At 70.7% G+C, this 114,681-nt stretch carries 104 protein-coding genes, 2 pseudogenes and 1 riboswitch (1 of these 107 only partly in view); of the genes and pseudogenes, 72 read left to right on the top strand and 34 right to left on the bottom strand.

All coding sequences use genetic code 11. The features are described 5' to 3' along the window. Both BM076_RS26250 and glgX read right to left on the bottom strand, forming a co-directional pair. Window positions 1–420, bottom strand: partial view of an MFS transporter gene (locus BM076_RS26250; protein ID WP_407640712.1) — the 5' end (the start) only. 915 nt of this gene lie to the left of the window's left edge; 420 of the gene's 1,335 nt are visible here — the first part of the coding sequence; it begins with the start codon at window positions 418–420; its stop codon lies beyond the left edge, outside the window. Between the two features lie 145 nt (window positions 421–565). Then, window positions 566–2,830 carry a glycogen debranching protein GlgX gene (glgX, locus tag BM076_RS26245; RefSeq protein WP_177246624.1) on the bottom strand — a complete coding sequence of 755 codons (2,265 nt, stop codon included), beginning with the start codon at window positions 2,828–2,830 and terminating at the stop codon, window positions 566–568. A gap of 350 nt (window positions 2,831–3,180) precedes the next feature. On the opposite strand from glgX, the gene BM076_RS26240 reads away from it, so the two are divergent. The 10 genes from BM076_RS26240 (at window position 3,181) to BM076_RS26195 (ending at window position 12,344) form a co-directional block, all read left to right on the top strand. After that, complete coding sequence (locus tag BM076_RS26240; RefSeq protein ID WP_093716209.1) at window positions 3,181–4,341, top strand: L,D-transpeptidase; 1,161 nt, start codon at window positions 3,181–3,183, stop codon at window positions 4,339–4,341. 173 nt (window positions 4,342–4,514) lie between these two features. Continuing rightward, window positions 4,515–5,756 carry a L,D-transpeptidase gene (locus tag BM076_RS26235; protein WP_093716162.1) on the top strand — a complete coding sequence of 414 codons (1,242 nt, stop codon included), beginning with the start codon at window positions 4,515–4,517 and terminating at the stop codon, window positions 5,754–5,756. An 81-nt stretch (window positions 5,757–5,837) separates the two neighbouring features. Then, window positions 5,838–6,614, top strand: coding sequence for an enoyl-CoA hydratase/isomerase family protein (locus BM076_RS26230; RefSeq protein WP_093716161.1), 777 nt, complete (start codon window positions 5,838–5,840; stop codon window positions 6,612–6,614). Window positions 6,615–6,887: 273 nt separating this feature from the next. After that, window positions 6,888–7,394, top strand: coding sequence for an ATP-binding protein (locus BM076_RS26225; protein ID WP_093716160.1), 507 nt, complete (start codon window positions 6,888–6,890; stop codon window positions 7,392–7,394). A 455-nt stretch (window positions 7,395–7,849) separates the two neighbouring features. Continuing rightward, entirely contained in the window at window positions 7,850–8,320 is a 471-nt protein-coding gene (locus BM076_RS26220) for a hypothetical protein (RefSeq protein ID WP_093716159.1), read from the top strand. Window positions 8,321–8,441: 121 nt separating this feature from the next. Next, window positions 8,442–8,861 carry a hypothetical protein gene (locus tag BM076_RS26215; protein ID WP_093716158.1) on the top strand — a complete coding sequence of 140 codons (420 nt, stop codon included), beginning with the start codon at window positions 8,442–8,444 and terminating at the stop codon, window positions 8,859–8,861. Window positions 8,862–9,024: 163 nt separating this feature from the next. Next, the gene (locus tag BM076_RS26210) at window positions 9,025–10,578 is read left to right on the top strand and encodes a WXG100 family type VII secretion target (protein WP_322936246.1); all 1,554 of its coding nucleotides are present in this window, start codon (window positions 9,025–9,027) and stop codon (window positions 10,576–10,578) included. 42 nt (window positions 10,579–10,620) lie between these two features. Continuing rightward, the gene (locus BM076_RS26205) at window positions 10,621–11,334 is read left to right on the top strand and encodes a hypothetical protein (RefSeq protein WP_093716156.1); all 714 of its coding nucleotides are present in this window, start codon (window positions 10,621–10,623) and stop codon (window positions 11,332–11,334) included. Continuing rightward, window positions 11,331–11,663, top strand: a complete 333-nt coding sequence (locus BM076_RS26200) for a hypothetical protein (RefSeq protein WP_093716155.1) — start codon at window positions 11,331–11,333, stop codon at window positions 11,661–11,663. Before BM076_RS26205 ends, BM076_RS26200 begins: the two co-directional genes overlap by 4 nt. Window positions 11,664–11,690: 27 nt before the next feature. After that, entirely contained in the window at window positions 11,691–12,344 is a 654-nt protein-coding gene (locus BM076_RS26195) for a hypothetical protein (protein WP_093716154.1), read from the top strand. Window positions 12,345–12,439: 95 nt separating this feature from the next. Here the strand turns inward: BM076_RS26195 and BM076_RS26190 are convergent, their stop codons facing one another. The 4 genes from BM076_RS26190 to BM076_RS26175 form a co-directional block, all read right to left on the bottom strand. After that, entirely contained in the window at window positions 12,440–13,858 is a 1,419-nt protein-coding gene (locus tag BM076_RS26190) for a galactose-binding domain-containing protein (protein WP_093716153.1), read from the bottom strand. 266 nt (window positions 13,859–14,124) lie between these two features. Next, on the bottom strand, window positions 14,125–15,405 hold the full coding sequence (locus tag BM076_RS26185; RefSeq protein WP_245796387.1) for an alkaline phosphatase: 1,281 nt from the start codon (window positions 15,403–15,405) through the stop codon (window positions 14,125–14,127). Between the two features lie 210 nt (window positions 15,406–15,615). After that, window positions 15,616–17,982: an endonuclease/exonuclease/phosphatase family protein gene (locus tag BM076_RS26180; protein ID WP_245796376.1), complete on the bottom strand. Its 2,367-nt coding sequence runs from the start codon at window positions 17,980–17,982 to the stop codon at window positions 15,616–15,618. Window positions 17,983–18,371: 389 nt separating this feature from the next. Then, window positions 18,372–19,160: a DeoR/GlpR family DNA-binding transcription regulator gene (locus BM076_RS26175; protein ID WP_093716152.1), complete on the bottom strand. Its 789-nt coding sequence runs from the start codon at window positions 19,158–19,160 to the stop codon at window positions 18,372–18,374. Window positions 19,161–19,327: 167 nt separating this feature from the next. Between BM076_RS26175 and BM076_RS26170 the strand changes: the two genes are divergently transcribed. Further along, the gene (locus BM076_RS26170; RefSeq protein ID WP_093716151.1) at window positions 19,328–20,176 is read left to right on the top strand and encodes a class II fructose-bisphosphate aldolase; all 849 of its coding nucleotides are present in this window, start codon (window positions 19,328–19,330) and stop codon (window positions 20,174–20,176) included. A 7-nt stretch (window positions 20,177–20,183) separates the two neighbouring features. Here BM076_RS26170 and BM076_RS26165 read toward each other — a convergent pair whose 3' ends face one another. Further along, window positions 20,184–20,456: a hypothetical protein gene (locus BM076_RS26165; RefSeq protein ID WP_093716150.1), complete on the bottom strand. Its 273-nt coding sequence runs from the start codon at window positions 20,454–20,456 to the stop codon at window positions 20,184–20,186. Between the two features lie 74 nt (window positions 20,457–20,530). Next, on the bottom strand, window positions 20,531–21,064 hold the full coding sequence (locus tag BM076_RS26160) for a TetR/AcrR family transcriptional regulator (RefSeq protein ID WP_093716206.1): 534 nt from the start codon (window positions 21,062–21,064) through the stop codon (window positions 20,531–20,533). 273 nt (window positions 21,065–21,337) lie between these two features. Here BM076_RS26160 and BM076_RS26155 point away from each other — a divergent pair, with 273 nt between their 5' ends. After that, a complete protein-coding gene (locus BM076_RS26155) occupies window positions 21,338–22,357 on the top strand; it encodes an aldo/keto reductase (protein ID WP_093716149.1) in 1,020 nt (339 codons plus the stop codon). Window positions 22,358–22,385: 28 nt separating this feature from the next. Here BM076_RS26155 and BM076_RS26150 read toward each other — a convergent pair whose 3' ends face one another. From BM076_RS26150 to gcvT, 4 genes are all read right to left on the bottom strand, one after another. Then, the gene (locus BM076_RS26150; protein WP_093716148.1) at window positions 22,386–23,771 is read right to left on the bottom strand and encodes an L-serine ammonia-lyase; all 1,386 of its coding nucleotides are present in this window, start codon (window positions 23,769–23,771) and stop codon (window positions 22,386–22,388) included. Window positions 23,772–24,079: 308 nt separating this feature from the next. After that, window positions 24,080–25,333 carry a serine hydroxymethyltransferase gene (gene glyA / locus BM076_RS26145; RefSeq protein WP_093716147.1) on the bottom strand — a complete coding sequence of 418 codons (1,254 nt, stop codon included), beginning with the start codon at window positions 25,331–25,333 and terminating at the stop codon, window positions 24,080–24,082. Window positions 25,334–25,428: 95 nt separating this feature from the next. Then, the gene (gene gcvH / locus BM076_RS26140; protein WP_093716146.1) at window positions 25,429–25,809 is read right to left on the bottom strand and encodes a glycine cleavage system protein GcvH; all 381 of its coding nucleotides are present in this window, start codon (window positions 25,807–25,809) and stop codon (window positions 25,429–25,431) included. A 92-nt stretch (window positions 25,810–25,901) separates the two neighbouring features. Further along, complete coding sequence (gene gcvT, locus BM076_RS26135; RefSeq protein WP_093716145.1) at window positions 25,902–27,023, bottom strand: glycine cleavage system aminomethyltransferase GcvT; 1,122 nt, start codon at window positions 27,021–27,023, stop codon at window positions 25,902–25,904. 180 nt (window positions 27,024–27,203) lie between these two features. Beyond that, a riboswitch (glycine riboswitch) is annotated at window positions 27,204–27,299 on the bottom strand. 94 nt (window positions 27,300–27,393) lie between these two features. Here gcvT and BM076_RS26130 point away from each other — a divergent pair. Beyond that, window positions 27,394–28,155, top strand: a complete 762-nt coding sequence (locus tag BM076_RS26130) for an enhanced serine sensitivity protein SseB (RefSeq protein WP_093716205.1) — start codon at window positions 27,394–27,396, stop codon at window positions 28,153–28,155. A gap of 184 nt (window positions 28,156–28,339) precedes the next feature. Then, window positions 28,340–28,732 (top strand): annotated as a pseudogene (locus BM076_RS26125) (enhanced serine sensitivity protein SseB C-terminal domain-containing protein); the annotation flags it as partial. A gap of 12 nt (window positions 28,733–28,744) precedes the next feature. Here BM076_RS26125 and BM076_RS26120 read toward each other — a convergent pair. Further along, the gene (locus BM076_RS26120; protein ID WP_093716143.1) at window positions 28,745–30,256 is read right to left on the bottom strand and encodes a DUF885 family protein; all 1,512 of its coding nucleotides are present in this window, start codon (window positions 30,254–30,256) and stop codon (window positions 28,745–28,747) included. 354 nt (window positions 30,257–30,610) lie between these two features. Between BM076_RS26120 and BM076_RS26115 the strand changes: the two genes are divergently transcribed. The 22 genes from BM076_RS26115 (at window position 30,611) to BM076_RS26010 (ending at window position 57,550) form a co-directional block, all read left to right on the top strand. After that, entirely contained in the window at window positions 30,611–31,609 is a 999-nt protein-coding gene (locus tag BM076_RS26115; RefSeq protein WP_093716142.1) for an ABC transporter permease, read from the top strand. 97 nt (window positions 31,610–31,706) lie between these two features. Next, the gene (locus BM076_RS26110; RefSeq protein WP_093716141.1) at window positions 31,707–33,482 is read left to right on the top strand and encodes an ABC transporter substrate-binding protein; all 1,776 of its coding nucleotides are present in this window, start codon (window positions 31,707–31,709) and stop codon (window positions 33,480–33,482) included. 92 nt (window positions 33,483–33,574) lie between these two features. Then, a complete protein-coding gene (locus tag BM076_RS26105; RefSeq protein WP_093716140.1) occupies window positions 33,575–34,585 on the top strand; it encodes an ABC transporter permease in 1,011 nt (336 codons plus the stop codon). A gap of 101 nt (window positions 34,586–34,686) precedes the next feature. Beyond that, a complete protein-coding gene (locus BM076_RS26100; RefSeq protein WP_177246622.1) occupies window positions 34,687–35,769 on the top strand; it encodes an ABC transporter ATP-binding protein in 1,083 nt (360 codons plus the stop codon). A 104-nt stretch (window positions 35,770–35,873) separates the two neighbouring features. Beyond that, complete coding sequence (locus BM076_RS26095) at window positions 35,874–36,953, top strand: ABC transporter ATP-binding protein (RefSeq protein ID WP_407640714.1); 1,080 nt, start codon at window positions 35,874–35,876, stop codon at window positions 36,951–36,953. A gap of 40 nt (window positions 36,954–36,993) precedes the next feature. After that, complete coding sequence (locus tag BM076_RS26090; protein ID WP_093716139.1) at window positions 36,994–37,653, top strand: trimeric intracellular cation channel family protein; 660 nt, start codon at window positions 36,994–36,996, stop codon at window positions 37,651–37,653. Window positions 37,654–37,707: 54 nt separating this feature from the next. Beyond that, the gene (locus tag BM076_RS26085; RefSeq protein ID WP_407640711.1) at window positions 37,708–38,571 is read left to right on the top strand and encodes a thioesterase family protein; all 864 of its coding nucleotides are present in this window, start codon (window positions 37,708–37,710) and stop codon (window positions 38,569–38,571) included. Between the two features lie 159 nt (window positions 38,572–38,730). Further along, entirely contained in the window at window positions 38,731–39,897 is a 1,167-nt protein-coding gene (locus BM076_RS26080; protein ID WP_093716137.1) for a cysteine desulfurase family protein, read from the top strand. 76 nt (window positions 39,898–39,973) lie between these two features. Then, on the top strand, window positions 39,974–41,155 hold the full coding sequence (gene mnmA, locus BM076_RS26075; RefSeq protein ID WP_265737114.1) for a tRNA 2-thiouridine(34) synthase MnmA: 1,182 nt from the start codon (window positions 39,974–39,976) through the stop codon (window positions 41,153–41,155). After that, on the top strand, window positions 41,152–41,688 hold the full coding sequence (locus BM076_RS26070; protein WP_093716136.1) for an LOG family protein: 537 nt from the start codon (window positions 41,152–41,154) through the stop codon (window positions 41,686–41,688). The genes mnmA and BM076_RS26070 overlap by 4 nt, the downstream gene beginning before the upstream one ends. Continuing rightward, window positions 41,685–42,374 (top strand): SDR family oxidoreductase, encoded by a 690-nt coding sequence (locus tag BM076_RS26065; protein WP_093716135.1) that lies wholly within the window; start codon window positions 41,685–41,687, stop codon window positions 42,372–42,374. The genes BM076_RS26070 and BM076_RS26065 overlap by 4 nt, the downstream gene beginning before the upstream one ends. Window positions 42,375–42,553: 179 nt before the next feature. Next, window positions 42,554–43,768, top strand: coding sequence for a hypothetical protein (locus BM076_RS26060; RefSeq protein WP_245796374.1), 1,215 nt, complete (start codon window positions 42,554–42,556; stop codon window positions 43,766–43,768). Between the two features lie 19 nt (window positions 43,769–43,787). Next, a complete protein-coding gene (locus tag BM076_RS26055) occupies window positions 43,788–44,798 on the top strand; it encodes a methionine synthase (protein ID WP_265737113.1) in 1,011 nt (336 codons plus the stop codon). Between the two features lie 16 nt (window positions 44,799–44,814). Beyond that, a complete protein-coding gene (gene ligA / locus BM076_RS26050) occupies window positions 44,815–47,142 on the top strand; it encodes an NAD-dependent DNA ligase LigA (protein WP_407640710.1) in 2,328 nt (775 codons plus the stop codon). A gap of 220 nt (window positions 47,143–47,362) precedes the next feature. Next, a complete protein-coding gene (locus BM076_RS26045) occupies window positions 47,363–49,495 on the top strand; it encodes a putative bifunctional diguanylate cyclase/phosphodiesterase (protein ID WP_093716134.1) in 2,133 nt (710 codons plus the stop codon). Window positions 49,496–49,670: 175 nt separating this feature from the next. Further along, a complete protein-coding gene (gene gatC / locus BM076_RS26040) occupies window positions 49,671–49,967 on the top strand; it encodes an Asp-tRNA(Asn)/Glu-tRNA(Gln) amidotransferase subunit GatC (RefSeq protein ID WP_093716133.1) in 297 nt (98 codons plus the stop codon). Between the two features lie 4 nt (window positions 49,968–49,971). Next, entirely contained in the window at window positions 49,972–51,465 is a 1,494-nt protein-coding gene (gene gatA / locus BM076_RS26035; RefSeq protein WP_093716132.1) for an Asp-tRNA(Asn)/Glu-tRNA(Gln) amidotransferase subunit GatA, read from the top strand. Further along, window positions 51,462–51,683, top strand: a complete 222-nt coding sequence (locus BM076_RS26030) for a hypothetical protein (protein WP_093716131.1) — start codon at window positions 51,462–51,464, stop codon at window positions 51,681–51,683. The genes gatA and BM076_RS26030 overlap by 4 nt, the downstream gene beginning before the upstream one ends. Window positions 51,684–51,712: 29 nt before the next feature. Next, window positions 51,713–53,221 (top strand): Asp-tRNA(Asn)/Glu-tRNA(Gln) amidotransferase subunit GatB, encoded by a 1,509-nt coding sequence (gene gatB, locus BM076_RS26025; RefSeq protein ID WP_093716130.1) that lies wholly within the window; start codon window positions 51,713–51,715, stop codon window positions 53,219–53,221. A 164-nt stretch (window positions 53,222–53,385) separates the two neighbouring features. Next, window positions 53,386–53,973, top strand: coding sequence for a hypothetical protein (locus tag BM076_RS26020; protein WP_093716129.1), 588 nt, complete (start codon window positions 53,386–53,388; stop codon window positions 53,971–53,973). Between the two features lie 161 nt (window positions 53,974–54,134). Continuing rightward, window positions 54,135–54,353: a hypothetical protein gene (locus BM076_RS26015; protein WP_093716128.1), complete on the top strand. Its 219-nt coding sequence runs from the start codon at window positions 54,135–54,137 to the stop codon at window positions 54,351–54,353. A gap of 182 nt (window positions 54,354–54,535) precedes the next feature. After that, window positions 54,536–57,550, top strand: a complete 3,015-nt coding sequence (locus BM076_RS26010; RefSeq protein WP_093716127.1) for a helix-turn-helix transcriptional regulator — start codon at window positions 54,536–54,538, stop codon at window positions 57,548–57,550. A gap of 30 nt (window positions 57,551–57,580) precedes the next feature. On the opposite strand, the gene BM076_RS26005 is transcribed toward BM076_RS26010, so the two are convergent. Next, window positions 57,581–58,798 (bottom strand): PQQ-dependent sugar dehydrogenase, encoded by a 1,218-nt coding sequence (locus tag BM076_RS26005; RefSeq protein WP_407640709.1) that lies wholly within the window; start codon window positions 58,796–58,798, stop codon window positions 57,581–57,583. Between the two features lie 149 nt (window positions 58,799–58,947). Beyond that, window positions 58,948–59,940 carry an aldo/keto reductase gene (locus tag BM076_RS26000; RefSeq protein WP_093716125.1) on the bottom strand — a complete coding sequence of 331 codons (993 nt, stop codon included), beginning with the start codon at window positions 59,938–59,940 and terminating at the stop codon, window positions 58,948–58,950. A 115-nt stretch (window positions 59,941–60,055) separates the two neighbouring features. On the opposite strand from BM076_RS26000, the gene BM076_RS25995 reads away from it, so the two are divergent. The 6 genes from BM076_RS25995 (at window position 60,056) to serA (ending at window position 69,889) form a co-directional block, all read left to right on the top strand. After that, on the top strand, window positions 60,056–60,997 hold the full coding sequence (locus tag BM076_RS25995; RefSeq protein WP_093716124.1) for a 2-hydroxyacid dehydrogenase: 942 nt from the start codon (window positions 60,056–60,058) through the stop codon (window positions 60,995–60,997). A gap of 287 nt (window positions 60,998–61,284) precedes the next feature. Continuing rightward, a complete protein-coding gene (locus tag BM076_RS25990) occupies window positions 61,285–64,248 on the top strand; it encodes a putative bifunctional diguanylate cyclase/phosphodiesterase (protein WP_093716123.1) in 2,964 nt (987 codons plus the stop codon). Between the two features lie 229 nt (window positions 64,249–64,477). After that, the gene (locus BM076_RS25980) at window positions 64,478–66,355 is read left to right on the top strand and encodes an acetolactate synthase large subunit (RefSeq protein ID WP_093716121.1); all 1,878 of its coding nucleotides are present in this window, start codon (window positions 64,478–64,480) and stop codon (window positions 66,353–66,355) included. A 41-nt stretch (window positions 66,356–66,396) separates the two neighbouring features. Next, window positions 66,397–66,924 (top strand): acetolactate synthase small subunit, encoded by a 528-nt coding sequence (gene ilvN, locus BM076_RS25975; protein WP_093716120.1) that lies wholly within the window; start codon window positions 66,397–66,399, stop codon window positions 66,922–66,924. A 116-nt stretch (window positions 66,925–67,040) separates the two neighbouring features. Then, a complete protein-coding gene (ilvC, locus tag BM076_RS25970; protein ID WP_093716119.1) occupies window positions 67,041–68,039 on the top strand; it encodes a ketol-acid reductoisomerase in 999 nt (332 codons plus the stop codon). A 257-nt stretch (window positions 68,040–68,296) separates the two neighbouring features. Next, window positions 68,297–69,889, top strand: coding sequence for a phosphoglycerate dehydrogenase (gene serA / locus BM076_RS25965; RefSeq protein ID WP_093716118.1), 1,593 nt, complete (start codon window positions 68,297–68,299; stop codon window positions 69,887–69,889). Between the two features lie 71 nt (window positions 69,890–69,960). Here serA and BM076_RS25960 read toward each other — a convergent pair whose 3' ends face one another. Continuing rightward, complete coding sequence (locus tag BM076_RS25960; RefSeq protein ID WP_177246613.1) at window positions 69,961–71,139, bottom strand: PucR family transcriptional regulator; 1,179 nt, start codon at window positions 71,137–71,139, stop codon at window positions 69,961–69,963. A gap of 131 nt (window positions 71,140–71,270) precedes the next feature. Between BM076_RS25960 and BM076_RS25955 the strand changes: the two genes are divergently transcribed. The 3 genes from BM076_RS25955 (at window position 71,271) to BM076_RS36795 (ending at window position 74,338) form a co-directional block, all read left to right on the top strand. Beyond that, window positions 71,271–72,200, top strand: coding sequence for a proline dehydrogenase family protein (locus tag BM076_RS25955; RefSeq protein WP_093716116.1), 930 nt, complete (start codon window positions 71,271–71,273; stop codon window positions 72,198–72,200). A gap of 38 nt (window positions 72,201–72,238) precedes the next feature. Continuing rightward, window positions 72,239–73,870, top strand: a complete 1,632-nt coding sequence (pruA, locus tag BM076_RS25950) for an L-glutamate gamma-semialdehyde dehydrogenase (RefSeq protein ID WP_093716115.1) — start codon at window positions 72,239–72,241, stop codon at window positions 73,868–73,870. 324 nt (window positions 73,871–74,194) lie between these two features. Next, on the top strand, window positions 74,195–74,338 hold the full coding sequence (locus tag BM076_RS36795) for a hypothetical protein (protein ID WP_177246610.1): 144 nt from the start codon (window positions 74,195–74,197) through the stop codon (window positions 74,336–74,338). Window positions 74,339–74,405: 67 nt separating this feature from the next. Here the strand turns inward: BM076_RS36795 and BM076_RS25945 are convergent, their stop codons facing one another. Continuing rightward, window positions 74,406–76,019 (bottom strand): fibronectin type III domain-containing protein, encoded by a 1,614-nt coding sequence (locus BM076_RS25945; RefSeq protein ID WP_093716114.1) that lies wholly within the window; start codon window positions 76,017–76,019, stop codon window positions 74,406–74,408. Between the two features lie 187 nt (window positions 76,020–76,206). Here BM076_RS25945 and BM076_RS25940 point away from each other — a divergent pair, with 187 nt between their 5' ends. Together BM076_RS25940 and BM076_RS25935 are read left to right on the top strand one after the other, a co-directional pair. Then, window positions 76,207–77,250 (top strand): 3-isopropylmalate dehydrogenase, encoded by a 1,044-nt coding sequence (locus tag BM076_RS25940; protein ID WP_093716113.1) that lies wholly within the window; start codon window positions 76,207–76,209, stop codon window positions 77,248–77,250. A gap of 200 nt (window positions 77,251–77,450) precedes the next feature. After that, window positions 77,451–78,539 (top strand): branched-chain amino acid aminotransferase, encoded by a 1,089-nt coding sequence (locus BM076_RS25935; RefSeq protein ID WP_093716112.1) that lies wholly within the window; start codon window positions 77,451–77,453, stop codon window positions 78,537–78,539. 387 nt (window positions 78,540–78,926) lie between these two features. Here the strand turns inward: BM076_RS25935 and BM076_RS25930 are convergent, their stop codons facing one another. Next, the gene (locus tag BM076_RS25930; protein WP_093716111.1) at window positions 78,927–79,469 is read right to left on the bottom strand and encodes a GNAT family N-acetyltransferase; all 543 of its coding nucleotides are present in this window, start codon (window positions 79,467–79,469) and stop codon (window positions 78,927–78,929) included. 25 nt (window positions 79,470–79,494) lie between these two features. Then, a complete protein-coding gene (locus BM076_RS25925; protein WP_093716110.1) occupies window positions 79,495–80,268 on the bottom strand; it encodes a GntR family transcriptional regulator in 774 nt (257 codons plus the stop codon). A gap of 149 nt (window positions 80,269–80,417) precedes the next feature. Between BM076_RS25925 and BM076_RS25920 the strand changes: the two genes are divergently transcribed. The 3 genes from BM076_RS25920 (at window position 80,418) to BM076_RS25910 (ending at window position 82,168) form a co-directional block, all read left to right on the top strand. Beyond that, on the top strand, window positions 80,418–80,888 hold the full coding sequence (locus BM076_RS25920; protein WP_322936244.1) for a hypothetical protein: 471 nt from the start codon (window positions 80,418–80,420) through the stop codon (window positions 80,886–80,888). Next, window positions 80,885–81,433 carry a DUF6907 domain-containing protein gene (locus BM076_RS36220; protein WP_143120645.1) on the top strand — a complete coding sequence of 183 codons (549 nt, stop codon included), beginning with the start codon at window positions 80,885–80,887 and terminating at the stop codon, window positions 81,431–81,433. Before BM076_RS25920 ends, BM076_RS36220 begins: the two co-directional genes overlap by 4 nt. 291 nt (window positions 81,434–81,724) lie before the next feature. Beyond that, the gene (locus BM076_RS25910; protein ID WP_093716108.1) at window positions 81,725–82,168 is read left to right on the top strand and encodes an SH3 domain-containing protein; all 444 of its coding nucleotides are present in this window, start codon (window positions 81,725–81,727) and stop codon (window positions 82,166–82,168) included. 1,262 nt (window positions 82,169–83,430) lie between these two features. Here BM076_RS25910 and BM076_RS25900 read toward each other — a convergent pair. The 4 genes from BM076_RS25900 to BM076_RS25890 all read right to left on the bottom strand — a co-directional run bounded on the left by BM076_RS25900 (window position 83,431) and on the right by BM076_RS25890 (window position 88,232). Further along, the gene (locus BM076_RS25900; protein WP_245796373.1) at window positions 83,431–85,299 is read right to left on the bottom strand and encodes an AAA family ATPase; all 1,869 of its coding nucleotides are present in this window, start codon (window positions 85,297–85,299) and stop codon (window positions 83,431–83,433) included. Between the two features lie 50 nt (window positions 85,300–85,349). Continuing rightward, a complete protein-coding gene (locus BM076_RS25895; RefSeq protein ID WP_177246612.1) occupies window positions 85,350–85,922 on the bottom strand; it encodes a hypothetical protein in 573 nt (190 codons plus the stop codon). Next, window positions 85,919–87,298, bottom strand: coding sequence for a hypothetical protein (locus BM076_RS36210; protein WP_143120643.1), 1,380 nt, complete (start codon window positions 87,296–87,298; stop codon window positions 85,919–85,921). The genes BM076_RS25895 and BM076_RS36210 overlap by 4 nt, the downstream gene beginning before the upstream one ends. 163 nt (window positions 87,299–87,461) lie before the next feature. After that, window positions 87,462–88,232, bottom strand: a complete 771-nt coding sequence (locus BM076_RS25890; protein WP_093716105.1) for a GntR family transcriptional regulator — start codon at window positions 88,230–88,232, stop codon at window positions 87,462–87,464. Window positions 88,233–88,426: 194 nt separating this feature from the next. Here BM076_RS25890 and BM076_RS25885 point away from each other — a divergent pair, with 194 nt between their 5' ends. From BM076_RS25885 to BM076_RS25855, 7 genes are all read left to right on the top strand, one after another. Then, a complete protein-coding gene (locus tag BM076_RS25885) occupies window positions 88,427–88,804 on the top strand; it encodes an SCO3933 family regulatory protein (protein ID WP_245796371.1) in 378 nt (125 codons plus the stop codon). Then, on the top strand, window positions 88,804–89,013 hold the full coding sequence (locus tag BM076_RS25880; protein WP_093716104.1) for a hypothetical protein: 210 nt from the start codon (window positions 88,804–88,806) through the stop codon (window positions 89,011–89,013). Before BM076_RS25885 ends, BM076_RS25880 begins: the two co-directional genes overlap by 1 nt. Further along, entirely contained in the window at window positions 89,006–89,233 is a 228-nt protein-coding gene (locus tag BM076_RS25875) for a hypothetical protein (RefSeq protein WP_093716103.1), read from the top strand. The genes BM076_RS25880 and BM076_RS25875 overlap by 8 nt, the downstream gene beginning before the upstream one ends. After that, the gene (locus tag BM076_RS25870; protein ID WP_245796370.1) at window positions 89,233–90,555 is read left to right on the top strand and encodes an FtsK/SpoIIIE domain-containing protein; all 1,323 of its coding nucleotides are present in this window, start codon (window positions 89,233–89,235) and stop codon (window positions 90,553–90,555) included. The genes BM076_RS25875 and BM076_RS25870 overlap by 1 nt, the downstream gene beginning before the upstream one ends. Then, entirely contained in the window at window positions 90,552–90,758 is a 207-nt protein-coding gene (locus tag BM076_RS25865; protein WP_245796368.1) for a hypothetical protein, read from the top strand. Before BM076_RS25870 ends, BM076_RS25865 begins: the two co-directional genes overlap by 4 nt. A gap of 271 nt (window positions 90,759–91,029) precedes the next feature. Beyond that, a complete protein-coding gene (locus tag BM076_RS25860) occupies window positions 91,030–92,469 on the top strand; it encodes a replication initiator (protein WP_245796366.1) in 1,440 nt (479 codons plus the stop codon). Window positions 92,470–92,539: 70 nt separating this feature from the next. Next, window positions 92,540–92,911, top strand: a complete 372-nt coding sequence (locus BM076_RS25855) for a hypothetical protein (protein ID WP_143120642.1) — start codon at window positions 92,540–92,542, stop codon at window positions 92,909–92,911. Window positions 92,912–92,983: 72 nt separating this feature from the next. On the opposite strand, the gene BM076_RS25850 is transcribed toward BM076_RS25855, so the two are convergent. Then, entirely contained in the window at window positions 92,984–94,522 is a 1,539-nt protein-coding gene (locus BM076_RS25850; protein ID WP_245796364.1) for a recombinase family protein, read from the bottom strand. 534 nt (window positions 94,523–95,056) lie between these two features. Between BM076_RS25850 and cimA the strand changes: the two genes are divergently transcribed. The 3 genes from cimA (at window position 95,057) to BM076_RS25830 (ending at window position 98,450) form a co-directional block, all read left to right on the top strand. Beyond that, window positions 95,057–96,685, top strand: a complete 1,629-nt coding sequence (gene cimA / locus BM076_RS25840; protein WP_093716099.1) for a citramalate synthase — start codon at window positions 95,057–95,059, stop codon at window positions 96,683–96,685. A 277-nt stretch (window positions 96,686–96,962) separates the two neighbouring features. Continuing rightward, window positions 96,963–97,421, top strand: a complete 459-nt coding sequence (locus BM076_RS25835; protein WP_245796383.1) for a hypothetical protein — start codon at window positions 96,963–96,965, stop codon at window positions 97,419–97,421. Window positions 97,422–97,511: 90 nt separating this feature from the next. Beyond that, window positions 97,512–98,450, top strand: a complete 939-nt coding sequence (locus BM076_RS25830; RefSeq protein ID WP_093716097.1) for a hypothetical protein — start codon at window positions 97,512–97,514, stop codon at window positions 98,448–98,450. Window positions 98,451–98,578: 128 nt separating this feature from the next. Here BM076_RS25830 and BM076_RS25825 read toward each other — a convergent pair whose 3' ends face one another. Together BM076_RS25825 and BM076_RS25820 are read right to left on the bottom strand one after the other, a co-directional pair. Continuing rightward, on the bottom strand, window positions 98,579–99,541 hold the full coding sequence (locus tag BM076_RS25825; RefSeq protein ID WP_093716096.1) for an ABC transporter ATP-binding protein: 963 nt from the start codon (window positions 99,539–99,541) through the stop codon (window positions 98,579–98,581). Between the two features lie 105 nt (window positions 99,542–99,646). After that, a complete protein-coding gene (locus tag BM076_RS25820; protein ID WP_093716095.1) occupies window positions 99,647–100,381 on the bottom strand; it encodes an SDR family oxidoreductase in 735 nt (244 codons plus the stop codon). Window positions 100,382–100,486: 105 nt separating this feature from the next. On the opposite strand from BM076_RS25820, the gene BM076_RS25815 reads away from it, so the two are divergent. The 5 genes and pseudogenes from BM076_RS25815 (at window position 100,487) to BM076_RS25795 (ending at window position 105,697) form a co-directional block, all read left to right on the top strand. Further along, the gene (locus tag BM076_RS25815) at window positions 100,487–101,326 is read left to right on the top strand and encodes a LysR family transcriptional regulator (protein WP_093716094.1); all 840 of its coding nucleotides are present in this window, start codon (window positions 100,487–100,489) and stop codon (window positions 101,324–101,326) included. A 23-nt stretch (window positions 101,327–101,349) separates the two neighbouring features. Next, a pseudogene (locus BM076_RS37095) lies at window positions 101,350–101,798 on the top strand (LuxR C-terminal-related transcriptional regulator); the annotation flags it as partial. A gap of 42 nt (window positions 101,799–101,840) precedes the next feature. Further along, the gene (locus BM076_RS25805) at window positions 101,841–102,293 is read left to right on the top strand and encodes a GNAT family N-acetyltransferase (protein WP_245796363.1); all 453 of its coding nucleotides are present in this window, start codon (window positions 101,841–101,843) and stop codon (window positions 102,291–102,293) included. Window positions 102,294–102,451: 158 nt separating this feature from the next. Next, complete coding sequence (locus BM076_RS35795; protein ID WP_177246611.1) at window positions 102,452–104,518, top strand: DUF7507 domain-containing protein; 2,067 nt, start codon at window positions 102,452–102,454, stop codon at window positions 104,516–104,518. Between the two features lie 147 nt (window positions 104,519–104,665). Continuing rightward, window positions 104,666–105,697, top strand: coding sequence for an SDR family NAD(P)-dependent oxidoreductase (locus BM076_RS25795; protein ID WP_093716093.1), 1,032 nt, complete (start codon window positions 104,666–104,668; stop codon window positions 105,695–105,697). Here BM076_RS25795 and BM076_RS25790 read toward each other — a convergent pair. The 3 genes from BM076_RS25790 to BM076_RS25780 are packed head-to-tail and all read right to left on the bottom strand — an operon-like array spanning window position 105,687 to window position 106,982. Then, window positions 105,687–105,911 carry a DUF7489 domain-containing protein gene (locus BM076_RS25790; protein WP_093716092.1) on the bottom strand — a complete coding sequence of 75 codons (225 nt, stop codon included), beginning with the start codon at window positions 105,909–105,911 and terminating at the stop codon, window positions 105,687–105,689. The two genes, BM076_RS25795 and BM076_RS25790, sit on opposite strands and share 11 nt — an antisense overlap. Window positions 105,912–105,942: 31 nt before the next feature. Further along, on the bottom strand, window positions 105,943–106,215 hold the full coding sequence (locus BM076_RS25785) for a DUF397 domain-containing protein (protein WP_093716091.1): 273 nt from the start codon (window positions 106,213–106,215) through the stop codon (window positions 105,943–105,945). Then, window positions 106,212–106,982, bottom strand: a complete 771-nt coding sequence (locus BM076_RS25780; protein WP_322936254.1) for a helix-turn-helix domain-containing protein — start codon at window positions 106,980–106,982, stop codon at window positions 106,212–106,214. The genes BM076_RS25785 and BM076_RS25780 overlap by 4 nt, the downstream gene beginning before the upstream one ends. Before the next feature lie 200 nt (window positions 106,983–107,182). Here BM076_RS25780 and BM076_RS25775 point away from each other — a divergent pair, with 200 nt between their 5' ends. Genes BM076_RS25775 through BM076_RS25765 form a run of 3 tightly spaced genes read left to right on the top strand, consistent with a single transcriptional unit; the run spans window position 107,183 to window position 108,215 of the window. Beyond that, the gene (locus BM076_RS25775) at window positions 107,183–107,434 is read left to right on the top strand and encodes a hypothetical protein (RefSeq protein WP_093716089.1); all 252 of its coding nucleotides are present in this window, start codon (window positions 107,183–107,185) and stop codon (window positions 107,432–107,434) included. Further along, complete coding sequence (locus BM076_RS25770) at window positions 107,434–108,006, top strand: RNA polymerase sigma factor (RefSeq protein WP_093716088.1); 573 nt, start codon at window positions 107,434–107,436, stop codon at window positions 108,004–108,006. Before BM076_RS25775 ends, BM076_RS25770 begins: the two co-directional genes overlap by 1 nt. After that, window positions 108,003–108,215, top strand: a complete 213-nt coding sequence (locus BM076_RS25765; protein ID WP_093716087.1) for a hypothetical protein — start codon at window positions 108,003–108,005, stop codon at window positions 108,213–108,215. The genes BM076_RS25770 and BM076_RS25765 overlap by 4 nt, the downstream gene beginning before the upstream one ends. A 34-nt stretch (window positions 108,216–108,249) precedes the next feature. Here BM076_RS25765 and BM076_RS25760 read toward each other — a convergent pair whose 3' ends face one another. Together BM076_RS25760 and BM076_RS25755 are read right to left on the bottom strand one after the other, a co-directional pair. Then, window positions 108,250–108,672: a PIN domain nuclease gene (locus BM076_RS25760; protein ID WP_093716086.1), complete on the bottom strand. Its 423-nt coding sequence runs from the start codon at window positions 108,670–108,672 to the stop codon at window positions 108,250–108,252. Continuing rightward, the gene (locus BM076_RS25755; RefSeq protein ID WP_093716085.1) at window positions 108,669–108,884 is read right to left on the bottom strand and encodes a type II toxin-antitoxin system VapB family antitoxin; all 216 of its coding nucleotides are present in this window, start codon (window positions 108,882–108,884) and stop codon (window positions 108,669–108,671) included. Before BM076_RS25755 ends, BM076_RS25760 begins: the two co-directional genes overlap by 4 nt. Window positions 108,885–109,081: 197 nt before the next feature. On the opposite strand from BM076_RS25755, the gene BM076_RS25750 reads away from it, so the two are divergent. From BM076_RS25750 to BM076_RS25735, 4 genes are all read left to right on the top strand, one after another. Beyond that, window positions 109,082–110,161, top strand: coding sequence for an HpcH/HpaI aldolase/citrate lyase family protein (locus BM076_RS25750; RefSeq protein WP_093716084.1), 1,080 nt, complete (start codon window positions 109,082–109,084; stop codon window positions 110,159–110,161). After that, window positions 110,158–111,024 carry an HpcH/HpaI aldolase/citrate lyase family protein gene (locus BM076_RS25745; protein ID WP_093716083.1) on the top strand — a complete coding sequence of 289 codons (867 nt, stop codon included), beginning with the start codon at window positions 110,158–110,160 and terminating at the stop codon, window positions 111,022–111,024. The genes BM076_RS25750 and BM076_RS25745 overlap by 4 nt, the downstream gene beginning before the upstream one ends. Window positions 111,025–111,192: 168 nt before the next feature. Next, window positions 111,193–112,776 (top strand): acyl-CoA carboxylase subunit beta, encoded by a 1,584-nt coding sequence (locus BM076_RS25740; protein ID WP_093716082.1) that lies wholly within the window; start codon window positions 111,193–111,195, stop codon window positions 112,774–112,776. A 30-nt stretch (window positions 112,777–112,806) separates the two neighbouring features. Further along, window positions 112,807–113,013 (top strand): acyl-CoA carboxylase epsilon subunit, encoded by a 207-nt coding sequence (locus BM076_RS25735; protein ID WP_093716081.1) that lies wholly within the window; start codon window positions 112,807–112,809, stop codon window positions 113,011–113,013. An 84-nt stretch (window positions 113,014–113,097) separates the two neighbouring features. Here the strand turns inward: BM076_RS25735 and BM076_RS25730 are convergent, their stop codons facing one another. From BM076_RS25730 to BM076_RS25720, 3 genes are all read right to left on the bottom strand, one after another. Further along, a complete protein-coding gene (locus BM076_RS25730; RefSeq protein WP_093716080.1) occupies window positions 113,098–113,679 on the bottom strand; it encodes a GTP-binding protein in 582 nt (193 codons plus the stop codon). Continuing rightward, complete coding sequence (locus tag BM076_RS25725; RefSeq protein WP_093716079.1) at window positions 113,660–114,190, bottom strand: DUF742 domain-containing protein; 531 nt, start codon at window positions 114,188–114,190, stop codon at window positions 113,660–113,662. The genes BM076_RS25730 and BM076_RS25725 overlap by 20 nt, the downstream gene beginning before the upstream one ends. A 75-nt stretch (window positions 114,191–114,265) precedes the next feature. Next, entirely contained in the window at window positions 114,266–114,679 is a 414-nt protein-coding gene (locus BM076_RS25720) for a roadblock/LC7 domain-containing protein (protein ID WP_033173109.1), read from the bottom strand. Window positions 114,680–114,681: the final 2 nt, after the last annotated feature.

The following is a 114,681-nucleotide window of genomic DNA, read 5'->3' as shown; positions in this document are numbered from 1 at the left end:
GATCCGGTGGGTGAGGAAGAGAACCGCCGCGGTGGACTGCGTGCAGACCCGTACGAGGTCGGCGCCGATCATCAGCCGCCGGGCGTTGAAGCGGTCGGCGAACACCCCGCCGAAGATGACCAGTCCGGCGAAGCACGCGGTGGACGCGGCCATCACCAGGCCGATGTCACCGGCCGAGTAGCCGTACTGGATCAGCCCGGCGGACAGCGCGACCGGCAGCATCGTGTCGCCGAGCATGGCGACCGAGCGGGCGGTGAAGTAGAGCCGGAAGTTCGCCGACCACAGCCGGTCCCCGGCCGGAACGGCCCGCGCGTCGGGTGCGACGGATGCGACGGGTACGACAGGTATGTCGGGTACGGCACGTTCGCCGGCGTCGGCCCCGGCGCGGTCGGGGCAGGGCGCGGAAGATGTCACCTGCACATAGTGGACTGGACCATTCGACGGCGTCCACACCAATCCGTCCGGGAATCGGACAAGGACCGGACAGGGGCCGGACAAGGACAGGACAGAGGCCGGACCTCGTGCGGACCTCACCACACCTCGCCCGGCCTCCTCCGCCCCGGCCTCAGCCGATCGCGCCGCCCCCGCACGCCCGGTACAGCCGTACCGACCGCTCCGGCACGCGCACCACGCTGCCGCCCGCCACCGGCGGCAGGTCCGGCGCCGCCGCCTGGTCCTCCAGCGCGGTGTCGACCAGCAGCTCGTACGCCGTGGCCCAGGGCGCCCCCGGCAGGGCGAAGGCGGCGGGCCGCGGGCCCGCGTGCGCGACGAGCAGGAAGCTGTCGTCCAGGACGGGTTCGCCCCGCGCGTCCCGCTGCGGGATCTCCTGCCCGGACAGGAACATCCCCAGCGTGCGGCCGGGCGCGAACCAGTCCTCGTCGGTCATCTCCTCGCCGCGCGGCCCGAACCAGGCCAGGTCCCGCAGCCCCTCCGGCGCGTGCGCGAGCCCGGAGAAGAAGCCGCCGCGGCGCAGCACCGGATGCGCCCGGCGCAGTCCGATCAGCCGCGCCGCCAGGTCGGTCAGCGCACTCCAGGCGGGATCGCCGGCGAGCGACCAGTCGACCCAACTGGTCGCGTTGTCCTGGCAGTAGGCGTTGTTGTTGCCGCCCTGGGTGCGGCCCATCTCGTCGCCCGCGACGAGCATCGGCACCCCGGTGGACAGCAGCAGCGTGGAGAGCAGATTGCGGATCTGGCGGCGGCGCAGCGCCGCGACCGCCGGGTCGTCGGTCGGGCCCTCGGCGCCGCAGTTCCACGACCGGTTGTTGTCGGTGCCGTCCCGGCCGTCCTCGCCGTTGGCCGCGTTGTGCTTGCGCTCGTAGCTCACCAGGTCGCGCAGGGTGAAACCGTCGTGCGCGGTGACGAAGTTGACCGAGGCGTACGGCCGCCGCCCGCCCCAGTCGTACAGGTCGCTGGAGCCGGACAGCCGGTAGGCGAGGTCGCGCACGTCGCCGGCCGCGCCCCGCCAGTAGTCCCGTACGGTGTCGCGGAATCTGTCGTTCCACTCGGTCCACAGCGGCGGGAAGGCGCCCACCTGGTAGCCGCCGGAGCCGACGTCCCACGGCTCGGCGATCAGCTTGACCCGGCGCAGCACCGGGTCCTGGGCGATCACCGCCAGAAAAGGGGACAGCATGTCCACGTCGTGCATCGAGCGGGCCAGCGCCGCCGCCAGGTCGAACCGGAAGCCGTCCACGCCCATTTCGGTCACCCAGTAGCGCAGGCTGTCGGTGATCAGCCGCAGCACGTGCGGCTGGACGACGCTGAGGGTGTTGCCGCAGCCGGTGTAGTCGGCGTAGCGGCGGGCGTCCTGCTGGAGCCGGTAGTAGCCGCGGTTGTCGATGCCGCGCAGCGACAGCGTCGGACCGCCCTCGCCGCCCTCGGCGGTGTGGTTGTAGACCACGTCGAGGATCACCTCGATGCCCGCCGCGTGCAGCGCCCGCACCATCCGCTTGAACTCGCCGACCTGCTCCCCGCGCGTCCCGCTCGCGCTGTACGCGGCGTGCGGCGCGAAGTAGCCGATCGAGTTGTACCCCCAGTAATTGCGCAGGCCCTTGCGCTCCAGGTGCTCCTCGTGCGCGAAGTGGTGCACCGGCAGCAGCTCGACGGCCGTCACGCCGAGCCTGGTCAGGTGCGCGATCGCGGCCGGGTGCGCGAGCCCGGCGTAGGTGCCGCGCAGCTCCGGCGGGATGTCCGGGTGGGTCCTGGTGAAGCCGCGGACGTGCAGCTCGTAGATCACCGAGTCCGACCAGGGCGTCTTGGGGCGGTGGTCGTCCTCCCAGTCGTCGTCATCGTCCACGACGACGCCCTTGGGGACGTACGGGGCGGAGTCCCGGTTGTCGCGCACGGTGTCGGCGACCTCAGGCTCCGGCCAGTCGCGGACGTGCCCGTACACCTCGGGGACCAGCCGGAAGTCGCCGTCCACGGCCCGCGCGTACGGGTCGAGCAGCAGCTTCGCCGGATTCCAGCGGGCGCCGGTCCACGGGTCCCAGCGGCCGTCGACGCGGTAGCCGTAGCGCTGTCCCGGCAGGACGCCGGGCAGGAAGCCGTGCCACATCTCGTGGGTGAGTTCGGTCAGCGGCGCGCGCGTCTCGGTGCCGTCCGCGTCGAAGAGACACAGCTCGACGGATTCCGCGCCGGCCGCCCACAGCGCGAAGTTGGTGCCCGCGCGGCCGTCGGGCCCGGTGTGGAAGCGCGCGCCGAGCGGCTGCGGCGAGCCCGGCCACACGGTCGCCCGGCGCGGCTCGGGCCGGGCCGCCACTTCCGCGGCGCTCGCCGCTTCCCGATCCGCCGTACCGGCCGGCTGCGGTACCGGCGCCGCGGCAGGGGCCGGCAGCAACGGCGCCGGTACGACGCCGTGTTCGCGTGTCTCTGACACGTGTCCGCCTCCCGCGGCTCCGAAGGACCGTGCGGTGCCCGGCCGTCCGGGCGTCCCGTGCCCGGCCGTCCGGTCCGGGGAGCCGTACCGTACGCCGGGTGTCCCTTCCCGGTCGACGGCCGTTCCCCCCGCACCATTCCTCCATTCATTCCCACGTGCGGGTACGGAGTCACACGGTTGAACGGAGCACGTCTCGCGGACAGTCCGCGGACAGCGCGTTTCCCCTGTGCCGGTGCCGTCGTTGACGGTGCGTGACGAGAGCGGTGAGGCGCGTGCTGCGCGCGGGTGCGGGTGTGTTGCTGGGCGCGATGCTGGTCGCGGGGTGCGGAGGGTCCGGTGGTTCGGGCGACGACAAGGGCCCGGGCCCGGACGGCACCGCGGACTCCGCCTCGCACGTCTCGCGCGCGGCCATCGACGTGGCGCCGGGCGACGGCGCCAAGGACGTACCGGCCACCGGAGGGCTGCGCGTCACCGTCGACGGGGGCACCCTCACCGGGGTGACCGCCAGGAGCGCCGACGGCACCGCCGTACCGGGCGCGCTGTCCGACGACGCGCACACCTGGCGGCCCACCGGCCGGCTGTCGCTGGCCACCCGCTACAGCGTCGACGCCTACGCGGTCGACGACCAGGGCCGCCCGGCCGCCAAGCACGCCGACTTCACCACCACCGTGCCGCAGCACACCTTCATCGGCTTCTTCACGCCCGAGAACGACTCCACGGTCGGCGTCGGCATGATCGTCTCGCTGAAGTTCAACCGGCCGATCACCGACAAGAAGGCCGTCGAGGACGGTGTGCGGGTCACCGCGAGCCCGTCGGTGCCCGTCACCGGCCACTGGTTCGGCAGCCAGCGGCTCGACCTGCGGCCCCGCGACTACTGGGCGGCCGGCACCCGCGTCACCCTCCAGCTGCGGCTGCGCGACGTCGAGGGCGCGCCCGGCGTCTACGGCACCCAGTCCAAGGACGTGCGCTTCACCATCGGCCGCGACCAGCGCAGCACCGTCGACGCGGCGGCGCACACCCTGGTCGTACGGCGCGGCGGCACCGTCCTGCGCACCCTGCCCGCCTCCACCGGCGCCCCCGCGCACACCACGTACGACGGGGTGATGGTGATCGCCGAGAAGTACGCCGTCACGCGCATGAACGGGCAGACCGTCGGCTTCGGCGGCGAGTACGACATCCCGGACGTGCCGCACGCGATGCGGCTGACCAGCTCGGGCACCTTCGTGCACGGCAACTACTGGTCGCCCGCCGGGGTCTTCGGCACCACCAACGTCAGCCACGGCTGCATCGGCCTGCGCGACGTCAAGGGCGGCAGCTCGCAGACCCCGGCGGGCTGGTTCTTCGACCACTCGCTGATCGGCGACCCGATCCGGGTGCTCAACTCCCACGACCGTACGGTGGCGGCCGACAACGGCATGGGCGGCTGGAATCTGAGCTGGGAGCAGTGGCAGGCGGGCTCGGCGCTCTGACTCCCCGACCGCCCCGCCGGACCCGGTGAGCCCTCCCCAGGTCACACAGGCAATCGCACAGCCATCTGGGACGGAACGGTGACACTTCCGTGAACCCTTGCGCGGGTTCCGTGTGATTATCTGGCGCTGGCCGGGGGAGTTCCGGGTTCTGGGGCGGTAGGGGAGTCACGAAGTTGAAGCCGATACTGGCGGCGCCGGGTGTCAGAAGGAACGTTCTGGTGCTGGCGCTCGGTGCACTGCTGCTGTTGGTCACCGCGTGCGGTGGCGGTGGCGGCGGGAACAAGTCCACCAGCGGGAGCGACCCCAAGGGGGGTACGTCCGACGGCAAGGCGAGTACGTCGGACACGGTCGCCTCGACCGCCGTGGTGACGATCCTGCCGAAGGACGGCGCGACCGACGTGTCCACCACGGGCACCCTGAAGGTCACCGCCCAGGGCGGCAAGCTCTCCACGGTCACCGTCAAGGACGACAAGGGCGGCACGGTGGAGGGCGCGATCTCCACCGACGGCAGCGGCTGGGTGCCGGCCGGACACCTGGACACCTCCACGCAGTACACCGTGGACGCGGTCGCCAAGGACGCCTCGGGCCGTGAGTCCGACAAGCACTCCAGCTTCACCACCGTCACGCCGAAGAACACCTTCATCGGCTACTTCACGCCGGAGGACGGCTCCACGGTCGGCGTCGGCATGGAGGTCTACCTCAACTTCAACCGGCCGATCACCAACAAGAAGGCCGTCGAGGACGGCGTGAAGGTCACCGCGAGCCCGGCGGTCCCGGTCGCCGCGCACTGGTACGGCGACCAGCAGCTCTACATCCGCCCGCAGGAGTACTGGGCGGCCGGTACGAAGGTCACGCTCAGCCTCAACCTGGACGGCGTCGAGGGCGCGCCCGGCGTCTACGGCAAGCAGCACAAGGACGTCCACTTCACCGTCGGCCGCCGCCAGGTGAGCATCGTGGACGCGGCCAAGCACACGATGACCGTCTACCGCGACAACAAGGTGCTGCGCACCATCCCGATCTCCTCGGGCGCGCCGGACCACACCACGTACAACGGCAAGATGGTCATCTCCGAGAAGTACATCAAGACCCGGATGAACGGCGACACGGTCGGCTTCGGCGGCGAGTACGACATCAAGGACGTGCCGCACGCGATGCGGCTGACCACCTCGGGCACCTTCATCCACGGCAACTACTGGGCGGCCACCTCGGTCTTCGGCAACAGCAACACCAGCCACGGCTGCGTCGGCCTGCACGACGTGCGCGGCGCGGGCGACCCGAGCACCCCGGCGGCCTGGTTCTACAACCAGTCGATCATCGGTGACGTGGTGCAGGTGCAGAACTCCAAGGACAAGACGGTCCAGTGGTACAACGGCCTCAACGGCTGGAACCTCCCCTGGAGCGAGTGGACCGCCTGATCCTCGACGCCGGCTTGAACTGTCTCACAGACGGCCCGTCCTCCTCCGTGGGGGCGGGCCGTCCGTCGTACGCTCGCCGGTATGACTGTGACCCTTGAAGTCGACGAAGGCGTCGGCACCGTACGGCTGGACCGCCCGCCGATGAACGCGCTGGACTCCGGCACCCAGGACCTGCTCAAGGAGGTCGCGCTGGAGGCGTCGGGGCGGCCGGACGTACGGGCTGTGGTGGTGTGGGGCGGGGAGAAGGTGTTCGCGGCCGGCGCGGACATCAAGGAGATGCAGGCCATGTCGTACGAGGACATGGTCGACCGGTCGCGGGCGCTCCAGGAGTCCTTCACGGCGGTGGCGCGGATCCCCAAGCCGGTGGTGGCGGCCGTGACCGGCTACGCGCTCGGCGGCGGCTGCGAACTGGCGCTGTGCGCGGACCACCGGATCGCGGGCGAGAACGCCAAGCTCGGCCAGCCCGAGATCCTGCTCGGGCTGATCCCGGGGGCCGGCGGCACCCAGCGGCTGTCCCGGCTGGTCGGCCCGTCCCGGGCCAAGGACCTGATCTTCACCGGCCGGATGGTGACCGCGCAGGAGGCGCTGGCGATCGGCCTGGTGGACCAGGTGGTGCCGGCCGACGAGGTGTACGCCCGGGCCCGGGCCTGGGCGGAGCGGCTGGCGCGCGGCCCCGCCTACGCGCTGCGGGCGGCGAAGGAGGCCGTGGACGCGGGCCTGGAGACCGACCTGGAGACCGGCCTGACCATCGAACGCACGCTGTTCGCCGGGCTGTTCGCGACCGAGGACCGGACGACGGGGATGCGCAGCTTCGTGGAGGACGGGCCGGGCAAGGCTGTTTTCCGCACGGCCGGTTGAGTATCGTACGTATGACCGACTGACGCGTCCGTGACGGTGACGGAGGGTGTGCGGCCCACCTTAAGGCAACCTTATGGCAGCCTTAAGGAAAATGAGGCCGCCACCATCCACTGTGATGGTTGCAGCCGTCAACTCCGCAGGCCAGGTTGGTTGTTGAGGGGCGTTGTGTGCCGTCGTCATATGCCGAAACATGGGTGCGGAACGGTGCATTCCACCTGATGAATTCCGCCGGTTACCCCTCGCAGCGCTGCAATTGCAGCCATCATGAAAGACATGGCGGGCCGGGGAGGATCTGAGCAGCCGCAGCGGGTGAACACCGCGGCGGGCGTCGCGCCGCTCCTCGTCGAGGACGCGGCGGCCACGGCCCTCGATCTGGTCGGCGATCCCTCCCTGCGGGAGGTCCATCTGACCTCCCGGCCCGAATCGGCCTCCACCGCACGGCGGTTGTCCCTGTCGGTGGTCCGCGTCTGGGGGCTGCCGCAGATCTCCGACGTCGTGGAGCTGCTGGTCTCCGAGCTCGTCGGCAACGCCGTACGGCACACCGGCGCCCGTACGGTCGGCCTGCGGATGCAGTGGCGGCGCGGCTGGGTGCGGGTCGAAGTCCGCGATCCCTCACGGGCGTTGCCCTGTCTGATGCCGGTGCGCGACCTGGACACCAGTGGGCGCGGGCTGTTCCTGGTGGACAAGCTGTCCGACCGCTGGGGGGTGGACCTCCAGCCGCGCGGCAAGACGGCCTGGTTCGAACTGCGGGTCCCGGAGCGGGAGTCGGGGAACGTGTGACACATGTGAAGAGGCCCTCCGCGTCGTTGTGCGACTGCGTCGAGGGCCTCTTCGAACCGCCGTGAAGCAAGGGGGGTGTGGTTCACGGCGTCTGGGGAACGGCCGAGCGCGGGTCGGTGCGGGCCGTTGGGAAGACTCTGACACGGCGGGTGGGGCGGACACAAATTCACCTATCCGATCATATGGGTATGAATCGGGCATTTCACTTCGCGATGGACGGGTGATGTGCGCCACTCACCTTGTAAACCATGGATAAGTAAGCTCATCGTCTTCCAATGTGCGGACCCCGGGGAGGGTGTCAGGGGCCGCCCCTGAGCCGGGCCCCGACCCGGGGTGGGGGTAACCCCCAGGGGGAATGGGGGACACTCCGGATGGGACGCCGCGCCGGGCTGCGGAAGAGTCGGGGACACGACGACGGGCGCGACCAGCGGCCGTACCCGACCGAGGAGTTGACGATGGCCGCCACGACGACGGCACGCACCGGCCAGGTGGCCCCGTTCACCTCCTTCCTGCGGTTCGTGCTCTGCGGCGGCGGGGTGACCCTGCTGGCCAGCGGTGTGCTGCTGCTGGTCGGCGACAGGGTGCCGCTGGCCGCCGCGAACGCCGTCGTCACCGTCGGCTCCACGCTGCTGGCCACCGAACTGCACGGCCGCTTCACCTTCGGCCGCGGCGGCGCCGGCTGGAGCGACCACGCGGCCTCCGGGCTCACGGTGCTGATCTCGTACCTGTTCACCACCGGCGCGCTGCTCGGCTTCGCCGCCGCCCACCCCCACCCCGGCGCCCTCGCCCAGCAGACCGTCTACCTCACCGCCTCCGCCCTCGCCGGCCTCGGCCGCTTCCTGCTTCTCCGCCTGATCGTCTTCCGCCCGACCCGCCCCACCACGGCGCCGCGTCTGGGCCGCGAAGCGGTCGTGGCGGCGGCGTGAGCCGAACGGCCCGTCCGCCCGTCCGCCCGGCCCCGGGCCCCCGGCACCCCGGGCGCGGTGATACCTTCACGCCCCCGAGCCTTCCGAGGGAAGCGACCTGCCGTCGGCCGTGAGGACGGACATGCTGAAGCCACTGGGATTCTTCGAGGAGCTCTTCCCCGGCGCGCCGGAGGGCGTCTCGGCGGGACGCCTTCTGGAGTCGATTCCCGACACCCCTGCTGAGGACTCCGGGAAGATCGCGGCCTATTTGAAGAACGGGCACGAGATCTTCGACACGATGGGTGCGGAGCGGGATGTCGTCACCGGGGGGCGACGGATCCTCGGCGCGGCGTCCCTCCAGACGGACGGCGTCTGGGTGTGGCGCGTCGATCTCGCCCACTACGTACGGAACTACGGCGTCCTGCTCCCCTCCGACTTCACCGATCACGTACGACGCCTCGACCACACCGTCCCCGCCGTTCCGGACGCGCGGCTCGTCGAGCTCGCCGACGAAGTCCTCCCTTGCCTCGGCTTCCGCACGGACGGCGGCGGCGCCCGGTAGGCGATGCGCCTTCGCTGGGCCCCTGGCCAGCGCAAAGACGTTTCTCCGAACGGGGGCCCGTCGGGTAGCGTGGGGCGTTCGAGTATCTGATCAACTGCTGAACGCCACGCGCCGACGGGGGAATTGACGCATGGGTCGTCCGAGTGACTGGTATGTCCTGGACATGGATCGCGATCCGACACCGGGCGATCCGACGCGGGTGAAGACGCTCTCGCGGCAACTGCACGAATTCGCCGACGATGTCGAGGGCGCGCTGCGGCTGGTGAACGGCATGCAGTCGGAGGAGGCGATCCTGTCCTGGGCGGGGCTGTCGGCGGACGCCTTCCGGGACGAGTTCGGGTCGACGCCGAAGAATCTGACGAAGCTGCACACGTCGTACCGGATCGCGGCGGACGCCCTGGAGGCGTACTGGCCCGACCTGGAACACGCGCAGTATCAGGCGGACAAGGCACTGGCCGACGGGCGGACGGCGCACTCCCAACTGTCGTCGGCGCAGCAGCAGTTGCACGGCGCCGACGACTGGGTGCACACCGCGACGGCGAAGGCCGACTCCTACGATCCGGCGAAGAACCCGGGCAAGGACGTGCCGCCGCCGGACTCGGACCAGGTGCGGCAGGCCACGCGGGACGCCGCGGCGGCCAAGGCGCAGAAGCAGCACGCCCAACAGGCCGTCGGCAGCGCCCAGTCGGCGCTGGACGCGGCGAAGCGGCTGGCGGAGCAGGCGCGCGGGATGCGGGAGGACGCGGCCCGGCGGACGGTCGCGAAGCTGCACGAGGCGTCGGACGCCGGTATCCACAACCGCCATTGGTGGCAGAAGGCGGTGCACTGGGTCGCCGACCACTGGGACGAGATCGTCACGGTATGCAAGTGGATCGTGGCGATCCTCGGCATCGTCGTGATGATCATCGGCGGCCCGCTGGCGTGGCTGGTCGTCGCGGCGGCGATGGTGGTGCTCGCCGACACGGTCATGAAATACATCCAGGGCAAGGCGAGCCTGTGGGACGTGCTCTTCGCCGCCCTCGACTGCATCCCGATGACCAAGGGCATCACGTCCCTGGGCAAGCTCGCCGAACTCTACAAAGCCGGCGGCCTCCTGAAGATCGGCGCCCACGCGCTGGGCTCGGCCAAGGGCGCGCTGAAGAACATGGCGACGCTGATCCGGGACGGCGGGGAGGGGCTGCGGGCGATCACCGTCGCCTTCAAGGGCGGCGACCGGCTGCCCGGCGGCACCATCCCCTTCCGGGACCTGTCGCCGAAGGCCAAGCAGTTGGTGAAGGCGCTCCAGGACGGCCACATCGAGATCCGGCCCGGCGAAGTGAATGTGAAGCACCTGGCCGAACTCCAGAAATTCGCCGGCGTGGAGCACGCCATTGTCCAGAGCCCGACCGGCGAACTGCGGCTCTTCCGGGGCACGGACGTCGGCAGCTCCATTCCCAAGGACCTGCGCGGCAAGGGCTACAAATTCACCGTCCACACCCACCCGGAGGACCGCATACCCGGGCCGCCGACCGACATCGAGCGCGCTCAGGGAATGCGGAACAGCATGCAGTTCGACCTCGACAACAAGGCGAGCAAGCATCTGGAAGCCGTTGTCAGCCGCGACGGAAATGTGACGTTCTTCGACCACAATGGAATTCGTGACGTGCCGCAGGGTGAATATCCGCCGGGCGGCCCGATGAATGACCGCGGCTACGTGGTGAGAGTGCCTCATGTATAGTCGGCCGGAATCAACAGTGGTGAGAGTACGGAGGATTCGGGCGTGCTGACCGCATTCAACGCCTGCCTGTTCTGCGGACGTTATGTCCTCCAGGTGCCGGGCTGGACGACGCTGCTGAAGAGCTATCGGATGCTGCGGGCGTCGTGGGTGCCGGACGAGGCTTTCCTCGAAGGCGCGTTCCACCACTCCTGCCTGCGCGCTTCGCCGCACCGGCACGCCTTCCGCGAGGACGCGCTGTTGATGCTCACCCAGGGCGACCACGACATCGAGGCCGAGGTCGACGGCAAGGTGCTGCGGCACCGGCGGCCCGGGATGGCGTTCACCGAGCCGGTGTACTCCGGACCGTCCGGCGCCCTGTTCCGGCACGTCAACACGGACGACTGGGTCTTCGTCGAGAAGAGCGGCCCCTGGCATTTCCTCTCGGCGGCGGAGGTGCGGACGCTGACCGCGGACGGGGTGCTGCGCAAGTCCGTCGAGACGGGTCCGACACGGCTGCCGCGTGACCCCGGGGAATCCGTCGGTGACTGGTCGCTGCCCACGCTGCTGGACTTCCTCGAGGTCCGCGACCTCTACCAGGAGGTGCTCGACCGGCTCGATCCGGAGTACACCTTCTACGAATACAGCGCACTGCCGCCGAAATTCTTTCTCGACTACTCCGTGGAATGCGTTCAGCCGCTCCCCGTGGACCTGGTCGAATTCCTCGGCGGCTACACCTACCGCTCCCGCAGCCTGGACTGGGAGGAGGACGGCGTATGAGTGAGGACCGGCTCGCGATACCGCTGGATCTGCTGGAGGACTTCGCGACGATGCTCGGGTCGATCACCAAGCGGCTGGACGACACGAAGGCGACCTTCGGGGCGTTCGAGGAGGACATGGGGGACGGCAGCGTCGCCGACGCGCTCGATCACTTCCAGCACAATTGGAAGGACGGCAGGGGCGACATCCACAAGCAGCTCAGCGGGCTGGAGAAGATGGCGACCACCGTGGTGCGGGAGATCCGCAAGGTGGACGACGACCTGGCCAAGCAGCTCGCCGATTCCGCCAAGGGCGACCCGAAGCAGCCCGCGCCGCACGGCGCGCAGTAGCGCAGCAGCAGGGAGGAGGACGGCGAGATGAGCGAGAGTCCGCGGACCGTGGCCGGCGCCGCGACCGCGCCGCCGGTCGGGGTGTCCCTGGCCGTGCCCGAGACATGGTGGGAGTTCGACGTACGGCCGGAGGGCCGCGACGAGACGATCCGCGCGCTGATCGACGCACGGGTGCGGGCGGTGCCGGAGCTGGCGCCGTACCGCAAGGACCTGGTCGCGCTGCTGCGCAGGATGGCGCGGGACGCGCACGACGCGGGCGCGCTCTACTGCGGCTGCATGGCCGAGAATTTCGAGGGCGTGCCGCTGACCGCGATGGTCACCGTCACCGTGGTCGGAGCCACCGACGCGCAGGGCGCCGCGCTCAGCACCGACCCGCAGGCGATCGCCCAGTCGCTCAAGACGATCACACCTCGGCGCGAGGGCGACGCCTGGCGGAAGGTGAGCACCGTCGAGATCCCCGGCGTCGGCCTGTGCGCGCGCACGGTCGGCGTGGAGGACGTGCCCGTGGAACGCGGCGACACCCGGACCGTACGGATGGCGCTCACCCAGACGTACATCCCGATCCCCGGCAGGAGCGAGGAGATCGTGCTGGTCTCCGGCGCCAGCCCCGTACTGGACCTCGCCGAGGCGTTCCACGACATCTTCGACGCCGTCACGGGCACCTTCCGCTTCGCCGGGTGACGCGAGCGGGCGGGCCGGACGTGGGGAGACGTCCGGACCGCCCGTCGGCGTGCGCGGGGAGGCGCTGGGAAGTGGACCGAAAGGGCCGGCCGGGGTCAGCTGCCGAAGACCTGGACGTCCCAGAGCGAGTAGCCGTACGGGGTGGCGCGCTGGGTGCCGTAGACGCGGACGTAGCGGCCGGTGCACGTGACCGGGATCGTCTGGACGCCGCCGGTGCCGTTGGTGGTGCTGTAGCAAGTGGTCCAGTTGGTGCCGTCGTTGGACACCTGGATCTGGAACGCCTTGGCGTACGCGGCCTCCCAGTTGAGCTTGACCTGCTTGATCGCGTGCGAGGCGCCGAGGTCGACGCGCAGCCACTGCGGGTCGCTGAAGGCGCTGGACCAGCGGGTGGTGGAGCTGCCGTCGACGGCGGCCGAGGCCGGGGTGCCGGCGTTCTCGGTGGAGGAGGCGGTCGCGGTCTTGTTCAGCGCCAGGTCGGCGCCGTTGGACGGCGGAGTGGTGCTGCCCGGGCCCTTGTTGTAGACGGCCACGTAGTCGATGTTCATCTGGCCGCCGCTGACGGTGGCCGCGTTGGGGCCGCCGCCGAAGGCGTCGGGGAAGCCGCCGCCCATGGCGAGGTCGTAGATGATGAAGAACGGGTGGTCGACGGCCGCGGTCCAGGTGTCGGCGGGCACCTGCGTGGAGTTGACGGTGAAGTAGTTGTTCCCGTCGAGATACCAGCGGATCTGCTCGGGCGAGACCGAGCGGTCGATCTGCACGGCGTAGGTGTGGTAGCCGGTCTGGCAGCCGGAGCAGGCGCGTTCGCCGCTGCCGATGCCGGTGGACTCGTTGCACGGCCCGCCGGGGTTGGTGCCGCAGTGCAGCGTGCCGAAGACCGAGCTGCGGGCGTTGATGTCCTCCAGGATGTCCACCTCGCCGGAGGTCGGCCAGGTGGTGCCGGTGCGCAGCGTCGAGCCGAGCATCCAGAACGCGGGCCAGTAGCCGGCGCCGTTGGCCGTGGTGAGGTTCGGCTGCTGGATCGAGGACTGCATCATCACCACGCCGCCGGGCGGCGCCCCGAAGGACGAGGACTGCGTCTCGATCCGGCCCGACGTCCAGCCCGCGCGCGGGTCGCTGCCCGAGTGCAGGGCTTTCAGCACCAGATGGCCGTTGCCGTCCTGGAAGACGTTGGCCGTGCTGTTGGTCATGGTCTCGATCTCACCGGTGCCGAAGCTGCTGCCGGGGCCGGTGTCGTACTTCCAGTCGCCGGTGTTGACACCGCTGCCCGAGGCGCCGTTGAAGTCGTCGCTCCAGGTGGTGGTGAAGCCGGACGGCGGGGCGGGTACGGCGCTCGGCGCCGCTGCTTTCGGTGCGGCGGCCTTCTGACCGGCGGCGGCCGTGGGGGTGGCCGCGCCTCCGGGGCTCGCCAGCGCCGTCAGGCCCGCCAGGCTCAGCGCGCCGACGGCCAGCGCGGCGAGGGCGAGCCGTGCGCGGGGGCGCCGCGTGCGGTGCTGTGGTGCGTGTCCGGTGGACATGCGAAGTCTCCTGTCCCGATGAAGCGTTGTGGGGGGCTGTGAGAGCGCTCTCTCGGCAGGGAATTGTCTATAACCCGCTCATCGGTGCGTCAAGGCGTGGAGCAGGAAACGCAGGTGACAGGTGGTGACGTGTGGTGCGGATGGGAGCACGACATCGGATGGCAGCACGACATCGGGTGGGAGCGCGACATCGGGTGGGAGCGCGAAAGGCGGCGGGCCCGGGAAACGTTCCCCCGGGCCCGCCGCCGTACGCGAAGGGGGCGCGATCAGCCGCGCGGCGCCAGGATCCGCGCGAGCACGTCGTGCACGTACGTGTTCGGGTGCTTGCCGCTGAACTCCGCGGACAGCGGGCCGCTCGCCGTCACCGGCACGTCGACACTGGTGTGACCGGACGTCGTCCAGTCGATCACGAAGGTGCGGTCGCTGCCCCGGATCGAGAAGGGACCGTCCTCCCTGGAGATGCCGTCGCCGGACTCGTCGGCGGTGTCCGTGGCCTCCTCGACCGACAGGCCGCCGGTCTCGTGGTCGCCGGTGACGACCAGCAGCGTGTCGGGGTGCGTGGCGACGTACGCGCGCGCGATCGCGACGGTCTTCTCCAGCTGCTGCATCGACTGGAGCACGCGGGCGCCGTTGTTGGAGTGCGCGAACTCGTCGGTGCCCTCCTCCTCGACCATGAGGAAGAAGCCCTTCTTGTTCTTCGACAGGGTGCTGAGCGCCTTGTCGGTCATGGTGGGCAGGTCCACCACCGGGCTGTAGACGTCGCCCTGGCCCTCGGGCCGCTGCTGGAACATCTCCTCGTTGGCGAACAGGCCGAGCAGCTTGGAGCCCTTGGCCTTGTCCAGCTGCTTGGCCGAGTTGACGTACGTGTAGCCCTTGTTCTTCGCCTTGTTGATCAGATTGCCCTTGGTGCCGACGCTGCCCTCTGAGGTGTCCTCGGCGGGCTTGTCCGCGAAGGCGCCGGGGGTGCCCTTGGGCAGCCACCAGTCCTCGCCGCCGCCCAGGATCACATCGGGCTTGCTGACCTCGATGTACTGGCGGGCGATCTCGTCCTGCGCCGACCGGTTCGCGGTGTTGGCGAAGAAGGCGGCGGGGGAGGCGTCGGTGACCTGGGCGGTGGTGACCAGGCCGGTGGCCTTGCCGTTCGCCTTGGCCTGGGCGCCGAGGGTGGCCAGCTTGTTGCCGTCCACGTCCACGCTGATCGCGCCGTTGTACGTCTTCTCGCCGGTCGCCCAGGCGGTGGCGGCCGCGGCGGAGTCGGTGATGACGGACTTCGGGTCGTCGGGGGTGGTGGTGAGCTGGCCGGAGGCGGCCAGCTTGTCCATGGTGAGCTGGCCGTACAGGCCGGCCAGGTGCAGCCGGGCCGCCTCGCGCGCGGCGGAGCCCATGCCGTCGCCGTTGATGAAGATGACGTTCTTCGCGGCCGGCGCCTTGCTCTTGGCGGCCGACTGCGGGGCCGACGCCGAGGCGCCGGGCGTCGGGTTGACGACCATGGTCGCCACGACGGCGGCGGCCGCTGCCACGGCCGGGGCCGCCCACTTCCGCGTCATACGCACGCGCATGTCCACTCTTGCTCCCCAATGAGGTTTTGCCAAGCTTTCACCTGGACCTTAGGGAGCCATGGGGTACGGACGATGAACGCCAGTGAAAGGTCAAGGAGGCGCAAAGCGAGCGTCTGTTCGGGGTAAACCGGAGCAAGCCGGGGAAAGCGTGAGGGGGCGGACCCCGCCGGGCCCGCCCCCTCACACGTACAGGGAGTGTTACGGCTTCAGCCGGACCACCTGCGGGTCGTGGTCGCTCGTCTGGTTGGCGAACTCCGAGTTGATGTGCACCACGTCGTAGTCCACGTGCTTGAGGTCCGGGCTGACCAGGATGTGGTCGAGCACCTGCGAGTTGCCCTCGTACACGTACGAGTAACGCTCGGACTTCGACAGCGTGTTGACCAGGTCGGTGAGGACCGTGCCGTTGCCGGTGAGGGCCTGGACGGCGGGCGAGAACTGGTAGTCGTTCAGGTCGCCGAGCACCACCACGTCGGCGTGCTTGTCGGCCTTCTCGATCTGCTGCACGAAGTCGTGCTCCAGGATCGCCTGGCGGTTGCGCTGCACCTCGGAGCTGCGCACCGGCGGCTGGAAACGGCTGTCGATGCCCTGGTCGCCGCCCTTGCTGTTGAAGTGGTTCGCGATCACGAACAGCTTCTGGCCGCGGAAGAGGAATTCGCCGACCAGCGGCTTGCGGCTGCTGTTCCACGCCGGGTCGTTGGGCGCGATCCGGCCGGGCGAGGCGGTCAGCGCGGTGTTGTCGCCGGTGCCCGTGACGCCGACCGCGGTGGTCGCGTCGCCGCCGGGGCGGTCCACGAAGCTCACCCGGTCGGGGTTGAACAGGAAGACCGAGCGGATGTTGCCGCCGGGCTCACCGCCGTCCTTGTCGTTGACCGGGTCGATCTCGCGCCACTGGTAGCGCGGGCCGCCGGCCGCCACGATCGCGTCGGTCAGCTTGGTCAGCGTCTGGTCCGCGGCGACGGTGCCGTCGTCGGTGGCGCCGTTGTTGTCCTGGATCTCCTCCAGCGCCACGATGTCGGGCGAACGGAGGTTGGTGACCAGGCCCTTGGCGAGCGCGTCGAACTTCGACTGCGGGTTGCCCGGCGCCAGATTCTCCACGTTGTACGTGGCGATGGCCGCCTCGTTCGACTTGGCCTTGTCGGTCACCTCGGGCCGGATGCCGCCGCTCTTGACCGTGCCGATGGTGCGGGCCTGGAGCGCGTACGTGCCCGCGTACTGGTTGTAGTCCAGCGGGCCGGTCGTGGTGCCGCGCAGAGTGTCGCCGACATTCGCCACCGGGAAGGCCGCGGTGGCGGTCGGGATCAGCGACTGCACCATCAGACGGCCGGAGTTGGGGTCGTCGTAGCCGGTGTAGAGGGTGCCGCCGCGCTTCGTCCTGTTCTGGTCCGCCTTGAGCGTGACCCACAGCTCGGAGTACGGGTCGGTGGCGCCGACCACGCGGCTGTCGCCGATCTGCACGTTCATGCCCTCGAGCGAGGCGTAGAGGTCCAGCGCGAACTCGTCGGGGCGCAGCGGCAGATTCTCGATGGTGCCGCCGCCGGCGCTCGGCACGAAGGCGTCCGGCACGCTCTTCTTGTCCAGCACCACGGGCGCGGGCAGCGCGTTGCCGCTGGAGAGCACGGTGGCGGTGGCCTTGGTCAGCTCGGTGACCGGCTGCACACCGGTGGTCGCGCCGCCGGGGTAGTAGTCCTGCACGGTGGCCGCGAGCGAGACGCTGTCGCCGACCTTGACCGCGGGGCTGGTGGAGCCGGTGAAGACGAAGATGCCCTCGCTGGTGCGGGGATTGTCGTCGGCCTTCGGGTCCTGCACCCAGTAGCCGCGCGAGGAGCCGAAGTCCCGCACGCCCGTGACGATGCCGGTCACGTCGGTGACGTTCTTGCCCGCAAGCGGGGAGAGCCGGGTGTCGCCCTGGATGTCGTGGATCTTCGCCGCGACGCCTGCCGGGGGCGTGGTGGGCGGTGTCGTCGGGGGAGTGGTCGGGGGCGTCGTACCGCCGCCGCCGTCGCCCGCGGTGCCCGGGGTCGGGGTGCCGGCGGTGAAGTCCGCGGCGTTGTCGTCGGAGTCGGTGAGGGTGGTGCGGGCCACCGAGGCGCTGTTGCTCGCGCCGGCAGCCGGGCCGCTGCCCTCGTGCACCACGGCGGTGCCGTAGCCGACCAGGTCGCGGATGCTGCCGTCGGCCGCGCAGTCCGCGGCGGTCACGCAGGTCAGCGGGTCGGTGCCGTGCACCAGGGCGACCGTGCCGGTCGTGCCGGACATGTTGATCGCGCCCGTCGCGTCGGGCGTCGGCAGCGGGGTGCCGCCGCCGGTCCCGGCCGACTCCTGCACCAGATACCGCGCGCCCGCGCCGAGCGTCCCGGTCAGCGGGGTCACCTGCCACTTCGACGTCGGCGTCGGCGCGCCCGGCAGGTACTGCACGCTGTACCCGCTCAGATCCAGCGGCGCGCCGCCGGAGTTGGCCAGCTCGATGAAGTCGTTCGTATACGTCGCGCCGGAATTCCCGCCGCCTCCGTACACCTCGGACACCACGGCATCGGCCGACGGCGTCGCGAACGCCGAATGCACGCCCACGGCCGCCAGCACCACCGCGCCGGCTATCCCGACCGTGACCAGCCGCTTGCGTTGCCCGGCACTACCGGGTCTGACAGGGCGGGGCGCAGCCCCGAAGATGTGCGACACCGGAGGGTTTCTCCTTCGTGCGGTGCGATGAATACGTCCATGCGTCCATACGTCGTCCCATGACGGCACGTCATCCCGCGGAACGGCGTACACGATCCGGCTCAAGATACGCGCGTAGACCTCGCCGCAGAAGGAGCGGAAAGGTTAAATCTGGGTAGTTCCCAACGACGTGTTCCCCCGTGCCCGGTTCCGTCGACCGCGCCCGCCGACCGCGTCCGCCCCGGGAACGCGATCGAGGACCTGGCCGCCCTCGCGTGAGCGCGGAAGCGTAGGCGGCGGTGTCAGGTGATGGTGACCGTGATGCCGGCTTCTTCGAAGGCCGCGACGGTTTCCGGGGGGATGGCGTCGTCGGTGATCAGGGTGTCGATGGTGTCGAGGCCGCAGACGCGGGCGAAGGCGCGGCGGCCGATTTTGGAGGAGTCGGCGGCGATGACGACGCGTTGGGCGCGTTCGGCGAGGAGGCGGTTGATGCTGGCCTCGTCCTCGTGGTGGGCGTAGACGCCCTGGGCGGGGTCGAGAGCGTCGATGCCGAGGACGGCGATGTCCAGGATGATCTCCTGGAGGACGCCGCGGGCGAGCGGGCCGGTGAGTTCGTAGGACTGGGGGCGGGCGACGCCGCCGGTCACCACGATCTTGATCTGCGGGCGGATGACCAGCTCGTTGGCGATGTTGAGCGCGTTGGTGACGACGGTGAGCGCGGGCTGGCGGGCGCCGTCGGCGGTGACGTCGCCGCGCAGGGCGAGGGCGCGGGCGACCTCGGTGGTCGTGGTGCCGCCGGTCAGGCCGACGACGTCGCCGAGGGCGACGAGGGAGGCGGCGGCGCGGCCGATCCGCTGCTTCTGGGAGGCGTGCCGGGCCGTTTTGTAGCGCAGCGGCAGCTCGTAGGAGACGCCGTGCGCGACGGCGCCGCCGCGGGTGCGGGTGAGCATCTGCTGCTCGGCGAGCTGGTCCAGGTCGCGGCGGATGGTGGCGGTGGAGACATCGAGGGTCGTCGCGACCTCCTCCACCTCCACGCGGCCGTGTTCGGCCAGCAGATCCAGTAGTGCGGTCCACCGGGCGTCGCGGGACACGGGCGTTCTCCTCATCGGCTGCATGATCGTGCGCGGTCCAGCGTGGCACATGGACGCCGCGCGCACAGGCGTGCGGGCTGCGCGCACCCCGAATGCTTGAAACTGTTTGATTGTGCGGAGTATGGTGCAATTACAAGCATTGCCGTGAGTCGGGGAGAAGCCACGCCATGCCTCTTGCAGCCGCCCGCGCGCTGATCACCGCCGCCGCCGTCGAGCACCGCACCATCGCGGCCTTCGACGCGATCACCTTGGAACACGTGCAGGCCGTCGTCGAGGGCGCGGAGTCGGTGGGCGCCCCGGTGATCATCCAGGTCAGCGAGAGCGTCGTGCAGTACGACGACGGGCGGCTGCTGCCGCTGGCCCGCGCCGCCGCGGAGGCCGCGCGGTCGGCCGCCGTACCGGTCGCCCTGCACCTGGACAAGGTGCGCCGCACGGCACTGCTCGCACAGGCCGCGCACTGCGGCTTCAGCTCGATCATGTACGACGCGGCCCGGCTGCCGTACGGGCGGAACGTCGCGGTGACCCGGGACGCGGCGCAGTGGGCGCACGAGCAGAATCTCTGGATCGAGGCCGATGCGGTGCCCGCGACGGCGGGAGCGGCGGCCTGCGACCCCGCCGCCGCCCGGGCCTTCGCCGCCGCCACCGGGGTGGACGCGCTCACCGTCCCGCTCGGCGCCCGCCCCGACCGCGGGCTGCTCGCCCGGCTGCGCGCCGCCCTCGACCTCCCCCTCGTGCTGCGCGACACCCCCGGCGGCAGCGACCACGACCTCGGACTCGCGGCGGCCGAGGGCATAGCCAAGGTCACCGTCGGCGCCGGCCTCGACCGGGCGATGACCGCGGCCGTACGGGCCCGGCTCGCTCTGGACGACAGCACCGATCCCCGGGTCTACCTCCGCGAGGGCCGCCGCGCCATGACCGCGGCCGTCGCCCGGATCGTCCGCACGCTGAACACCCCCGCCGCACCGGGCACTTCGGCCGGCGCCCCCGTCAACACCCCGCTCCCCGCTCGCGCCTGACGCCGCCTCAGCCGCCCAGTATCCGCAGGTCCTCCTTCACGATCGTGGTCGTGACCAGCGGATGCGTGAGGAGGTTGTGGTTGAGCGCGTTGCCGACCGGCGGCGGCACCTCCTCCTCCAGCAGACCGGGAATCCCCGCCTCCTTGCTGAGCCGCTCGCGCACCTTCGCCACGATGCGCGCCGCCCGCTTCGGCCCCCACTGCTCGTCCGGCCGCAGCTCCGTCAGTTCGAAGGCGACCCGCGCCCGGGCCGGCGGCTGCGGCTGCGGTTCGTTGCGCAAATAGCGCTGCCCGAGGCCCGTACATCTGCGGTGCGCCGCCGTCGCCCCGCGCCGCCGCGCGCCCCCGGCCCCGCTCAGCGCCGTACCCGCAGGCCCGCCACGAGAATGCCGACCAGCCGCCGCGCGTCGTACCGCGGGTCGTTCTCCACCCCGATGCAGAGATTCCCGACGCCCCGCATGAGGGTGTACGCGTCGATGTCCGCGCGCGTCTCGCCCGCCGCGACCCCGGCGGCGAGCAGCTCGGTGCAGACCGGCAGCAGCCGGTCCAGGAACCAGGTGTGCAGCGCGTCGAACCCCGCCTCGTCCGAGTGCAGGGCGGCGGCCAGGCCGTGCTTGGTGATCAGGAAGTCGACAAAGAGATCCACCCAGCGGCGCAGCGCCTCGTACGGCGGCACGCCGTCCGCCAGCAGCGCGGGTCCGGCCTCGGCGCACGCCTCGACCTGGTGCCGGTAGACGGCGATGATCAGGTCCGCGCGGGTCGGGAAGTGCCGGTAGATCGTGCCGGTGCCGACGCCCGCACGGGCCGCGATGTCGCGCACCGGCGCCTCCACGCCCGAGGCGACGAAGGCCGCGGCCGCCGCGTCGAGCAGCGTCTCCTTGTTGCGCAGGGCGTCCGCCCGCTTCGCCCGGCCGGCAGGCGCCGCCCCCTCGCCCGTAGGGACCGCGCCCGTACGGCCCTCGTCCGTACGGACCCCGCCCCTACGGTCACCGCCCGTACCGCCCCCGCGCGTACGCCCCTCTTCGCCCGTCACCGGACCGCCCTTCCTCCCGCGCCGCACCTCTCGGGCCGACCCGTCGCTTGCTATCCGGAACAAGGTTCCGTATCGTTTTTCCGGAGCGATGTTCCGCTTATTCACATGATGTCATGGAGGCTGAAGACCATGCAGTACCGCACTTTGGGACGCACAGGCGTGCAGGTCAGCACCCTCGCGCTCGGCGCGATGAATTTCGGCGCCCTCGCCCGGACCACGCAGCAGGACGCGGACGCCATCGTCGACGCGGCCCTGGAGGCCGGGATCAATGTGATCGACACCGCCGACATGTACAGCGCGGGCGAGTCCGAGGAGATGGTCGGCAAGGCCATCGCGGGCCGCCGCGACGACATCGTGCTCGCCACCAAGGCGAGCATGCCGATGGGCGGCGACCGCAATCACCAGGGCGCCTCGCGCCGCTGGCTGGTCACCGAACTCGACAACAGCCTGCGCCGCCTCGGCGTCGATCATGTCGACCTCTACCAGATCCACCGCTGGGACCCCACGACCAGCGACGAGGAGACGCTGTCCGCCCTCACCGACCTGCAACGCGCGGGCAAGATCCGCTACTTCGGCTCCTCGACCTTCCCCGCCCACCGCATCGTCCAGGGTCAGTGGACGGCCCGTGAGCACGGCCTGAGCCGCTATGTCACCGAGCAGCCCAGCTACTCCGTCCTCCAGCGCGGCATCGAGTCCCATGTGCTGCCGGTCACCGAGGAGTACGGGCTCGGCGTGCTCGTCTGGAGCCCGCTGGCGTCCGGCTGGCTGTCCGGCGCGGTCCGCGCGGGACAGGCGGCCACCGGTCACCGCGCCGCGATGATGCCCGAGCGCTTCGACCTCGCCGTGCCCGCCAACCGCGCCCGCCTCGACGCCGTCGAACAGCTCGCCGCCGTCGCCGACGAGGCCGGTCTGACCATGATCCAGCTCGCCCTCGGCTTCGTCACCGCGCACCCCGCCGTGACCGCCGCCCTGATCGGCCCCCGCACCCTCGACCACCTGCGCGCGCAGCTCGCCGCGGCCGACACCGTACTGACCTCCGACGTCCTGGACGCGATCGACGCCATCGTCCCGCCCGGCACCGACCTCGCCCCCGAGGAGAAGCACGACACCCCGCCGTCGCTCCTCGACCCGCGACTGCGCCGCCGCTGAGGGCGGTCCAGCGGGGGGCGGGCGCGCGTCAGCACTCGATGACGTTCACCGCGAGACCGCCGCGCGCGGTCTCCTTGTACTTGATCTTCATGTCGGCGCCGGTCTCCTTCATGGTCTTGATGACCTTGTCGAGGGAGACGTGGTGGCGGCCGTCGCCGCGCATGGCCAGGCGGGCGGCGGTGACGGCCTTGACCGCGGCCATGCCGTTGCGCTCGATGCACGGGATCTGGACGAGGCCGCCGACCGGGTCGCAGGTCAGGCCGAGATTGTGCTCCATGCCGATCTCGGCGGCGTTCTCGACCTGCTCGGTGGAGCCGCCGAGGATCTCGGCGAGGCCGCCCGCGGCCATGGAGCAGGCGGAGCCGACCTCGCCCTGGCAGCCGACCTCGGCGCCGGAGATCGAGGCGTTCTCCTTGAAGAGCATGCCGATCGCGCCCGCCGCGAGCAGATAGCGGACGACGGCCTCCTCCCGCTCGGCCGGGGAGGCGGTGGGGGAGGCAACGAAGTTCAGGTAGTAGTGGAGGACGGCCGGGATGATGCCCGCGGCGCCGTTGGTGGGGGCGGTGACGACCCGGCCGCCGGCCGCGTTCTCCTCGTTGACGGCCATCGCGTAGAGGGTGACCCACTCCATCGCGTGCGCGGCCGGGTCGCCCTCGGCGCGCAGCTGGCGGGCGGACTGGGCCGCGCGGCGGCGCACCTTCAGGCCGCCGGGCAGGATGCCCTCGCGGGACATGCCGCGCTGCACGCACGCCTGCATGACGCGCCAGATGTCCAGCAGGCCCGCGCGGATCTCCTCCTCGGTGCGCCACGCCTTCTCGTTCTCCAGCATCAGCGCGGAGATCGACAGGCCCGTCTCGCGGCACAGCCGCAGCAGTTCGTCACCCGTACGGAACGGGTGGCGCAGCACCGTGTCGTCCAGCTTGATCCGGTCCTCGCCCACCGCGTCCTCGTCCACGACGAAGCCGCCGCCGACCGAGTAGTACGTCTTCTCCAGCAGCGGTTCGCCGGCCGCGTCGTACGCGAAGAGGGTCATGCCGTTGGCGTGGTACGGCAGCGACCTGCGGCGGTGCAGCACCACCTGTGTCGCCGGGTCGAAGGCGATCTCGTGGGCGCCGAGCAGATTCAGCCTGCCGGTGGCGTGGACGGCGGCGACCTCGTCGTCGGCCGTCTCCACGTCCACCGTGCGCGGCGAGTGGCCCGCCAGGCCCAGCAGCACCGCTTTCGGCGTGCCGTGGCCGTGGCCGGTCGCGCCCAGCGACCCGAACAGTTCGGCGCGCACCGAGGCGGTGTGCGCGAGCAGGCCCTCGTTCTTCAGCCGGTGCACGAAGATGCCTGCGGCACGCATGGGGCCCACCGTGTGGGAGCTGCTCGGGCCTATGCCCACGGAGAAGAGGTCGAAGACGGAGATGGCCATCGGGTACGGCTCCTGTACGTACGGGGGGACGCCGTTGTCCCCCCGGCTGGGGGCGAGCTTCGTCGGGCGGGTGCCCGACAGGGCGCCTCTGCGGAGGAGGGTGCCCCGTCAGGGGCGCGGGGAACTGCGCGGCCCGCCCCCACCGGCCCGGTAGTCGCGAAACAGACAGCGTCTGCCCCACTGGGGCGGGTCTTTGAGCCGCACCACCGCGGTGGCTGAGCGCGCAGTTCCCCGCGCCCCTGAAGACACGGTGCCACGCCTTCCGCGAAGGCACCGCGCCCCTGTCGGGCGCCCCGCTCCGGGAGGAGTCAGGTGTAGAGGGGATGCTTCACCGTGAGAGCGGTGACCCGGTCCCTCAAGGCAGCCGCATCGTAAGAAGGCTTCAGCGCCGCCGCGATGATCTCCGCGACCTCGCGGAAATCCTCGGCGTCGAAGCCCCGTGTGGCGAGCGCGGGCGTGCCGATGCGCAGGCCCGAGGTGACCATGGGGGGCCGCGGGTCGTTGGGGATCGCGTTGCGGTTGACGGTGATCCCGACCGAGTGGAGGCGGTCCTCGGCCTGCTGCCCGTCGAGCGCGGAGTCGCGCAGGTCGACCAGGACGAGGTGGACGTCGGTGCCGCCGGACAGCACGGAGACGCCGACCTCGGTGAGGTCGTCGCGGACCAGCCGGTCGGCGAGGATCTTCGCGCCCTGGAGCGTACGGGCCTGGCGGTCCTTGAACTCGTCGGTGGCCGCGGCCTTGAAGGCCACCGCCTTTCCGGCGATCACATGCTCCAGCGGGCCGCCCTGCTGACCGGGGAAGACCGCGGAGTTGATCTTCTTGGCCAGCTCGGCCTTGGAGAGGATGACACCGCCGCGCGGCCCGCCCAGCGTCTTGTGGGTCGTGGTGGTGACCACGTCCGCGTACGGCACGGGGGAGGGGTGCAGACCGGCCGCGACCAGGCCGGCGAAGTGCGCCATGTCGACCATCAGATACGCGCCGACCTCGTCCGCGATCCGGCGGAACTCGGCGAAGTCGAGCTGCCGCGGATACGCCGACCAGCCCGCGATGACCAGCTGCGGCCGGTGCTCGCGGGCGAGCTTCTCGACCTCGGCCATGTCGACCAGACCGGTGTGCTCGTCCACGTGGTAGGCGGCGACCTTGTACAGCTTGCCGGAGAAGTTGATCTTCATGCCGTGGGTCAGGTGGCCGCCGTGCGCCAGGTCCAGGCCCAGGATGGTGTCGCCCGGCTTGAGCAGCGCGGCCATCGCGGCGGCGTTCGCCGACGCGCCCGAGTGCGGCTGGACGTTCGCGGCCTCGGCGCCGAACAGCGCCTTGACCCGGTCGATCGCGAGCTGCTCGATCACGTCGACGTGCTCGCAGCCGCCGTAGTAGCGGCGGCCCGGGTACCCCTCGGCGTACTTGTTGGTCAGCACCGAGCCCTGGGCCTCCAGGACCGCGACCGGCGCGAAGTTCTCCGAGGCGATCATTTCGAGGGTGGACTGCTGGCGGTGCAGTTCGGCGTCGACCGCGGCGGCGACGTCCGGGTCGAACTCGTGCAGGGACTGGTTCAGCAACGACATGGGAGCTTCCTGGTCAGAAGGATCGGAAGGTCGAACCGGGTGGCCGAATCGGGCGGCCGCGGCGGACGGCCGGGACGGGGAGGTCCGGGGAGGGCTCAGCCCGCGATGAAGGCGTCGTACTCGGCGGCCGACAGCAGCTCGCCGGCCTCGTCCGACACGCGGACCTTGAACAGCCAGCCGCCCTCGAAGGGCGCGGAATTGACCAGCGCCGGGTCGTCCACGACGTCCTGGTTGATCTCGGTGACCTCGCCGGAGACCGGGGAGTACAGGTCGCTGACGGACTTGGTGGACTCCAGCTCGCCGCAGGTCTCGCCCGCGGTCACGGCGGCGCCCACCTCGGGCAGCTGCACGAAGACGACGTCACCGAGCGCGTCGGCGGCGTGCGAGGTGATGCCGACGGTGGCGACCCCGTCCGCGGGGGCGGAGAGCCACTCGTGTTCCTTGCTGTACCGCAGGTTCTGGGGATTGATGCTCATGACGGAATTCTCCCGGATGTGAAGGGGTGCTCGCGCGGCGGGACGGTCCGGTCCGCGCACAAGCGCACAGAGGAAAGGGCGGGACGAGCCTGTCAGCGTTCCCGCTTGTAGAACGGCAGCGCCACGACCCGGTGCGGCTCCTGGGCGCCGCGGATGTCGACGGCCACCCCCGCCGTGCCGGGCGCGGCATGCGCGGCGTCCACGTACGCCATCGCCAGCGGAACGCCGAGCGTCGGGGACGGCGCGCCCGAGGTGACCTCGCCGATCACGGCGCCGGAGCCGTCCGTCACCGGGTAGCCCGCGCGCGGCACCCGGCGGCCCTCGGCGATCAGACCGACCAGTTTGCGCGGCGGGCTGGCCGCCGCCTTCTCGGCCGCGGCCTCCAGCGCCTGCCGGCCGACGAAGTCGCCGGGCTTGTCGAACTTCACGACCCGGCCGAGCCCGGCGTCGAACGGCGTCAGCGCGGTGCTCAGCTCGTGCCCGTACAGCGGCATGCCCGCCTCCAGGCGCAGCGTGTCCCGGCAGGACAGGCCGCACGGGACGAGCCCGGCCGCCGCGCCCGCCTCGGTGAGCGCCTGCCACAGCCGCTCGGCGTCGCCGGGCGCCACGAACAGCTCGAAGCCGTCCTCGCCGGTGTAGCCGGTACGGGCGATCAGCGCGGACACCCCGGCGACCGTGCCGGGCAGGCCCGCGTAGTACTTCAGCCCGTCCAGATCCGCGTCGGTCAGCGACTTCAGGATGCCCGGGGCCTGCGGGCCCTGGACGGCCAGCAGCGCGTACGCGTCCCGGTCGTCGCGTACGGCCGCGCCGTCGAAACCGGCCGCCCGCTCGGTGACCGCGTCCAGCACCACCTGGGCGTTGGAGGCGTTGGCGACGATCATGTACTCCTGCTCGCCGAGCCGGTAGACGATCAGGTCGTCCAGGATGCCGCCGTCGGGCGCGCAGATCATCGTGTAGCGGGCCCGGCCGACGGCCAGCGCCGACAGGTGGCCGACCAGCGCGTAATCGAGCGCCTCGCCCGCACGCGGCCCCGTCACGGTGATCTCGCCCATGTGGGACAGGTCGAACAGCCCGGCGCGGGTGCGTACGGCCTGGTGCTCGTCGCGCTCGCTGCCGTACCGCAGCGGCATGTCCCAGCCCGCGAAGTCGGTCATGGTCGCGCCGAGGGCGCGGTGCAGCGCGTCGAGGGCGGTGTGACGGGGTGGCTGGCTCATCGCGGATGGCTCCCGGGGAGGTGAGGGGCGGACGGGACGGGCCCAGGGGCAAGGGTGCGCCCCTGGTCTCCCCATCTGTCATCGGAACCTGAGAGGTTCACCGTGACCCGTCCGGGCCCCGGCTTGCACCTTGGGTGGGGCCGCGCTCCCGGCAGGGAGCCGCCCGCTTTTCAGATCTGCCTCGTCCGCGCGGTATCTGTGCCTGAGAGATTCAAGGGAGGACTTGCTCCTTCGGCGCCCGGCCGCTGACGGCCGGAACTCTCCCGCGCGGCCTCCAACGGCCGGTATGCAAGTTGTGCCGCTCATCATTGCACGCCAGCCGCTAGGGTTTCCGGGCAGGACAGTGGCACATGGGCGGACAAGGGTGGACATGGAGATTCCGGCGCCGTACATATGGCCGGCCAACGAGCTGGAAGAAGTGCTCACCGCGAGCCTCGGCAATCCCTCCGCCACCGGGCGGCTGCTCGAAGTGCTCGGCCGCTCCCAGGTGTGGGTGCCGCTGCCGAACGGCGGCACACCCGACGCGCCCGCCCTCGACCTGCCCACCGTCGAACTGGAGGGCGCGCCCTATGTGCCGGTCTTCAGCTCCGAGCAGCAGTTCCGGCAGGCCGCCGACGGCATGGCCTGCACCGTCGCCCCGGTGCACGAATTCGCCCGCGGCCTGCCCCCCGCGGTCGGTATCGCCGTGAATCCCGGCGGCGCCGTCGGGGTGCCGCTGCCGCCCGCCGCCGTCGCCGAGCTGTGCCGCGGCGGACGCGGCGCGGGGCCGTACGGGGAGACCCCCGGCGGGCCCGCGGTCGGCGGCCGGGTCCGGCTCTGGGAGCCGGACCACGACGGCGAACCGGTGGACTTCCTCGCCACCGCCGCCGGTGAATTCGCGGTCACCCCCGTCGTGCTCTCCGCCCGCCGCGCGCTGGCCGCCGTCGAGGACGAGCCGCCCGCCCTCTTCGTCGGCGTGGAGCTGGACCGCTGGCAGGAGGAGGACCGGGCCGCGGCCATGGACGCGCTCGGCCGCGCCCTCGGCACCGCGCCCGTGACCTGGCCGGTACATCTCATTCTGCTGGATGTCGCCCAGGACCCGGTCGCGGACTGGATGCTGGAGACCGTGCGGCCGTTCTTCGCGCGGGACTGACGGGACTGACGGGACCGACGGCGGGACCGGTGACGGGCCTGCCGGCGGGACCGGGGACGGGACTGACGGACGGCACGAGTGGGGATCAGGTACACGACCTGATTTGATGGCCTGCGGCGTACAGGTGTGCGCCGGGCAGACCGAACGAGGGGAAGGGGCGGTCCCACGTGATCGCGGGCGCGCAAGGCGGTGCGGCGGCGGCCTGGACCTGCTGCCCGCCGGGCCGCTCCAGATCGGTGAACCGTCCCTGCAGATCCCGCAGTTCTACGCGCTGCTCGCGCAGGCCGCGCACCGCACCGCGCCGGTACGGGCGCTGCGGCGCGCCTGGGTGCAGCCCGCGCTCGGCGAGCCGTATCTGGCGATCGGCGTGGAGGTCTACGACGGGTCGCCGCAGGCGGTGGAGTCGGTGCGGCTGATGATGCAGCAGTCGGTGGGCGGGGTGCCCGAGGGGCTCGCCGTCTCGACGGTCGCGATGGCCGACGCCTACGATCCCGTCGCGATGTGGATGCGGGCGAACGGCCGCCCGTTCTTCGACCGCGAGGCGTACGCGGGCGGCCCGGCGTGGGGCCCGCGGTAGCGGACCGTCCCCCTACGCGCCCAGTGCCCCGTCCAGGAGGCCCAGGGGTGGGCTGCCGAGGGCGAGCAGGTCGGCGTGGAAGCGGGGGAGGGAGAAGTGCCGGGCGCGGCGGGCGCGCTCGCGCAGCCGCATGATCTCCAGCTTGCCCCAGGTGTAGCGGCCGTAGGCGGCGTCGAAGGTGCCGCGGCGCGCCTCGGAGGCGGCGCCGGCCCGGGCGAGATGGGCGTCGCGCATGAAGAGCCGGGTCGCGTCCTCCAGCGAGAGCGAACCGGTGTGCAGCCCGATCGCACAGGTCAGCCGGGTGACGCGGACCAGCGCCTCCAGGGCGACGCCGATCGCGAACCGCGGGTCGCGGGCCCGGAAGCCCTCTTCGAGGCAGACCTCCTCCACATAGTGCGCCCACCCCTCGGCGAAGGACACGCTGTGCAGGGTCCGCCGCACCGGCCCTTCGGCCCTGCGCAGGGCGCGGCCGTGCGCGAAGTGCCCGGGGGCCACCTCGTGGACGGTGATCGACGGCAGGCTGGTGCGGCTGAAGACCGTCAGCCACTCCTCGCGCTCGTCGGCCGGCCAGTCCGGCTCGGGCGGGGTGACGTGGTACCAGGACGCGGAGTCGGCCTCGGCGGGCGCCGCCCAGCTCATCATCGCCATCGCCCAGCGCCGCGAGGGCGGCGCGGGCCCGACCAGGCAGTCGCCGTCCACATACGGCGCGAGCTTGCGGGCCCGGGTGAATTCGATGACCTCGTCGGTGAGCCGGGCCGCCTCGGGGATCACGCCGTCCGCGCCGGGGTGGTCGGCCAGCAGCTCGGGCAGCAGCTCGTCGACCCGGCGGTGCCGGTCCAGCGCGCGGCAGGAGTCGGTCAACAGGTCGGTGAGCCGGGCGCGTTCGCGGTCCGCCTCGGCGGCGAGCGCCGACAGGTCGACCCGCATCCCTTCCTGACTGCCCATCAGCGCAGCCAGCGCCTTGCCGCCGAGCCGCGGGTCGGGGTCGCCGTGCTCGGCCGCCCGCTCGATGTGCGCGACCAGCCGGGCGTGCGCGGCCAGGGCGGCCGCCGTCTCGGGGTCCTCGTCCGCGTCGAGCCCGGCCGCCAGGCCCCGGACCGCGCCGAGCAGCGCGTCCGCGACCGGCGCCGTCACCTGGTCGAGCGAGGCCACGGCGCCGTCCACGGCCTCCGGCCAGCGCGCCAGATGCTTGCGACGGGCCTTGGCGCGCTCCCGGCGCGGCGCGTACTCCCGGTCGTAACAAGCCAGTTCGAGGTTGGACAGATGCTGGTACGGGTCCCGCCGGTGCAGCTCCAGCTCGCCGTACTGCACGCGCTGCGCTTCCTCGAAGACCGTCAGATGCCGTTCGTCGTGGGCCGATTCGAGCGGTCCGGCGGCGCGGCGGGCGCGGGAGAGCGCTTCCAGGCCGCGGCGGACGCCGTCCGGTGACAGGTCCTGGACCCGGCCGTCGTACTCGTGCCGCCCCGCCATCTCCCGTACCACCGGCACCATCAGGTCGCATACCGCACGCAGCCGCTCGTTCACCCCACGACCGTACCCCGATGTACGCGTCGGTAACGGTCGATGAATCACCACATCACAGTTGCGCATCCCTTCGCTGTGAGGGCTGGCGGGTGATCGACACATCACAGAAGAATCCAGCGGCAAGGGCCCCGGAGCCCCGCGCGGAACCCGTACCACCTGCACCGCCCCGTACCAACAGCACTTTCTGCACTGCCGGTTCATGCACCATGCACGTCTTGCGCACACCGCGCGCACACCGCGCGCATCTGCTCACGAGCACCATGCACCTCGCACCAGCAGCACGACTGATGAGTAAAGCCGCTACAGCGGCGGGCGCGCGCCGGTTACCCGCCGGCGAGAGGGGTCAGTCACACCATGACCGCACCGATTGAGACCACCCATGGGCAGGCCGAGGCACAGCCGGAAGCCATACTCAGCGGGGTCGAGCGAAGCGAGATCCAGGGCAGGTCGCTCGGTCAGATCGCCTGGATGCGCTTCAGGCGCGACAAGGTGGCGGTAGCAGGTGGCATCGTTGTCGTGCTCCTGGTGCTGCTCGCGATCCTCGCCAAGCCGATCGAGCACATCTTCGGCCTCGACCCCACCGCCTTCCACCAGGACCTCGTCGACCCGGTGAAGGTCGCCCCCAAAGGCGGCTGGGGCGGCATGAGTTGGGACCACCCGCTGGGTATCGACCCGCAGTACGGGCGCGACCTGCTGGCCCGGATCATCGAGGGCTCCTGGGTGTCGATGCTGGTCGCCACCGGCGCGACGATCCTGTCCAATGTCATCGGCACCGTGCTCGGCGTGATCGCCGGCTACTACGGCGGCTGGGTGGACAGCCTGATCAGCCGGCTGATGGACACCTTCCTCGCCTTCCCGCTGCTGCTCTTCGCGATCTCCATCTCCGCGTCGCTGCAGGACGGCGCCTTCGGCCTGAATGGGCTGCCGCTGCGGATCAGTGTGCTGATCTTCGTCATCGGCTTCTTCAACTGGCCCTACATGGGCCGCATCGTCCGCGGCCAGACGCTCAGCCTGCGAGAACGCGAATTCGTCGAAGCCGCCCGGAGCATGGGCGCGCGCGGCCCGTACATCCTGTTCAAGGAGCTGCTGCCGAACCTGGTCGCGCCGATCCTCGTCTACTCGACGCTGCTGATCCCGACCAACATCCTCTTCGAGGCGGCGCTGAGCTTCCTCGGCGTCGGCATCGCGCCACCACAGGCGTCATGGGGCGGGATGCTCAACGACGCCGTCGACCTGTTCTACGCCGACCCGCAGTACATGGTCGTCCCCGGCCTCGCGATCTTCATCACGGTGCTGGCCTTCAACCTGCTGGGCGACGGGCTGCGCGACGCCCTCGATCCGCGCAGCAAGTGAGCACCGCACCCGATCCGCAGTACGTGACACCCCGTCACCCTCGCCGTACCACTGCCGCAACGACGTACATCCATCCGATTGGGAGGCTTTCCTCGGCATGAACAGCAGAAAAGCGACAGCCGCGCTGGCGCTTGCCATGGCTATGGCCCTGGGAGCATCCGCGTGCAGCAGCGACTCGAAGGACGACAAGGGCGGCAACAAGCCCAGCAGCGGCAGCAGCAAGGCCGCCAAGGGCACCGACGCCGCGCTCACCTCGATCGTCAACGCCTCGGACAAGAAGGGGGGGACGGTCGTCATGGAGAACTCCGACGTGCCGGACTCCCTGGACCCGGGCAACACGTACTACGGGTGGGTGCAGAACTTCTCCCGCCTCTACGCGCGTACGCTGCTCACCTTCAAGCCCGCCGCGGGCAAGGACGGCCTCACCGTCGTCCCCGACCTCGCCACCGGCCTCGGCAAGGCCAGCGCGGACGCCAAGACCTGGACGTACACGATCCGTTCCGGCCTGAAGTACGACGACGGCACGCCGATCACCACCAAGGACATCAAGTACGCGATCGAGCGCAGCAACTTCGCGCCCGAGGCCCTGTCCAACGGCCCGACGTACTTCAAGTCCTACCTGGAGGGCGGCGACAAGTACCAGGGCCCGTACAAGGACAAGAACCCCAACGGGATCGCGTCCATCGAGACCCCGAACGACACCACGATCGTCTTCCACCTGGCCAAGCCCTTCGCGGACTTCGACTACCTGGCGACCTTCTCGCAGACGGCCCCCGTGCCGCAGGCCAAGGACGACGGCGCCGGCTACGTGAAGCACATAGTGTCGTCCGGCCCGTACAAATTCGCCTCGTACACCGAGGGCGCGGGCGCCACGCTGGTGCGCAACCCGCAGTGGTCCAAGGCCAACGACCCGGTGCGCACCGCGCTGCCGGACCGCTACCAGATCAAGTTCAAGGTCGACGCGGTCACCATCGACAACAACCTGCTGGCGGGCAACACCACGGTGGACTCCGGCGGTACGGGCGTCACCCCGCAGACCCAGGCCAAGGTCACCGGTCCCAAGTACAAGAGCAGCACCGACGACTCGTACGCCGGCGCCACCGCCTACATGGCGATCAACCCGAAGGTGAAGCCCTTCGACAACATCGAGTGCCGCAAGGCCGTCGAGTACGCGATCGACAAGGTGTCCGTGCAGACCGCGATCGGCGGCAGCGTCAAGGGTGACGTCGCCACCACGCTGCTCCCGCCGACGGTCAACGGCTACGCCAAGTTCGACGAGTTCCCGACCGAGGGCAACAAGGGCGACAAGGCCAAGGCCAAGGACGCGCTCACCAAGTGCGGCCACCCGAACGGCTTCAGCGTCAACATGACCGCGCGCTCGGACCGCCCGGCCGAGATGGCGCAGGCCACCGCGGTGCAGAACTCGCTCAAGCAGGTCGGCATCAACGCGAGCATCAAGAGCTACCCGGCGGGCAAGTACTTCTCCAACTTCGCCGGCGTGCCCAGCTATGTGCACGAGCACCAGCTCGGTCTGATGATGACCGCGTGGGGCGCCGACTGGCCGACCGGCTACGGCTTCCTCGACCAGATCGTGGACGGCAGCGCCATCAAGCCGTCCGGCGGCAACAACCTGCAGGAGCTGAACGACCCGGCGATCAACAAGGCGCTGTCGGACGCGATCTCCAACACCGACGCCGCCGCCCGCACCAAGGCGTGGGGCGACATCGACAAGATGGTCGTCGACACCGCCACGGTCGTGCCGCTGATCTACCGCAAGAACCTGCTCTACCGCCCGGACAACGCCACCAATGTGACGGTCACTCAGGCGTACCTGGGCATGTACGACTACCTGCTGCTCAGCTCCTCCAAGTAAGCGGGCTCCGAACACCGGAAGGCAGGTGAAGGCATCGGTGTCCGCCGGACCCGGGGTACGCCCCGGGCCGGCGGACCCGGCGCCGAACCGTTGTGACTGCGTACATCATCCGACGCGTGATCGCCGCGATAATCCTGGTGCTTGTCGTCAGCGCGGTCACATTCGCGATCTTCTTCCTCGTCCCGAAGATCGGCGGCCAGAGCACCACCCAGCTGGCCACCCAGTACGTGGGCAAGGACGCCAACCCCGAGTCGATCGCGGCGGTCAAGAAGAACCTCGGGCTGGATCTCCCGCTGTACGAGCAGTACTGGCACTTCATCAAGGCCATCGTCATGGGCGCGAACTACAAGTTCGGCCCGGACGCCGCCCAGTGCCACCGGCCGTGCTTCGGCTACTCCTTCAAGTCGCACGTCGAGGTGTGGCCGCAGATCAAGGACCGCATCCCGGTCACCTTCTCGCTGGCGATCGGCGCGGCCGTGATCTGGGTGATCTCCGGTGTCGTCATCGGCGTCATCTCCGCGCTCAAGCGCGGCACGATCTTCGACCGGCTCTCCATGGGCGTGGCCCTGGCCGGCGTCTCGCTGCCGATCTTCTTCACCGGCATGGTGCTGCTGGGCCTGTTCTCCTACAAGTGGACGGTGTGGGACAACGTCCAGTACCACAGCTTCACCAGCGATCCCGGCCAGTGGGCGTGGAATCTGGTGCTGCCGTGGATCAGCCTCGCCTTCCTCTACTCCGCGCTGTACGCCCGCCTGACCAGAGCCGGGATGCTGGAGACGATGGGCGAGGACTACATCCGCACCGCGCGCGCCAAGGGCCTGCCCGAACGCGTCGTGGTCGGCAAGCACGCGCTGCGCGCCGCGCTCACCCCGATCGTCACCATCTTCGGCATGGACTTCGGGCTGCTGATCGGCGGCGCGATCATCACCGAACGCGTCTTCTCCTTCCAGGGAGTCGGCGCCTACGCGGTGCAGGGTGTGCGCGACAACGACCTGCCGATCGTGCTCGGCGTGACCATGGTCGCGGCGACCTTCATCGTCCTGTGCAACCTGGTGGTTGACCTGCTGTACGCCGCCATCGACCCCCGCGTGAGGTACTCGTGAGCACCACGGACGGCAGCGTGCCCGACAGCACTCCGGACAGCGTTCCCGACGGCGGTCCTGACCGTACTCCCGACGGCGGCACTCCCGGCGGCGGCGCGGTGCTGCGCAAGGACGCCCCGAGCGCGCCCGGCGAACCCGTGCTGACCGTCGGGCCCGCCCCGGCAGGCGACGGATATCTGTCGGTCCGCGATCTGCGCATCCACTTCGACACCGACGACGGCCTGGTGAAGTCGGTCGACGGCCTCAGCTTCGACCTGCCGCGCGGCCGTACCCTCGGCATCGTCGGCGAGTCCGGCTCCGGCAAGTCGGTGACGTCGCTGGGCATCATGGGCCTGCACCGCACCGCGCGGGCCCGGATCTCCGGCGAGGTGTGGCTGGACGGCGAGGAGCTGGTCTCCGCGCACCCCGACCACGTACGGCGGCTGCGCGGACGCAAGATGGCGATGATCTTCCAGGACCCGCTGTCGGCGATGCACCCCTACTACACGGTCGGCGCGCAGATCGTCGAGGCGTACCGGGTGCACCACAAGGTGAGCCGCAAGGCGGCCACCGACCGGGCCGTGGAAATGCTCGACCGGGTCGGCATCCCCGAGCCCAAGAAGCGCTTCCGGGACTACCCGCACCAGTTCTCCGGCGGCATGCGGCAGCGCGCGATGATCGCCATGGCGCTGGTCAACAACCCCGAACTGCTGATCGCCGACGAGCCGACCACCGCGCTCGACGTGACGGTGCAGGCGCAGATCCTGGACCTGATCCGCGACTTGCAGAAGGAGTTCGGCTCCGCCGTCATCATGATCACCCACGACCTCGGGGTGGTCGCCGAGGTCGCCGACGACCTGCTGGTGATGTACGCCGGCCGGGCGGTCGAACGCGGCACCGCCGAGACGCTGTTCACCGCGCCCCGGCACCCGTACACCTGGGGCCTGCTGGGCTCCATGCCGCGTCTTGACCGGGAGCGCCTTGACCGGCTCAACCCGGTCAAGGGCACCCCGCCCAGCTTGATCAACGTGCCGTCCGGCTGCGCCTTCCACCCGCGCTGCCCGTACGCGGCGCTGACCGGCGGCGCCGCCGAGACGGACGTGCCCGAGCTGCGCGAGGTCGGTCCCGGGCATCTGGCGGCGTGTCACCTCGCCGACGACGAGAGCGTCCGGATCTGGACCGAAGAGATCGAGCCGAAGCTGTGAAGGGCCAGGAAGAACCCGTGGCGGAGAATCCCTCGCAGGACGAACCGGTGAAGGACGCGGCGGAGGACACGGCGCCGTCGCCCGACAGGAGCGGCCCGGACGCGCTGTCCCTCGACAAGGGCACGAGCGCCGACAAGACTCCGCGGCTGCCCCGGCAGCAGAGCGGCGAACCGCTGCTGCGGGTCACCGGCCTGGTCAAGCACTTCCCGATCACCAAGGGCCTGCTGCGCCGCCAGGTCGGCGCGGTGCAGGCGGTCGACGGCATCGACTTCGAGGTCGCGGCAGGCGAGACGCTGGGCGTGGTCGGCGAGTCGGGCTGCGGCAAGTCCACGATGGGCCGGCTGATCACCCGGCTGCTGGAACCCACCGGCGGCAAGGTCGAGTTCCAGGGCCGGGACATCACGCACCTGAGCACCGGCGCGATGCGGCCGATGCGGCGCGACGTGCAGATGATCTTCCAGGACCCGTACTCGTCGCTGAACCCGCGGCACACCATCGGCACCATCGTCGGCGCGCCCTTCCGGCTGCAGAATGTGGCGACCGAGCACGGCGTCAAGCGCGAGGTGCAGAATCTGCTGGAGCTGGTCGGGCTCAGCCCGGAGCACTACAACCGCTATCCGCACGAGTTCTCCGGCGGCCAGCGGCAGCGCATCGGCATCGCCCGGGCCCTGGCGCTCAAGCCGAAGCTGGTCGTCGCCGACGAGCCGGTCTCCGCGCTCGACGTGTCGATCCAGGCGCAGGTGGTCAATCTGCTGGACGACCTCCAGTCCGAACTCGGCCTGACCTATGTGATCATCGCCCACGACCTGTCGGTGATCCGGCACGTCTCGGACCGGATCGCGGTGATGTACCTCGGCAAGGTGGTGGAGATCGCGGACCGGGAGGCGCTCTACGGCGCGCCCTTCCACCCGTACACCGCCGCGCTGATGTCCGCGGTGCCGGTGCCGGACCCCAAGCGGCGCCAGGCGCGCGAGCGCATCCTGCTCAACGGTGACGTGCCGTCACCGATCGCGCCGCCCAAGGGCTGCCGCTTCCACACCCGCTGCTGGAAGGCGACCGACGTCTGCCGTACGCAGGAGCCGCCGCTCGCGCCGCTGGCCACCGGGCACTCGGTGGCCTGCCACCACCCGGAGAACCAGCCGGAGAACCCGGAGAACACGGTGAAGAGCCTGTCGGAGGCGTAGCGCACCGGGCCGGGAGGGTGCCGCGTAGTACAACATCGGCATGGCCACGGATCTGTTCACGCACACCGTCCAGCACACGCTCGACGTCGTCGGGATCTTCGTCTTCGCGATCTCCGGAGCGCTGGCGGCGGTCCGCAGGAATTACGACGTGTTCGGCATGGCGGTGCTCGCCGAGGTCACGGCGCTCGGCGGCGGGCTCTTCCGCGACCTGGTGATCGGCGCGGTGCCGCCCGCCGCCTTCACCGACTTCGGCTACTTCTCCACGCCGCTGGTCGCCACCGCGCTGGTCTTCTTCCTGCACCCGGAGGTCGAGCGGATCAATGTCGCGGTGAACGTCTTCGACGCGGCCGGGCTCGGCCTGTTCTGCGTCACCGGCACCGTCAAGGCGCACACGTACGGCCTCGGCCTGACCCCGTCCGTCGCGCTCGGCCTGGCCACGGCGGCCGGCGGCGGCGTCCTGCGCGACCTGCTGGCCAACGAGGTGCCGTCGCTGCTGCGCTGGGACCGCGATCTGTACGCCGTGCCCGCGCTGGTCGGCGCCACTACGGTCGCGCTGCTGATCCGCTTCGACGCGCTGGACGGGGTGAGCGCGGGGCTCGCCGCGCTGGTCGCCTTCGTGCTGCGGCTGCTGGCGCTGCGCTTCCACTGGCGGGCGCCGCGGGCCTGGCACCGGCGCAGCGCGGCGGCCGAGGGGGAGTGAGCGGCCCGGACGGGGCTGGACACCGGAGGACTACCCGCGGGTAACATGGACCGCATGGCATATGCAGCGGCCCGCGCCACCATCGGGGACAGCGAATTCGACCGCGACACCGCGGTCGTCGCCCGGCCGGACGAGCCCGGCACGTACGACATCGACCTGTCGCCCGGCTGGACCATCATCCAGGCCGTCAACGGCGGCTATCTGCTCGCGGTCGTCGGCCGCGCGCTGCGGGACGCGCTGCCGCACGACGACCCGTTCACCATCACCGCGCACTACCTCACGGCCTCGCAGCCGGGCCCCGCGGTGATCAGGACCGAGACCGTACGGGCGGGCCGCACCCTGTCCAGCGGGCAGGCGTCGCTCTACCAGACCGACGCCGAGGGCCGCGAGACCGAACGCATCCGCGTGATCGCCGCGTACGGCGACCTCGGCGCGCTGCCCGACGACGTCCGCACCTCGGCGACCCCGCCGGTCATGCCCGGCTACGCCGACTGCGTCGGCTCCGAGGACGCGCCCGAAGGCAGCGGTCCCGTCCCCGGCTCCACCGCCATCCTCGACCGCCTCGACCTGCGGCTCGACCCGGCCACCGCGGGCTGGGCGATCGGCGCGCCCTCCGGCGCCGGCGACATGCGCGGCTGGCTCGGCCTGGCCGACGGCCGCGACCACGACGCGCTCTCCGTGCTGCTCGCGGTGGACGCGCTGCCGCCCACCGCCTTCGACCTCGGGCTCAAGGGCTGGGTGCCGACCGTCGAACTCACCGTCCACCTCCGCTGCCGCCCCGCCCCCGGCCCGCTGCGCGTCGCCCTCACCACCCGCAATCTCGCCGGCGGCCTGCTGGAGGAGGACGCCCAGGTCTGGGACAGCGCCGACCGGCTCGTCGCCCAGTCCCGCCAACTGGCCCGCGCGCTGCTCGCATAGGGCTCCGGCCGCGGTACGACCGCGGACCCGGACCCGGACCGGCCACCGGAGCGGACCGGGGGAGCGGACCACCGGAGCGGACCGGCAGAGCGGACCGGCGGGACCCGGACGCGACCGAGGGTCGGAAGGTTGTCCCGCCGACCGTAGAATCGGTGGACCATGGCCTACTTCGACCACGCCGCCACCACGCCCATGCTCCCGGAGGCGGTGCAGGCGATGACCGCCCACCTCACGGTGACCGGGAACGCCTCCGCGCTGCACGCCGCCGGGCGGCGGGCCCGGCGCACCGTCGAGGAGTCCCGTGAGGCCCTCGCCGCGGCGCTCGGCGCCCGGCCGAGCGAGATCGTCTTCACCGGCGGCGGCACCGAATCGGACAACCTCGCCGTCAAGGGCCTGTTCTGGGCCCGTCGCGCGGCCGACCCGCGCCGGGTCCGGGTGCTGTCCAGCCCGGTCGAGCACCACGCGGTGCTGGACGCCGTCCACTGGCTGGCCGACCACGAAGGCGCCGTCGTCGAATTCCTCGACGTCGACCGGCACGGCCGGGTGCACCCCGACACCCTGCGCGCGGCGATCGCACGCGACCCCGACGACGTCGCCGTGATCACGGTGATGTGGGCCAACAACGAGGTCGGCACACTGCTGCCGGTCGCCGGACTGACCGAGGTGGCACGGGAATTCGGCATCCCGATGCACTCCGACGCCGTCCAGGCGTTCGGCCAGGCCGAGGTGGACTTCGCCGCCGCCGGTCTCGACGCGATGACGGTCACCGGACACAAGATCGGCGGACCGTACGGCGTCGGCGCGCTCGTGCTGCGGCGCGAGGACACCCCCGTACCGCTGCTGCACGGCGGCGGCCAGGAGCGCAGCCGCTCCGGCACCCTCGACGTGCCCGCCGTCGCCGCCTTCGCCACCGCCGGCACGCTGGCCGCGCATCGCCGGGCGGCGTTCACGGCGGAGATCGGCGCGCTGCGCGACACCCTCGTGGCCGGGGTGCTGGCCGCCGTGCCGGACGCGATCCTCAACGGCGACCCGGACCCGGCGGGCCGGCTGCCCGGCAACGCGCACTTCACCTTCCCCGGCTGCGAGGGCGACGCCCTGCTCCTGCTGCTCGACGCCCAGGGCATCGCCTGCTCCACCGGTTCCGCCTGCACCGCGGGCGTCGCCCAGCCCAGCCATGTGCTGCTGGCCATGGGCCAGCCCGCCACCCACGCCCGCGCCACCCTGCGCTTCTCCCTCGGCCACACCACGACCGCCGCCGAGGTCGCCGCCCTCACCGCCGCCATCGGCCCGGCCGTCGAACGCGCCAGGGCCGCCGGCCAGACCTGAGGCCGCCGCAACCGGGGCAGGCGGGCCTGTGGATAACCGGGGAGGGGTTCGGCGGCCGTCCCGTTACCCTGGTCGGGTGAATGACTTCCCTGACGCGGGCCCCACGGGCGACCGGAAGCGGCTGCGGGTGCTGGCCGCCATGAGCGGCGGAGTGGACTCCGCCGTGGCCGCGGCGCGCGCCGCCGAGGCGGGGCACGACGTGACCGGCGTGCACCTCGCGCTGTCCGCGAATCCGCAGAGCTTCAGGACCGGCGCCCGCGGCTGCTGCACCGTCGAGGACTCCCGGGACGCGCGCCGCGCGGCCGACGTGATCGGTATCCCCTTCTACGTGTGGGACCTCGCCGAGCGCTTCCGCGAGGACGTGGTCGAGGACTTCGTCGCCGAGTACGCGGCGGGCCGCACCCCCAACCCCTGCCTGCGCTGCAACGAGAAGATCAAATTCGCCGCGCTGCTGGACAAGGCGCTGGCGCTGGGCTTCGACGCGGTCTGCACCGGGCATTACGCGACCGTCCTGGTCAAGGACGACGGCAGCCGCGAACTGCACCGCGCGAGCGACGCCGCCAAGGACCAGTCGTACGTGCTGGGCGTGCTCGACGAGCGGCAGCTCGCGCACGCGATGTTCCCGCTGGGCGACACCCTCACCACCAAGGACGAGATCCGCGCGGAGGCCGAGCGGCGCGGCCTCGCGGTCGCCCGCAAGCCCGACAGCCACGACATCTGCTTCATCGCCGACGGCGACACCCAGGGCTTCCTGGCCAAGCACCTCGGCAGCGCCGAGGGCGCGATCCTCGACCAGGACGGCGAGCGGGTCGGCACGCACAACGGCGCGTACGGCTTCACCATCGGGCAGCGCAAGGGCCTGCGCATCGGGGTGCCCGCCGACGACGGCAAGCCGCGCTATGTGCTGGACATCTCGCCGGTGGACAACACGGTGACGGTCGGCCCGGCCGACGCGCTGGACGTGACCTCGCTCACCGCGATCAAGCCGCGCTGGTGCGGCACCCCGCCGGCCGGGCCCGCCGCGTACACCGCGCAGCTGCGGGCGCACGGCGAGGACGTACCGGTCACCGCGGAACTGGTCGGCGGCGAGCTGCGGGTGGCCTTCACCGCGCCGGTGCGCGGCATCGCGCCCGGCCAGGCCGTGGTGCTCTACGACGGCACCCGCGTCGTCGGCTCGGCGACCATCGCCACCACCGCCCATACGACGGCGGGGGAGCGTACGGACACGAGGACGGGCGCCGATAGCGTGGCCGTATGAACATCTGCGTCTTCCTCTCCGCCGCCGACCTGGACGAGCGGTACACCGTCCCCGCCCGCCAATTCGCCGAGCTGATCGGCCGCGGCGGCCACACCCTGGTCTGGGGCGGCTCCGAGGCGGGCCTGATGAAGGTGGTCGCGGACGGCGTCCAGGACAGCGGCGGCCGGCTGGTCGGCGTCTCGGTGGAATTCCTGCACATGAAGGCCAGGAAGAACGCGGACGAGATGGTGATCGCCGCCGACCTCGCCGAGCGCAAGGCGCAGTTGCTGCTGCGCGCGGACGCGATCGTCGTCATGGTCGGCGGCACCGGCACCCTCGACGAGGCCACCGAGATCCTGGAACTGAAGAAGCACGGGCTGCACGCCAAACCGGTGGTGCTGCTCAACAGCGCCGGTTTCTACGACGGTCTGAAGCAGCAGATGCGCAGGATGGACGCCGAGGGCTTCCTGCCGGTCCCGCTGGACGACCTCGTGCACTTCGCCGACACCGGCGAAGAGGCCATGGCCTACCTGATGGAGAACGCCGTCGTATGAGCACCCACCTCGTGACTGGTGCCGGTTCCGGCATCGGCGCCGCCGTCGCGCGCCGGCTGCTGGAGCGGGGCGACGACCTGTGGCTGCTGGCCAGGGACGCGGGCCGGGCCAGGGAACTGGCCGCCGCCTTCCCCGGCGCCCGCACGCTGGTCGGCGACCTCGGGGAGCCGGCCCGGCTGTCCTGGGCGCTCGGCCACCAGGCGCCGCCGGACCGCCTCGACTCGCTGCTGCACATCGCCGGCGTCGTCGAACTGGGCGACATCGGCGACCTCACCCCGAAGGTGTGGAACGAGACGCTCGCGGTCAATCTCGTCGGCCCCGCCGAGCTGACCCGGCTGCTCCTGCCCCAACTGCGGCTCTCCCAGGGCCATGTGGTCTTCGTCAACTCCACCGCGGGCCTGGAGGCGCACGCCCAGTGGGGGCCGTACGGGGCCAGTAAGCACGGCCTGAAGGCGCTGGCCGACGCGCTGCGCCAGGAGGAGCGGGCGAACGGGCTGCGGGTCACCACCGTCTTCCCCGGCCGCACCGCGACGCCGATGCAGGTCAAGGTGCACCGGCAGGAGGGCAAGGCGTACGACGCCGAGCGCTTCATGGACCCGGAGTCGGTGGCGACCGCCGTGCTCACGGCGGTGGACCTGCCGCGCGACGCCGAGATCGTCAATCTGACGGTACGGCCGCGCACCTGACGGCCCGCCGGCGCCGGTCCTGGCCACGTCCGAGATCCCGGTACGGCCCGCGCCGGCCTCACCCGACCGTGTGGATGTGCCGGTCGAATGCCCCGCACCTGGTGTTATTCGACCGTTTCGACACGTTCGCACCCTAGGGTCGTCCGCGCCCCACCCCGATCCGAGGGAGCGGACCGACCATGGCGTCAGCCACCGCAGTACCCCGGCCGGGCAGCACCGGCCGGGACGTACGCGCCCGCGCCGAGGCCGCCCTGCGGCTCGCCGCCCCCGCGCTGCTCGGCTACGGCGCCGCCCGCGCGTTCGGCATCGCGCTGCTCGCCTACGTCGCCCACCGGCGCGGCCGCTCGCCCGGCACCGTGCTGTACGGGTCCTGGGACTCGCGCTGGTACCAGGACGTCGTGCTGCACGGCTACGACAGCACCGTCGGCGGCACGCCGCACACCTGGCACGCCTGGAGCAATCTCGCCTTCTTCCCGCTCTACCCGGCGCTGTGCCGGGCCGCCGACGCGGTGCTGCCCGTCGGCACCGCCAAGGCGTCCTGGCTGGTCGCCCTCGCCTCGTCACTGGCCGCCGCCTGGCTGATCTTCCTGATCGGCAACCGGCTGCACGGCCGGCGCACCGGCGTCGTCCTCGCGGTGCTGTGGGGCTGCCTGCCGCACGCGCTGGTCGAGAGCATGGCGTACACCGAATCGCTGTTCACCGCGCTGGCCGCCGCCGCGCTGTACGCGGCGCTGGCCCGCCACTGGGTGCGCGCCGGGCTCTTCGCCGCGCTCGCCGGACTCACCCGCCCCACCGGCGTCGCGCTCGCCGCCGCCGTCGCACTGACCGCGGCCCTGGCCGCGCTCCAGGCGCTGCGGCAGCCGCGTACCGGACCCTGGTGGCAGCCGGTCTGGCGGCCCGCGCTCGGCGCCGTACTCGCGCCCGCGGGCTGGCTGGCCTTCGTGGTGTGGGTGGGGCTGCGACTGCACCGCGCGGACGGCTACTTCGCCGTCCAGGACGCCTGGGGCAACCGCTTCAGCAAGGGCGGCTATCTGCTGCGGCGCCTGCGCTGGGTCTTCCTCGGCCCGCGCGGCAGCGACGTGCCCGTCGCCTTCGTCGTGGTCACCCTCGTCGTCGCGGCCGGCTTCGCGCTCTTCGCGCTCTGCCTCGTCCAGCGCCAGCCGCTGCCCCTGCTGCTGTTCAGCGGCGCGCTGCTGGCCGTCCTCACCTTCGGCGCCGGCGCCTACATCGCCCGCGCCCGCTTCCTCCTCCCAGGCTTCCCCCTCCTGCTCCCCGTCGCCCGCGTCCTCGCCCGCGCCCACCCCCGCACCACCGCCCTCACCCTCGCCCTGGCCGCCCTCGCCTCCGCCGGCTACGGCCTCCACCTCACCCTCGTCTGGAACGGCCCGCCGTGAGGTGCCCTACGCTGCCGACGTGAGTACGACGACTGACTTCTCCCTGCCCGAAGGCACCGCGACCGGGGTCGGGTCGATGCCCGGCACCGACGCGCGCGAGGCGGCGCGGGTCGCCGTGGAGGCCGTGGCGGGCATGGCGTTCCTGCCGGAGCTGCCCGGCCGCGGCCCCGGCGCCGACATGATCGGCCGCACCCTCGGCCTGCTGGTGGACCTGTACGCGCGGGTCGAGCCCAGCGGCTGGCGGTTCGGCGACCGGCCGGGACGGGACACCAAACGGGCCGTGTCCTGGCTCGGCGAGGACCTGGACGCGCTGGAGGAGTTCACCCAGGGCTACCAGGGCCCGCTCAAACTCCAGGCGGTCGGCCCGTGGACGCTGTCGGCCGGCGTGGAGACCCGCGGCGGCGAGGCCGCGCTGCGCGACCACGGAGCCGTACGCGACCTGGCCGGCTCCCTCGCCGAAGGACTGCGCAAGCACATCGCCGACGCCCGCCGCCGCGTCCCCGGCGCCGACCTGCTGCTCCAGCTCGACGAGCCCTCGCTGACCGCGGTGCTGCACGGCCGGATCAGGACCGCGAGCGGCTACCGGACCTATCGCGCGGTGGACCGCGCCGTCGTCGAGTCGACGCTGCGCGAGCTGATCGACGCCGTCGGCGTCCCCGTCACCGTCCACTCCTGCGCCCCCGAGGTGCCCTTCGCGCTGCTGCGCCGGGCCGGCGCCGTCGGCGTCTCCTTCGACTTCGACCTGCTCACCGAGCGTGACTGGGACGACTTCGGCGAGGCCGCGGAAGCGGGCACCGCGCTCTTCGCCGGTGTCGTGGCGGGCAAGGATGCCCCATTGTCAGACCCGGGCGGTAGCGTCATGGGTGTTCGGGCGCTGTGGCGCAGGCTGGGGCTGGCGCCGGGGGCATTGGGCTCCTCGGTCGCGGTCACCCCGTCCTGCGGTCTGGCGGGGGCCTCTCCGGCCTACGCCCGTGCCGCGCTGGTGCACTGCGCCAAGGCGGCGCGATCGCTCGTTGACAACCCTGAGTGAGGGAAGGGACAGTTTCGTGGCAGCCGTGGACGACGACGCAGGTCTGGCGGGGGCGAGCGGGGACATCCCCGCCGAGGCCCGTGAGCAGCACGCACGACTCGCCGAGCAGGTCGAGGAGCACCGCTTCCGTTACTACGTCAACGACGCACCGGTCGTCAGCGACGCCGAATTCGACAAGCTGCTGCGCCGGCTGGAGGCGATCGAGGACGAGCACCCGGGGCTGCGCACCCCCGACTCGCCCACCCAGAAGGTGGCCGGCGCCTACGCCACGGACTTCGCCTCCGTGCAGCACCGCGAGCGGATGCTGTCGCTGGACAACGCCTTCGACGCCGAGGAGCTGACCACCTGGGCCGACCGCGTCGCCGCCGAACTGGGCCCGCCGGACAACGCGCACAGCCCGTACCACTTCCTGTGCGAGCTGAAGGTCGACGGCCTCGCCGTCAACCTCACCTACGAACAGGGCCGTCTCACCCGCGCCGCGACCCGAGGCGACGGCCGCACCGGCGAGGACATCACGCCGAACGTCCGCACCATCGCCGACATCCCCGACCGCCTCGCGGGCGACCGGGTGCCGGAGTTGGTCGAGATCCGCGGCGAGGTCTACTTCCCCGGCGACAAGTTCGAGGAGCTGAACGAACGGCTGGTGGAGGCCGGCGACAAGCCGTTCGCCAACCCGCGCAACGCGGCGGCCGGTTCGCTGCGGCAGAAGGACCCGCGGATCACCGCGAGCCGCCCGCTGCGCATGGTCGTGCACGGCATCGGCGCCCGCGAGGGCTTCGACATCGACTGCCAGTCGCACGCCTACGACCTGCTGCGCGAATGGGGCCTGCCCACCGCCCGGTACAACAAGGTGGTCGGCACCCTCGCCGAGGTCTCCGACGTCATCGCCTACTACGGCGAGCACCGGCACGACGTCGAGCACGAGATCGACGGCGTCGTGGTCAAGGTGGACGAGATCCCGCTCCAGGGCCGGCTCGGCTCCACCTCGCGGGCCCCGCGCTGGGCGATCGCCTGGAAGTACCCGCCCGAGGAGGTCAACACCAAGCTCGTCGACATCCGCGTCGGCGTCGGCAGGACCGGCCGCGTCACCCCCTACGCGGTGGTCGAACCGGTGCACGTGGCGGGCTCCGAGGTCGAGTTCGCGACGCTGCACAATCAGGACGTCGTCAAGAAGAAGGGCGTCCTGATCGGCGACACCGTCGTGCTGCGCAAGGCCGGCGACGTCATCCCGGAGATCCTCGGGCCGATCGCGGACCTGCGCGACGGCAGCGAGCGGGAGTTCGTGATGCCCGCCGAGTGCCCGGACTGCGGCACCGCCCTGCAGCCCATGAAGGAAGGGGACATCGACCTGCGGTGCCCCAACGCCCGTTACTGCCCCGCCCAGTTGCGCGAGCGGATCTTCTACCTCGCGGGCCGCAAGTGCCTGGACATCGAGAATTTCGGGTACGTCGCCGCCACCGCCCTCACCCAGCCGCTGGAGCCGTCGGAGCCGCCGCTGCGCGATGAGGGCGACCTGTTCACGCTGAAGATCGAGGAGTTGCTCCCGATCCGCTCCTACGTCCTGGACCAGGACACCGGCCTGCCCAAGCGGGACGCGGACAGCGGCGAGGAGAAGATCGTCACCTTCTTCGCCAACCAGAAGGGCGAGCCGAAGAAGAACGCGCTCGCGATGCTGGACAACATCGAGGCGGCCAAGGAGAGACCGCTCGCGCGGATCATCACCGGCCTGTCCATCCGGCACGTCGGCCCGGTCGCCGCCGAGGCCCTGGCCCGCGAATTCCGCGACTTGGACCGGATCAAGGACGCCGCGGAAGAGGAGTTGGCCGCGGTCGACGGCGTCGGCCCGACCATCGCCGCCTCGGTCAAGCAGTGGTTCGCCGAGGACTGGCACCTGGAGATCATCGAGAAGTGGCGCGCCGCGGGCGTGAAGTTCACCGAGGAGGGCTCCGACGAGGGGCCGCGCCCGCTGGAGGGCCTGACCGTCGTCGTGACCGGCACACTGGCCGGGCACACCCGGGACGGCGCCAAGGAGGCACTGGTCAGCCGGGGCGCCAAGGTCACCGGATCGGTCTCCAAGAAGACGTCCTTCGTGGTGGTCGGCGACAATCCCGGCTCCAAGTACGACAAGGCGCTCCAGGTGAAGGTGCCGGTGCTGGACGAGCCCGGCTTCGCCGTCCTGCTCGAACAGGGGGCCGACGCCGCCCGCGCCGTCGCGGTGAACCCGCCGGAGGAGGAGCCCGCGGCCGAGCCGGAGCCGGCAGCCGACGACGCGTCAGCGGACGACGCCGACGAGGCGTCAGCGGAGGACGGGAAGGGCACGGAAACGGCGGCCGAAACGGCCTGAATGGCCCTGGGATGTCACCCGTTCGGCCTATATCAGAATACGGAGACTGCCCAGGTCGCATTCCGGGAACCCCTGCCGATCGGTGCCCGAGGTGGCGTGCCGCGGCCTACTGTTGAGGAGCGCGCCCGCCGGGCAGGAACCTTCCAGCGGCCCCGACGGGACCACCGCGGGCACCGGCGCGGTGGACAGCTGGCCACACCGGGCTGCGAGAGGGACGGGCATGGAACCGACGGAGGGCGCCGCGGCGGCGCCGCTGCCCAGCGGCCGGATCGCGTCACCACTGCCCTGCCAGTCCCGGCCGTCGATCCGTATCGGGGTGCCCGCCGTCGCCGGAGTCGCGCTCGCCGCCGGCACCGCCCGTATGGTCGTCAGCGGTCACGCGCTGTTCCCCGGCGGCACCGTCGGCTGGGCCTTCGCCGTCCTCACCGGCATCATCGTCGGCCATCTGGTCGCGATGGGCCGCGACCGCTGGTGGGGCGGCACCGGATCCGGTGCCGCCCTCACCCTGGCCATGCTGCTGCTGTACGGCTGGGTGCCCGCCGTGCTCGTCAGCCTCGCCGTGGTCGTCCTGGTCGGCGCCGCCCGCATGCACCGCTGGCGGGAGGCCGCGCTGCACGGCTCGATCGACATCCTCGGCATCGGCGCCGGGGCGCTCGCCCTCTACTGCTTCGGCGCCCACCCCTCGGTGGAGGACCCCTGGGAGCCCGCCAGCTGGACCGGGTCGGCCGCCCCGGCCATCCTCGTCACCGCCTTGGCCTATCTCACCGCGACCCGCCTGCTGCTGTGGCTGGCCTTCGCCTCGCGGGCCGGCGGACTGCCCACGGTGGCGCGCACCGCGCTGCTGCGGCAGGGCATGGTCGGCGTCGCCCTGCTCGGCATCTCCCCGCTGATCCTCGTCGTCGCCTGCGACCGGCCGCTGCTGCTGCCGCTGTTCGCCGTCCCGCTGATCGCACTGGACTCCACCCTGTGGATCGCGCACGCCCGCGCCGAGGAGCAGTTGCGCGACCCGCTCACCGGGCTGCCCAACCGCCAATGGCTGCTGGAACGCGTCAGGTCCGCCCTCGACGGCGCGCAGGCGCGCGACGAACGCTGCGCCCTGATCCTCATCGACCTCGACAAATTCCGTTCGGTCAACGACACCCTCGGGCACCTCGCGGGCGACCGGCTGCTGCTCCAGGTCGCCGACCGGCTGCGGCTCGCCCTGCCGCGCGGCGCCGAGGCCGCCCGGCTCGGCGGCGACGAATTCGCCGTCCTGCTCGCCTCCTGCGACTCCCCGACCCGCGCCCAGCGCATCGCCCGCGCCCTGGCCGCCGCCCTCGGCTCACCCCTCAGCCTCGACGGGCTGACCCTGGTGCTGGAGGCCAGCGCCGGGGTCGCCGTCTTCCCGGACCATGCCGTGGACGCCGAAGGACTGCTGCGCCGCGCCGACGTCGCGATGTACCAGGCCAAGCGGGACCGCAGCGGCGTCGAGGTCTACGAGGCCAAACGGGACGGCAACACCCCCGACCGGCTCGGGCTGCTCGGCGACCTGCGCCGTGCCCTGGAGACCGGCGACGTCCAGCTGCACTACCAGCCCAAGGTCCGCTTCGACGGCCAGGTCGCCGGCCTTGAAGCGCTGGTGCGCTGGGAGCACCCGGAGCGCGGCCGGGTGAGCCCGGAAGAGTTCATCACGATGGCCGAGACCTCCGGCTTGATGCCGCAGCTCACCGAATACGTGCTCGACACCGCGCTCGAACAGGTGGCCCGCTGGCGGCGGATGGGGCTCAACGCGCCCGTCGCCGTCAACGTCTCGCCCCGCGACGTCCACAGCCCCGGTTTCGCCGGCGCCGTCGCCGCGCGCCTGGCCCGCCACCAAGTGCCGCCCGGCGCGCTCCAGTTGGAGATCACCGAGCACGTCCTTCTGGAGGACCCGCAGCGCGCCGCCGACACCCTCAACGGGCTCACCGGACACGGCGTCAAGATGTCCCTCGACGACTTCGGCACCGGCTACTCCTCCCTCGTCCACCTCCGCCGGCTCCCGGTCAGCGAACTCAAGATCGACCGGTCCTTCGTGGCCCGGCTCGTCGTCGACCCCGAGGACGCGGAGATCGTGCGGTGCACGATCGACCTGGCCCACTCGCTCGGCCTCCTCGTCGTCGCCGAGGGTGTCGAGGACGACGAGACGTGGGAACGCCTGCGTGACCTCCACTGCGATGCCGTCCAAGGGTGGCTCGTCGCCGCGGCCATGCCTCCCGACGAGGCCACCGCCTGGCTGCGCGCCCGCGGCGAACGCGGCTGGCAGCGCCCCATCGCAGCCCTTTCGGCTGCCCCTGAGCCCGAACCCGAACACTCCTCCCTCCCGGAGATCCGCTAACCCTCCCCGCCCGACGGCGAGTGAGGTCTTTTAGGGGCACCCACTTCCGGTGGCACTGTCGTCCGTAGGGGTGGGGGCCCGCCCCGCCGGGGGGAAAGCGGGTGCGGGGGTGCGGGGGCGGGCCCGTAGGATGAGGGGTCCACCGACATCTCACCCCGCAGAGGATCGCAATCGCATGCCTGGCATCACGCGCGAGGAGGTCGCCCACCTCGGCAAGCTGGCACGGCTGGAACTGTCCGCCGACGAGCTGGACCACTTCGCCGGACAGCTCGACGACATCATCGGCGCGGTCGCCCGCGTGTCCGAGGTGTCCGGCGAGGACGTACCGCCGACCTCGCACCCCCTGCCCCTGACCAATGTCATGCGCCCGGACGAGGTCCGGCCGTCGCTGACCCCGGAGCAGGCCCTGTCGGGCGCCCCGGCGCAGGAGCAGCAGCGGTTCAAGGTGCCGCAGATCCTGGGGGAGGAGTAGTCCCATGACCGACATCATCAGGCTGACCGCCGCGCAGACGGCGGAGAAGATCGCGTCGGGCGAACTGACCGCCGTCGAGGTCACCGAGGCGCACCTGGCCCGGATCGAGGCCGTCGACGAGAAGGTGCACGCGTTCCTGCACGTCGACCGCGAAGGCGCCCTGGAGCAGGCCCGCGCGGTGGACGCCAAGCGCGCCGCGGGCGAACCGCTCGGCCCGCTGGCCGGTGTGCCGCTGGCGCTGAAGGACATCTTCACCACCGAGGGCGTGCCGACCACCGTCGGCTCGAAGATCCTCGAAGGCTGGATCCCGCCGTACGACGCCACCGTCACCAAGCGGCTCAAGGCCGCCGACGTGGTGATCCTCGGCAAGACCAACATGGACGAGTTCGCGATGGGCTCCTCGACGGAGAACAGCGCGTACGGCCCGACCGGCAACCCGTGGGACCTGACCCGTATCCCGGGCGGCTCCGGCGGCGGCAGCGCCGCGGCGCTCGCGTCGTACCAGGCGCCGCTGGCGATCGGCACCGACACCGGCGGCTCGATCCGGCAGCCCGCCGCGGTGACCGCGACGGTCGGCGTGAAGCCCACCTACGGCGGCGTCTCCCGCTACGGCATGGTCGCCTTCTCGTCCTCGCTCGACCAGGGCGGCCCCTGCGCCCGCACCGTACTGGACGCCGCGCTGCTGCACGAGGTGATCGCCGGGCACGACCCGCTCGACTCCACCTCGATCGACGCGCCCGTGCCGCCGGTCGTGGAGGCCGCGCGCAACGGGAACGTGGCGGGCCTGCGGGTCGGCGTCGTCAAGGAGTTCGGCGGCGAGGGCTACCAGGCCGGCGTCGTCCAGCGGTTCACCGAGTCCGTGGAACTGCTGCGCGACCTGGGCGCCGAGATCGTGGAGATCTCCTGCCCCTCCTTCACGTACGCGCTCGCCGCGTACTACCTGATCGCGCCGTCGGAGTGCTCCAGCAACCTGGCCCGCTTCGACGCCATGCGCTACGGCCTGCGGGTCGGCGACGACGGTACGAAGTCCGCCGAGGACGTCACCGCGCTGACCCGTGACGCGGGCTTCGGCCCCGAGGTCAAGCGCCGCATCATGCTCGGCACGTACGCGCTCAGCTCCGGCTACTACGACGCGTACTACGGCTCGGCCCAGAAGGTCCGCACCCTGATCACCCGGGACTTCGAGAAGGCGTTCGAGAGCGTGGACGTGATCGTCTCGCCGACGACGCCGACCACCGCCTTCCCGATCGGCGAGCGCGCCGACGACCCGATGGCGATGTACCTCGCGGACCTGTGCACCATCCCCGCCAACCTCGCGGGCAACGCGGCGATGTCGCTGCCCTGCGGACTGGCCCCCGAGGACGGGCTGCCGGTCGGACTCCAGATCATCGCACCCGCGCTCAAGGACGACCGGCTCTACCGGGTCGGCGCCGCAGTCGAGGCCGCCTTCGTGTCGAAGTGGGGCCACCCGTTGCTCGAGGAGGCACCCCAGCTATGAGCACCACGAAGAAGAAGGGCAAGCCGGGCACGTACCTGGCCATCGGCAGCACGCTGTTCGCCGCCTTCAGCAACATCAAGAAGGTGCGCTCCGCGCGCGGCGAGAACGACACCCTCCAACTGGTCGACGGTCTGATCAGGGTGGCCGCGGTCGCCACCGGCGTGGCCCTGCTCATCCGTGAGCTGCGCCAGAACGACGACGACATCCTGACGGACTGACCGGACGGACTGAGAAGGTAGAGGGAATTGTGACCGTCACGGACCTGCTGTCCTACGAGGACGCGCTGGCGTCGTACGACCCGGTGATGGGCCTCGAGGTCCATGTCGAGCTGGGTACCAGGACCAAGATGTTCTGCGGCTGCTCCACCGAACTGGGCGCCGACCCCAACTCGCAGACCTGCCCGACCTGTCTGGGCCTGCCCGGCGCGCTGCCGGTGGTCAACGCGGTCGGCGTCGAGTCCGCGATCAAGATCGGTCTCGCGCTCAACTGCGAGATCGCCCAGTGGTGCCGCTTCGCCCGGAAGAACTACTTCTACCCGGACATGCCGAAGAACTTCCAGACGTCGCAGTACGACGAGCCGATCGCGTACAACGGCTACCTGGACGTGCAGTTGGAGGACGGCGAGGTCTTCCGGGTGGAGATCGAGCGCGCCCACATGGAGGAGGACACCGGCAAGTCGCTGCACGTCGGCGGCGCCACCGGCCGCATCCACGGCGCCTCGCACTCGCTGCTCGACTACAACCGGGCCGGCATCCCGCTGATCGAGATCGTCACCAAGCCGATCGAGGGCGCGGGCGCGCGGGCCCCCGAGGTCGCCAAGGCGTACGTCGCCGAGCTGCGCGAGCTGATCAAGGCACTGGGCGTGTCCGAGGCCCGGATGGAGCAGGGCCAGATGCGCTGCGACGTCAACCTGTCGCTGCGCCCGCTGGGCCAGAAGAAGTTCGGCACCCGCAGCGAGACCAAGAACGTCAACTCGCTGCGCAGCGTGGAGCGGGCGGCCCGCTTCGAGATCCAGCGGCACGCCGCCGTGCTGTCCTCGGGCGGCACGATCCTCCAGGAGACCCGGCACTTCCACGAGGAGGACGGCTCCACCACCTCCGGCCGGATCAAGGAGGAGGCCGAGGACTACCGCTACTTCCCTGAGCCCGACCTCGTCCCCGTCGCCCCGGCCCGCGAGTGGGTCGAGGAGCTGCGGGCCGGACTGCCGGAGCTGCCCCGGGTGCGCCGCAAGCGCATCCAGGACGGCTGGGGCATCGCCGACCACGAGATGCAGTCGGTGCTCAACGCGGGCGCGCTCGACCTGATCCTCGCCACCATCGACGAGGGCGCCGACGCGGCGGCCGCGCGCAAGTGGTGGATGGGCGAACTGGCCAGGCACGCCAATGAGTCGGGCACCGAACTGGCCGAGGTGCCGATCACCCCGGCGCAGGTGGCCAGGGTCGCGGCGCTGGTCGCCGCGGGCGACCTCAACGACAAGCTGGCGCGCCAGGTCATCGAGGGCGTCCTCGCGGGCGAGGGCGAGCCGGACCAGGTGGTCGACAAGCGCGGCCTGAAGGTCGTCTCCGACGACGGCGCCCTGGGCGCGGCCGTGGACCAGGCCATCGCGGACAACGCGGCGGTCGCCGACAAGATCCGCGGCGGCAATCTGGCGGCGGCGGGCGCGCTGATCGGCGCCGTCATGAAGCTCACGCGCGGGCAGGCGGACGCCAAGCGGGTCCGCGAGCTGGTGCTGGAGAAGCTGGGCGTGCAGGGCTGATCCCCGGCCCGTGGCCCGTGCGGCGTACGGGCCGGGCGTACGAGGGCGGCTCCCCCGGTCGGGGGGCCGCCCTCGTCGTATGCGGTCACGCGCCTTCATGTTGACGGCGGCACTCTCAGACGGCTCTCAGGCCGCTCTCAGACGGGCTCCCTACGGTGCGGGCCATGGAGACCACCGACACCACCCGTACCACCGACACCGAGACCGCCGCCGACACCCCTGAGGAGAAGCAGGAGACCGCCGCGGCCGAGACGTCCGCCGAGGCTGCCGCCGACCTGGAGGTCGTGGACGACACCGACTACGAGGTGATCGGTGACGACGAGGACGAGGGGACCGCCCCCGCCGCCCCCTCTGCGAAGTCCGCGATCATCACCGGCGCGGCGGCCGTCGCGGGCGCCGCGCTCGCGCTGTCCTCGCTCACCGGCACCTGGCTGAGCAATGTGGTCTCCCAGCGGCAGGGCCTGATCGGCCAGATCAAGACGTCCAGCGGCACCGCCAAGCAACAGATCGCCGCCGGATACGGCACCCCGTGGCACGCCATCGCCCTGGTCAACGGGATCTTCGCGGTCGTCGCGCTGCTCGTCTGCGGCGGTGTGCTGCTGCACCCCGCCTCCCGGGCCCGCGCCGCCCGCGGCCACTGGAGCCAGGCGCTGGCCTGGGGCGGCACCGTACTCGCCGTCATCGGCCTGCTCATCGCGGGCGCCATGTGGTTCGACGTCTTCGCCGACCTCCCTACGGTGCCGGCCTCCTGACGTCCACGGACTGAGCGTCTAAGGCACCCGCGGGTCCCGTAGGGCGGTCGTCTAAGGCCCCCCGGGACCAGGAGTTGCGGCAACTGCCCGATGTGGCGGACCCCCCTCGGGGACGAAGCTTGTTGCACCGGAACAAGCAGACAGTCCCAAGGGAGAGAACGATGTTCGCCTACGAATTGCAGCAGGCCCGCCGCGCCGACCTTCAGAACCGTGCCGACGCCTGGCGGCTGGCCCGGGACGCGAAGGCCGCCCGCACCTCGGACCGCAGGACCCGCAGGTCCGCCGACCGCACCGACGCGTCGGCGGACTCGGCCTCGGGGTCGTCCGCCTCCCCGCGCCCCACCCGTGGCCGGGTCCGCCACGCCCACCGCGCGGCATGACCCCGCACGCGCCGCGGAACGCGGCGGCACCGTCCGGGACGGAGGCCGGGCCCGCTACGGGGGAGGGGCCCGGCCTCCGCCTCGTGGCGGCCCCCGCGTCGCCGCTGGCGCAGGCATCTCCGGACACGTCCCCGGTGTCCGCCGAGCGGGTAATCGGTGTCGGGACAGGGGCCGGGCATGCGATGCTCGGCAGCGTGCAGACGCAGTCCCTCAGCCCTGAGTTCATCGGCCGCGACGCCGAGCTGACGCGGCTCGGCGCCGCGCTGACCGCCGCGGCGGCGGGGGAGCCGCAGGCGGTGCTGATCGGCGGCGAGGCCGGGGTCGGCAAGACCCGGCTGACCGAGGAGTTCCTGGCCGCCGCGCAGCGCGCGGGCGCGGTCACCGCGATCGGCGGCTGCGTGGAGATCGGCGCGGACGGCCTGCCCTTCGCCCCGATCTCGACCGCGCTGCGCGCCCTGTACCGCACGCTCGGCGACGAACTGATCGCCGCGGCCGCCGGGCAGGAGGCCGAGCTGGCCCGGCTGCTGCCCGAGCTGGCCGACAGCGCGGGCGGCCCGCGCCGCGACCCGCACGACGAGGAGGGCCGGGTCCGGCTCTTCGAACTGACCGCCCGCCTGCTGGAACGCCTGGGCGGCGACCGTACGCTCGTCGTCGTCCTGGAGGACCTGCACTGGGCCGACCGCTCCACCCGCGAGCTGCTCGCGTACCTCTTCCGCTCGCTCCAGCGCGCCCGCGTGCTGATCGCCGGCACCTACCGCGCCGACGACATCCACCGCAGGCACCCGCTGCGGCCCTTCCTCGCCGAGACCGACCGGCTCCGTACGGTCGAACGCGTCGAGCTGGCCCGCTTCAGCCGCGAGGAAGTACGCCGGCAGCTCGCGTCGATCCTGTCCGCGCAGCCCGCGAACGCGGTGGTCGACCAGGTCTTCGCCCGCTCCGACGGCAATCCGTTCTTCGTCGAGGAATTGGCCTGCAGCATCACCCGCGGCTGCGCCACCGGCATCAGCGAATCGCTGCGCGACCTGCTGCTGGTGCGCGTCGAAGCGCTGTCCGACGACGCCCAGCGGGTGGCGAAATTCGTCGCGGAAGGCGGCAACACCGTCGAGTACCGGCTGCTGGCCGCCATCACCGGGCTCGACGAGGACGCCCTGCTCGACGCCCTGCGCACCGCCGTCGGCGCCAACATCCTCGTCCCGTCCGACAACGGCGAGGGCTACCGCTTCCGGCACTCCCTGGTCCGCGAGGCCGTCGGCGACGACCTGCTGCCCGGCGAGCGCAGCCGGATCAACCGGCGGTACGCGCGCGCCGTCGAGGACGACCCCGCGCTCGTCCCCGCCGACGAGCGGGCGGCCCGGCTCGCCAGCTACTGGTACGCCGCCCACGACCCGGCCAACGCGCTGCCCGCCGTCCTGCGCGCCTCCGTCGAGGCCCGGCGCCGGCACGCCTACGCCGAGCAGTACCGGCTGCTGGAACGCGCGCTCGAACTGTGGGACGACGCCCCGGAGGAGACCCGCCATGAACTGCGGCCCGCGGACTACGCCGAGGCGTACCCCGCGTGCGGCTGCCACCCCGACACACCGCTCGGCTTCCTCGACCTGCTCGCCGAGGTCACCGTCGCCGCCCGGCTCAGCGGCGAACGCGAACGCGCGTACACCATGGCCAAGCGGGCGCTGCGGCTGATGGAGCGCGACGGCGCGGGGCACGACCCGCTGCGCGCCGCCTGGTTCTGGGCGCAGCGCTCACGCGTCACCGAGGACCTGGGCCGCGGCGACGGCTGGGACGAACTGTCGCGCGCCCGCGAACTGGTCCGCGACCTGCCGCCGTCGGCCGCGCACGCCGAGGTGCTGTCGATGATCGCGGGCTGGATCATGGTCCACAAATCCGGCGCGGAAGGCATCGACATCGGCCACCGCGCCGTCGAGTACGCCCGGCAGTCCGGGGCCCGCGACACCGAACTGCACGCCCGTGTCACCCTCGGCCTGCTCCAGGCCGACAGCGGCGACATCGAGGGCGGCATCGCCGAGGTCGAGGAGGTACGGCGGCTGGTCGCCGACAGCGGCGCGCACGGCATCGTCGCCCGCTGCTACGGCAATCTGGCCTCCGTCCTGGAGGGCGCGGGCCGCTCCCGCGAGGCCATCGCCGTGGCCCGCGAGGGCCTGCGGCTGATCGGCGACCAGGTCTCGCACGTCACCCGCTCCTGGCTGCTCACCAACGAGGGCGAGTCGCTGATCTCGCTCGGCCGGTACGCGGAGGCCGCGACCGTACTGGAGGAGGCGCTGCGGTACGCGGAGAAGTCGTATCTGTGCGCCGGGATCGAGATGAATCTCGGCTTCCTCGCGCTGCGGCTCGGTGACGCGGACGCCGCGATCCGCTACCAGGCCACCGCCGCGGAGGGGCTGCGGCACGACACCCAGCCGCAGCACATCATCCCCGGCCGCACCCTCGCCCTCGAACTGGCCGTGTCCCAGGGCCGGTTCGAGGACGCGCGGCGCGAGCTGCTGAGCGGAGCCGCGGGCGGCTTCGCGACCGGCACCGGGCGTTACGCCTGGCCGCTGCTCGCCGCCGGCGCCGCCGCCGAGGCCGACGGGCCCGGCGCCCACCCCGACGTACTGGAACGGATCCGCGCCGCCGCCCGCGAACTGCCCCGGCCGACACCGCTGGCCGAGGCGTACGCCGTCCTCGTCGACGCGGAACTCGCCCGGGCCGAGGGGCGGGTCGAACCCGACCTGTGGGGCGCGGCCGCCGCCGCCTTCGAACGCGAGGAGCGCGTCCACGAGTTGGCCGCCGTGCGGTACCGGTACGCCGAGGCGCTGCTCGCCTCCGGCGCGGGTGCCGAACGGCGGGACGAGGCGGGGTGCCTGCTCGCGCTCGCGCACGCCGCCGCTTCCGGCTCGGGCGCCATGCCGCTGCGTGAGGCCGTCGCCCGGCTCGCCCAGCGGGCCCGGCTCTCCCTCGACGTGCCCGCCGCCGGGGCCGACCCCGCAGAGTCGCTCGGGCTCACCGCCCGCGAGCGGGATGTCCTCCGCCTTGTCGCCGAGGGGCGGACCAACCGGCAGATCGCCGAGGTCCTGTTCATTTCCCCGAAGACCGCGAGCGTCCACGTCTCCAACATCCTCGCCAAACTCTCCCTCTCCACCCGCGGCGAAGCCGCCGCCCTGGCCCACCGCCTCAACCTCTTCACCCCGGCGGCGGGTTGACCCGCACCCCTAAAGGGGCACCCCGTTGCGTCAGCTCACCGTCAGGTGGAGGATGCGGTCGTCCTCCTTGGCGGGGGTACCCCGCCCATCGGTGTTGCTGGTGGTGACGAAGAGCGAACCGTCGTCGGCGGTGACGACGGTACGGAGCCGCCCGTAGGTGCCGGAGAAGAAGGACTGGGGCGCGGCCGAGGGACGGGCGCCGGCCAGGGGAATGCGCCAGAGCCGGGCACCGTGAAGAGCGGCCATCCAGATGGCCCCGCCGGCGTACGCGATCCCACTCGGAGAAGCCTCGTCGGTGTGCCACTGCGCGACAGGATCGACGTACCCCGCGCGATGCGCGATCCCCTCCACGACCGGCCAGCCGTAATTCTTGCCGGGCTCGATCAGATTCAGCTCGTCCCAGGTGTCCTGGCCGAACTCCGAGGCCCACAGGCGCCCTTGGTCGTCCCAGGCGAGCCCCTGGACGTTGCGGTGCCCGTCGGAGTAGTCCAGCGACCCGGGCGTCGGGTTGTCCTTGGGCGGCTGCCCGTCCGGCGTCATCCGCAGGATCTTCCCGGCGAGCGAGGACTTGTCCTGTGCGAGCCCGCGCTGATTGGTCTCGCCGGTCCCGGCGTACAGCATCTTGTCGGGGCCGAACGCGATCCGGCCGCCGTTGTGGATGGTCCCGCTGGGGATGCCGCGCAGGATCGTGTCGGGCGCGCCGAGCTGCTGGCCCGCGGGCCGTGAGGTGTCGTACAGCAGCCGGGCGATCCGGTTGTCGGACTCGGTGGTGAAGTACGCGTAGATCTCCCGGTCGGAGCCGAAGTCGGGGGAGACGGCCAGGCCCAGCAGGCCGCCCTCGCCGCCGGCCTGGACGCCGGGCACGCCACCGACCTGGGTCGTGGTCTTCTTCACCGGGTCGACGCGGGAGATCCGGCCGGTGTTCCGGGAGGCGACCAGCAGGGTGCCGTCGGGCAGCGGCGCCACGCCCCACGGGCTGTCGAGGCCGGTCGCCACGGTGCCGGTCACCTTGGCCGTGCCCTTGGCGGGCGGCGTGGAGGCCGACGGGCTCGGGGCGGCCGTCGTACCGCCGGCGGAGGCGGAGGCCGTGCCCTTGCTGCCGGTCGGTCCGGGGTGGATCGGGCTCGGCCCGTCCGAGGAGCACCCGGACGCCACCAGCGCCGCCACCGCGACCGCGGCGACCGCCGCCGTACGACGCGCCGCCGTACGACGGCCGGACAGCCGGCCCACCGCTTTCCCAGACCGCACCGCGCTCACTCCCTCGTCGTCACCCGGAACCCCAGCACACCACACCGGGCGGGCGCGCCGCGTGCCGATCGCACGTTCGTGACCACGGGTCCCCGCACGACCGGCGCGCGAAACCTCGGGGCGCGTCCCAGGGCCTGTCCGGACAGGACCTAGTCCCAGGAGCCGCGTGCCGCGGGCAGTTCCGCGATCTCGGTCAGGTCCTGCGAGGTCAGGGCGAGCGTCGCGGCGGCGGCGTTCTCCGCCGTCCAGCGGGCCGACTTGGCGCCCGGCACCGGCACCACGTGCGGCGCCTGGGCGAGCGTCCAGGCGAGCGCGACCTGCGCGCAGGTCGCGCCGTGCCGTGCCGCCACCCGGCGCAGCCCCGCCACCACCGGCTGGTTGGCGGCCATCATCTCGGCGGTGAAGCGCGGATGGCGGGCGCGCAGATCGTCCGGTTCGAAGCCCTCGCCGGGCGTGAGGGTGCCGGTGAGGAAACCGTTCCCCAGCGGCATCGCCGCCAGGAAGCCCACCCCGCGCGCGGTGCACCACGGCAGCAGCGACTCCAGCGCCTCCGCCGCCCACACCGACAGCTCCGCCTCCACGCAGGCGACGGGGAAGACCTGCTGGGCCCGGGTCAGATGGCGGATCGTCTCGTCGTGCAGCCGCGCGCCGGTACGGCGGTTGCCGCGCGCGCCCACCGCGCACAGGCCGAGCGCCCGCACCTTGCCCGCCGCGACCAGCTCGGCCATCGCGCCCCAGGTCTCCTCGATCGGCACCTCGGGGTCGACGCGGTGCAGCTGGTAGAGGTCGATGACATCGGTCTGGAGCCGCCGCAGCGACGCGTCGCAGGCCCTGCGGACGTATCCGGGGCGGCCGTTGGCGACGATGTGCTGCTCGCCGACGAGCAGCCCGCACTTGGTGGAGACGAAGGCGTCCCGCCGCCGTTCCTTCAACACCCGCCCCAGCAGCAGCTCGTTGGTGAACGGGCCGTACATGTCGGCGGTGTCCAGCAGGGTGCTGCCCAGGTCGAGCGCGGTGTGCACGGCCCGCAACGAGGTCTCGCCGTCCTGCCGCGAGGTGGTGTACGCCCAGCTCATCGGCATGCATCCCAGGCCCACGGCGCCCACTTCGAGAGCTGCTGCACCGATTGTCCTGCGCTCCACCCGACCGTCCTCCCTCACCCGGAACGCCCGTGCTCCGCCGGACGTCCCAGGACGGGTCGGCGGGACCCGTCCTGGCCGCCGCCCACTGTGTCATAGCCTCCTGACCATGAACGACATGACCCGAGACCGCCCGCAGGTGTGGCTCTCCCTGCCGCCGGAGGACATCGAAGGACTCCCCGACGCGTTCGACTACGTCCACTGGGACGGCACCGGGGACTTCCCGGCCGACCCGGCGGACGCGGCCTTCTACGTCGTCCCCTACATGAAGGGCCCGGTCGCCGGGGCCCTGCCGCTGCCGCACATGCGCCGGGTGCGCGTCGTGCAGACGCTCAGCGCCGGCGTCGACCACATCGCGCCGCACCTGGACCAGTTGCCGCCCGGCGTCAGCCTGTGCAACGCGCGCGGGGTGCACGAGGCGAGCACCGCGGAACTCGCCCTCGCCCTCACCCTGGCCTCGCTGCGCGGCATCCCGCGCTTCGTGCGCGGCCAGGACGAGGAGCGCTGGCACTCCGGCTTCTACCCGGCGCTCGCCGACCGCGAGGTGCTGATCGTCGGATACGGCTCGATCGGCGCGGCCGTCGAAGAACGGCTGATTCCCTTCGAATGCACGGTGGTACGGGTGGCGCGCGGCGCCAGAAGTGCGCCGCGCGGGCCGGTGCGCGCCCTCTCCGAGCTACCGGAACTCCTGCCGTCCGCCGATGTGGTGGTGCTCACCACCCCGCTGACCGAGCAGACCCGCGGTCTCGCGGGTGCGGAATTCCTGGCCCGGATGAAGGACGGGGCGTTGCTGGTCAACGTGGCGCGCGGTCCCGTGGTCGACACCAAGGCGCTGCTGGCGGAGACCGAGTCGGGGCGGCTGACCGCGGCACTGGATGTCACCGATCCCGAACCGCTGCCCGCGGGACACCCCTTGTGGCACGCGCCCGGCGTGCTGATCAGCCCCCATGTGGGCGGCAGCACCTCCGCGTTCCTGCCGCGCGCCAAGCGGCTGGTCCGCGAGCAGCTCACCCGCTTCGCGGCCGGACAGCCGCTGGAGAACGTCGTCGCGACCAGCTGACGGGCCGGCTGACCGGCTGACCGACCGGCCGGCTGACTGACCCGCTGACGTGTCCGACCGACGATTTCCGGCCGCGGCCGGCAGGTTCCGCGATGTCTTCGCGGCACTCGGTGACCGCGCACTGTTCGCTCATCTCCCCTGTGGTTACGCTGAGTAGAGGAACTATGTCCCTGAGTGACGGATCTGGTGTATCGTCCCGATCGGGGGACATTCCGCGGCCGGGAGGCACGGCGGCGGCGATGTGAGCGACGAGCAAGTGAAGGGGGGCGATGGGCGATGCACGGCCAATGGACTTTCTCCAGCGCGCGAGCCCGGAGCGCCGTCAGCAGCAGTACGCCCCGGCCGCCCGCCGGCACGGCACGGCCGTTCGGCCCGCGCCGACGACACCGGACCGCCCGGTGAGCTCCACCGGGGCGGTGCTCGCCCGGCCGTCGGTCCAGGGCGGCGGCAGGGGCGGCCTGCTGCCCCAGCTGCTGGTCGCACTGGTCTGCGGCGGCTACACCACCGGCGCCGTACTGGGCTGGGGCTCCGAGGAAGTCGCCCTGGTCATGGGCGACTTCGGACTCTCCGCCGCCGCGGCCACCGCCGCCGTCTCCACTCTCGTCTACGCCCGCAAGGTCTGCGGCCAGCACCGGCCCGCCTGGCTGCTGTTCGCGGTCTCCTCCGCGATGGTCGCGCTCGGCAACGGCATCTGGGGCTGGTACGAGGTGGTGCTGCGCCGCCCCGTCCCGCAGACCTCGGCCGCCGACTTCTGCTTCCTGATGTTCGCCCCGCCCGCCATCATCGGCCTGCTGGTGCTCGCCAAACGCCCCGTCACCAGGGCCGGTTGGGTCTGCCTGGCGCTGGACGCGTCGCTGATCGGCGGCTCGCTGCTCACCTTGTCCTGGAGCCTGGCGCTCGCGCACACCGCCGCCTGGGACGGCCCGAGCACCGCCCGGATGGCGCTCTCGCTGGCCTACCCGCTGCTGGACATCGTGCTGGTCAGCATGGTGCTCGCGCTGCACTTCCGGCGGTCGGCGGCCAATCGCGCCGCCGTCAACACCGCGATCGCCGCGCTCGCCCTGACCGTGCTGTGCGACGCCCTGTTCACCTCACCGATCCTGCGCGAGCACTACCGCTCCGGCCAGATCCTGGACGCCGGCTGGTTCGCGGGCAGCATGCTGCTGGCGTACGCGCCGTGGACCGGCACCCGTACCGAACCGCCGCGCAGGAACGGCACCGCCACCCGCAAGGTGACCGGTTCGCTCGCCGCCCTCACGCCGTATCTGGCCGCCGCCGTCTGCACCCTCGGCATCCTCTACAACGTGATCACCGGCCAGAAGTGCGACCGCGTGATGCTCTGCACCGGCGCCGCCGTCGTCCTTGCCCTCGTGGTGCGCCAGGGCATCATGCTGCTGGACAACATCTCGCTCACCCAGGAACTGGCCCAGAAGGAGAACCACTTCCGCTCCCTGGTCCAGGGATCGAGCGACGTCATCATGATCGCCGCGCCGTCCGGGGTGCTGCGCTACGTCAGCCCCGCCGCGCAGGGCGTCTACGGCCGCGACCCGGAGGAACTGGTCGGCACCGAACTGGCCGCGCACATCCACCCCGACGACCTCGGCCGGGTGGTGCACGAGGTGCGCCGCTTCCTGGCCGCGCCGCCCGGCGACGAGCCCGCCACCCGGATCGAGTGCCGCATCCGCTCCGGCCACCGCCGTACCGACGGCGCAGGCGGCCGGGAGAAGGACCGCCAAGAAGGGGAGGACTGCTGGCTCAGCGTCGAGTCCAGCGTCAACCGCTACCAGGGCGGGCTGATCTTCAACAGCCGCGACGTCACCGAACGCGTCAGGCTCCAGGCCCAGTTGCAGCACAACGCCTCGCACGACCCGCTCACCGACCTGCCCAACCGCGCGCTGTTCACCGAGCGCGTCACCCGGGCGCTCACCAGCCGCCGCGCCGCCGACGACCACGCCGCCCTGCTCTACGTCGACCTCGACGGCTTCAAAGCGGTCAACGACACGGTCGGCCACCAGGCGGGCGACGAACTGCTGGTCCAGGCCGCCCGCCGGATACAGGACGCGCTGCGCTCCGGCGACACCGCGGCCCGGCTCGGCGGCGACGAATTCGCCGCCCTGGTCTGCGGCACCAGCGCCGACCGCCGCGAGCGCGAGTTCCAGATCCTCGACATCGCCGAACGGCTGCGCTCGGTGCTGTGCGAGCCCTATCCGGTGGAGGGCGGCGAGGTCCGGGTCGCCGCCAGCATCGGCATCGCCTTCGCCGAGCCCGGCGTCACCCCCGGCGAGCTGATGCGCAACGCGGACCTGGCGATGTACCGCGCCAAACAGGCAGGCAAGGGCCGCGTCGAGGTCTACGCGCCGCAGATGCAGGCCGACGTCGTACGCCGTACCGAACTGGCCGGGCGGCTGCGCAAGGCGCTGCACGACGGCGAGTTCACCCTGCTCCACCAGCCGGTGGTGGAGCTGGACAGCGGCCGGGTCAGCTCGGTGGAGGCCCAGGCCCGCTGGCGCTCCGCCCAGGGCATCCTCTTCACCCCCGCCGAATTCCTGCGCGCCGCCGAGGACACCGACCGTTCCTTAGAGCTGGGACGGTGGCTGCTGGAGCGGGCCGTGGAGCAGGCAGGACTGCGCTACGGAGCCGGGCACACCGTCCCCGTCGCCGTCCGGCTCCCCGCTCACCGTCTGCTCCACCGCGACCTGCCCGTCTCCGGCTTCGAGACCCTGCTGACCCGGCACGGCCTGCCGCCCGGCGGCCTGGTCCTTGAGCTGGCCGGCAGCGACCCGCGGATCGCCCTGGACGAGCTGGAACGGCGGCTGTCCGCCCTGCGCAGGATCGGCGTCCGGGTCTGTCTCGGCGGCTTCGGCGGCGGCTATGCGGCGCTCACCGCGCTGCGCAGGCTCCCGGTCGACCTGGTCAAACTGGACCGCTGCTTCGTCGAGGGCGTCGTGGAATCCGCCCGGCTGCACAAGATCACCCGGGGTCTGCTGCGGATCGCCCACGACCTCGGCATCGGCTGCGTCGCGGACGGCGTGGACCGCCCCGAGCAGCTGCTGGTGCTGCGCGACATGGGCTGTACGCACGGCCAGGGCATGGCCTTCTCCGGCCCGCTGGACGAGCAGCGGCTGCGCGGTTCGCTGACCCGCGGCAGCTTCCCCGTACCGCGCGGAACACCCCGTGAACAGGTCACCCCGATCGCGGTTCCGCTGCCCTCGCGTCGCTCGAATGCTGAGACGCGTGTCCCGCCAGCTTGACACCCGCCGGGGTCCGGGAGGAAGGTCGAGGCCATGCGCACCCGAATTCTCGTACTTGGAAAGCGCGTCGGCTGACCGAGGCCGTACCGATCAGGACAGCCTCGCACACGCACCGACGCGCTCCCCTCGCTTGCCTCACGGCACGGGGGGTTTTTTGTTGCCCGGCCCCCGGCCGGACACCGCGCCCCGCACCCTTCACCACCCTCATCTTCGAGAGAAGAGAACGCAGATGACCGAGCAGGCCAACGGGTCCCACCATCCGCAGCCGCGGACCCGCGGCGCGGCCCCCGCCGCAGCCGCCCCCGCCGAGCGCATGACGGGCGCCCAGTCCCTCATCCGCTCCCTCGAGGCCGTTGGCGCCGACACGGTATTCGGCATTCCCGGTGGCGCGATCCTGCCCGCGTACGACCCGCTGATGGACTCCGCCAAGGTCCGGCACGTCCTGGTCAGGCACGAGCAGGGCGCCGGCCACGCCGCCACCGGCTACGCCCAGGCCACCGGCAAGGTCGGCGTGTGCATGGCCACCTCGGGCCCGGGCGCGACCAACCTGGTGACGCCGATCGCCGACGCCCATATGGACTCGGTCCCGATCGTCGCCATCACCGGCCAGGTCTCCTCCAAGGCGATCGGCACCGACGCCTTCCAGGAGGCGGACATCTGCGGCATCACGATGCCGATCACCAAGCACAATTTCCTGGTCACCGACGCCGACGACATCCCGCGCACCATCGCCGAGGCGTTCCACATCGCCGCCACCGGCCGCCCGGGCCCGGTCCTGGTCGACATCGCCAAGGACGCGATGCAGAACGAGACCACCTTCGTCTGGCCGCCGCAGCAGGACCTGCCCGGCTACCGCCCGGTGACCAAGCCGCACGCCAAGCAGATCCGCGAGGCCGCCCGGCTGATCAACGAGGCCAAGCGCCCGGTGCTCTACGTCGGCGGCGGCGTCATGAAGGCCCGCGCCACCGGCGAGCTGCGCATCCTCGCCGAACTGACCGGCGCCCCCGTCACCACCACGCTGATGGCGCTCGGCTCCTTCCCCGACAGCCACCCGCAGCACGTCGGCATGCCCGGCATGCACGGCGACGTCGCCGCGGTCACCGCGCTGCAGAAGGCCGACCTGATCGTGGCGCTCGGCGCCCGCTTCGACGACCGGGTCACCGGCCGCCTGGACACCTTCGCGCCGCACGCCAAGGTCGTGCACGCCGACATCGACCCGGCCGAGATCTCCAAGAACCGCGTCGCGGACGTGCCGATCGTCGGCGACGCCCGCGAGGTGCTCGCCGATCTGATCGTCGCCGTCCAGGCCGACCACGACGCCGGCCGCAAGGGCGACTACACCGGCTGGTGGGAGCACCTGAACTTCTGGCGCAACACCTACCCGCTCGGCTACGACCTGCCGGCCGACGGCAGCCTGTCGCCGCAGCAGGTCATCGAGCGGATCGGCCAACTCGCCCCGGAGGGCACGCTGTTCGCGGCCGGCGTCGGCCAGCACCAGATGTGGGCCGCGCAGTTCATCAAGTACGAGAAGCCCGCCACCTGGTTCAACTCCGGCGGAGCGGGCACCATGGGCTACGCCGTCCCGGCCGCCATGGGCGCCAAGGCCGGCAGCCCGGACTCCACCGTCTGGGCCATCGACGGCGACGGCTGCTTCCAGATGACCAACCAGGAACTGGTCACCTGCGCGCTGAACAACATCCCGATCAAGGTCGCGATCATCAACAACGGCGCGCTGGGCATGGTCCGCCAGTGGCAGAACCTCTTCTACGGCGAGCGGTTCTCCAACACCGTGCTGCACGACGGCGCCGAGCACGTCCCCGGCTCCACCCAGGGCGTCGGCTCGATCCGCAACCGCGGCACCCGCGTCCCGGACTTCGTGAAGCTGTCCGAGGCGATGGGCTGCGTCGGCCTGCGCTGCGAGACCCCCGACGAGCTGGACGCGGTCATCGCCAAGGCCAACTCCATCAACGACCGCCCGGTCGTCGTCGACTTCATCGTCCACGAGGACGCCATGGTGTGGCCGATGGTCGCCGCCGGCACCTCCAACGACGAGATCATGGCCGCCCGCGACGTCCGCCCGGACTTCAGCGACGAGCTGGACGACTGAAGCCACCGCACCGCGGACACGTGAGACAAGGAACCCCGACCATGTCCAAGCACACCCTCTCCGTCCTGGTGGAGAACAAGCCCGGCGTCCTCGCCCGGATCACCGCCCTGTTCTCCCGGCGCGGCTTCAACATCGACTCGCTCGCGGTCGGCACCACCGAGCACCCCGAGATCTCCCGCATCACCATCGTCGTCAACGTCCTCGACGAACTGCCGCTGGAACAGGTCACCAAGCAGCTCAACAAGCTCGTCAACGTGCTGAAGATCGTCGAACTCGACCCCGCGTCGGCGGTCCAGCGCGAACTCGTTCTGGTGAAGGTGCGGGCGGACAACGACTCGCGCTCGCAGATCACGGAGATCGTCCAGCTCTTCCGCGCCAAGACCGTGGACGTCTCCCCGGAGGCCGTCACCATCGAGGCCACCGGCGGCGCCGACAAGCTGGAGGCCATGCTCAAGATGCTGGAGCCCTTCGGCATCAAGGAACTCGTCCAGTCCGGCACCATCGCGGTCGGCCGCGGCGCCCGCTCCATCACCGACCGCAGCCTGCGCGCCCTGGACCGCAGCGCGTAACTCCCCGCACGGACCGGCGGGCAGCCCCGCCGATCCGTATGGCGAGACCCCGAAACCCCCGTGTCCCCACCCGTCGTACGGTGGGCCGTACAACCCGATCCAAGGAGAGACCCGAAGTGGCCGAGCTGTTCTACGACGACGACGCCGACCTGTCCATCATCCAGGGCCGCAAGGTCGCGGTCATCGGATACGGCAGCCAGGGCCACGCCCACGCGCTGTCGCTGCGTGACTCGGGCGTCGACGTGCGCGTCGGTCTGCACGAGGGCTCCAAGTCCAAGACCGTGGCCGAGGAGCAGGGCCTGCGCGTGGTGCCGGTCGCCGAGGCCGCCGCCGAGGCCGACGTCATCATGATCCTGGTGCCGGACCCGATCCAGGCCAAGGTGTACGAGGAGTCCATCAAGGACAATCTGAAGGACGGCGACGCCCTCTTCTTCGGCCACGGCCTGAACATCCGCTTCGGCTTCATCAAGCCGCCGGCCGGTGTCGACGTCTGCATGGTCGCCCCCAAGGGCCCGGGCCACCTGGTCCGCCGCCAGTACGAGGAAGGCCGCGGCGTGCCCTGCATCGCCGCCGTCGAGCAGGACGCGACCGGCAAGGGCTTCGAGCTGGCCCTGTCGTACGCCAAGGGCATCGGCGGCACCCGCGCCGGCGTTATCAAGACCACCTTCACCGAGGAGACCGAGACCGACCTCTTCGGCGAGCAGGCGGTCCTCTGCGGCGGCACGTCCGCCCTGGTCAAGGCCGGTTTCGAGACCCTGGTCGAGGCGGGCTACCAGCCGGAGATCGCGTACTTCGAGTGCCTCCACGAGCTGAAGCTGATCGTGGACCTGATGTACGAGGGCGGCCTGGAGAAGATGCGCTGGTCGGTCTCCGAGACCGCCGAGTGGGGCGACTACGTCTCCGGCCCGCGGATCATCAACGAGGGCACCAAGGCCGAGATGAAGAAGATCCTCGGCGAGATCCAGGACGGCACCTTCGCCAACAACTGGATCGCCGAGTACAACGCGGGCCTGCCGAAGTACAACGAGTACAAGAAGGCCGACGAGGACCACCTGCTGGAGACGACCGGCAAGAAGCTGCGCAAGCTGATGAGCTGGGTCGACGAAGAGGCGTGACCAGCGGTGACGGGGAGGCGTCGCGGCAGTCCGTGACACCTCCCCGTCCGGCGGCTGAGAACCCCCTTGGCCGCCGCGTACAACCACCTTCGGGTGATCCTTCCACCAAGGCGTAGGGTCCCCGACAACGCGCCGATACACTCCCTTAACAAGCGCGTAGGCTCACAGCGTCGTGCGTCTTCCACGCGGCATGCCATCCCCTCCCTCCCTGGAGCGACCGCGGGACCGGCCGCCCACGAAGGACAAGTGAGGACCACGTGAGCCAGAAGCCTGTCGTACTCATCGCAGAAGAGCTGTCGCCCGCCACGGTCGACGCGCTCGGCCCGGACTTCGAGATCCGGCACTGCAACGGGGCGGACCGAGCCGACCTGCTGTCCGCGATCACCGATGTCGACGCCATCCTGATCCGCAGCGCCACCAAGGTCGACGCCGAGGCCGTCGCCGCCGCCCGCAAGCTCCGGGTGGTCGCCCGCGCGGGCGTCGGCCTCGACAATGTGGACGTCGCCGCCGCCACCAAGGCCGGCGTCATGGTCGTCAACGCGCCGACCTCCAACATCGTCACCGCCGCCGAGCTGGCCTGCGGCCTGATCATCGCCAGCGCCCGCAACATCGCGCCCGCCAATGCCGCGCTCAAGAACGGCGAGTGGAAGCGGAACAAATACACCGGCGTCGAGCTGAGCGAGAAGACCCTCGGCGTCGTCGGCCTCGGCCGGATCGGCGTGCTGGTCGCCCAGCGGATGTCCGCCTTCGGCATGAACATCGTCGCGTACGACCCCTATGTGCAGCCCGCGCGCGCCGCCCAGATGGGCGTCAAGCTGCTGTCGCTCGACGAGCTGCTGGAAGCGGCCGACTTCATCACCGTCCACCTGCCCAAGACGCCCGAGACGCTCGGCCTGATCGGCGACGAGGCCCTGCACAAGGTCAAGCCGTCGGTCCGGATCGTGAACGCGGCGCGCGGCGGCATCGTCGACGAGGAGGCGCTGGCCTCCGCCCTCAAGGAGGGCCGGGTCGCGGGCGCGGGCCTGGACGTGTACGCCAAGGAGCCGTGCACCGACTCGCCGCTGTTCCAGTTCGACAATGTGGTGGCCACCCCGCACCTGGGCGCCTCCACCGACGAGGCGCAGGAGAAGGCCGGCATCGCCGTCGCCAAATCGGTGCGGCTCGCGCTCGCCGGCGAGCTGGTGCCGGACGCGGTCAACGTCCAGGGCGGCGTCATCGCCGAGGACGTCAAGCCGGGCCTGCCGCTGGCGGAGAAGCTCGGCCGGATCTTCACCGCGCTTGCGGGCGAGGTCGCGGCCCGGCTCGACGTCGAGGTCTGCGGCGAGATCACCCAGCACGACGTCAAGATCCTCGAACTGAGCGCGCTCAAGGGCGTGTTCGAGGACGTCGTCGCCGAGACGGTGTCGTACGTCAACGCGCCGCTGTTCGCGCAGGAGCGCGGTGTCGAGGTGCGGCTAACCACCAGCTCGGAGTCGCCCAACCACCGCAATCTGGTGACAGTGCGCGGCACGCTCGCCGACGGCAGCGAGGTCTCGGTCTCCGGCACCCTGGCCGGCCTCAAGAACATCCAGAAGATCGTCGGCGTCGGCGACGTCGACACCGACCTGGTGCTCGCCGACCACATGGCGTTCCTGCGCTACACCGACCGCCCGGGTGTCGTCGGCACCCTCGGCCGGATCCTCGGCGAGGTCGGCGTCAACATCGCGGGCATGCAGGTCGCCCGCGCGGCGGCCGGTGGCGACGCCCTCGTCGCCCTGACGGTCGACTCCACCATCCCGGCCGGCGTCCTGAGCGACATCGCCGCCGAGATCGGTGCGACGTCCGCCCGCGCGGTGAACCTGACGGACTGACGTCCCGTACGCGTACGACGGCGCCGCCCCTCACGGTCGGAGAGGGGCGGCGCCGTCGCGTTCCCACAGAGCTACAGCCTGGCGGCCTTCAGGGCCATGTGCAGCAGCAGGCGCGATTCGCCGTCCGCGAGGTCGAGGCCGGTGAGCTGTTCGATACGGGACAGGCGGTAGTAGAGGGTCTGGCGGTGGATGGCCAGGGCGGTCGCGGTGCGGCCGGCCTGGCCCGCGTTGTCCAGGAACGCCTCGGCGGTGTGGGCCAGTTCGCGGTGCGCCTCGGTGAGCAGGGGAGCGATCACCGGGTCCGGGGGAGCGTCGGCGGGCAGCGCCGTCAGCAGCCGGTAGGGGCCGAGGCCCGACCACTTCGCGATCGGCCCGAGCAGCGGCTGCGCGAGCGCGGCCCGCGCGGAGTCCACCGCCTCGTCCCAGGCGTCCGGCAGCTCCGCGAGCGACTTGCGCCCGTCGCTCATCCCGGCGACCGCGCCCTCCGGCGCCGCCTCGCCCAGCAGCCGGGCCGCCGCCGACCGGGCCGTGGCCAGCAGTTGCACGGTGCGCAGCCGCACCAGCAGGGCGATCGAGTCGCCGCGCGCGCCGGGCACCAGGCACAGCGCGGCGGCCGACGGAATCGTCCGCGCCCCCGGCAGCTCGTCCTCGCCGCCGTCGACCGGGCGGACGCAGACCAGGGCGTGCGGCTCGTCCGCGTCCGGGCCGAGCGCCGTGCGCAGCGCGTCCTCGGCGGCGTCCCGCTCCGCCCGGCCGCGCGCGGTCAGCAGCTCGCGCAGCGCCCGGCCGGGCCCCGCCCCCTCCCGGGCGCGGGCGGCGAGCCGGTCGCCGATCCGGGCCGCGACCGCCATCGCCGCGTCGAGCTGGGTGATCGAGTGCTCGGCCTCGTCGAGCAGCCAGACGTAGCCGTGCACCACACCGCCGTGCCGCACCGGCAGACAGAGCCGGCCGCGGAAGACGCCCGCCGAGGGCGCGGCGGGGATCCGGACCGGCGCGGTCGCGCGGGCGATACCGAAGCGTTCGAACCAGGCGCGCACCTCGGTGGTGGAGCCCCGGGTGAGGATCGACCGGGTGCGCACCGGGTCCATCGCCCCGTCGTCCCCGTCGTGCACCCCGAACGCGATCAGCCGGAAATCCCGGTCCTCCAGCGTCGCGGGCGCGCCCAGCAGCGCCGACACCTCGTCGACCAGCTCCTGGAGATCGCCGCCGAAGCCGCCGTAGTCACTACGCACTCGTCCATTCTCCCTCATACATCTGTATGAGGGACTACCCCCGGATGCGTGACAGGTGTCGCTGGTTCAACGGGTAGGCGAATCCTAGATTCGGGGCGACGGCCGCCGTCGGCCGCTCTCCCGTACCGCCGTACCGCCTGGAGGACCCCGTGCTCGGTCCCGTGCTTCTCGCCGCCGCGCGCAGCGACCGCATGCGCCGTGTCGTCGCCGCCGCGCCCGTGACCCGGCCCGTGGTGGACCGTTTCGTCGCGGGCGACGAGCTGAGTCCCGCGATGGACACCGTCCGCTCGCTCACCGCATCGGGCCTGGAGGTCACCCTCGACCACCTCGGGGAGGACGTCACCGACAAGACCACCGCCCGCGCCACCCGTGACGCGTATCTGCGGCTGCTCGACACGCTGCGGCACGACGGGCTCGGCACCCGCGCCGAGGTGTCGGTGAAGCTGTCCGCCTTCGGCCAGGCGCTGCCCGACGGCGGCCACGACATCGCGCTGGCCAATGTCCGGCAGGTCGCGGAGCTGGCCGCCGAGGTCGGCACCACCGTCACCCTCGACATGGAGGACCACACCACCGTCGACTCGACGCTGGCGATCCTGCGCGAGCTACGCCGCGAGCACCCCGGCACCGGCGCCGTCCTCCAGTCCTACCTCTTCCGCACCGAGGAGGACGCCCGCGCGCTGGCCGTCGCGGGCTCCCGGGTCCGGCTGGTCAAGGGCGCCTACAAGGAGCCCGCCTCCGTCGCCTTCCAGGACAAGGCCGACGTCGACAAGGCGTACGTCCGCGCGCTGCGCGTGCTCTTCGCCGGCGAGGGCTACCCGATGGTCGGCTCGCACGACCCGCGGATGATCGCCATCGCGCAGGACCTCGCGGCGCGCAACCACCGCCCGGCGGGCTCGTACGAATTCCAGATGCTCTACGGCATCCGCACCGCCGAGCAGCGCCGCCTCGCGGACGAAGGCCACCGTATGCGCATTTACGTGCCGTACGGCGCAGACTGGTACGGATACTTCATGCGCCGCCTCGCGGAGCGCCCGGCGAACCTCGCCTTCTTCCTCCGCTCCTTCCTCCCCGCCCGCTGACCCCCCTTCCCTGTGGACCTATAGAGGAGAAACGCTCCATGGACGCTGTGACCCAGGTCCCCGCGCCGGTCAACGAGCCGGTGCACTCCTACGCGCCGGGCAGCCCGGAGCGCGCCCGGCTCGAAGCGAAGCTCAAGGAACTGGCGGGCACCCCCGCCGACCTGCCGATGTTCATCGGCGGCGAGCAGCGCATGGGCGGCGGCGAGCGCAAGAGCGTCGTACAGCCGCACAATCACGGCGCCGTCCTCGGCACCTACGGCAACGCCACGTCCCAGGACGCGCAGGACGCGATCGACGCGGCGCTGGCCGCCGCCCCCGCCTGGCGCGCGATGTCCTTCGACGACCGAGCCGCGATCATCCTGCGCGCCGCCGAGCTGCTGGCCGGTCCCTGGCGCGAGACGGTCGCCGCGTCCACCATGCTCGGCCAGGGCAAGACCGCCCAGCAGGCCGAGATCGACAGCCCCTGCGAACTGGTCGACTTCTGGCGGTTCAACGTCCACTACGCCCGGCAGATCCTCGCCGAGCAGCCGGTCGCCAACGCCCCCGGCGTCTGGAACCGGCTCGACCACCGGCCGCTGGAAGGCTTCGTCTACGCGATCACGCCGTTCAACTTCACGGCCATCGCGGGCAATCTGCCCACCGCGCCCGCCCTGATGGGCAATGTCGTGCTGTGGAAGCCGTCGCCCACCCAGACCCACTCGGCCGTGCTGCTGATGAAGCTGCTGCGCGAGGCCGGGCTGCCCGACGGCGTGATCAACCTGGTGACGGGCGACGGCATCGCCGTCTCCGAGGTCGCGCTGACCCACCCGGACCTGGCCGGCATCCACTTCACCGGCTCCACCAAGACCTTCCAGTACCTGTGGCGCACGGTCGGCGAGAACATCGAGCGGTACAGGACATATCCGCGGATCGTCGGCGAGACCGGCGGCAAGGACTTCGTCGTCGCGCACCCGTCGGCCGACCCCGCGATCCTGAAGACCGCGCTGACCCGCGGCTCCTTCGAGTACCAGGGCCAGAAGTGCTCGGCCTCCTCCCGCGCCTACATCCCGCGCTCCATCTGGGACAGCGGCTTCAAGGAGGAGTTCGCCGCCGAGGTCGACGGCATCACCATGGGCGACGTCACCGACCTGTCCAACTTCATCGGCGCCGTCATCGACGACCGGGCCTTCGCCAAGAACAAGGCCGCCATCGACCGCGCCAAGGCCGACCCGACCGTCGAGGTCGTCGCCGGCGGCACCTACGACGACTCCGTCGGGTACTTCGTCCGGCCGACCGTGCTGGTCTCCACCGACCCGGCCAACGAGATCTTCCGCGAGGAGTACTTCGGCCCGGTGCTCGGCGTGTACGTCTACGACGACGCCGACTTCGAGACGATGCTCGCGCAGATGGAGTCGGTCTCCGCGTACGGCCTGACCGGCTCGGTCATCGCCCAGGACCGCGCCGCGGTGGCGGACGTGATGGAGAAGCTGCGGTTCGCCGCGGGCAACTTCTACATCAACGACAAGTCGACCGGCGCCGTGGTCGGCCAGCAGCCGTTCGGCGGCGGCCGCTACTCCGGCACCAACGACAAGGCGGGCGCCGCGCAGAATCTGATGCGCTGGACGTCGACCCGCGCCATCAAGGAGACGCTCGTCCCGCCGACCGACTACCGCTACCCGCACCAGGGCTGACCCGCCGCGCCGCACCGGCGCACCCCGACGGCCCCCGCCTCCGGTCCCCATCCGGCGGCGGGGGCTTCAGCGTGGACGGCGTGCACGGCGCCTCCGCGAGTGTGGCGCCCGCCACGTGACGGGTACGAAAGCGCCGGTCAGCGGGCCGTCCGGGTGATCGGCGTCTCAGATAGTAGGAAGTCCGAGTAATTGTGGCGACAGGACGGCGGTGCTGTCCTAACTTTGTAGGAGCCGAACGTCTCGCTCCATCGAGCGAGCGGCGGATGCGAGCAGCGCGCCCCTGACGCGGGTCACCCCCGCGGCGCCCGCTCCCCGCCCCGTTCCGTGGCGACCGCCATCCAATTCCGCCAGTTTTCCCTGGAGTTGATCACCATGGACGAGACCGCCCGCCAGAACGCCCTCCGTGCCCTCCAGCGCAGCATGGATCGCCGTGACAACGGCGGCAGCACGGGCCACGAGGCCCGCTGACCGCGGCACACCCCTTTTACTCGGCGCGACACGCGTCAACGGGCCCGCGTGGCCCGGCCGCGGTGCGCTACCTCGCGCGCCGCGCCACGGTGAAGTGGTCGATCCGCGCCCCCGTCTCGGCGAGCGCCGAGACCGTCAGCGTGGACTCCCGCCCGGCACGCGCCGGTTCGACGTCCACGGAGATGAACGAGTAGCCGGTGTAGCGCACCCGCGACCACTCGACGGACTCGGTGACCCTGCCGCCGCCCTTGGCGGAGTGCCAGGTCGTGACCGAGTCCACGTGGTGCTCGTCGCCCTCGACCGAGTCCGGCGCCGGGAAGTCGTAGAGGCTGCGGCCCGCGCCGCCCGCCGTGATGTAGACGGTGCCGTCCGTCTCCGGCCGCGTCGTCGCGCCGATCGCCACCTGCTTCGACACCTTGCCGCCGCGGATCGCGTCGGTGCGCTCGTACACATGGTTGTGGCCATTGATGACCAGGTCCACCTTGTGCTTCTCGAACAGCGGCACCCACTCCGCCTGCACACCGCCGTCGGAGGCGTGCGAGTTGGTGGTGGAGTACGCGCAGTGGTGGAAGAAGACCACCAGGAAGTCGATGCCGTGCTGCTTGCGGTACGCGCCCAGCGTCCGGTCCAGCCACGCGGTCTGCCTGCCGCCGGTGATCCCGTAGTTGGCGGGGATCTCGTACGACACGTCATTGGCGTCCAGCGCGATCACCGCGGTGTTGCCGTAGACGAAGGAGTACGCGCCCGGCTGGTTCCTCGGGTCGTGGCCGTTGCCCGGGAACGTCCAGCGGGCCTCCTGGCCGCCGTAACCGTTGGGCGAGTACCACGCCTCCATGTCGTGGTTGCCGGTGGTGACCATCCACGGCACGCGGGCGGCCACCGACTCGGTCTGCGCCAGGAAGGAGTCCCAGGTGCGCGCGTCGTAGTCCGCGGAGTCCGCGGGCAGGCCGGAGCCGTCCGGGTCGGCGTAGCAGATGTCGCCGGCGTGCAGGTGGAAGGCCGGGTTCCGGGCCAGGATCAGCGAGTCGTTGGCCAGCGCGTGGTAGCTGACGCCCTGGTCGCCGAAGGCCGTGAAGGTGAAGCGCTCCCGCTTGCTCTGCGCGGGCGCGGTGGTGAAGGAGCCGATGGTGGCGAAGGCCGCGGCGTCCGCCGGGTCGAAGCCCTCGTGGCCGACGCCGTAGTAGTACGTGGTGCCGGGCCGCAGATTGTCCAGCGCCACATGCAGGTAGAACTGGTCGACCGGCGGCAGCTTGCTGTTCAGCAGCTGCGGGGTGTGCAGCGCGCGCACCTCCGCCTCGATTTTGTGGCTGAGCGACCACGGCTGGAGGCCGACCCGCAGGAAGGGCCTGCGTACCGCGAGCGGCACCTGCCAGGAGACCCGGAACTGGGTCTTCGGGTCGGCGCCGAAGGCGAGGTGGCGGCCGAAGGGCGCGACCAGCGAACCGTGCACATGGTGATCGGTGGCGGGCCGGCCGAGCAGCGTCGGGCCGGTCCGCGGCGCCGGGGCGCTCGCGTCCGCCACACCGCCGAGCAGGCCGGAGGCGGCGATGGTGCCCGCGGCGACCGCGCCGCCGGTGATCATCCGGCGCCGGGTCAGCCGGGAGCGCAGGTACTCGTGCTGTTCCGCCATGCTCATCCGACCGGCGAGCGGGGCGTCGATACCCATCCGAGGAGTGTCCATGGCGGGCAATCTCGCAGTGTTGTCCGTCCGCAGCCCGTCCGCCGCCGGTCCGCCGTACGTCCGTCGATCGACCGGCCGGTGAACGCGGTACGGCGCTCGACCGGCGCCCAGGCTGCCGGAAAACCCCGTTCGTCCGGCATGCGGACACGCCATGTCAATGGCTGGGACGCGGAGTAGGGTGCACCGCATGTCTCGCAGCATCAGCCTCGCAGTGATCCCCGGTGACGGTATCGGCCAGGAAGTCGTGACGGAGGGCCTGAAGGTCCTTGCCTCGGTGCTTCCGCAGGACGTCAAGCTGGAGACGGAGGAATTCGACTTCGGCGCCAAGCGCTACCACGCGACCGGTCAGACGCTCACCGACGACGACCTCGCCCGCCTCAAGGGGCACGACGCGATCCTGCTCGGCGCGATCGGCGACCCGTCGGTGCCGTCCGGTGTGCTGGAGCGCGGCTTCCTGCTCAAGCTCCGCTTCGCCTTCGACCACCATGTGAACCTGCGGCCGAGCAAGCTGTTCCCCGGCGTCGCCACGCCGCTCGCCGGATCGCCCGAGATCGACTTCGTCGTGGTCCGCGAGGGCACCGAGGGCCCGTACACCGGCAACGGCGGCGCGATCAGGACCGGCACCCCGCAGGAAGTCGCCACCGAGGTCAGCCTCAACACCGCCTTCGGCATCGAGCGGGTCGTGCGGGACGCGTACGCGCGCGCCCAGGCCCGGCCGCGCAAGAAGCTCACGCTGGTGCACAAGAACAACGTGCTGGTGCACGCCGGCCACCTGTGGACCCGGATCTTCGAGCAGGTCGGCGCTGAGTTCCCCGAGGTGACCACCGACTACCTGCACGTCGACGCGGCCACGATCTTCCTGGTCACGCAGCCCGAGCGGTTCGACGTGATCGTCACCGACAACCTCTTCGGCGACATCATCACCGACCTGGCCGCGGCCGTCTCCGGCGGCATCGGCGTCGCCGCCAGCGGCAACATCAACCCCACCCGCGACTTCCCGTCGATGTTCGAGCCGGTGCACGGCTCCGCGCCCGACATCGCCGGCCAGTCCAAGGCCGACCCGACCGCCACCGTGCTGTCGGTCGCCCTGCTCCTCCGGCACCTCGGGTACGAGGCGGAGGCCGCCCGTATCGACGCCGCCGTGCAGGCCGATCTGGCCGAGCGCGCCGGCGCCCCCGCCCGCACCACCGTCGCGATCGGCGACGCGCTGGCGGCCCGGGTATCCGCCTGACCCGGCGGCCCGACCTGGGGGCTTTCCCCCACCTGTAGGTCCCCGGCCCCACCGCTGCGATAATCGGCGGTGGGGCCGCAGCGCGACCGGATGCTTGGACGTCCTACAACCTGTCCCCGGCATCCCGCCGCTCGGTGAGTGACGACGACGGCGCACGACCGCGCGACGCGCGGAAGCGACAGCGGAAGAAGGACAGGAACATGACGACACCCACGATCGAGCTGAAGCCCTCCGCCCACCCGCTGGCCGCCGCCGAGCGGGAGGCGATCCTGGCGAACCCCGGCTTCGGCCGGCACTTCACCGACCACATGGTCACCATCAAGTGGACCGAGGGCCGCGGCTGGCACGACGCCCAGCTCGTGCCGTACGCGCCGCTCTCGCTCGACCCGGCGAACATGACGCTGCACTACGCGCAGACGATCTTCGAGGGCCTCAAGGCGTACCGGCAGCCCGACGGCAGCGTGGCGACCTTCCGGCCCGAGGCCAACGCGCGGCGCTTCCAGTCCTCGGCCCGCCGGCTGTCGATGCCCGAGCTGCCGGTGGAGACCTTCATCGAGGCGTGCGACGCGCTGGTCCGGCAGGACAAGGAGTGGGTGCCGGACGCCGGCGAGGCCTCGCTCTACCTGCGGCCCTTCATGATCGCCACCGAGGTCGGCCTCGGGGTCCGCCCGGCCAACGAGTACCTCTTCCTCGTCATCGCCTCCCCGGCCGGCTCCTACTTCTCCGGCGGCGTCCAGCCGGTCTCGGTCTGGCTGTCCGAGGAGTACGTGCGCGCCGCGCCCGGCGGCACCGGCGCCGCCAAGGCCGGCGGCAACTACGCGGCGTCCCTGGTCGCCCAGGCCCAGGCCATCGAGCACGGCTGCGACCAGGTGGTCTGGCTCGACGCGATCGAGCGGCGCTGGATCGAGGAGATGGGCGGGATGAATCTGTACTTCGTGTACGGCGACCGCATCGTCACGCCCGAGCTGTCCGGCTCGCTCCTGCCCGGCATCACCCGTGACTCGCTGCTCACCATCGCCGCGGACCTGGGCTACCAGGTGGGGGAGGGGCGTATTTCCGTCGACGACTGGAAGCAGGGTGCGGCCGACGGCACGCTCACCGAGGTGTTCGCCTGCGGCACCGCCGCGGTGATCACTCCCGTGGGGTCCGTCAAGTCCACCCGCGCCGCCTGGCCCGTCGCCGACGGGGCCCCGGGCCCCGTCACCATGCGCCTCCGCGAGGCCCTCCTCGCCCTCCAGTCCGGCCGCGCCGCCGACCCCTACCACTGGATGCACCCCCTGGGCGCCTGATCTCCTCCTGCGGAGGGCAAGCCCGTCCGTCCCGCACCGTGCGGGAGTACGTGCCCCGTAGGGGCGCGGGGGGACTTCGCCTAAAGACACTCCCATTTTAGTGCCAGAGAGCGGCGCTGACCAGGGAAAATGAGTCATTCTCCCTGGTCAGTTGGGGTGCGCATGCGACGGGCCGCGCGGGCGGACTGGCGGTTGGGCGGGGCTTTGGGCGGGAGCCGGCATGGGGCGAGAGAGCAGGGCCCCGTAAGCTCTCGCGACTCGGGCAGGCTGTGGACCTGCCCGCAATAGCCCGAAGTGGGGGCCTGCTCTTCGAGGCTCGCCCCAGGATGGCTGCCTAAAGCCCCGCTCAGGCGCCCCCGAGGCACAGGGTGCTCTCGCCCGAGGCTTCTACGCCCTGTGGTCCGAGGCTGGCACAGGTGGCGTGGCGGGCGAGACGTAGCAGATTGCGTTGATCTGCTGGTCATCGCCGTACCGGTGGATTGCTTTGCCGATCGGCCGCCAGCCAAGGCGCTCGTAGAGACGGATGGCGGCGGTGTCTTTGGTCATGACGTCGAGTACGAGTCGCATGCCGCGCTGTTGGGCGTAAGCAGCGGCCGCACGCATCAGTTCTTCACCCACGGAGTGACCGCGAGCTTCGCGGATCACGAAGAGCCTCGCCAGAACGGCGATCTCGGTCCCGGCGCCGTTCGTCTGCTTCTGCCAGAGCGCCACGGCGTCCTCGCCCTGGGGCCTCATGATCGCCACATGGCCCACGATGCGGTGATCGATCTCCGCCACCCAAGCCTGGATCACAGTGGGCGGCGTGATCCATTCCTCCGGCTGGTCCACCCCTTCGACGGGGTAGCCGTCGGTCGCGTGCACCTCGATCAGTGCCGCTGCGGTTCCGGGGATGTCGGCGTCTTGGATGGCTCGGACAACTGAGGTGGCCATGCAGTCTCCAATGAGCGAGGTGGGGCTACTCGACGGGCAGTTCGTAGAGAAGGCCGGTTCGGTCAGCGCGATGGACGTATCGGGAGACCTCGAAAGGCTCCAGGTCCTGGTCGAGGCTGGTGTGGAGCACTTCGAGCACCGGTACGCCGGGCGGAAGGCCCAGCAGCCTGGCCTCCTCGGGCGTCGGCATGCGGGCGCTGATCTCGTCTCGCACCCGGGTCATGACATGGCCCAGTTCTTCCAAGCGGCCGTAGATACCGTGCGGGCCAGCCTTGGGCTGCATGAGCAGGGTCCCTTGAGCCTCGTCCCACCGCAGATAAGTGGAGACGATCTGCACCGGCTCGTCGTCCGCGAAGTAGTGGTTCTTCCGGTGAACGACGGTCTCCTGATCGTCGCGGATCTTGAGGCGTTCGGCTATGTCGGGCGACGGAACTTCGCGCGTAATGCCCAGCACGTCGATTCGCGCGGTCTTCCCCTGCCGCTTGGCCTCCAGCCGAAACGGCGTGAGACCGGTCTCCCGGTTCTTGAGGGAGTAGCGGTCGCTTCCGAAACGGAAAAGCCGCTGCGGCTCCCGTACGAAGACCCCACGGCCGTGCTTGGCAGTGACGAGTCCTTGTTCCGCCAACAACCGGATGGCCTCGCGTGCGGTGTTCCGCGCCGCTCCGTACTCCTCTGCGAGAGCGCGTTCCGATGGGAGTTTGGCTCCGGCGGACAGCTCGCCGCGTTCGATCGCTGTACGGAGCGCCTGGGCGATACGCCTGCTGGCGGGCTGTTGAGAGAAGGCCTCGGACCGGGTCATGGAACGAGCATAACTGGCTTAAGCCAGTTGCTTGACGCGGTGGAAGCGCGCGTGCTCAACTGGCTTAAGCCAGCAAGTGGCTCAAGCCAGAGGCGGCGCCCTACCGCCAAGCAAGTCGCCGCCCCCGACGCCCCCTTGAGGGAGTGGTCATGAAGTTTCCACCACGTATGCGCGTGAAGCTAGCCGTGCAACGACCCAAAGCTCTCCGACTCGGACGAGCGTTACGACAAAGGCTGGACACGGGAGGTGCCGGCGAGAGTGCGGCACGCGACCAGGACGAGCCCACCTCGGGCCTGCGGTTGCTGCCATGGCAGGGGCCGGAAGGTAAGCCCTGCTATCTCAGCACCAACGACCAGAACTCCTTCATGTCGCGCATGGCGGACAACATGGAGGCGGTACAGATCGGATTGGGCGAAGACCTCCTCGACCACGTGAGCAAGGTCTTAGCACAGACTGTCACCTCGGAGACTGAACTCCGCAACCTGATCAACTCCTTGTGCCAAGCGCTGCGTGACGCCCTCCGCGTCGCAGAGAGTCGGGGCGATCGACTTCCTCGCGCGGACGACGACGCGTCGGCAATCGCCGCGCGAGTCGCGATTGACCGCGAGTTCGTCCGGTGACGGCGGCAATCGAGCCGATCCAGCCCTCCGAACCGGCTCGGCCTCATCGTCCAAACACGCCGCTCGTTATCGATCCGGTCCCGACGAACTGCGACAGAACGTGGACGATTGCCAGTACGAGCGGCTACGCGGCTACGGGATATCTGCCGGCATGGGCCGAAGACGACCCGAGTGCGTCCGGCATACCTCTGGAACGACTGGTCGGCCACCTGGAAGACATGTGCCACCAGGCCCACTTCAGCGGAAAGATGACGTGCGTCACCCACGGGCGGAACCCGGTCGAGGAGTCCGCAGTATTCAGCGGCAGTATCGACTGGACGCCCTACGCGGAGAACCCCGATGAGCGCATCCCCGTGGCCAACGTCTGGATCATCGACGATTACTGGATCCGAGGGCTCAGCCCGACCGGGCTTGCCGAGTTCGCTGCTCAACTGCGTTCCCAGGCCGACTATTTTGACCAGGAGGTCCGACCTCGACTCGTTGAAGCCCGCGCTGAGTGGGGCGCCTGGCATGCGAGCCGAACGGCGGACGGCGGTGCATCGTGAGGCAGATGCTCCTCAGCCTCGCGATCGTGTTGCTCTGGATCGCGCTTATCGCTCCTCTCGCAATCGTCAGTGATCCCTACCGATACATGCGCCCCTAGCCGGGCGGGGACGCACAGGTGCCAGCAGCTCCGCCCGGGACCGTCCGGGCGGAGCTTTCCGTTATCCCTGGACACCATACTTATCAGGATAAGTAGTTGACCGGGTACTCCTCGTCCGCTCATGCTCGCTAGTTGTCAGGACAAGTGGCGGTGCCTTGCCGTTGCTCGTCTCGGATCAGCGGGAGGAGTCCTCATGGAGAAGATTGTTCGTACCCGGCTTCGCGCAGGCTTGGCCGCGGCGCTGCTCGCGGTGACCGCACTCCTGGGCATGAGTGCCACGTCGGCATCGGCGGCCAGCCCGGAGGAGATGACGAGCGGGCCGATACCTGCGGCCGTGACGCATGTGGCGCGAGCACCGGCCCAGCAGTCGTACGCGCGGACGCAGAACTCGTCGGTGCGCGTGAACGGGCTGCGGTTCAGGACGCGCGCCAGTTACTACGGCACGGTTCGTGGGTTGCTGTACCGGGGTGACCGGGTGCAGGTGCTCGGAGCCAAGGGGCCGTGGATGCATGTGCGGCTGACTCGTCGCAGCGGCGGCGGGTCGCGGGCGGGCGCTACGGGCTGGGTGGCCAAAACCTATCTGTACGGGCCGTCGTGCCGGTCGTACAAGTCGTGGCCGTGCAGCGTCTGGCGGTGACGCAGCGTTAGATAGGGGCGATCCTCCCGTCGAAGCGGGAGGGTCGCCCCGTTGCACTTGTGGCGCGAGTGTGCCAATTTTACTCCTCTGTCCTTTCGTACGGTGGTCATATGGTCATCCTGTGCTACCGTTTGCTTCTGCAAAGGACGCGACTCTATTACGCCTTTGGCATGTGCCGAATGGCGAGATGGGTGCATGCACTATGCGCAACGGGGATGGGGCGGGACTGGATCCCTGGGAAGACGACCTTGGCGAGACGGTGTGGGTGAGCGGGTCCGAAGCGGTCGCCGGGTGGGTGGACGCGGACTCGGCCGCGCGGGAGTTCCGGGATCTGCTGGTGACGTTGGGAGTGCCCGCCGGGGAGATTCACGCGGCGGCGGGGACGGGCGCTGAGGGTCTTGGCACGGTGCGGTTGAAGACTTCGCCGCATGTCGTCCGCTGGCTAGGTTGCGTCCTGGCGAGGGTGGATTTGGATGCCCTCCCCAATGCTCCGTTCTGTGAGCACGAGCGCGGGGGCGAGTCGTCGTTATGGATGGAGCGGTGACCGGGCTTGCGCGGCCTTCCGGACCGCAGTGGCCGAACGCCGTCTTCCCCGGGGCGCGTTGGCGGAGGAGTCTGGAGACATGAAGCGGAAGACGGTCGGCCGGGAGCTGCGTACTCAAGGCAGGCGCGGCCGGGTCCGCGTGGAGGAAGACAAGCATGGCCACCAGTGGGTGACCTGCTCCGGCTGCAAGCTGGACCGGCTCACGCCTGGGATCGCTCCGGCGAAGTTCGTGCAGCGAGATCATGCGAAGACTTGTATGCGGTGACGTTTTGACGTGAGGAAGGCCCCCTGGCGCCGGCGAGGCGAAGTGGGCTTTCTCTGGTCAAGAGGGCTGCGGGTTCGTGCGGGCGGCTGCTGCCCGGGACGGGACCGGCCGCCAGGCCGCACGCCCGGCCCGAGGGCGGCAGGACCGCCCGGCGCGCTGCAAGCGCGCCCTTGAGAAAGTAGAGAAGATCTAGACCGCTGTGTAATCACAGGGATCTATCATCGTGTCGGCTCTTACCCCACAACGGCTGGATGAGCCGAGAAAGCATCGCTCCCGTATGGCGCCCTGAATGCCGATAATCCGTCCGGATGGAAAGTATCCGGCGGACCGATCATTAGGCCAGCCACGCGCTGCCCGCCGTGAACGGCGAGCAGAAATCCGCGGGATCTTCCCTCTCTCCGATTCGCCCTCCCACAAAATTCACTCATTTTATTGGAGGCAACAGAAGAGAGATCACTCGTCAGCCGAGGCGATCACGTCCACTTGCCCCTCGCCTGGGTGCCGGATCGTTGCAACAGTCGGGTGCTGGTAGTCGAACTTGATGCGCGCAAATTCACCCTCATAGTCGTCCGGCAGCTCGTTGTCGGAGACGAGAAATTGAACTGTCCCGGGATCTTCACTCACCCCCTTGAAAAGCCGCTTGTAAATTGCCGCACACGTCTCAGTTGCTGTGTTTAGCGCCAACCGCGGCCCGTCAATGATGAGCATGGACGGGTAGCGAGAATCAGTTTGTCGTGCCACAGTCATCAATGACGTCCAGTAGGCAATTTGAGTCGCCGTCATCGAGCCTCCCCCACTCATCAGGGTTTTCGTGAAGACTTTTCCATTGATTACGGGCAGGTAGTTTTCTCTGTCAAACCCGACGGATTCGACTGTGGCAATATTGAGGTTTTCCACGGTTCTGCGAAACTCTTCTTCGATCCGAGCGAATACTGAGTTCTTATGGACGACCAAAGCCGCCTTACGCGTCGCAATGTTCGTCTTCAATCTCTCCTGCTCTGATCGAAGCCCTCTGACTTTTGCAGCAATATCCTCGACACGATCCCACTGTTGCAGCGCCGCCTCAAAATTTTCTAGCCTTGTGCGAGCGGTGGCCATTCGATCCGATGCATCGCTAAATGCTTGCAGCCTAGGCGTTACACGTTGAGAGGTCCGCGTTTCCAGAGTCTCGGTGAGATGCTGCACGAGCGACTGCCGGTCGATGATGGCCCGCCGAGCTTCCTCCAACTGCTGTCCCGTGGCCTCCCTTTGTGTATTCATTTCGATGAGCTGCATTTCAAGCTGCTGAAGCTCATAACTGTCAGCAGCGCGCTCGGGTGAGACCGGATCCAGTTGCAAGCACAGGCGGCACCTATCTTTCTCAACGGGTCTATTACTCAAAGACTGCATGCACCGAGGGCACACAGAAAACTCGATGTTGGCAAGCCTGGCGCCGGCATCTCGCATGCGCTCTAGCCGGGCGCAATCTGCCCTGACCCGCTTCTCCTCCAAGACGATCTCATCGCGTTCACGAGTAAGGTCTTGTGCAGTAGCACGAGCTTCGGCCAACGACCTCTCGGCGTCCGTGAGGAGATCCCGATACGTTTGAGTCTGTCTGTCGATTACGGGGTCAAGTTCCTCCCGGAGCGAGTTCAATTCTCCCCGTGCCGACTCTTGCTCCGCGGCAGCATCTCGTAGGCTTTGTTCAACGTCTTCTCGGCTGCTGGTATTACTATCGCGTAGAAAATCCAGAATTGTATTCAAATGTGAATCTGCGTCATCAATCTCTCCGTTCAGTACATTTACTCGTGATTGCATTCCAAGGATCTCAGGATCAGTTAGCTTGAACAGTAGCTCGAAAACCGCTTTTCTTTTGGGGTCGTAGTATCCCTCCCTGCTATCTGCGATATCCCGATTGATGGCATACTGTGGAATATACACAAACTTGAAGATGTCGCCGAAGGTAACTCGGCTACCAGGTTTACTACTTTTCCCTTTCTGTGCGGGAGCCTTGATGTCATCGGGCAGTCCTAGCTTCGCGAGCAAAAAGCTGTTAAGGCTCGACTCTCCATCGACAGACAGATCAGGGAGACGCTCGCCAGTGCGTTTGTCAACGATGCGAATGTTCTTACTTTTGGCTGTATCCAGGCTGCGAGTAATCAGGTATTGATTTCCCCCAATCACAATGTCGACTGCGATATCATTCACGGCTTCTGTAGCGACCGAAGCAAGGCGAGGCTCTCCTGCGGCGAACCCATACTTAATCAATTCTAGAAGAGTCGTCTTACCCACTCCTGTGGGACCTTCGAGGACGGTTAGATCAGATTCAAAATCATAGCTCACGCTTCCTTCAATGGTGTGCAAGCTAACTGCGCGGAGGCGGAACTGAAGAGTCACTGGATTACCTGCCGATGCGGACGGTCCATCAGGTTTTCAAGCCTTGCATAAATGAGATCTTTAATGGTGTTTCCAGTCATGCCCGATGAAGCATCCGCGATAGCCTCGCTGCGCTCAGCCATAGCCTTCCAGTCGCGGACCTTCCCCATCTCGTCAGCGAGACGACGCCCTTCTCTGGTCGTCGCGAGTGCAACGCTTCCCTTTCTTCCTTTTGTGTACTTTAGGAGTCCGCGCCCAACCAATGCACCGATAATCGCGTAGTATCGGTCGTCCCACGGGCCGTACTTGTAGCGCACCATCGGGGCCTCCACCTCTGTCGGTGCCTGAATCTCGTCTTGTGATAAATTTAGACGAGGATCAGAATTTGAAAGGTGGTCTAGCACCACGGGAGCTAAAGCTGGATACCTAAGCAAAAAGTCCAATTTGGCCAACTTTGTTAGGCCATCTAGTTTTCGCGCATGACCTGGTGCTTTAGAAATTGCATTTACTAGCAGGAGGACTCGCGCCTGATGATAAGCCAAGTCGTCGCGAAGCAGGGCAAGTTCTAGATCATCGTATGCGATGCTCATGCCACGCTCCCTCGGTTCTCCTCACGGACCCGTTCAATCTCGACGGCTACATCGAAAATTTCGCTAAACCAAATTTTGCATTCGTTGGTAAGATCACTAATTCCTCCCAACAGAAGATCTGCATCCATTCCGGATGGAACTTGCTCTATGGGGATGGCTTCGAGTGCATCCTGGAGTGTGATCCAAAAATCCGCCCCCCATTGGCTCTTCGTGCGCATTTTTGGAGTGTCTGATCTATCGCTTACGCGCAGGAGAAGCCGGCGCAGCTTTTCACGCTCGGCCAAGGCGGTAGGATCACCGTTCAGACGGTTGCGCCAGTATCGCTGATAGTCCCGCCTGAGCTGTTCTCCCCGCTCAATGCTGTTGTCCGAACAATTCCCCTTCCGCATCTTTACTGCGGCACGGCTCAGCCTGATGGGAGAGGCCAACGAACCATAAGCTGACGGGTTCGCCACAGCCGTCATGACCGCAAGATCGATATCTTGCATTGTCACGATCCTCGATGCGAGTTCGCGTTCTCTTTCTATCGAAGTGGGGAGTTCTGTTCCGTTCGCAAATGCCAGAACGGGAGAAATGATCGCATCTACTCTCGGGCCTGCCGCTTTCATGCGTGTGAAGAAGAGCCCGTAGACGACATTCCAAACGGCCTCGCAAGGCACATCGAAACCTAGATGATCAACAACGGGTTTTGCGCATTTTGTGGGAGCCGCAAAGCCGATATCTGCTCGTCTCGTAAGCTCAGCCTGAATATTCAACATGGACATGAAGCGGGCGATCTGTCGCAGCTGCTCATCAGGTGACACTTCACCCTCACTACCCGCAATCCAGTCCTTGGGTAGGTACTTTCCACTATTTGCGTGAATGGCAGAGTGAAATTTATCGATGGATGGGCGATGTTCGTCAGTTACGACGACTTGCTGCCCTGAAAGGCGGACCTCCCGCAAGGCCCTCATCGTGGTGGCGAATTTTTGCACGTCGCCGTTTGCGAGGCCTCCGGACGTCGCAAGCCTGCAAGTTGGCTTCTCTTGCAAAGCACGCCACCTTAGGAACAGGTGTGCTAGGCCCCCTTCGTGAGTAAGCTCGTTTAAGGTACGGTAAGCGTCAGTAGACGGATCTCGATGCTTAGCAGAGACGAGTTCCGCAGCGTCTCCGTGAAGTGCTACCCAGTCCTCGTGGTACTCGCAAAGAATTCTCCGGGATTCGCCATCTTGCAGGCGTTTGTCGGCGCCCAGCGCCTGGCGATACAGCTCTAAGCCGTCTGCTGCGGCCATCGACGCTTGCCAGTCGTAGCGATCAAGCGTGTTGGTTCCCGAGTCGTCGGGCTGCGGCGATGAGACTACGAGCTCTGCGGCCGTCAGCTCCGGTTGTTCAGACAACGTGCCCCCGCCCTGTCCCACGTTCGTTCATAGATCCTTGCATGATGACACGCACATGCGCAGCATTGCTGACAAAACGACGAATCTGTCGCAACGATGACCGGGGAACACGAGAGTGTGGCCCTGAGGACTAACGAAACTACGTGCTTGCCGTTGCAGGCACTCATGTTCTCGATCCTGTTGACGTAGCCTGATTACGTTCGGGGCGGTAGGTGAGGCGAGTGGTCTCGGCGCTTGCAGTGAGAGTTTCGAGGAGTAGCGGGCCACCTTTGCCGGAATGGGTGACACGGTGGGTTTCGAGGAGCCACGCGGTGTCGGTGACGCGGAGGGCTGAGCGGTCGTCGGGGGTGGAGCGGCGGGCGGTGACGTATTCGTGCCAGGTGAGGGTGTGGCCTGCTGCTGTAAGCAGGGCATAGATCTCACTCGGTTCCGTAGCGGGAATGTCTTGTAGTTGGGGGTGCTGTGCGGCGAGTTCGAATGGGATGAGCGTGCGGTGTTGGGCGCGCAGCCCGGCGGTGGGGTCAATCAGAAGACGGTAGACAGCAAAGGCGGCTTCGTCTTCGTGGTCGATGAGTTCGGCTTCGGCCGCGGTGATGTGGGTGCGGGTGGTGTGGGGTTCTTCGGCCTGGACGAACTGGGACTCGTAGGCGGTGAACTTCTTGCCGCGTCGGGTGATGGTCTGATCGATGTCGGTGCGTGTGGTGGGTTGGCGGACGAGTGAGCCTCGGCCGCGCTGGCTTTCGACCAGTCCCATGGCGCGTAGTTCAGCGACGGCGGCGCGGGCGGTCGGCCGGCTGATGGAGAAGGTGCTCATCAGGTCGGTTTCGCTAGGGAGCATGCTGCCGGGCGGGTACTGGCCCTGGCTGATCTGCTCGGCGAGCCTGGTGGCTACGGCTTCGTAGAGGTGGACTGCTTTGGCGCTCTCGTCGGGCATGTGAACTGGCCTCCCGTGTCCCCGTGTGCGGGTTGTCAGTGGGTCGTGCTACGTGCATGTCTACCCAATTGGTTGTCAGGATAAGTGCTTGCCTCCCGTCGTCAAGCGGCGCACACTCGCAACCTATTAGGACAAGTACCTGACCGGACTAAGTTCGGCGGCTTGTCACGGGCGCAGAAGGGGTGTGTACACCTATGCAATCCATCCCGGTGGACACGGCGCGCTTGGGGGCGATCTTGTGTGTGGTCCCCCCGGAGCCGCGCGTGAATCCGGAGACGGGGCAGATCAGGGTGGACCGGGACGGCAACACGATCTACGTCGTGGGCTGCGTCGTCCGGCAGGTCGAGGGCCGCAGGTCCGATGTGATCGAGGTCGCCGTGCCCGGCGAACCGCGCGGCTTGGACGCGGGCATGCGGGTGGAGATCGCGGAACTCACGGCGATCCAGTGGCAGATGGGTGACCGGTCGGGAACGAGCTGGCGCGCGACGGCGATCACGCCCGCAGCAGGTCAGCCGACTCCGGCCGCTCCCGCTCCGGGCAAGCCCAAGGGCGGCCCCGGGGGTGTGGGGTGATGGCGGTGACATGGCTGGATCTCCTGGACCGCCTGGCCAACCTCGGCGGCATCGCGGACGTGCTGGCCGTCTCGGAGCTGGACACGGCCACGCGTCGGCTGTCGCTGCTGCGCGTGGCGCGGGACTGCGAGGAGGCAGCCACGGCAGCCCGTCTGCTGGCGGAGGCCGAGGCGGCGGACGCAGCGGCGGGGGTGCGCAGCGATGGGTGACAGGCAGACGGAGTTGGCGCGGCTGGCCCGTGATCTGGATGCGCTGACCGGTGCGGGGATGCTTTTGGAAGTGGCTTCGCACGATGCGCAGTTCACTCCAGTGATGCTCCGGTTGATCGTGCGGCACGGGGAGTTCGCCGCGCAGCGGGCGCGTCGGCTGCTGGCGACGGAGTACCGGTTGGCCGGTGACCGGGGCAGCACGGACGAAGGTGGTTCGTGATGCCGTGGGAGCTGATCATCTGGCTGATCTCGGCGGCCTTGTGCGTAGTGCTGGTCATGCAGCCGATGTGGGAGTACCGGCTGCCGCGCTGGCTGGACGGGATCGCGTGGGGCTGGGTACTTGGCGGGTATCCGTTGACGGTCGGCCGCATGGTGACGACGTGGCGGCGGCTGTGTATCGCTGCGGGCCTGTCGGTGACCGATCGGCCGCGTCACGCGGTGATCGCGGGCGATCTGGTGGTGAGCGGGAGCGCGCTGCGGCCTTCGGTGCCGCGTCTGGGGCTGCCCCGGCTGACGCGTGCGGGTCTGCGGCTGACGATCCGGATGCTGCCCGGCCAGACGCCGGCGCTGTTCCTGTCTGCGGCGGATGCGATGGCGCACGCGTGGCGGGTCTACGCGGTGCGGGTGGTCTCGCCCCGGCGGGGCTGGGTCACGATCACCGCCACGGCCCGCGATCCGCTGGCCGGCGATGCGACGGCTCCGGCAGCCAAGGCAGCGCGGTTGTTGTCGGCGGTCGTCGGCCGTACGGAGGACGGCGGCGCGTGGACGGTTGATCTGCGGTCGGTACCGCACTGGTTGGTGGTCGGCGCGACGCAGTCGGGCAAGTCCACGTTGCTGGCGTCGCTGGTGTCGGAGCTGGCTCCGCAGCCGGTGGCGTTGGTCGGGATCGACTGCAAGGGCGGCTTGGAGCTGTCGTTGTTCGGCCCCCGGTTGTCGGCGTTGGCCAGCAGCCGGACGGAGGCGGCGGCGTTGCTCAATGCGCTGGTGGTGGAGATCGGGCACCGGATGGCGGAGTGCCGGGCGGCGGGTGTGCGCTCGGTGTGGGAGCTGCCGGACGGGGTGCGGCCGGTACCGCTGGTGGTGCTGGTCGACGAGGTTGCCGAGTTGTACTTGTCGGACGGCAGCAAAGCGGGCCGGGCGCAGGTCGCGGAGTGCTCGACGGCGCTGCTGCGGCTGGCGCAGCTCGGGGCCGCGCTGGGCCTGCACCTGGTGGTCGCCGGTCAGCGAGTGGGCTCGGAACTCGGTACGGGTGTGACGGCGCTGCGGGCGCAGCTCGGCGGCCGGATCTGTCACCGCGTCCATGACGAGCAGACCGCCGTGATGGTGCTGGGCGACCTGTCGCCGGATGCGGTGGCGGTCGCGCAGTCGATCAGCGAGGACGAGCGCGGGGTGGCGGTGGCCACGGTCGGCGGGAGCTGGCTGCGGGTCCGCTCCACGCACACCACGACGGAGCAGGCCCGTATGACGGCGCTGCTGCACGCGAAGAGCACCCCGGACCTTCCGGGGCTGGTTCACGCGGTCGCCGGGGGTGAGGACTCGTGAACGATGTCGTGACGTCGGAACCGGCGTCGCTGTCCTTGGTCGTGGTTCTCGGGATCATCACCGTGCTGTTCGTCCGGTCCCGCGAAGTGCCCTGGTGGCAGGCGGCGTTGATCGCGCTGTTCGGGTTCTATGTAGCGCTGACTCCGGCCGTCTACATGGTGTCGGAGCTGGTGCAGTGGGTCCTCGCCCGCTTTCAGGGCTGAGGCGGTGTGACTCGTGCCTGAGAACGAGCCTCCGCGCTGTCCGCGCTGCGGTCGCCCACGTGAATACCGGCGGCGGGGGCGTCTGGTGCACTGCCGATACTGCCGCCGCACCTGGCGTCGCCGCCATCCCCGCTCCCGCAAGGCCCCGCGTCGCTGACCGAGGGCGCCGGCGAGTGGATTCCGTCATCGTCCTTGCTCAACCCCTACTGAAGGGAGGTCTGGTCATGCCGTTCTCGGTCCCGTCCGTCCGGCACGAAAGGGCTCCGCCGTCATGGCTACGACCCTGTACGACGGTGCCGCACGGCGGTCCGCTCTTGACCGGGCGGACCGCCTGCGGCATCTGTCCGACACCGAAAAGGATCTGGTCCGTCTCGCCTGCGAACCGGGCTTCGAGCGGTGGCTTGAGCAGACGCGGGCCACCGGGGGCTGCGCCCGCCCGGTCTACCTGTCGGGTCACATCATCGTGACCGACCGCACGACCGGTGCCGTCGTACGGCACTACGACACGGCGGGCGAGCCCGGTGGGCGGCTGCCGGTGCGCTGCCGCAACCGCCGCGCCTCGGTCTGCCCGCCCTGTTCTCGTGAGCACTCCGGGGACACCTTCCACCTGGTGCGTGCCGGACTGGTCGGCGGCAAGGGCACTCCGGCTCGCGTGGTCGAACACCCCCGGCTGTTCGTCACCCTCACCGCCCCATCGTTCGGCGCGGTGCACCGGGCGGGCCCGGACCGCTGCCGCCCCCGGCGCGGCGGCGGGGACTGCGAGCATGGTCGGCCGGTCGGATGCGGGCTCGTCCACAGCGAGGCTGACGCGGCGATTGGTCGGCCGCTGTGCTCGGACTGCTACGACTACGCCTCTCATGTGCTGTGGCACGCGCACGCCGGAGAGCTGTGGAACCGCACCTGCCGTGCCGTCCGGCGCTGCTTGGCCACCGCGGCCGGGATCACGCAGACCGACCTCGCCCGGCATCTGCGGGTGTCGTTCGCCAAGGTCGCGGAGTACCAGCGCCGGGGAGCGGTCCACTTCCATGCCGTGATCCGCCTCGACGGCCCGGACGGTCCGGATACGCCTCCGCCGTCGTGGGCGGACGCCGCTCTTCTGGCCGACGCGATCCGTACGGCCACCGCTGCCGTCCAGGTCCGCATGCCGTACACGGCGGCTGTCGGCGAGTACGCGTTCCGCTGGGGCGAGCAGGTCGACATGCACCCGATTCGCGAGTTCGGTGACGGCTCAGCGATCACGGACGAAGCGGTCGCGGCCTACGTCGCCAAGTACGTCGGCAAGAGCCTCGGGGACAGCGGAGGTCTCGACCACCGCGTGCACGACGCCGGCACCATCGCGCTGGCGCCGGTCTCCGATCACCTGCGGGCGCTGATGGGCGCCTGCTGGCGGCTCGGCGACCTGCCGGAACTGGCCCACCTGCGGCTGCGAGGCTGGGCCCACACCCTTGGTTACCGGGGCCACTGCCTCACCAAATCCCGCCTGTACTCGACCACTTACACAGCCCTGCGTGCCGCCCGCGCGTCCTTCCGGACCGGACAGCGGGAAGACGGTTCTCCAGCGGACACCGTGACCGACTCCGCGTGGCGCTACGTCGGCTCCGGCCACACCCCTGGCGCGGCGGAGATCGCGGCGGGCATCGCGGAAGACCTGGCGGTCCTGCGGGAAGTCCGCCGCCTCTCAACCGGGACGCCGGAACGTCCGGATGGCTGAGACGACCGCCGGGGAATTCCACGCGACCTACGCGGTCGGCGGACGTGTGGAAGCGCTGCGGACATGGCGAGTGACGACCGGCGACCCGTACGTCGCGGCGAAGGTGGCACGGCTCCTCGGCGGCACGCCCCGGCCCGTGCCCGGGGCGGCCGGGCTGGAAGTGGTGACGGACGCTGAGTCGGTGCACGTGTCCCTCGACCGCAGAAGCGGCACCCTCCTCGGGTTCACGCTGGAAGGCAGTACCGGCCTTGGCCGGTTCGACTTCGCTCCCGCGCCGTGGACAGTCGAGCAGATCACCCGCACCTGCACCCGCGACGGCGGCAGCGGGGCGGGTGGGCGGGACACTCGGCCGCAGTTGATCATCAAACCGGTAGAAGTCCGGACGCGGACCGGCTTGTACGCCGTGCATCTGCTTCCGGTGCTGATGCTGCCTCGTGGCTGAAGCGCGGGGACCGTACGGGGAGTGCCCCGCACCGGGTGCCGGCTGCGGGGCCTCCTCGTCAAGCTGACTCCCTTAGGCGGCTAGAGCCATCTCGAACAGGTCCGCCCCGGTGATCTTCAGTCGGTCCCCTGCGCCGTCCGGGTAGAGGACGAACCGTACGTCGTAGGAGGCGAGCAGTTCACGCCGCGCCGCGTCGTCCGGCGCTTCCTCCCACGCCTGGGCGACGGTCTTGCCGGTGGGCACCAACCGCATGCCCGCTGGACGCTCGGGAAGCGCCTGCAATTCCTTGATCTCCCGCCCGATACGCGCGTACTGAGCCCTGTACCACTCGGCGTCGTCCTCGTCGTTGTACAGACCCGCCAGCCTGTCTTCACGCAGACGCTTCCGGTCGGCCTTCAGCTCCGCGATCCGGGCCGTGTTGCCGCTGCCCGGGTCCCACACCTTCTCCATGATCTCGCCCGGCCCGTACCGCTCCAGGAACCACGTGGTGATCGTCTCATCGGCGGCCGTGAGCTTGATCGACGGCGCAGGCGTGCAGCGCTCCGACCCCTTCAACCGCTTCACCCGGCCCGTGCACCGGTACGACGCGCCTTCCCTGCCCCGGCTGCCGACCGTGATCGTGTTGCCGCAGTTCCCGCACGTGCCCAGCTTCGACCCCAGCCGTGTCGCCTTCGGCGCACGCGGCGCCGTGGCCGGCTGCGGGTTCGCGGGCCTGCACTTCTCACGCAGCCTGTCCAGGGTGGGCCTGTCCCACAGTCCCTCGCACAGCCGGATCGGCTGGCCGGTCTTCTCGTCCAGCACCGCGCGCCCGTTGTGCGTCAGGTACCCCAAGGATGCTTCGTTGGTGAGAATGAAGATCAGCGACTTGGGCGACCACGGAGTGCCCTTCGGCTCCTTGCCGTAGAGCACCGCCATGTGATCACTCGGCGACAAGACCCCCGCCCGGGTCAGCCGCGCCGCCTCCGTGTACGGCGTGATCGTTCCCGTCTCGTCGGCGAGGATGCGCTTCGCCACCTCCCGCGCATTCCGTGCCGCACCCTTGTGCAGACGAACATGATCGATCTTGCCCATGGGCGTCAGCCGCACGTACTCAAAGCCGTACGACGGTGCGTTGTTGGGCTTCCCCAGCGTCCGAGCCGTCACGGCCCCATCCCGGTTGCGCTTCTGGATGGCCCGCAACTCCATCTGCGCCCCGAACGACTCCATGCTCAGCCGCATCTCGTCGGCCGGGTCGTCCAAGTTCCACGGACCGTCGTGCCCCTCCGTGACCAGCATCCGGCCTTGGTCGTGGATCATGTGGGCCGTGTTGAGCACGTCCCGCTGGTTGCGGCCGATACGGTCCACGCTCGGGCCGACGATGCCCGAGTACGGGCCGTTCTCACCCCGAAGCCATGGACCCAACCCCGCACGGGTCAGCGGGTCCGTTGCCCCGGACACCTCCCAGTCGTCGGCCCACGCGATGATGTGACCACCGACGCTCGCCGCTGCCTTGAGGACCTGCCCCTTCTGCTTCTCCGGCGACGATGTCGCGTCCTTCTTCCGGCTGAGCCTGCGCACGCCGACCAGGCACCTGCCACAGCCGTCGTACTCAGTCGTCACCATGCCATTCATGGTCCGCCGCCCTCCTCCGCACGTCACGTGCGTTTTGAGGAAGTCCCCCCGGGGAACTGCGCGACCAGCCCCCACCGGCCGGTGGTCGCGAAACAACAGCGTCTGCCCCGCTGGGGGCGGTTTGTAGCAGCAGCCCCGCGCGGCCTGAGCGCGCAGTTCCCCGCGCCCCTGAAGGGGCACCCTCTTCCGCAGAGGTGCGGGTAGGGGTCCGGGCATCCTGACCGGATGGTGAGACTCGGGTCCAGGCCCGGTCGCGCTGTGGCAGAATGCCACCGTGTCCTCGTACGCCAGCATGATTATTGGCCCCAGGCACGCCGGTCCGCAGTGACCCTTCCACTGACCCCAGTGGAACGTCACGGTGTCCCAGACCCGCGTGCAGACCTCTCGCATCCGCGAGGGGTTTTTTCGTTTCCCGGCCCACCCGCGCCGGGCAGCGGGGCGCGAGGGAGGATGGGGGCAAGTGGAGCCGGATCCTCCGGTAATCGGAACCGATCCGGGACGGAACCCACCCACCCGACAGGAGTTACGACAGCCATGACCGCCGAACTGGACGACAGCTTCCACGTCTTCGACACCACGCTGCGCGACGGCGCCCAGCGCGAGGGGATCAACCTCACCGTCGCCGACAAGCTGACGATCGCCCGGCACCTGGACGACTTCGGGGTGGGCTTCATCGAGGGCGGTTGGCCCGGCGCCAACCCGCGCGACACCGAGTTCTTCGCCCGGGCCGCCACCGAGCTGGAGCTGAAGCACGCCACGCTGGTGGCCTTCGGCGCCACCCGCCGCCCGAACGCGAGCGCCGCCGAGGACCCGCAGGTCAAAGCGCTGCTGGAGTCCGGCGCCCCGGTGATCACCCTGGTCGCCAAGTCCCACGACCGCCATGTCGAACTGGCGCTGCGCACCACCTTGGAGGAGAACCTGGAGATGGTGCGCGACACCGTCTCCCACCTCGTCGCCCAGGGCCGCCGCGTCTTCGTCGACTGCGAGCACTTCTTCGACGGCTACAAGGCCAACGCCGCCTACGCCACCGCCGTCGTCCGGGCCGCGCACGAAGCCGGCGCCTCGGTCGTCGTGCTGTGCGACACCAACGGCGGGATGCTGCCCGCGCAGGTCCAGGCCGTCACCGGCCTCGTCCTGGCCGACACCGGCGCCCGTCTGGGCATCCACGCCCAGGACGACACCGGCTGCGCCGTCGCCAACACCCTCGCCGCCGTGGACGCCGGCGCCACCCACGTCCAGTGCACCGCCAACGGCTACGGCGAGCGCGTCGGCAACTCCAACCTCTTCCCGGTGGTCGCCGCCCTGGAGCTGAAGCACGGCCGCAGCGTCCTGCCGCCCGGCGCGCTCGGCGAGATGACCCGGATCTCGCACGCCATCGCCGAGGTCGTCAATCTGCCGCCCTCCACCCACCAGCCGTACGTGGGCGTCTCCGCCTTCGCGCACAAGGCCGGCCTGCACGCCTCCGCGATCAAGGTCGACCCCGACCTGTACCAGCACATCGACCCCGAACTCGTCGGCAACACCATGCGGATGCTGGTCTCCGACATGGCCGGCCGCGCCTCGATCGAACTGAAGGGCAAGGAGCTGGGCATCGACCTCGGCGGCGACCGCGAACTGGTCGGCCGGGTCGTCGCGCGGGTCAAGGAGCGCGAGCTGAAGGGCTACACGTACGAGGCCGCCGACGCCTCCTTCGCGCTGCTGCTGCGCGAGGAGCTGCAGCGCGGCGAGCCCGGCGGCCCGCGCCGCTTCTTCCGCACCGAGTCCTGGCGGGTGATCACCGAGGACCGCCCCGACGGCAGCCACGCCAACGAGGCGACGGTGAAGATGTGGGCGAAGGGCGAGCGGATCGTCGCCACCGCCGAGGGCAATGGCCCGGTCAACGCCCTGGACCGCGCCCTGCTCTCCGCCCTCGGCCGGATCTACCCGCAACTGGCCGCCTTCGCGCTGGTCGACTACAAGGTCCGTATCCTCGAAGGCCGTTCGGGCACCGACTCCACCACGCGCGTGCTGATCACCACCACCGACGGCAGCGTCGAGTGGTCCACCGTCGGCGTCGCCGACAATGTCATCGCCGCCTCCTGGCAGGCACTCGACGACGCGTACGCGTACGGGCTGTTGCGCGCGGGCCTGGAGCCGCAGGAACAGCCGGAGCAGCAGGAGTAGCAGAAACAGCCGGAGTAGCGGGGTCCGCCCGCGCCCGAGCCGTCCGTACCGTCCCGGCCGGATTCCCTCCCTGGGGATTCCGGCCGGGACCGTTCATGTGCGGACCCTGGCGGACGCGCGTAGACCTCGGGCACACTCCTCCTGCGCCACCTGCACACCCCCCACCCCAGCGGAAACAGCAGGAGGAAACCGCATGAGCAATCCCGCACGTCTCCTCGGGACTCTCCGGCCGCGCGCCAGGACCGTGATCAGCGTCCTCGTCCTCGCCCTCACCGCGATGTTCGCCCCCGGCATCGGCCTGGCGACCTCGACCGACGCGTACGCCGTCACCAAGCTCACGCACGCGCAGGCCACCAGCATGTTCAGCGCGGCGGGCATCACCTGGTCGTCGTCCGGCGGCTGTTCCAACCGCAACAACTCCACGTGCACCTCCTTCGACCAGCTCAACCTCGCCACCGCGCAGGGCGCCGTCACCCTCAAGCACGCCAGCGGCTGCGCCCTCAACATCACCGGCGGCACCGAGACCGGCCACGCCAGCGGCACCTACTCGCACTGGAACGGCTACAAGCTCGACTTCGGCAAGAACACCTGCATCACCAACTACGTCCACAACGCCTTCACCTACATCGGCCTGCGCGGCGACGGCTACCCGCAGTGGCAGGCCGCCTCCGGCAACATCTACGCGGACGAGGGCAACCACTGGGACGCCCTCTTCTACTCCTGCGGCGGCTGCTGAACCCCCCTTCCGCCCCGGCGGAATGAGTACGCGTGCTCAGGACCCTTCGCCCCGGGGCGCATAGCCTCGGGGCGAAGGGCGGTGGGGGACATGATGTGGTTCGTGATGCTGGTCGCCGCGCTGACCGGGCGGCTCGGTACGCGGCGGCAGCGGGCGCTGGCCGCGGCGGCGGCCGAACGCGACCTGCCGGGACGGCTCGCCGTGTGCCGGGCGCGCCCCCTGTTCCCGGCGGCCGCCGGCGCCGAGGTCACCTTCCGGGTGACGGACGACCCGGACGCCGCCGTCCGCGTACGGGTGGACCGGGAGCCGCCTGGCCAGGGGGAGTTGGCGAAGGCCGTGGCCGACGGGCTGGCCGCCGCGGAGCGGTGGCGCGACCTCCACGACGCCTTCGCGGACGGCGGTCACGATGTCCTCGCCCTGGACCGGCTCGTCGCCGAGCCGTGGATCGCCGCCGACGTCGCCAACGAGACGGTGGCCGGACTCCTCGACAGCGTCGCCCGCTGCCTCGCCCGCCGGGAGTACGGCGCCCCCACGACGGTGCTGATCGCGCACCCCGAGGTGGCCGCGCGGCTGCCGGACCGCGACCCCGGGGCGCCCACGCTGCTGCGGCTGACGGCACGGCGCCGGCTGGCCGCGCTCTCGGGCGGACGCCCGTACCACCGGGCGTGGTTCGAGTGGCGCGACGGCCAACTGCTGCCCGGCACCGGCCACTTGACCCTGGTACGGCCCTTCGAGGACCGGCAGCGCTACGCCGCCGCCGTCGAGGCGAGTGCCGCCGCGTGGCTGGCCGGGGCCGATCCTTCGGCGACCGTGTGCTCGGCGGGCGGCGTCTGGCGTCTGCTGCCCGGCCGCGTCGACCGCCTCACCGGCTTCGTCGTCTACCGCGACGAGCCCGAACCCGGCCCGGTCTTCCTCGGCAAGCACGCGCTGCGCGTGACGACGGATCTCGACGGCGCCCTCGTCGGCACCCCGGAGATCCTGCGCGACGTCCGCGAGGGCCGCGGCCCGCTGCGGCTCCCCGCGCTCTAGCCCGACCGGCAGATGATGAACGGTGCCTTCCGGTGTCTTTCGGCGCCTGAGCACCCAGCCCCGTACGGTACGGAATTTGGTCTATTCGGCGCGGAGTTGACGCCTGAAGCGCGTCGCGTGTCCGGCGCTCACCGGTCCGCCTCCTCGCCCGTGCGGCCCGGCTCGTCACGACCGTCGGAGGCCCGGAACTCCACCGCGTCCCGGGTGAGTTCCATGTACGCCTCCTCCAACGCCGCCCGGTGCGCCGTCACTTCGGAGAAGGCCACCCCGTCCGCGCCGAGCAGCCGCACCACGGCCTCGGACGTCAGGCCGGAGACGGTGAGGGTGCCGCGGTCGATGACCGCGACCGTCGCCCCGGCCCGCGCCAGCACCGTCATCGCCTCGGAACGCGCCGTCGTCCGCAGCGTCACCCGGTCGCCGGAGGCGGCACCAATCAGCTCCTCGACGCTGGTGTCCGCGATGACCCGGCCGCGGCCGACCACCACGAGATGGTCGGCCGTGTCCTGCAACTCGCTCATCAGATGGCTCGACAGCAGCACCGAACGGCCTTGCGCCGCAAGGGAGACGAGGAAGCCGCGCATCCACGCGATGCCCTCCGGGTCGAGACCGTTGAACGGCTCGTCCAGCATCAGCACCGGCGGATCGCCCAGCAGCGCCGCCGCGATGCCGAGGCGCTGCCGCATGCCGAGCGAGAAGCCCGCGGCCCGGCGCCGTACCGCCGACGCCAGACCCGTACGCTCGATCACCTCGTCCACCCGGCGGGTGCCGAGGCCCTGCGAGTGGGCCAGCCAGAGCAGATGGTCGCGGGCCCGGCGGCTCGGCTGGAGCGCGCCCGCGTCCAGCACCGCCCCGACGTGCCGCAGCGGCTCGCGCAGCCGGGCGTACGGTTCGCCGCCGATCAGCGCCGTGCCCTCGTCGGGCGTGTCCAGGCCGAGCACGACCCGCATGGTGGTCGACTTCCCGGCCCCGTTCGGCCCCACGAAGCCGGTCACTTCCCCCGGCCGTACGCCGAACGTCATCCCGTCCAGCGCCACGGTCCCGCCGTACCGCTTGCGCAGTCCGCGCACCTCGATCCCCGCCGCAGCTCTCATGGCGCTCACGCTACGAAGGGGGCGGGGGCCGGGGCGTCCCCCACGGGAGCGACCCCCTTGCCGGGGAGCCGCTCTCCCGGTCTGTCTCAGGCGATCACGCGTGCCTCACCACGGCACCGGGCCCGCGTCGTCGAAGAAGGCACCGGTCGGGCCGTCGTCGGGCAGGTCCGCGAGCCTGACCGCGATCGCCGCGCCTTGCTGCGGGGTGCGGGTGCCGCGGAAACCGTTGAGGTCGGTCGCGACATAGCCGGGGCAGGCGGCGTTGATCAGGATCGGGGTGTCGGCCAGCTCCTTGGCGTACTGCACGGTCACGGCGTTGAGGAACGACTTCGACGGCGCGTACGCGGCGGAGATCGGCCCGGTCTCGGCGCCGGGCCGGGTCTGGAGGGTGAGCGAACCGACGCTGCTCGACATGTTCACGATCCGCGGGGACGGCGAGCGGCGCAGCAGCGGCAGCAGCGCGTTGGTGACGCGGATGACGCCGATGACATTGGTCTGCACGGCGGCCAGCACCGTGGCCGGGTCGACCTCGGTGGGCGCCTGCGGGGCGCTGCCGGTGATGGCCGCGTTGTTGACGAGGACGTCGAGGCGGCCCTCGCTCTCCTCGATCAGCGCGGCGGCGGCCGTGACGCTCGCGTCGTCCGTGACGTCCAGCGGTACGCCGAAGGCGTCGGCCCCGGCCGCCCGCAGCTTCTCGACGGCGGCCTCGCGGCGCTGCTCGTCGCGGGCGCCGACGCCCACCCGCCAGCCGAGGGCGCCGAGGCCGGCGGCGATCTCGTAGCCGATGCCCTTGTTCGCGCCGGTGACCAGCGCGACGGTCTTTTCGTTGCCAGTGCTCATACGTCCAGCGTGCGGCGCGGTGCCGGGGCGGGTCCAAGACCGATCGGGTGGGCGGCGATACCGGGCGGGTATCGATCGTGGGTCGCGCCGCGTACCGTAAGGGGCATGGAAACACGGGAGCTGCGGTATTTCGTCGCCGTCGCGGAGGAACTCCACTTCGGGCGGGCGGCGGAGCGGCTCGGTATCGCGCAGCCGCCGCTGTCCCGGGCGATCCGCCAGTTGGAGCGGCGGCTGGGCACGGAACTGCTGGAGCGCACCAGCCGGTCGGTCCGGCTCACCGAGGCCGGGACCGTCCTGCTGCGCGAGGGGCGGGCGGCGCTCTACGCGGTCGAGGCCGCCGAGCGCCGCACCCGCCGCGCCTCCGCCGACGGCCCGGGCGTCGCGCTCGCCGCCAAGGCCGGGGCGTCCGGCGAGGTGCTCGCCAAGCTGCTCGACGCCTACGCGGCGCTGCCCGACGCCGTCACCGTCGACGTCATCCTGTGCGGGGTCGGCCAGCAGGAACGCCTGCTGCGCGACGGGCGGGCCGATGTCGCCCTGCTGCACAAGCCGTTCGACGCGACCTCGGGTCTCGACTACGAGGAACTCTCCACCGAGGGCCAGGTCCTCGTCCTGCCGGCCGGTCACTCCCTCACCGGCCGCTCCCACGTCGACCTCGCCGAGGCGTCCGCCCTCCCCGGCCTCCCGCTGCCGCGCTGGCCCGCCATCGACGGCAGCTGCCCGGACGGCCCCGGCCCCCAGGTCCGCGACCACGCCCAGCTCTTCCAGCTGATCGCCCTCGGCCGCGCCGCCGCCGTCCTCCCCGCCTCCTGCGAGTCCCAGCTCCGCGACGACCTCATGGCCATCCCGGTCCCCGACGCCCCCAAGGTCACCACGGTCATCGCCTGGCCCCCGCAGAGCCGCTCCGCCGCGGTCGCGGCCCTGGTCCGTACGGCGACGGCGCTGTAACGCCCACCCGCCGCATCACCTCTCCCGACGGGCCGCGCGTCCTCATCCTCACCACTTTCGACCTCGACGAGTACGTCTACGAGGCGTTGCGCGCGGGCGCCAGCGGCTTCCTCCTCAAGGACGCCACCGCCGAGCGCCTCTTCGACGCCGTCCGCGTCGTCGCCGACGGCCAGGCACTGCTCGCCCCCACCGTCACCCGCCGCCTGATCGGCGAATTCGCCGCCACCAGCCCCGGCGCCCCCCGTCGCTGGCCGCCCTCACCCCCCGCGAAACCGAAGTCCTCCGCCACATCGCCGAGGGCCTGTCCAACCCGGAGGTCGCCCTCCGCCTCCACATCACCGAGGAAACCGTCAAGACCCACGTCAGCCGCATCCTCCTCGAACTCGGCCTCCGCGACCGCACCCAAGCCGTGGTCACGGCCTACGAATCCGGCCTCGTCATCCCGGGCGGCGGCCCCGGCCCGCAGCCGTAATTCGCTCGAACCCGCCACCGCCCCCGCCGTAGGGTCGCGCGCGTGACCCTGATCAGAGAGGCCGGGCCCGGGGATGCCGCCGGGATCGCGTATGTGCATGTCACCTCGCGCGAGGTGACGATGCCTTACCTGCCGCCGCGCAGGCGGAGTGACGCCGAAGTGGAGGCGTGGGTGCGGGAGGTGGTGCTGCCGGGGTCGGCGGTGTGGGTGGCCGAGGAGGACGGCCGGGTCGTGGGTTACGCGGCGGTCGAGGACGGTGTCCTCGACGCCCTCTACCTCCTCGCGGACGTCCGCCGCCGCGGCATCGGCACCGCGCTGCTGGCCCGCGCCAAGGCCCACAGCCCCACCGGCCTCACCCTCTTCGCCTTCCAGCGCAACACCGACGCCCGCGCCTTCTACGAGCGCCACGGCTTCACCCTGGTCGACACCAACGACGGCTCCCGCAACATGGAGAAGGAACCCGACCTCTCCATGCGCTGGCCGGGCACGGCCTAGCCCGCTCCCTCGCGGACGGCGCGTCGGCCATCCGGGGAATGGGGCCGCGTGTCCCCGAAGGGGTGGGCGAGTGGGGCGATTATGTGACTTAGCGTCACGGAATGCGCTCCTGGGTTCGTCGTGCCGCCGCCAGCCGTCACCGCCACCGCCGCCGTCGTGTGACGGCGAGATGCGGGGTCGCGCTGGCCGTCGCTCTGTGTGTGCTGCCCGCGGGGCAGGAGGGCGGTGCGGCGGCATCCCTGCCGAGGGCGGGGCGGGGGTCGGAGCTGCTGAACGAGCCGTTCACCGGAAGCTCGATCGCGGACCCCGGCTTCCAGCCGCTGAACAGCGCGTGCCTGACGGGTGCGAGCGGCCCGCCGCCGGCCGGGGCATCGACGACGGGCCCGTGCACGGACCCCGGCCAGACGGCGGGCCCGGTGCCGGCACCGGGAGTGACACCGGGCTGGCTCCAGTTGACGGACTCGGGCAACTTCCACAAGGGCGGGCTGCTCTACAACCGCCCGCTGCCGGGCAACGGCGGCCTCCAGGTGACCTTCGAGCAGTACCAGTACGGCGGCACCGGCGCCGACGGCATCGGCTTCTTCCTGGTGGACGGCTCGACGGACCTGACGAGCGCGGGCGGCGACGGCGGCTCCCTCGGCTACGCGCAGCGCAATCTGGACCCCGGCGTCGACGGCGGCTACCTGGGCATCGGCCTGGACGCGTACGGCAACTTCGTCAACGACGGCGAGCAGCGCGGCCTGAACTGCCCGGCGGACCAGAAGTCCCCGGTCAACGGCGACGCGCAGGTGCCGAACACGGTGGCGCTGCGCGGCCCCGGCCAGGGCATCGACGGCTACTGCTTCCTCGCCGCGACGATTACCCCGGACGCCAACAACCAGTCGGGCTACACGACGACCCTCCCCGGCGCCCTGCGCTTTCCGGGCGCCGACCCGCTCCAGGCCAAGCGGACCGTACGCCTCACCGTCAGCCCCGAGCCGCTCCCGCTCGTCACTGTCGAGATCGACTTCAACGACGGCAAGGGCTTCCGGACGGTGCTGTCGTACCGGATGAAGGTCCCGGCGCCGCCCACGTACAAATTCGGCTTCTCCGGTTCGACCGGCGGCGGCACGGACGTGCACCTGATCCGGGGCCTGACCGGCAGTTCGGTGGACCCGCTGAGCACGCTCAACCTCGTGAAGACGGTGGCGAGTTCGCCGCCCGGCGGCGGAACGGAGTACGCGGTCGGCGACACCGTCGACTACCGCTTCCTGGTCACCAACACCTCCGCCGACACCCTGCACGACGTGGCCGTCACCGACCCCGACATCACGAACATCCAGTGCCCGAGCACGACGCTCGGCCCGATGGGCACGCCGACCGCGTCGATGGAGTGCACGGGCTCGTACGTGATCACGGGCGCGGACGCCAACGCCGGGCAGCACGTCAACACGGCCACCGCGAACGGCAGGAGCACCGGCGGCGCGAACGTCCCGTCCAACGAGTCCTCCGCCGCGGTCGACGTGGCCAAGCCGGACCACCACCTGGCGATCACCAAGACCTCGGACGCGACGGGCCCGGTCGCGCCCGGCGACACCGTCCACTACACGGTGACGGTACGGAACGCGGGTACGGTCACGGCCGACGCGGCGACGATCACGGACGACCTCGCCGGCGTCCTGGACGACGCCTCGTACAACGGCGACGCCGACTCCGGCGGCGTCGGCACCGTCACCTACGACGAGCCGAAGCTGACCTGGACCGGCGACCTGGCCCCGGGCGCGACGGCGACGATCACGTACTCCGTCACCGTCGACGACCCGGTGACGGGCGACGGCACCCTGACCAATACGGTCGTCGGCCCGGACGGCTCCAACTGCCCGGCGGGCGGCACCGATCCGGACTGCGGCACGGACGTCCCGACCGTGCCGCCGACCACGCCCCCCACCACGCCCCCCACCACGCCGCCGACGACCCCTCCGACGGCCCCGCCGTCCGGTGAGCCGACCACCGCGCCCCCGACCACGGCCCCCCCGACCACGGCCCCGCCGACCGCCACCACGACGCCCGAGCCGCCGACCGGCGGGCCCTCGGCCGGACCGTCCGCGACCGCGTCACCCGGCGGCAAGCCGCTCGCCGCGACCGGCTTCGACTACCCGGCGATGTGGCTGGCCCTCGCGGCGTCCCTCCTGGTCGGCCTCGGCGTCCTGACCCGCGTCTGGACCAAGCGGCCCGGCCGCCACTGAGGGGACGGCGCGGCGAACGGCGGGGTGCGGGACGCGAGGGCGTCCCGCACCCCGCCGTTTGCTAACCGGACACCTCTCCGGTACCGTCGAAAACGAAGACGGAGATATCTCCGTTTAGCCGATTTCCGCACGCCAGGCGAGGTCCCGTTGTATACGCCCAGCACACCCCAGCAGCCCCTCGGCTCCGGTTTCGGAGCCGCCTCCACCACCGCCGAGGTCATCGCCGGCATCGACCTGACCGGGCGCACCGCCGTCGTGACCGGCGGCTACTCCGGCCTCGGCCGCGAAACCGTCCGTACGTTCCTCGCCGCCGGCGCCCGCGTGATCGTCCCCGCCCGCGACACCGCCCGCGCCGAGAAGGCGCTCGACGGGATCGGGGACGCCGACCGGCTCCAGGTGTGGCCGATGGACCTGCTCGACCCGGCCTCGATCGACGCCTTCGCCGACCGTTTCCTGGCCACCGGCGACCCGCTCCACCTGCTCGTGAACAGCGCGGGCATCATGGCCGCGCCGCTGACCCGCGACGCCCGCGGCTTCGAGTCCCAGTTCGCGACGAACCACCTCGGCCACTTCCAGCTCACCGCCCGCCTCTGGCCCGCGCTCGTCGCCGCCCACGGCGCCCGCGTGGTCCAGGTGTCCTCCCTCGGCCACCGCTACTCACCGGTCGACCTCGACGACCCGCACTTCGAGCGCGGCGCGTACGACCCCTGGGTCGGATACGGCCGGTCCAAGACCGCCAACATCCTCTTCGCGCTCGCCCTCGACGCGCGCGGCCGGGACAGCGGGGTGCGCGCCTTCTCCCTCCACCCGGGCAGCATCGCCGGCACCGGCCTGGAGAAGCACGTCGATCCGCGGATGCTCAAGGGCGCCGGGATGCTCACGGAGGACGGCACGCCCGTCCTCGACCCGGCGCGCGGCCTGAAGACGCCCGAGCAGGGCGCCGCGACCATCGTCTGGGCCGCCACCGGCCCGGCGCTCGACGGCCACGGCGGCGTCTACTGCGAGAACTGCGACATCGCGCCGTACGGCCCCGACCTCACCGGCCGCACCTCCATGGCCCAGAGCCGCCGCCTCTACGGCGTGCAGCGGTACGCCGTCGACCCGGACACCGCCGACCGCCTCTGGACGCTCAGCGAGCGCCTCCTCGGCCTGACCTTCGCCACCGCCGCTACTGCTTGACGGGTTCCGGCTCCCCGGCCCGCTTCACCAGCCGGTCGCCGACCTCGAGCGAGGCCCAGAGGTCCTTCTTGATACGGAACTTCCTGGTCTCGCCGTCGGCCAGCTCCACCTTGACGAAGTAGAGCATCATCGAACCGTCCGGCATGGCCCGGCGCTTGTGCACGACGGTGCCTTGCCACTCGTCCTCTGCCTTGACGCGCTTCCTCTTGAACATCCCGCCACCCTAGGCGCGACGCCCGCCCGGTTCAGACAGCCGCGCGGGCGGCGTACGCCACGAAGTCCGCCCACGCGGCGGGCGAAACGGTGAGAGCCGGACCCTCGGGGTCCTTGGAGTCCCGGATGTGGACCGCCTGCGGATGAGCCGCGACCTCGACGCAGTTGCCGCCTTCGTCGGCGCTGTACGAGGACTTCCGCCAGTCGCACGCGATCTCGACGCAGTCCCCGCCTTCGCTTCCGCTGAAGCTGGACTTGAACCAGACGAGGTCGGCGGAGGGCTGCTGCCGTGCTGCGTGGTTCATCGTTCTCCTAGCAGATCGTCCAACAGGCGCTTGCTCTCCTCGGGAGTGAGGGCCTGTGAACGCAGCATCCCATATTTCTGCTGGAGCAAACTGACTTCATCCGGATCATCGACCAGGACGCTGACGCGCTGCCCCTCGATATACGCCAAGTGCTCATGGGCGGGCGTCTCCAGCAGCACCATGGTGCCGTCCAGCCCCGCGTGGAACTCGCACTCGGTCGGCATGATCTGGATGGTCACGAACGGCAACTCGGCCATCGAGCGCAGGTGTTGGACCTGGCGGTGCAGCACCGCCCGCCCGCCGATCGGCCGCCGCAGGATCGACTCCTCGATGATGTACGTCATGTTGGGCGGCGACGGCGCGCGGTCGAAGACCTTCATCCGGACCAGCCGGTCCCTGACCCGCTCCTCCATCTCGTCCTGACGGAGCGCCGGATACACCTGGTTGAACACCGCCCGCGCGTACTCCTCGATCTGGAGCAGGCCCGGCACGACCTGGTTCTGATACGACATCAGCGACAGGGCCTGCGGCTCCTCCTCCATGTAGTCCTGCGCGAACAGCGGATAGCGCTCGGCCTGCGGGACCTCCGCGACCGCGACCTCCAGCGTCTGACTGGTCCGCAGTAACGGGTCCATGTCCCGCGCCAGCCGCAGGCTCAGCGGCCTGCGGCCCTGCTCGATCGACGCGATCTGATCGACGCTGAGGTTGAGTTCGTCGGCCAGGCGTTGCTGCGACATCCCGGCCGCACGCCGGAACTGCCCGACCATGGCACCGATGACGCGCCACGCTGAGTTCTTCCGCGGTCGCTTTCCGTAGGACATGTGATCTCTATGTCCGGCTCAAACCCGCCCCACCCCTGTCGGGCTCGTACATTCCAGCTGTACGAGTTCACGCGGGGTCCCTCCCCGCGCCTCTTCCCCTGTAGCGGCGCCGAAACGACGGACCGCACTCGGGGGAGAGGAGCAGCATGGACCGGGCGACGCTCACGGTCACCGTCATCTCGGCGATCGCGGCCAAGGGCTGTGCCCTGCTGGGGCATTGGCTGCGGCTGCGCTGGCGCGGCCGGTACGAGCAGGCGCGCGCCGCGTATCTCGCCGACGTCGTGAAGGGCGTCGGGGCGGGCGACAGGCTGGAGCTGGAGGACGAGCGCGGCGGCGGTCACCGCCTCCGCCTCACGATCACCCGCACCGGCGGGGGAGAGGACAACGGGATCACGTGATGGATCACGATCCGCCGGCCACCACGTCGGCACAGCACTTACCGGGGGCGGGGGAGACCGGCACCGGCGCGTTCGTACGCGGCACCGTGGACGAGGAGTTCTCGGCCTTCTACCGCGCCGAGGTGCGCGCCCTCGTCGTCTTCCTGCTGCACCACGGCGCCACGCTCGCCGTCGCCGCCGACATGGCGCAGGAAGCGATGATCCAGGCGCACCGCTACTGGGCCACGATCCGTGCGCCGCGCGCGTACGTCCGCACGGTCGCCGCCCGCGCGCTCGCCCGCAAGACGGCCTCCGTCCTGGAGGACCCGGTGGACGACGTGCCCGAACCCACCTCGCTCCTCCCGCGTCCGGACGCGTACGCCGATTGGGAGGACCAGCACGTGACGCTCGCCCTCCTGCGGAGCCTGCCCCCGCGCCAACGGCAGGTCCTCGCCTGGACGTTGGACGGCTACACGCCGACCGAGATCGCCGAGCAGCTCTCCATGACTCCGGAAGCCGTGCGCGCCAGCCTCAAGAAGGCGCGGCTCGCCGCCGTCCACTACCTCGCCGCACGGAAGGACGACGACCGGTGACCGCCGAACACCACCACGACGCGTGGCTGATCGCCGCCCACGCCCGCGCCCTCGACGGCCTCGCCGTCGTCCTCGACATCGAGGCGGGCCTCACCGAAGTCCTCCTCCACTCCCGCCACGCCGCCCTCACGGAGGACGTGGTCCTCGACGTCGACGCGGGCCTCGCGGCGGCCCTGCTGAGCCCGGACCCTGACGCGGAGAAACGATGACTGTTCGTGGTGTGAGCCCAGCGTCCGGGGCGGCTCATTTCCCGGCGGGCGGCCCGTACCACTGGAGTGCCTGGCCGGTCACGGCCGCGACGCACTCGAAGTCCCGGTCACGGTGCAGCAAGGTGAGACCTTGCAGTTCCGCCGTGGCGGCAACCACCAGGTCCACGGCGCCGGCACTGCGGTGCTGGCCGCGTTCCGTGAGGATTCCCTGGACCTGCCAAGCGCGGTCGTACGCCCGGTCGTCCACCGGTACCCAGCCGAACAGCAACCGGATGTCCGCGATGTTCCGAGCCCGGTCCGCGGCTGAGCGGGCGCTGTAGAAGAACTCCAGCTCGGTGATGGGACAGGTGGCGATCAGTCCGGCCGCTGCGGCCTGATCCCAGCCGAACTGCTCCGCCTCGCCGCGCATCAGCCGCGCCAAGGCGCTGGTGTCGATCAGGAATTGGGCCGCGCTCACCGGCGATAGTTCCTCTTGTCCTCGAAGATCTCCAGGTCGAACGCACCCTCGGCTGCCTGGGCGCGCAACCGCGTCAGGGCGAGCGCCCGTCTCCGGTTCTCCAGCACCTCACGAAGCGCGGTGTTGACGGTCTCCCTCTTCGTGCCCGTGCCGAGGGCCTGGGCCACATCGGCGAGCAGCTCGTCGTCCAGGTCGATCACAGTCCGGCTCATCGATGTGCCTCCTTTGATATCACCTCGGGTGAAAAGTATATCGCACGAGGTTCACGCGGGTCCCGTGACCGACGGCACACGTACTGTCGGGTAACAACGAGTGAGCCGACGTCATAAAGTGAGCGCCGTACGGATGGGCCGGTGCGGGCTCATCCGTGCGGAGCACACACCCTCGACCGACCACCCGGGAGAAAAGCATGCGCTCGGCGAAGGACTTCTTCCGTCCGCTGGCTGTGGGGGCTCCGGCTCCCGTGCGGGAGGTGCCGTTCCGGCCCTCGCGGATGATCCACTTCTTTGATCCCGGCAACGAGAAGATGGCCGCGAAGGTGCCGTCGCTGGCACCGCAGGTCGATGTGCTGCTGGGCAATCTGGAGGACGCGGTCCAGGCGGACCGCAAGGAGGCCGCGCGCGCGGGCCTGGTGGCGATCGCGAAGGCGACGGACTTCGGCGGGACGCAGCTGTGGACCCGGGTCAACAGCCTGGACTCGCCGTGGGCGCTGGACGACCTGCTGACACTGGTCACCGAGATCGGCGACAAGCTCGACGTGATCATGGTGCCGAAGGTCGAGGGCGCCGAGGACATCCACTACGTGGACCGGCTGCTCGCGCAGCTGGAGGCCAAGGCGGGGATCACCCGGCCGATCCTGGTGCACGCGATCCTGGAGACGGCGACGGGCGTCGCGAACGTCGAGGAGATCGCGGGCGCCAGCCCCCGTATGCAGGGCCTCTCGCTCGGCCCGGCCGACCTCGCCGCCAGCCGGCGGATGAAGACGACCCGGGTCGGCGGCGGCCACCCCGGCTACCTGGTGCGCCAGGACCCCACGGCGGAGGACGCGCCGCGCGCCACGTACCAGCAGGACCTGTGGCACTACACGATCGCGAGGATGGTCGACGCCTGCGCGGCGCACGGCATCCTGCCGTACTACGGGCCGTTCGGGGACATCAAGGACGTCGTGGCGTGCGAGGACCAGTTCCGCAACGCCTTCCTGCTGGGCTGCGTCGGCGCCTGGTCGCTGCACCCGGTGCAGATCGCCATCGCGAAGAGGGTCTTCTCGCCCGCCCCGGAGGACGTGGCCTGGGCGCGCCGGGTGATCGCCGCGATGGGCGACGGCACGGGCGCGGTGATGATCGACGGCAAGATGCAGGACGACGCCACGTACAAGCAGTGCCAGGTGGTGTCGGATCTGGCCGACGCGCTCGCCGCCCGCGACCCGGAACTGGCCGAGGCGTACGCGGCCGCCGAGAAGGCCGCCGCCGCGAAGGAGGACGACCGATGAACCCCGAAACCCCCCGCCGCTCCGTCCTCTACATGCCCGGCGCCAACGAGCGCGCCCTGGAGAAGGCCAAGACCCTCCCCACCGACGCGCTCATCCTCGACCTGGAGGACTCCGTCGCGCCCGACGCCAAGCCCGAGGCCCGCGACCGGGTCGCGGCGGCGGCCGCGAGCGGCGAGTACGGCTACCGCGAGGTGACCATCCGGGTCAACGCGCCCGGCACCCCCTGGCACGCCGACGACGTACGCGCCGCCGCCGAAGCGGGCCCGGCCGGCGTCGTCGTGCCCAAGGTGGACACCCCGGAGACCGTCCGCGAGGTGGAGGCGGCCCTGGAGAAGGCCGGGGCGCCGGACACCACCGCGATCTGGGCGATGATCGAGACGCCGAAGGCGCTCTTCGCCGCCACCGCCATCGCCGAGGCGTCCCCGCGCCTGACCGTCCTCGTCCTCGGCACCAACGACCTGGTGAAGGAGCTGCGCGCCGAGCACGTACCGGGCCGGGCGCCGCTGCTCACCGGCCTGTCGCTCGCGCTGCTCGCCGCCCGCGCCACCGGCCGGGCCGTGTTGGACGGTGTCTACAACGACGTGCGCGATACGGCGGGCTTCGAGGCGGAGACCCTACAGGCCCGCCAGTTCGGCTTCGACGGCAAGACGCTGATCCACCCCGGCCAGATCGAGCCCTGCAACCGGATCTTCGCGCCCGCCGAGGAGGAGGTCGAAAGGTCCCGCCGGATCATCGCCGCCTTCGAAGAGGCCACGTCACAGGGGCGCGGAGTGGTCACCGTGGACGGCAGGATGATCGAGAACCTGCACGTGGAGGAGGCCCGCCGGGTCCTCGCGCTGGCCGCGGCGGTCGCCGGGCGCTGACCGCGGAGCCCGTCAAGGACGGGCAAAGACGCATCGCACGCGGGGCCGCGGCCGTCACCGGCACGGCCCCGCCCGCGTGCGGTTCTGTGGGGATCCACCATGAAGAGTGGACGGACACTGTACGAAGTCGATGGTCCTTTCTCCACCGCCCGCCCGTACCGTCGATGCATGACCACATCGCAAGAGGTGCCTGCGGACGTCAACGACGCCCGCGGTCGCGTGGCAGATCTGCTCGCGATCCGCGAGCAGGTCCGGCGCGGACCCAGTGAGCGCGCGACCGAGGCCCAGAAGGCCAAGGGCAAGCTCACCGCGCGCGAGCGGATCGATCTGCTGCTCGACGAGGACAGCTTCCGCGAGGTGGAGCCGCTGCGGCGGCACCGTGCGGTCGGCTTCGGCCTGGAGGCCAAGCGCCCGTACACCGACGGTGTCATCACCGGCTGGGGCACCGTCCACGGCCGTACCGTCTTCGTCTACGCCCACGACTTCCGGATCTTCGGCGGCGCGCTCGGCGAGGCGCACGCCACGAAGATCCACAAGATCATGGACATGGCCATCTCGGCCGGTGCCCCGCTGATCTCGCTCAACGACGGCGCCGGCGCCCGCATCCAGGAGGGCGTCTCCGCGCTCGCCGGATACGGCGGCATCTTCCAGCGCAACACCCGCGCCTCCGGCGTCATCCCGCAGATCTCGGTGATGCTCGGCCCGTGCGCGGGCGGCGCGGCGTACAGCCCGGCGCTGACCGACTTCGTGTTCATGGTCCGCGAGACCTCGCAGATGTTCATCACGGGCCCGGACGTCGTCCAGGCCGTGACCGGCGAGAAGATCACCCAGAACGGACTCGGCGGCGCCGACGTCCACTCCGAGGTCTCCGGCGTCTCGCACTTCGCCTACGACGACGAGCAGACCTGCCTCGAAGAGGTCCGCTACCTGCTGTCGCTGCTCCCGCAGAACAACCGGGAGAACCCGCCCGCGGTCGAGAGCCAGGACCCGGTGGACCGGCGCGGCGACGTGCTGCTCGACCTGGTGCCCGCCGACGGCAGCCGCGGCTACGACATGCGCAAGGTCATCGAGGAGATCGTCGACGAGGGCGAGTACCTGGAGGTCCACGAGCGCTGGGCCACCAACATCATCTGCGCGCTGTCCCGGCTCGACGGCCAGGTGGTCGGCATCATCGCCAACCAGCCGATGTCGCTGGCCGGTGTGCTGGACATCGAGGCGTCCGAGAAGGCCGCCCGCTTCGTCCAGATGTGCGACGCCTTCAACATCCCGCTGGTCACCCTGCTGGACGTCCCCGGCTTCCTGCCCGGCGTCTCCCAGGAGCACGGCGGCATCATCCGGCACGGCGCGAAGCTGCTGTACGCGTACTGCAACGCCACCGTGCCGCGCATCTCGATCATCCTGCGCAAGGCGTACGGCGGCGCGTACATCGTCATGGACTCGCAGTCCATCGGCGCCGACCTCACCTACGCGTGGCCGACGAACGAGATCGCGGTGATGGGCGCCGAGGGCGCCGCCAACGTCATCTTCCGGCGGCAGATCGCCGACGCCGACGACCCCGAGGCGATGCGCACCCGCATGGTCAAGGAGTACAAGGCCGAGCTGATGCACCCGTACTACGCGGCCGAGCGCGGCCTCGTGGACGACGTCATCGACCCCGCCGACACCCGCGCGGTGCTGATCAGCTCGCTCGCGATGCTGCGCACCAAGCACGCCGACCTGCCGTCGCGCAAGCACGGCAACCCCCCGCAGTAACCCCCGACCCCACTGGCCTAGGAGATCGTCATGAGCACTCCCGTTGATTCCCTGGTGCGTGTCGAGAAGGGGCACGCCGACGCCGAGGAACTGGCGGCGCTGACCGCCATCCTGCTGGCGCGCGCCGCCGCCGGGGAGCCGGAGGAGGGCGCCGAGCGCCCGCGCCGCTCCACGGCCGCCTGGCGCCGTCTGGAGCGCACCCCGGGCTTCCGGGCGCCGCACTCCTGGCAGGGCTGACCGCCCGCGCCCCGGGCGCCGCGTACGCACGACGAAGGGCCCCGCACCGACACGGTGCGGGGCCCTTCGCGCGTCCTGCGGGCCCTACCGGAGGCGGGCCATCAGCGCGTGCTCGACCAGGGTGATGAGCGCGCTCTTGGCCTCGGGCCGGTGCCGGGCGTCGGTGGTGATGATGGGTGCCTCGGGGCCGATCTGGAGGGCCTCGCGGACCTCCTCGGGACCGTAGGGCTGGTGGCCGTCGAAGCCGTTGAGGGCGATGACGAACGGCAGGCCGCTGTTCTCGAAGTAGTCCACGGCCGGGAAGCAGTCGGCCAGCCGCCGCGTGTCGACCAGCACGATCGCGCCGATCGCGCCGCGCACCAGGTCGTCCCACATGAACCAGAAACGATCCTGCCCGGGGGTGCCGAACAGATAGAGGATCAGGTCCTCGTCGAGCGTGATACGGCCGAAGTCCATCGCCACGGTCGTCGTGGTCTTGTCCGGCGCGTGCGTCAGATCGTCGATCCCCGCCGACGCGGACGTCATCACGGCCTCGGTGCGCAACGGATTGATCTCCGACACGGCCCCGACGAACGTGGTCTTGCCCACGCCGAATCCGCCGGCCACCACGATCTTCGCAGACGTGGTCGACCGGCGGACCGGATCGTTAGAGCTTCCGAAGTCCACTGAGCACCCTTTCAAGCAATGTCACGGCCGGCTGTCCGCCCGCGGACTCGTCGCCGCCCGGCTGGTGGATCTGGACCAGCCCGGCCTCGGCCAGGTCGGCCACGAGGATCCGGACCACACCGAGCGGGATCGACAGCAGCGCGGAGATCTCCGCGATCGACTTGATCTCCCGGCACAGCAGGCAGATCCGCTGGTGTTCCGGCAACTGCCCGCGCAGTCGCTCGGGGTCGGCGGTCGTACTGACCAGCGCCTCTATGGCGAGCTGGTAACGCGGCCTGGTACGGCCGCCGGTCATGGCGTAGGGGCGGACGAGGCCGGACGGGGTGGGGGGCCGCCGCTCCGCGCCGCCGCCACCGCTCCGGTTGCCGCCCGGGCCGCCGCTGTGCCGGGGCTGCCGGTACTGCTGCGGCTGGGGCTCGGGCCGCGGAGCGGGCGCCGAGGGGAAGCTGTACGGATTGAGGGGCGGCTGGTGCGGGCTGCCGTACGGGTCACCACCGGGGGACGTGCTCACGAGTCCTCCTCCTGCTACGGCTGCGCGGTCCGACCGCCGCCCTTCACGTCATCTGAGTCACGCTGGTCGTTCTGGTCAGTTGAGCAGGCTGCCCTGGAGTTCCGCACGCAGGTCCGGGGTCAGTACCGTCCCCGCCCGGTCGACGAGCAGGGCCATTTCGTAGCCGACGAGGCCGATGTCGCACTCGGGGTGGGCGAGTACGGCCAGGGAGGATCCGTCGGAGACGGACATGATGAAGAGGAAGCCGCGCTCCATCTCCACCACGGTCTGGTTGACCGAGCCGCCCTCGAAGATGCGGGAGGCCCCGGCGGTGAGCGACGTCAACCCGGAGGCGACGGCGGCGAGCTGGTCGGCGCGGTCGCGGGGGAATCCGTCGGACATCGCGAGCAGCAGGCCGTCGGCGGAGACCACCACCGTGTGGGACACCCCGGGGGTGTTGTCCACGAAGTTGGTGATCAACCAGTTCAGGTTCTGTGCCGCCTGGCTCATCG

The organism is Actinacidiphila alni, from assembly GCF_900112845.1.
Taxonomy (GTDB): Bacteria; Actinomycetota; Actinomycetes; order Streptomycetales; family Streptomycetaceae; genus Actinacidiphila; species Actinacidiphila alni.
The sequence above is the reverse complement of the archived record's forward strand: the minus strand, read 5'-3'. Positions and strand labels throughout refer to the sequence as shown.

What these genes read in the sequence shown, in the direction of transcription:
- BM076_RS26240 (WP_093716209.1), top strand. Translation starts at nt 3,181, where the DNA reads ATGCTGGTCGCGGGGTGCGGAGGGTCCGGTGGTTCGGGCGACGACAAG.
- BM076_RS26230 (WP_093716161.1), top strand. Translation starts at nt 5,838, where the DNA reads ATGACTGTGACCCTTGAAGTCGACGAAGGCGTCGGCACCGTACGGCTG.
- BM076_RS26225 (WP_093716160.1), top strand. Translation starts at nt 6,888, where the DNA reads ATGGCGGGCCGGGGAGGATCTGAGCAGCCGCAGCGGGTGAACACCGCG.
- BM076_RS26220 (WP_093716159.1), top strand. Translation starts at nt 7,850, where the DNA reads ATGGCCGCCACGACGACGGCACGCACCGGCCAGGTGGCCCCGTTCACC.
- BM076_RS26215 (WP_093716158.1), top strand. Translation starts at nt 8,442, where the DNA reads ATGCTGAAGCCACTGGGATTCTTCGAGGAGCTCTTCCCCGGCGCGCCG.
- BM076_RS26210 (WP_322936246.1), top strand. Translation starts at nt 9,025, where the DNA reads ATGGATCGCGATCCGACACCGGGCGATCCGACGCGGGTGAAGACGCTC.
- BM076_RS26200 (WP_093716155.1), top strand. Translation starts at nt 11,331, where the DNA reads ATGAGTGAGGACCGGCTCGCGATACCGCTGGATCTGCTGGAGGACTTC.
- BM076_RS26195 (WP_093716154.1), top strand. Translation starts at nt 11,691, where the DNA reads ATGAGCGAGAGTCCGCGGACCGTGGCCGGCGCCGCGACCGCGCCGCCG.
- BM076_RS26190 (WP_093716153.1), bottom strand. Translation starts at nt 13,858, where the DNA reads ATGTCCACCGGACACGCACCACAGCACCGCACGCGGCGCCCCCGCGCA.
- BM076_RS26185 (WP_245796387.1), bottom strand. Translation starts at nt 15,405, where the DNA reads ATGACGCGGAAGTGGGCGGCCCCGGCCGTGGCAGCGGCCGCCGCCGTC.
- BM076_RS26170 (WP_093716151.1), top strand. Translation starts at nt 19,328, where the DNA reads ATGCCTCTTGCAGCCGCCCGCGCGCTGATCACCGCCGCCGCCGTCGAG.
- BM076_RS26155 (WP_093716149.1), top strand. Translation starts at nt 21,338, where the DNA reads ATGCAGTACCGCACTTTGGGACGCACAGGCGTGCAGGTCAGCACCCTC.
- BM076_RS26150 (WP_093716148.1), bottom strand. Translation starts at nt 23,771, where the DNA reads ATGGCCATCTCCGTCTTCGACCTCTTCTCCGTGGGCATAGGCCCGAGC.
- glyA (WP_093716147.1), bottom strand. Translation starts at nt 25,333, where the DNA reads ATGTCGTTGCTGAACCAGTCCCTGCACGAGTTCGACCCGGACGTCGCC.
- gcvH (WP_093716146.1), bottom strand. Translation starts at nt 25,809, where the DNA reads ATGAGCATCAATCCCCAGAACCTGCGGTACAGCAAGGAACACGAGTGG.
- gcvT (WP_093716145.1), bottom strand. Translation starts at nt 27,023, where the DNA reads ATGAGCCAGCCACCCCGTCACACCGCCCTCGACGCGCTGCACCGCGCC.
- BM076_RS26130 (WP_093716205.1), top strand. Translation starts at nt 27,394, where the DNA reads ATGGAGATTCCGGCGCCGTACATATGGCCGGCCAACGAGCTGGAAGAA.
- BM076_RS26115 (WP_093716142.1), top strand. Translation starts at nt 30,611, where the DNA reads ATGACCGCACCGATTGAGACCACCCATGGGCAGGCCGAGGCACAGCCG.
- BM076_RS26110 (WP_093716141.1), top strand. Translation starts at nt 31,707, where the DNA reads ATGAACAGCAGAAAAGCGACAGCCGCGCTGGCGCTTGCCATGGCTATG.
- BM076_RS26090 (WP_093716139.1), top strand. Translation starts at nt 36,994, where the DNA reads ATGGCCACGGATCTGTTCACGCACACCGTCCAGCACACGCTCGACGTC.
- BM076_RS26085 (WP_407640711.1), top strand. Translation starts at nt 37,708, where the DNA reads ATGGCATATGCAGCGGCCCGCGCCACCATCGGGGACAGCGAATTCGAC.
- BM076_RS26080 (WP_093716137.1), top strand. Translation starts at nt 38,731, where the DNA reads ATGGCCTACTTCGACCACGCCGCCACCACGCCCATGCTCCCGGAGGCG.
- BM076_RS26070 (WP_093716136.1), top strand. Translation starts at nt 41,152, where the DNA reads ATGAACATCTGCGTCTTCCTCTCCGCCGCCGACCTGGACGAGCGGTAC.
- BM076_RS26065 (WP_093716135.1), top strand. Translation starts at nt 41,685, where the DNA reads ATGAGCACCCACCTCGTGACTGGTGCCGGTTCCGGCATCGGCGCCGCC.
- BM076_RS26060 (WP_245796374.1), top strand. Translation starts at nt 42,554, where the DNA reads ATGGCGTCAGCCACCGCAGTACCCCGGCCGGGCAGCACCGGCCGGGAC.
- BM076_RS26045 (WP_093716134.1), top strand. Translation starts at nt 47,363, where the DNA reads ATGGAACCGACGGAGGGCGCCGCGGCGGCGCCGCTGCCCAGCGGCCGG.
- gatC (WP_093716133.1), top strand. Translation starts at nt 49,671, where the DNA reads ATGCCTGGCATCACGCGCGAGGAGGTCGCCCACCTCGGCAAGCTGGCA.
- gatA (WP_093716132.1), top strand. Translation starts at nt 49,972, where the DNA reads ATGACCGACATCATCAGGCTGACCGCCGCGCAGACGGCGGAGAAGATC.
- BM076_RS26030 (WP_093716131.1), top strand. Translation starts at nt 51,462, where the DNA reads ATGAGCACCACGAAGAAGAAGGGCAAGCCGGGCACGTACCTGGCCATC.
- BM076_RS26020 (WP_093716129.1), top strand. Translation starts at nt 53,386, where the DNA reads ATGGAGACCACCGACACCACCCGTACCACCGACACCGAGACCGCCGCC.
- BM076_RS26015 (WP_093716128.1), top strand. Translation starts at nt 54,135, where the DNA reads ATGTTCGCCTACGAATTGCAGCAGGCCCGCCGCGCCGACCTTCAGAAC.
- BM076_RS26010 (WP_093716127.1), top strand. Translation starts at nt 54,536, where the DNA reads ATGCTCGGCAGCGTGCAGACGCAGTCCCTCAGCCCTGAGTTCATCGGC.
- BM076_RS25995 (WP_093716124.1), top strand. Translation starts at nt 60,056, where the DNA reads ATGACCCGAGACCGCCCGCAGGTGTGGCTCTCCCTGCCGCCGGAGGAC.
- BM076_RS25990 (WP_093716123.1), top strand. Translation starts at nt 61,285, where the DNA reads ATGGACTTTCTCCAGCGCGCGAGCCCGGAGCGCCGTCAGCAGCAGTAC.
- BM076_RS25980 (WP_093716121.1), top strand. Translation starts at nt 64,478, where the DNA reads ATGACCGAGCAGGCCAACGGGTCCCACCATCCGCAGCCGCGGACCCGC.
- ilvN (WP_093716120.1), top strand. Translation starts at nt 66,397, where the DNA reads ATGTCCAAGCACACCCTCTCCGTCCTGGTGGAGAACAAGCCCGGCGTC.
- BM076_RS25960 (WP_177246613.1), bottom strand. Translation starts at nt 71,139, where the DNA reads ATGAGGGAGAATGGACGAGTGCGTAGTGACTACGGCGGCTTCGGCGGC.
- pruA (WP_093716115.1), top strand. Translation starts at nt 72,239, where the DNA reads ATGGACGCTGTGACCCAGGTCCCCGCGCCGGTCAACGAGCCGGTGCAC.
- BM076_RS25945 (WP_093716114.1), bottom strand. Translation starts at nt 76,019, where the DNA reads ATGGACACTCCTCGGATGGGTATCGACGCCCCGCTCGCCGGTCGGATG.
- BM076_RS25940 (WP_093716113.1), top strand. Translation starts at nt 76,207, where the DNA reads ATGTCTCGCAGCATCAGCCTCGCAGTGATCCCCGGTGACGGTATCGGC.
- BM076_RS25935 (WP_093716112.1), top strand. Translation starts at nt 77,451, where the DNA reads ATGACGACACCCACGATCGAGCTGAAGCCCTCCGCCCACCCGCTGGCC.
- BM076_RS25930 (WP_093716111.1), bottom strand. Translation starts at nt 79,469, where the DNA reads ATGGCCACCTCAGTTGTCCGAGCCATCCAAGACGCCGACATCCCCGGA.
- BM076_RS25925 (WP_093716110.1), bottom strand. Translation starts at nt 80,268, where the DNA reads ATGACCCGGTCCGAGGCCTTCTCTCAACAGCCCGCCAGCAGGCGTATC.
- BM076_RS25920 (WP_322936244.1), top strand. Translation starts at nt 80,418, where the DNA reads ATGAAGTTTCCACCACGTATGCGCGTGAAGCTAGCCGTGCAACGACCC.
- BM076_RS25910 (WP_093716108.1), top strand. Translation starts at nt 81,725, where the DNA reads ATGGAGAAGATTGTTCGTACCCGGCTTCGCGCAGGCTTGGCCGCGGCG.
- BM076_RS25895 (WP_177246612.1), bottom strand. Translation starts at nt 85,922, where the DNA reads ATGAGCATCGCATACGATGATCTAGAACTTGCCCTGCTTCGCGACGAC.
- BM076_RS25890 (WP_093716105.1), bottom strand. Translation starts at nt 88,232, where the DNA reads ATGCCCGACGAGAGCGCCAAAGCAGTCCACCTCTACGAAGCCGTAGCC.
- BM076_RS25885 (WP_245796371.1), top strand. Translation starts at nt 88,427, where the DNA reads ATGCAATCCATCCCGGTGGACACGGCGCGCTTGGGGGCGATCTTGTGT.
- BM076_RS25880 (WP_093716104.1), top strand. Translation starts at nt 88,804, where the DNA reads ATGGCGGTGACATGGCTGGATCTCCTGGACCGCCTGGCCAACCTCGGC.
- BM076_RS25875 (WP_093716103.1), top strand. Translation starts at nt 89,006, where the DNA reads ATGGGTGACAGGCAGACGGAGTTGGCGCGGCTGGCCCGTGATCTGGAT.
- BM076_RS25870 (WP_245796370.1), top strand. Translation starts at nt 89,233, where the DNA reads ATGCCGTGGGAGCTGATCATCTGGCTGATCTCGGCGGCCTTGTGCGTA.
- BM076_RS25860 (WP_245796366.1), top strand. Translation starts at nt 91,030, where the DNA reads ATGGCTACGACCCTGTACGACGGTGCCGCACGGCGGTCCGCTCTTGAC.
- BM076_RS25850 (WP_245796364.1), bottom strand. Translation starts at nt 94,522, where the DNA reads ATGAATGGCATGGTGACGACTGAGTACGACGGCTGTGGCAGGTGCCTG.
- cimA (WP_093716099.1), top strand. Translation starts at nt 95,057, where the DNA reads ATGACCGCCGAACTGGACGACAGCTTCCACGTCTTCGACACCACGCTG.
- BM076_RS25835 (WP_245796383.1), top strand. Translation starts at nt 96,963, where the DNA reads ATGTTCGCCCCCGGCATCGGCCTGGCGACCTCGACCGACGCGTACGCC.
- BM076_RS25830 (WP_093716097.1), top strand. Translation starts at nt 97,512, where the DNA reads ATGATGTGGTTCGTGATGCTGGTCGCCGCGCTGACCGGGCGGCTCGGT.
- BM076_RS25825 (WP_093716096.1), bottom strand. Translation starts at nt 99,541, where the DNA reads ATGAGAGCTGCGGCGGGGATCGAGGTGCGCGGACTGCGCAAGCGGTAC.
- BM076_RS25820 (WP_093716095.1), bottom strand. Translation starts at nt 100,381, where the DNA reads ATGAGCACTGGCAACGAAAAGACCGTCGCGCTGGTCACCGGCGCGAAC.
- BM076_RS25815 (WP_093716094.1), top strand. Translation starts at nt 100,487, where the DNA reads ATGGAAACACGGGAGCTGCGGTATTTCGTCGCCGTCGCGGAGGAACTC.
- BM076_RS25790 (WP_093716092.1), bottom strand. Translation starts at nt 105,911, where the DNA reads ATGTTCAAGAGGAAGCGCGTCAAGGCAGAGGACGAGTGGCAAGGCACC.
- BM076_RS25785 (WP_093716091.1), bottom strand. Translation starts at nt 106,215, where the DNA reads ATGAACCACGCAGCACGGCAGCAGCCCTCCGCCGACCTCGTCTGGTTC.
- BM076_RS25780 (WP_322936254.1), bottom strand. Translation starts at nt 106,982, where the DNA reads ATGGTCGGGCAGTTCCGGCGTGCGGCCGGGATGTCGCAGCAACGCCTG.
- BM076_RS25775 (WP_093716089.1), top strand. Translation starts at nt 107,183, where the DNA reads ATGGACCGGGCGACGCTCACGGTCACCGTCATCTCGGCGATCGCGGCC.
- BM076_RS25770 (WP_093716088.1), top strand. Translation starts at nt 107,434, where the DNA reads ATGGATCACGATCCGCCGGCCACCACGTCGGCACAGCACTTACCGGGG.
- BM076_RS25755 (WP_093716085.1), bottom strand. Translation starts at nt 108,884, where the DNA reads ATGAGCCGGACTGTGATCGACCTGGACGACGAGCTGCTCGCCGATGTG.
- BM076_RS25750 (WP_093716084.1), top strand. Translation starts at nt 109,082, where the DNA reads ATGCGCTCGGCGAAGGACTTCTTCCGTCCGCTGGCTGTGGGGGCTCCG.
- BM076_RS25745 (WP_093716083.1), top strand. Translation starts at nt 110,158, where the DNA reads ATGAACCCCGAAACCCCCCGCCGCTCCGTCCTCTACATGCCCGGCGCC.
- BM076_RS25740 (WP_093716082.1), top strand. Translation starts at nt 111,193, where the DNA reads ATGACCACATCGCAAGAGGTGCCTGCGGACGTCAACGACGCCCGCGGT.
- BM076_RS25735 (WP_093716081.1), top strand. Translation starts at nt 112,807, where the DNA reads ATGAGCACTCCCGTTGATTCCCTGGTGCGTGTCGAGAAGGGGCACGCC.
- BM076_RS25720 (WP_033173109.1), bottom strand. Translation starts at nt 114,679, where the DNA reads ATGAGCCAGGCGGCACAGAACCTGAACTGGTTGATCACCAACTTCGTG.